We start from the raw sequence: 115,343 nt of genomic DNA, 5'->3' as shown, positions 1-115,343 counted from the left end.
TATTTCAGCCATATAATACTCCTAATAAATATTTATATCTCTTAATCTTTTATTAATACTGTTCTAATATACCAATAGAAACTTCAAACTCTTTTTTAATCATTCCAAATATGTTTTTTCTTTTGCTCTCTCTAACGCTGATTATAAAATAGCTTTCACCGTATTTGTCTCTGGCCTGTTTTTCAATTTCTTCTCTGTTTTTTCCAAAAATTTTAATAGTTTTCATACTATAACTCCAAGTAATATGTTATTATTTATATCTTAAATTGCCCAATTAGGCTTTATTTTATGCTGGCAATACCCTGTACATTATAACCCTGTGCTATTTCAGTAGTTGCTATAACCTTATACTTACCAATATTTTTGGCTATAAACTGATAAAGCGGTCTTCTTATTATAGGAGAAGTCAAAAATACTATATCATCAACTCCCGAATCGCTTACAAGTTTAACAGCATCTTTTATATTCTTAATTAAGTTCTGCATACTTTCAAAACTCATAGCTATCATTTGAGAACCTTGTAAATTACCTGTATTAGCAAGATTCTGAGCTATATTATTTTGTAATTGCTGGCTTAAAGTAATAACTCTAATATTTCTGTCTTGATCTGCAACCATCTGAGATATTTGAGATGCAAGTCTGCTTCTTACAAGTTCAGTAGCCTGTTCGCTTCCCATAATTGCTATAGCATCAGCAACCCCCTCTAATATAGCAACACTGTTTCTGATAGGCACTTCCTCCTGAAGAAGATTCTGAAGTACTTTCTGTATATATCCAAGAGGGCTTTCATTATGAGGCTTAGCTGCAAGCACTTCAGATACAAGAGCCTTATGATCATCTTTGATAAGATCAAGCATATTCTGTACCTCTTCACGACCAATAAGAAGACTAGCATTTCTTTTAATAGTTTCACTGAAGTGTGTAGCAATAACAGAAGTAGGCTGAAATAACATAAAGCCTTTTTTCTCAGCCATATCTTTTTCATCAACTTTAATCCAATATGCAGGAAGTCCGAATGCAGGCTCTCTTACTTTCTCACAGTCCGGAGAAGGTCCGTCCGGAGAATTGGCATTCAAAGCCAAAAGCATATTAGGACGAACGAATCCTTTAGCCATTTCAGTACCATTTATACTTACTGTATATTCATCAGGTTCTATTACGCTGTTGTCAACAATACGAACAGGAGGAACAACAAGCCCAACTTCTAAAGCAAGCTCTCTGCGAATCTGACTTATTCTATTGATTAAATCTCCTCCTTCAGATTCCAATGCCAAAGGTATAAGAGATGCACCAACCGAAAGCTCTATCTTTTCTACTTTTAAGAAAGGGGTAACATCTAAAGGTCCTTGATGTACCTGTTCACCTGCATCTGTTTTTGTACCGTCCTCATTAAGTCCAAGCTCCTGCTGTTCTTTTTTCAAAGCATATCCGGCTAGGAATAAAGCCAAAGCTATTACAAATAATGCAATTTTTGGGAATCCCGGTAAAAGCATTAAGAAGAATGCAAAACCAGCACCTATAAATAAGTTTTTAGGCTTAGCAAAAACCTGAACGGCAATCTGAGTAGACAAATTATCTTCGCTGCTGCTTCTAGTTACCAATAAACCTGTAGCAAAACTCATAAAGAAAGAAGGTATTTGGCTTACTAAACCATCACCAACAGTAAAACGAGTATAAGCATTAACAGCCTGATTAAAAGCCTCCCCTCTCATTGTCATACCAATGATGAGTCCACCTACTATATTTATAACAGTGATTATAATACCGGCTATAACATCTCCCTGTACAAACTTTGAAGCACCGTCCATAGTACCGTAGAAATCACTTTCACCTCTAATCTTTTTTCTCTTTTCTTCTGCCTCTTTATCTGTGATAGCTCCAGCCTGAAGTTCGCTTTCAACCGCCATCATCTTAGAAGGCATACTATCTAATGCAAATCTTGCTGCTACTTCTGATACCCTTGTGGCACCTTTAGTGATTACAACAAACTGCACTATTATAAGAATGATGAATATTACAACACCTACAACTATATTTCCTCCAACTACAAAGTCAGCAAATGAAGTTATTACTTTACCGTTAAAGTTAGCTCCTTCAGTAAGAATTGCCCTAGTTGTAGATACATTTAAAGCAAGTCTGAAAGCAGTCATTACAAGAAGTACAGAAGGAAATACACTGAAATCATTGGCACTTCTTATACTAAGAACCATAAGCAATATCAATAATGATACTATGATATTTATTATAAGTAAGAAATCCAATATTATAGATGGTAAAGGTATGATAAGCATCATAATTACCATAACTGCACCAATAGCAAACATTATATCACTATGTCTGCTTAAATTTGAAGGCAGCTTTATATTATCTAAAATTGATTTAGCACCATTCATTGTTGCCACTTTTTATTCCTCCTATATAGCCCTTGCCATTTTTTCATTTCGTATTCTATATACCTCACCAAGTATTCTTGATACAACATGAAATAGTTTCTCAGGTATATACTGTCCTATCTCAACATTATAGTATAATTCACGGGCTAAAGGTTTATTCTCTACTATTTGTACATCATTTTCCTTAGCTATTTCTTTTATTTTTAAAGCTATATGATCAACTCCCTTAGCTGTTACTACAGGAGCATAATCTCCATTTTCATATTTCAAAGCGACCGCAAAGTGAGTAGGGTTTGTAATAACTACATCTGCTTCAGGTACAGATTTAAGCATTGTTCTGCTTACAATCTTTCTTGCCATATCCTGCAGCTGACTTTTTACCAATGGATCTCCTTCCATCTCTTTAAACTCTTCTTTCATCTCATGCTTTGTCATTTTCAAACTATTAATATATTGTCTTTTTTGGAAAAAATAATCGAAAGCAGAAACTATTATCATAAATATAATTACTTTGGCAAGCATCTCTAAAACTATAAAGAAAAACAAATTCATAGCCTGACTCAAACCCATATTAATCATATTAAATAATTCAGAACGTTTTCCATATATAGTAGTAAAAGTAAGAAGCGATATTACAATCATTTTAAAAAGTATTTTTGCCAAGTTCATTAAGTTCTGAGATGATATAAATACTCTTTCTTTGAAGTTAGACCAAGTAGGTGCTATTCTTTTAAAATTAGGTTTTAATTTCTTTGTAGTAAATAAAAACTGAGTCTGAGCTAAATTAACACCAACACCAACTACCAAAGCAACTGCCATGATTATTCCTGCAGTTTTTGCTAGAAGAGCAAATATTTCTAGCAGCATATCTGTGAAAGCTGCATTATTTATTGAAGCGTCAGCATTAGAAATCTTATTCATTATACTAATAAAGAACTGTGCAACTGTATGAGTAAAATATGTAGTTAAAAGAGCTATCACAGCTATTGAAACCGCTAAAACAAGAGTCTGATTTATTTCTGCCGAGTTAACTACGCGTCCTTCTTCCTCTCTGGCTTTTCTTTTCTTTCTTTCTGTAGGAAGTTCAGTTCTGCCCTCATCTTCAGGAGAAGCAAATAATGTTAATACATATCCTCTGCCTGTAAGATGCAAATATTTTCTGTATAATTTAGCTTTGAATATAATGAACAATTCAAATATAGAAGAAAGTATTTTTTTAATCATACCGTTCCTCCAGATAAGAAAGTTATTATATTATTAACATCTGCTATAGTAGTTTCCAATACCTTCATAAAATTAGAAACTAGTACAGGTATCAAAATATAATAAGCAGCTATACCTACAGCTATCTGCATAGGAAAACCAAGCATTAAAATATTCATCTGAGGTGCTGCCTTAGCTAATAGCCCCAAACTTAATGATAATAAAAATAAAGTCAGCATTATAGGCAATGCTAAAGAAAGAGCAACAGAAAATAAAGAACTCATATAGTATATCATTCTATCTATAACGCCGTTAAATGATGAAGTGAATACTGCCTTTGAAGCATCACTTAATACAGGCATAGCTTTAAAACTGTAAAATAAAGTTCTAATTACCCAGCTAGGACCGTCTATAGCTATAAATAACAATATAACAACTAATGACTGTAATTGTCCTAATACAGGTACTGTAACCTGAGATATAGGATCAACAGTTTCTGATATACCGAATCCCATCTGTATTTCAAAGAAATTTGCCATAACCTGATATGCAGCAAATATAATCGCCATTAAAAATCCTATTAATATTCCTATTAAAGCCTCATTTACCAATGTTAAAAAATATTCAACAAAAGTAGGGGCCGCCTGAACATTAATATTAGCAACTAATGGAAATATGGCTGCTGTAGCAATAAAAGCCAAAGCCATTTTTATACTATTAGGAATAACATTAGAAGAAAACAATGGTGCTACCATAAGTATAGCAGCAAATCTTACCATAATGAGCAGGTAAATTTGAAAGAAATTCACAAAATTATCCATTTTTTATTCCTATTATCCCTAACCTATTATAAATATTGATTATCTAGCTATACTAGGAAGTATGCTGAATAATCTAACAGTAAACGCACTTGTATAATTAAGCATCCAAGAAGCCAGAATATATATCACTGCCAACATAGCTATCATTTTAGGAACAAATGTTAAAGTCTGCTCCTGAATACTTGTAGTAGCCTGAAGTATTGAGATTATCAAACCTACAATAATTGATACTCCCAAAACAGGAGCTGAAAGCAGCATAAATACCCATAAAGTTTCCTGAACCAAAACAATAATCGAAGTATCACTCATAAAATTCCCTTAAAATTTATTAACTATATAAAGTGCCAAATATATTTTTATATTTATTGAAAACTCTGTACTATCTGAAGTATCAAAAGTTTCCATCCGTCTACCGCAACAAATAAAATTATTTTAAGCGGCAAAGATATCATAATAGGCGGAAGCATTATCATACCCATTGCCATAAGTATGGAAGCAACTACCAAATCTATAACTATAAATGGTATAAATAAATATATTCCCATTTTGAATGCTATTGTAAGCTCATTAATGATGAATGCCGGTATGACGACTATAGTAGGAATTCTATTTAAATCATCAACTGTCTGAATCTCTCTAAGTCTTATATTTGTATTACTTATACTTAAGAACAAATCTAAACTCTTCATACCATTTTCACCGCGTAAAGAGTTAAACATAAACATTCTTATAGGCTGTATGCCTCTGCTGTATAATTCATTAACACCTATAGTACCATTTAAATACGGCTGAAGTGCCTCATTATTTACCTGCGTCAATGTGGGCATCATTATGAAAAATGTAAGAAATAGTGAAAGTCCCATTATTAATGCTCTAGGCGGAGTCTCTTGTAAAGACAATGCCCTTTGAACAAAACTTAGTACTATTGAAACTCTTATAAAACTTGTTGTCATTATTATGATAGATGGAGATAATGACAATATTGTTAAAAGAAATAATATTTGAAGTCCCAAGCTAACCTGCTGAGGTGTTTGAGCTTGAGCAACATTTAATCCTATTGTTGGTATTGGTATCTGAGTATTATCTTGAGCGTAAGCTGCTGCCGGTACAAGTAAACATAATACCAAAAATACCATTAGTAACTTTCGCATCTTAAGAACTCCAATTTTATAAATTTTTTCTAATCTTTTTTCTTCTAAAAACGATAATATTTACGGCTTCAATAAAGTTAACATATTATTATAAAATAGTCAAGTATTATGTTAACTAATTTACAATCCATTATAATAAATTTTATCAATCATATAATATTTACAGTATCAATACAGTATACAAATTTTTTTATACAGTATCAAACTAAATAAATAACCCCATTATATAACAGTCATAATAAACATTATCAATACAAAAAAAGCTCTTTATCTCACCTTCTATAAAAAAACCAAGCGATTTATACAGTTTTAACGCCCTTTCATTATCAGTTCTAACTGTTAATTCTATCTTTTTTATAGAATTTTCTTTAGCATAATCTAAAGCATAATTAATAAGTCTTTTGGCTATTCCATTACCCCAATACTTTTTTAATACGCTTATTCCTAAATTTACTCTATGCCTTACTCTTTTTTTATCCATACCTCTAAGATTACATATTCCGATAATTTCACCGTCTATTTCGCATAAGAACATCTTAGTTGTTATGCTTTTTTGTATATTTTGTAAAAACTCCTCCTCTTTTTTAACATCCAATTCCCTTTCTTTAGAATCAGACATCATAAAATTTGTTTCTTCAGACACTTTTACAATATAATTTATAACATTTTCAGCATCTTCTATATGTGCTTCTCTTATATTACACATAAACACCTGCAATATTAGTTATCGGATTTTATTATGTAAACTATAATATGATAACTTATTTTTTCTTATTTTTCAATTGAATTTTTATAATTTTATATTATTTTTAATATATATACAAAAATTATAAAAATATATTTTTTGATAATTCGTATATGATTAATTTTACTAAAAATATTATATTTGGTTATAATAGTTGTATATGTATTTTTGTTGTGAACTTATTTTACTAAAGCAGAAAAGATAAGTTATTATTTAAATAAAGCAATTATTCATTATTATCAGACTCCTAACACTATTATTGATGGGCTTGTGATTTTCCTAATCATAAGCCCATTGTTTTATTTGAATATATAATAGATTTATTTTAAGGATGCAGAAATGAAAAAGACACTATTATTACTATTATCCTTTTTATTATTACTTTCATGCTCTGAAAAAAATAATAAAAAAACAAACATATTTGAGGAATTAAATGGAAACGAATACTATCTTACAAGCAACCCTAAAATAACAATAGGATTTGAAAACAGCAATGTTTATGGAAATGGCAGTATAAACAGATATTTTACATCATTCAGCATAAGCAATAATCAAATAATTTTAGGTACAAATGTAGGAGCAACTTTAATGGCTGGAAACGAAGAAGATATGAAAAGTGAACAAGAATTTTTAAATGACTTAAGCAAAGCTAATTCTGTTTCATTAGAAAATGATAAATTAACAATAAAAACTTCTGAAAACAAAGAATTATCTTTCACAAAAAGAAGTTTAAATTACAATGATTTATACGGAAGAGAATTCATTCTCGAGAATAAATACCCTGAAATAGGTATAACAATTGCTTTTGATACAAATAAAGTTTATGGTTTTTCTGGTGTTAATAGATATTTCGGAGCATACACTTTAACTAATGGCAATATAATTAATATAGACTCATTAGGATCAACTATGATGACAGGCCCTGAAGATAATATGAAAGCAGAACAGGAATTTACTAAACTGCTTTCCGAAGCATCAGACATCAGATTATCAATAACAAATTTAGAAATAACTACAAAATCAGGTGAAAAATTAATATTCAAAGATGATTCTATATCAGGCAATAAATTATTAGGAAGAACATTTTTATTGAGAAATTTCTATAAATACCCTAATGTTGAAATAACTATGTCTTTTTATGGAAAAGATAATCAGGTAAATGGCTTTTCCGGAGTTAATACATACAAAACCTCATATACTAATATAAATTCTGATGAAGTTAAATTTAATGGTTTAGCAATGACTAGAATGGCAGGTCATGAAGAAAATATGAATGCTGAAGCTGATTTCTCAAAATATATAGAAAATGCTAAATATATGTACTTAAAAGGTAAAGAATTATATATAATAGCTAATGACTCTGCAATATTAAGATTTATAGAAGATTATTTTGATATTAATGAGTATTCAGGAAAAGAATTCAAATTATCAAATATGCTTGAAGGCACAGAAATAACTTTATCTATAACTAATAATTCATTTGTAGGAAAATCCGGAATCAATAGTTATAATATACCATTTGAAATAATAGACAGTAAAATAACAATATCTCAAAATGGAATATCTACCTTAATGTCTGGTACTGAAACTGATATGAAAGCTGAAGATGAATATTTAAAACTTCTTAATAAAGCAAATTATATATCTTATAATAATAATACATTATGCATAAAAACATCTGATGATGATATACTCATATTTAGCATGGTAAATTAAATATATTTTACTGTTTGTTATTTATTATGTTATATATAGTATAGCTACAAACGTCATTTGTTGCGCTCTTAAGATATATATATACAAACCCATTACTTTCACTCTATGAAGTCAAATTTCATAGAGTGTTTTTTATGAAAAATATAGTAAAAAAATATGTTGATTAATTGAATAATTATTTGTATAATATCATAAATATATATTAGGATAACTAAATTGAAAAAACTATTAAAAAAAATATCTGATAAATATAACAGCATAAATATAGAGCAGTTCAAGAAATTTTATATAGTATCAATGACATTAATATTTTTAGTAATAACTGTAATATTTTCTTTTTTAGTTGCTGATATAGTTATGCAGCCTGATGTTCAAGCTGTGGAATTATACAAGCCTACAATACCAACAAAAATATATGATATAAAAGGCGAAGTAATATCTGAATTTTTCACAGAACAAAGATCATTAGTTGAATATAAAGATTTACCTCCTCAATTAATAGAAGCAATAATATCTATGGAAGATAATAATTTTATGTCTCATTTTGGAATAGATATTATAGGAATATTTAGAGGCACAATAGGAAACATATTAACCGGAAAAAGAGCAAGAGGTGCAAGTACATTAACTCAGCAGGTTGCTAGAAACATAGTATTAAAATCTACAGAAAGAACTATAACAAGAAAATTAAAAGAAATATGGGTTACTTTCCAAATAGAAAAAAGACTTACAAAAGAAGAAATAGTAACTTTATACTTCAATCAAATATATTTCGGACACTCTGTATACGGTGTTCAGGCGGCAAGCAGATTTTATTTCAATAAAGATGTACAAAATTTAGATTTAGCAGAATGTGCAATGCTTGCTACACTTCCGCCTGCTCCTAATGCATACTCCCCTATTAATAATCCTAATATATCAATAGCAAGACATAAAGTTGTTCTTAATAGAATGGCTGATTTAAAATTCATAACTAGAGATGAAGCTAATAAAGCACATAAAGAATTTTGGGAATCTTATACAGGAAAAATCGGAAGAAGAGGCTCAACAGCATATAGTGCCTCAATAGACAGGGCTCCTTATGTTACTGAATATGTTAGAAGACAATTAGTAGACAAATACGGAGAAAAAGCACTAAAAGAAGACGGACTTAAAATATACACTACTATAGATATAGAAAAACAGGAAGCTGCTCAGAAATTATTGACAGAAGCTCTTACAGAATATAATAATAAATACGAAGGCGGATCTATGGATATAATTAATCTCTATAATAGAGAAACCATAGACAAAATGAAAATGCTTTCTGTATTATTTAATCTTCCTGAAAATACAGCTTATAATAAATTTAATATTGCAGTGAGAGATACTTTAAATAAATATACCACTTTGCCTTTAGCATTAATGTCTGATATATTCGGAATGGAAGAAGTTAATGATATAACTATGGAAGTAATGAAAGCTGATGAAGCGGAACTTTCAAGACAGATTGAAGGAGCTTTGGTTTCAATAGATCCTAGAAACGGATATATTGTTTCAATGGTTGGAGGTTCAGGATTTACAGCAAGAAACCAATTTAACAGAGCCACTCAGGCAAGAAGACAGGCTGGAAGTGCTTTCAAACCTTTCGTATATGCTGCTTCAATGGATGTTACTAATTACAGTCCTTCTACTATTGTAAGCGATGCTCCTATAGGTTTTGTACCTGAAGAAGGTGAAGACGGGGAAGTTTGGATACCTAAAAACTATTCAGGAAATTTCAAAGGAGATGTAAGTTTAAGATATGCATTAGCTGCTTCATTAAATATAGCTACTGTTAATGTACTTAACTATGTAGGAATCACGAATGCTATAAGATATGTAGAGCCTATATTTAAAGCTGAGCCTGATTCTGATAAATCTAAAAGAATGTTTAATCATGATTTAACATTAGGGCTTGGTACAGGATTATTTACTCCTTTGGAACTTACAACAGGTTTTGCTGAGTTTGCTAATGAAGGTAAAGAAGTTAATCCTATACTTATAAGGTATGTTACTGACAGATACGGAATAGTTATGGATAATTTCGAAGAGGAGCTTAAAAAAGAGGTAACATTGAGAGGAGGACCTAAACAGGTTGTAAGCAAAGAAGTGGCATATATCATAAGCGACATATTAATGGGAGTATTAAGAGGTGGTACTGCTACAAGTGCTATGTACGAAGCTAAATTTACAAGAAGAGGGGCAGGAAAAACAGGTACTTCCAATGATTGGAAAGATGCTTGGTTTGTAGGATATACTCCGGAACTTGCAACAGGTATATGGATAGGATTTGACTCATTTAAATATTCTTTAGGAAATAATCAGGTTGGAGGAAGAGTTGCTGCTCCTATATGGGGTAAATATATGGTGGAAGCATTGAAAGAGGTTAAGCCTACTTGGTATACAAAACCTGAAAATGTTATCAGTATGCAGGTTTGTGCTATAAGCGGTAAACTTCCTGGACCTTCATGCTACAGTTTCCAAACGGATTTATTTGTAAAAGATAAAGTACCTACTGAAACTTGTAATGTATGTTCTCATTATTTGGAAGATTCTAATGAACTTGACAATATAATAGATTCATTCCTTAATTATTAAAGGTTTATGAATGGATAAAAAATTAATAGAGAATATAGATTCTAAGGTTCTAAGATATAAAAATATACTTGCAATACCTTCAATACATTCTAGAGTTTATTTTTCTTTGGCTGTAAGAGAGGCTTTTGAAAAATTTAAACCAGATATTGTAGCAATAGAACATCCTGCTAATTTTGCCGATTCATTAAGAGAGGCTGTAAGCAGACTTCCATTTGTAAGTCTTATAATAAGAGAAATTGAAAATGAAGCAGTTTATATACCAATAGATCCGTCTGATTCTATAATAGAGGCTGTTCGTCTTGCTATTGATGAGGAAATACCATTCTTTCCTATAGATAAAGATATCACTTCGATAAACTCGAATTCTCATTATCTTATGCCTGATGATTATGTTATGAAAAATATAGGACTTGAAAAATTCTATACTGAAGTAAAAAACAATTATATATTTCATAAAGATGAAGCAGATGAAGAGAGAGAAATATTCATGGCTAAAAATCTTCATGAACTATCTAAAAAATATAATAAAATACTTCTTGTTATAGGAATGTCTCATTGGGAAAATATCGTATCTATATTAAAAAAACTTGATGATGAAAAATTAGATAATAAAGCAAAAGAAGAAATAATAAATAAAAAATTTTCAGAAGATAATGAAGAATATATATATTCAGAACCTAAAATATACAATGTACATAAAGAATCATTAAATAAAATGCTTGGGGAATTCCCGTTCACAACTTATATGTATGAACTATATAGAAACGGAGAATTAGAAAACTTTGATAAAATTAATATCATAGAAACAATATTCAAAGAAGCAAAGATGAGATATAAACTTCCAATCTCATTACTTCAGCAAAAAAACATGATGAAGTATTTAAGAAACTTATGCCTACTTGATAATTATATCATACCAGACTATATAGATATGCTTACAGCAGCAAAATGCATGATAAATAATGATTATGCTTTAGAAGTTATGGAAGGTATGGAATATTATCCGCATTACACTGAAGAAGATGAGAACTACCCTACTATAAAGTTAAATAGAGATCCAAGTACAAATGGTATGGAAGGTATGCTAAAAGACAAAAAAATAAAACTTCATAAATATGATAATATATGGAGAACATCTTTCAAGAAAGTTAATGTTACAACGCGTCCTAGTGAAAAATACGAAGGAGAATGGGAAGATGTTTGGAATAAAAGGACAAACCTTCTCTCTCATGTACCTGAAGATATACTAATGGAAAAGCATATGAATATACTTAGGGATAAAATAAGAAATATGCTTACAGAGGATAAAGCAAAAATAGAACCTTTCACAGTAAGCATTAAAGACGGTATTGATATGCGTGAAACTATAAGGAACTATTATAAAAATGAAATATATGTCAAAGAGATTCCAAAAATCAAAGGAAATATCGGACATATGGTTGTAATATTTGATGATGAGCATGATGAGGATTATGATTGGAATATAGTTTGGTACAGTGAAGCACATGATGACAGTGATTTAATACTCTATTCCACAGAACCGGGAAACACTTTAGTTGGACCAGGAATATCCAAATGCTATTTTGGAGGTTATGCTTCTTTAATGCCGCCTCAAGCTCCGCATGATGTTTGGAGAATATATCCTCAATTAAAAAAAGAAGGAATAGTTAGAAATTATGCAGACTTACTTCTATACACTGCCATCATATACTCTGTAGACAAATATTTAGGTTATGTTGCTCATACTCCTCCTTCAAATATATTAAAAGAATTTGCTAAAAAGAATTCTGTTGAAGTAGTTTATGTTCCGCTCACTACTTTTTCAAGTGAAACTTTAAGAAAGCTAAGACATTTCCATGTACTCGGAAGCAAAAGACTTAGAAAAATAGCTGATGATTATATAATATAATTCTTATTTCTAAATGCATGCCCTTCTAAATTATGGGGGTGGGTGGGCGGGCAGAATAGATAAAAAATATATTTAAATTAAAAACCAATATAATAACAAAAAATTTAAATTATACTAATTAAATAATATATTATTCTTTTTTGTATGCAATATTTTGACTGCTATTAAAAGGACTAAATCTTAAACCCACCTGCAAACCAACACCAAATGCATCTGTAGATATGTATTTTGTCTCATCAATTTTTTTTCTTAAACCAAATTCATAATCAAAATACAATCCGAAATTCGCTCCTATATTATAATTATTAAATACAGAATAATCTAATGTTAATTTAACATAAGGTATAACATTCATTTTATCATATTTATTTACAATATCCGTCATATTCATTGTACTTCCTACCGCTGTATAATTAGTGCCGTATGTAACTATTTTTTCTTCTTCAATCCCTGATACAGGTATTTTCAATCCTCCGCCAATACCTATAGAAAAATCTTTAATATTTATTTTCGGAAGAATACCTATCTGAAAGCTATGAAAAGCCGAAGTAGTAATAACTGAGCTTGAACTATCAGAATATACTGAAGAAGAATAAGTATCATAACTATATCCTGTTTCAGCTAATATACTAAGCCCTATATTATTTTTAAAATCTATTACATACCCAAAAAGTGCTGTAATACCAACATCAAAACCTAAACCTATTTTTCTTTCAGCCCCTTCAAATTCTCCCATAGGTATTCCAACAGATAGTCCGGAAGGTATATTAATTATTCCTTCAAATCCGCTTGCTGCCAAAAGTGATAAGTTAATGGATATAAATATACTTATAATTAATAATAATTTTTTCATATTGGCAACTAACTCCTTGTATACTCTTCATTATAATATTATCATCAATTTAAATATACATTTTTTTTTAAATTTATCAAATATGACTATATCTATTATCGTAAATAATTACTTATTTTACATGATATGAACTTATTATTTACCTATACAGAAATTAGCAAATATTTCATTAATTACTTCTTCAGCATCAACTTTTCCGCTCACATTTCCAAGTATATTATTTAATATATTCATCTCTTCAGCAACTTCATCTAATGAAAAATATTCCATTGATTTTTTTATACACACCTCAATCTGTTTAAGTCCTCTTTCTAAATATCCCCTTTCTCTATTATTAACATAAGTCTCCTTATTAAAAATATCCATATCAGAATCAGAAACATAATTTTTCAAGGCTGATATCAATTCATCTTTTCCAGATTTTGTTTTTGTACTTATATTGATAATATTATTTGACTCTATTTCTTTATTAAACTTTTTATTCTCATCGCTTTTATTAAGTACATATATAATATTTTTATTTTCCAATGTTTTCAAAAACTCTATTAAATTAATATCATCTTCATTTGCTATATCGCTTCCGTCAAACACAGCAAGTATAATATCAGATTCATAAGCACATTTTTTTGCCCTTTCAATTCCTTCAAGTTCAATATCATTATCAGCATTTTTATGAAACCCTGCAGTATCCATTAAATAAAAAGGTATATTCTCAATATAAATATTTTCACTTAAAAAATCTCTTGTAGTTCCTGCAATATTTGAAACAATAGCTCTTTCTCTATTCAATATCATATTAAAAATGCTGCTTTTACCTGCATTAACTCTGCCTAATATAGCAACCTTTATACCATTAATAAGATTTTCAACTCTTTTAGAATTAGATAAAATATTTTCTATATATTTTTTTATAATCTTAAAATTTTCTATCAGCTTATCATAAGAAAAACTTTCAGTATCATCTTCAGGGAAATCTAATTCTCCATAAATAAGCATAAGAGAATTCTTTATATTTTCTCTAAGTTTATCTATTTCCCTTGTAAGCCTGCCTCTCATTTTATATATGCTAGCCTCAGCCATAAGTTTATTATTAGAATCTATTAAATCATGTATAGCCTCAGCCTCACTTATACCTATTCTTCCATTGATATAGGCTCTGTATGTAAACTCTCCCCTATTAGCTGCCCTTGCCCCATTTCTCATTAATATATTCATAATAGAGTCTATAACAACAATACTGCCATGAGATATAAATTCTATTGTATCTTCGGATGTGAAAGTATTAGGAGATAAAGAAGATAATACTATAACCTCATCTATAGGAATATTATTTTCATCTTTTATCAAAGCATAATAAGTTCTTCTATGTTCAAAATTATTTATATTCTTATTTTCATTATTAGCATAAAAACATATCTTTGATGCTATTTCCAATGCCCTGCTTCCTGACATTCTTATTATAGCTAATGCACTTTTTGAATATGGGGTAGATAATGCTGCTATAGTATCTTTTATATCATATTCATTCATATTTCACTCTTAACTGTTTTCCTAAAGATTAGCCATTTTCTTTTGAAGTTTTTTCTGCTCTTTTAACTCTTTTTTTAGTTTTTTATTTTCTTCTTTTCTTATCTTCTTATTTTCTTTTTCTTCCAATTTTAATGCCGTATATAAATTGCCGTTTTTTATTATGTAGTCAACACAAAAATCATAATCCTTCTGCATTATTTTAAGTTCAGGAATCTGTTTGGCAAATTTCACATAATCTGATTCTTCAAACATTTTTATTATATAGTCGCTTTCATTAAATACATTTTCTTTAAATAATTGATTTATTTCGCTGGTAGTCATATCTTCTATATTGAATTTGAACCTTTTTGTAAGATACCTTTTAAATATAAATGTCAATTCAAAATAATACTCTGCATATTTATTTTCATTATAATAAGTATTGAAGTCAATTAGTTTTAAAGCATTCAATGCTTCTGTATCTTCTTTTATATTTATTTTTTCATTGAATTTTCTTTCTATATATTTTACTACAGCAAAAATAAGTATTATTATTCCAATAACAGCAAAAACTATAATCACAGCAAATATCCATACATAAGAAGGCATAGGTATACCAATAGTACCTTTCATAGGAGGCAAAGTCTCTCCGTCAGAAAAAGGATGCACCAATATAGTTATATCCTCTCCATTAAGTTCTCTATATTCATTATTATAATTATATGAAATCTTAAAAGGATATATAACAAATTGTCCTACATCATAAAAACCTATTTTATATTTTATGATTCTTTCTTTATATTCTCCGGAATTCTTAGTTTGATTTTCAACAGATATGATTCTGCATTTATTATCTCTATCATCAAATGATAAATCTTCAAAATTATAATCTATATTATTTTTAGAAAATATATGAACCTCATAATCTATAGTATTTCCAATAACAACATTAACAGATGAAATACTGCTCATGGCATTTATTATAGTATTTTTATCTATTTGCTTAGAACATGATATTAATACGGTAAATATCATTATGAATAATACAAATAATTTTTTCATGAAATCAAACTAATCCTATATAACCTGTTATTTTCTTCTTGCATTTCTATTTCAAATAAATAATACGGAGCTTCAAAATAATCTTTAAATTTACTGCCCCATTCTATCATGGTAATTCCATTCTCTCTAATTTTATCTTTGAATCCTATATCATCAAGCTCATATTCCTTTTCAAGTCTATATAAATCAACATGTCTTAAAATACTTTCTTCGCCGTTTAAAACTATATCATACTCATTTATCAAAGTAAATGACGGACTGCTCACAATATCAGTGCTTTCAAGAAATCTGGATAATACTCTTACAAATGTAGTCTTTCCAAATCCTAGATTTCCTTCCATTATAACAATATCCCCGTCTTTTAATATATTTTTAAAAAATTCAGCAATTTTTTCTATATCTTCAAGACTAATATTTTTTTCTTCTTTAATAATTTCTTTTTTCATATTCAATAATTTAGTATTCTAAAATCATAATTAAAAATAATAGAAATAATATATTATAGAGTATTATTTGTCAAATATTCTGCATCGTCTTTTTTTGTATTACATACCGCAAGCATCTCCATAATAGCAAATACAGATATTAATCTTAATGCAAAATTGCTCATATCAAGTCCGGCAAGCATAAATAAAGTAAATACAATCAATTTAGGATAATAGTATTTTGATACCAAAGAACTCATAAAAGATGTGAATAAAGTCATTAAAAACATTATAATTACTACAAGATAAACAGTAAACGGCAAATACATAACAATACCTAAAGCCCCAAAGAATGACACTACAATCAAAAAGAAAGAATTACCAAATACTAACATTGCTATTATTGATAATATTACCATCATAATTATAAAAAAGAATGATTTATTAATATTTTCCATAACAACTTTTTTCATGAAAAAAAGTATATAAGCTATCATTAATATTAAAAATGAAAAAGATGATAATTTGCTCATATACGCTGATATAAAAGTAGATATATAGTGAAAAATATCAGTATCTATTATTTTATTGGCTGACACTAAAATATAATTAATATTAGATGAGGCTAAAGAAAGAAACATAAAAACATATATTCCCCTATCTAATTCCATTATATTATTTGATTTTATTATAGAAGCAAAAATTTTTATTGTAAGAATGAATATTGATAAAAAATATAATAACTCTATATAATTATAAATATTAATTTCTATAGCATAAAGTCTTAGAGTACCGGATATTATAAACAATATTCCAAATACCGCTAAAAAAGGTTCTGAATTAAATATGCAGTTGTAAAATTTATAAAATACCAGAAGAAAAAAAGATATTAATACAATATAATCTAAAATAAATGTAATCAAATATATAAAAGAATTATTATCTATTATTAAAGATCTGAAAAATAAATAGTTAAAAAATACAATAGCAATCAGTAAATATGACCAGAAATTGTATGCATCTACAAAAGAAGTATTTTTATTCATTTGAATCATTAACTATTACCCAATTATTATATATATTTATAATAGTAATATTTTTATAGAAAAATTGCAAGAATTTAAAATACATAGTTTCCTTTAGAATCTATTTTAATATTTAATTCTTTTTTAGTTTTTTGAAATATATCATATCCTTTTTTTAAATTTGACCAAAAGTTTATTAAAGATTCATCATAATATTTTTTATAATAATCAGAATTTCTATCTGTCATTTTAAATGGAAAAATATAAACAGGTATTTTATTTTGTCCATTATCTTTAGCATATAAAGCATATAAATATATTTCTTTTATTTTATCATCGGTCATAGGCATGCATCCTATAGTAACATCAGCACCATAAATGAATATATCTCCTCCTAATCTGGAAGCATTACTTTTCTTTTTGTCGGATTCATTAGGATAATTAATACCTAAAGAAAGATAATAGCTGCTTGCCGGATTGAATCTGTCTATATGATAAAACCCTTCAGGAACCTGTAAATCTCCTTCCATTCTCTTAGGACCTAGTATGCCAGATTTTGCTGCTATGTTATATGATGCTATTTTTTTGTACGATGCATCGGATTTATTTTTTGCATATATTTCAAGTATGTCTTCCTGCTTGTATGCTGTTATTAATACATTAAGATTTTTTAATTCTATATTATTATTTTTTAATGTATTTTTGACAATTTCATCTTTTTCTTTTATTGCTGTTCTTACTCTGCTGTATCTTTTCTGATTATCTAAAAAATCGCCTGCAAATAAAGAAAAATTAATCATATTAAAAATAATAATAAAAATACAAATTCTTTTCATAATACACTCCCCCAAAGTTAATATCGTAATAATAAATATTTTCTTGATTAAAAATATATTTTACTGTATTATTACTGCATTAAATAAAAAATTTTAAGGAGTAAATAATGTTAACTTTTAAAACCATTAGTGATAAAGAAATGCAGCATATAATGGATACTAAAGAAGTAAGTGATGATATAAAAAAATCTTCAGAAAATGTTTTGGCTATATTCACTCAGGATTGGTGCGGAGATTGGAAAGGCTTAGAAAGAGAATTAAAAGCAAATGAAGAGAAATCACCTATAGATATTACAGTTTATATTTGTATGTATAATGAAAGTCCTTTATATGAACCTTTCATGAATTTCAAAGAAACTGTATGGAATAATGATTTAATACCTTATTTAAGATATTATAAAAATGGCTCATTTGTTAAAGATACTAATCACCTTCCTTTCCAAAGATTAATAAAAACATTTGAATAATAAAATATAATGTTTAAAATAGAAAAGGCGGGAATTGAAAATATTGATGATATTTCTATTCTCGCCAAAAATATATATTTGAAATATAATTCTAATTTAGATACGAATGAAGGTATTAATAATGTACTAACTTTTATATCTGCTAATAACATGAAATTAAGATTCTTTATGCAAGGCTCTTTGATGCTCATTGCTAAAAATAAAGATGATATAATAGTTGGAATGCTTGAAATAACTGATTTCGACCATATTTCTCTTTTTTTCGTAGATGACAGATATTTTAAACTAGGTATAGCAAGCAGTTTATTTAATGAGGCAAAAAATATTTTAAATTCAGATAAGTACACTGTAAAATCAAGCCATTATGCTTATGAATTTTATAAAAAACTAGGATTTATAGAATTATATAATGATATTCAAGAAGAAAACGGAGTACATTTTCATTATATGATTTATTAACTGATAATATCATAAAAGGGCATCTGATTTATAAATCAAATGCCCATTATTATTTATTTTATATTTTCAAATTTAAACTTAATTTTTAATTCTATTTGATTATTCAATCCCGTAGCTCCATTTCCGCAATTATCTTCATTATTAGGACCGTCCATACCATCAATCGTCATAGATATTTCAGCTTCACTATTAGCATTAACAGTTAAATTTGAAGTTTTAGACTGTACCCTATTTCCATATTCATCTGTAATAGAAGCCAATTCAAAAGTATTATTACCTTTATTATATTTGAGTTCTATCTTTATTTTATCATTTTCACTATAAGCATAAGGATAATGTACTTCATACAAAACATCTCCAGATCTTTCATCATATTTTGTTAAATTAACCGCCATTGATATTGTTATGTCATCATTTTCATCATAAAGTAATGAATGCTCTTTTGATGTTATACTCATACTTCCTGTGCTGCCTACATTTACTTTCAATGCCTGATCTATTTTACTAGGATTCAAACTAGTAAATGATGCAAAAGAGTGAAGCTCACTTGAAGAACTATAAAAATCTAATTTCATATCATATCCGAATAATGCATAGTTAAATACTTTACCAAACCAACCAACATTACCAGTAATAGCATTTCTATTTGCTGATTTAGAATCTATATTTCTTAATTCTATAGAAGTAAAAGTCAATTTCATCTCTTTTTTATTATCAGCAGCATTCTTATTGAAATAAGGAGAAGTTCCTGCACCTTGATATGATGCTATAGGTCTATTTTCATCATGAATTGAAGGAAAATATCCTGTAGAATTTAATCTCATTTCATTTTGATATTCAGCATATAGAGTAACCTTTCCATCAGCATGTACTATACCTATAGGATCATATTCATAAAATTTCTTCTTACTTTCAAATAATTCTACAGCCTTGAACTCTACAGGATACGGTGTACCAACTACAGGAGCACTGGCAGTTTTTGTTATTTTAGCATAAGCAAATACCAATTTTGAATGAGTATCTACAGCGATTAAATAGTTATTTAAATCTACTCCTATGCTAGCAACTTTTGCTGATCCTTTTATTCTATAAAATAAAAATCTATTCATTCTGTCAGACTGATTATATGCACTATCTATAGTTACCAAAGGGTTTTTAAACTCATATTTATATACCGTCATAGGTGTTATAGTTATACCCTGAGCCTTATTTCCATCTCCTGAAGCATCAAAACTATATTCAACTATAGAAGGATCACTGTTATACCATGATTTAGAATTATCTTTATAAAATTCATATATAGGTACATTACTATTATCAAAAGATACTTTTAAAAACCAATCTTTTATCTCATTCCCATTAAAACCATTATATCCTATATCATTCCAATCACCCTTTTTAAATGGATCTTCACCTTCAGGAATAATTTCATCTTCAATCACAACATCATCAGGTAAACTTTCATTTGTGTTTGCACCTGATGAAGTTTTATTTTTATTATAATAATATCTTGGGTTAAAATAACTTCCGCAAGAAGTGATAATCAAAGAAAATATAATCATTACTACTATAGAATTTCTATTAAACATATTACCTCACAAAAAAACATAATCTCAAAAATGTCTATTTTTAGAATACAATTTATTAAATTTAAGTAAATAATATTATCTAATATTTTTCGTTATTTATTTCATACTTAGTATAAAACATATAATATTACAATACATTTTATACAAAAAATCAACATTGTAAAAAAAATGTTTATTTAAAGATATTAATTATTAATTTTCATATAAGGTTAATTGTAAAAATATTAATATTATATTATAATTAACATAATACATTCATAGTAAGCAGGACAATCAATGGAAAATATATTGAAAGTAGAAAATTTAAAAATGTACTATCATACCTCAAAAGGTTTAGTAAAGGCAATTAATGACATCAGTTTTCAAATAAAGAAAGGCGAAACTTTAGGTATTGTCGGAGAATCAGGATGCGGAAAAACTAGTCTTGGCACATCTCTTTTAAGAATGCCTTCTATACCGGGAAAATATGAAGGAGGAAGAATAATACTTGATAATGAGGATATTATACCTCTTAAAGAAGAGTATGTAAGAAAGAATATCAGGTGGAGTAAAATATCTATGGTTTTTCAAGGAGCAATGAATTCCATCACTCCTGTGTATACAATAGAAAAGCAGATGATAGAAACTATAAACAGACATATTGATATTAGCAAATCAGATGCCACAAAACTTATAGAAGAATATTTGGGATATGTAGGTCTTCATGCAGATACTGCCAAAAGGTATCCTCATGAACTTTCAGGAGGTATGAAGCAGAGAGTTGTTATAGCCGCTGCTTTATTTTTAAAACCTAAACTTATTATACTTGATGAGCCTACTACGGCATTGGATGTTATAGTTCAGGCACAGATTATCAATTTATTAAAAAAACTAAAGAAAGATTTTGATTTGTCATTTATTTTTATAACTCATGATTTAGCATTAGAAGCTGAAATTGCAGATAAAGTATGCGTTATGTACGGAGGAAAAATCTTAGAACTTGCAGACAATAAAGATATATACGAAAATTCTAAACACCCATATACAAAAAGACTTTTAAAAGCTACCCCTAGATTAAATAAAGCTGTAAGTAAATTGGAGTTTATAGAAGGTACTCCTCCTGATTTGCTTAACCCTCCTAAAGGCTGTATGTTTTATGACAGATGCAAAGAAAGAATAGATGAATGCCAAAATAAAGAACCTATATTAAAAGATATAGGAAATGGGCATTTATGTGCATGCCATTTAGTTAATTAGTATTTGTCTTGAATTCTTTGTATGTTTATATTATTCATTACTATAAATTATAAGCAGGTTATTATTGAAATTAGTATATAGCGGATAGTTTTATTAGAGTATATTTTATAAATAATATAGTGTATATTCCTTTGTTATTAGTATAATTAAATATATAACTATACTAAAAAATACAGTAATATATACACATAGCATGTAATGCTAAAATAAAAACTATGTAATAATTACATATTTCATTAATAATATAGAAGTTATTATAACATTATTAAAAAAAAAAATTTAACTTAATTTCATTACTTGTCATTATAAAAAATAAATACTTGATTTCTATATTAGAATATATTACTATTATAAAAAATAAAATGATTAAGAGTTATAAATGGATAATGATATAATATTAAAACTTGAAAATGTAAAAAAATATTTTAATCCTCATGCCAATATTATAGAAAGTTTAATGAAAAAATCTAAAGAGATTAAAGCCGTTGATGATGTTAGCTTTGAACTAAAAAGGGGAAAAATACTTGGAATAATAGGAGAATCCGGAAGCGGAAAAACTACTATAGGCAAACTTATAATGAAATTGATAAACCCTACATCAGGAAATATTATATTTGAAAATGAAAATATTAATAATTTTAATAAAGAAGAAACAGCCAAATATAGAAGAAATGTACAGATGATATTTCAGGATCCTTATGCTTCTATGAATCCAAGATTTAAAATAAAAGATGTATTAAAAGAGCCTTTATATATTCATAATATTGATGGAGATGAAAAAGTTTATGATGATATGGTTATCAAGGCTTTAAAAGATGTAAAGATTAATCCTCCGGAAGAGTTTATGGAAAGATATCCTCATATGCTTTCAGGCGGACAGCGTCAGAGAATAGCAACTGCAAGAGCTTTGATACTTAATCCTAAATTAGTCGTTGCTGATGAGCCTGTTTCTATGATAGATCTATCCACAAGGGCTGAAATTCTTTATATGATGAAAGAGCTTCAAATAGAAAAAAATTTAAGCTATATATACATTACCCATGATTTATCAACGGCAAGATATTTTGCCGATATGGTGGCAGTTATGTATTTAGGAAATATTGTAGAAATTGGAGATGCTGATGAAATAATAGATAATCCCAAACACCCTTATACAAAGGCCTTAATAGCTGCAGTTCCAGATGCTTCTTCAGGAAGAGTTAATATAATAAAAGAACTTCCAATCAAAGGAGAAATACCTAATGCTTCTGATATACCTTCAGGATGCAGATTTCATACAAGATGCATATATGCTAAAGAAGAATGCAAAAATAATATTCCTAATGCTGAAAAAATTGCAGAAAATCATTATGTTTCATGCCTGTTTGCAAAGTAAATAATATTGAAATTACAAAATAATTTCAGTATAATAAAATAATTAATCATAAACAGGAATAAATTACTATGAAAGAATTTAATAATCAGGAAAAAAAAATAGCTGAATATATAGAAAAATATTTACCATTCAGAGCAAAACATATATTTTCTACAAGAGAGCTTTCCGTTCAAATAGCAGAAAAATATGATATAGATATAAATAAAGCCTCTATTGCAGCATTATGCCATGATTTGGGAAAGAGATATAAAGATAATGAAATGCGTAAAATAATACTTGAAAATGATAATAAAGAATACCCAAATTATATAACAGGTGCCTTACTGCATGCTAGGGTAAGTTCTATAATCACAGAAAAAGAATTCTCAATAAATGATAAAGAAATTTTGGAGGCAATAGAAAGTCATACTGTAGGACATGGAAATATGACTATACTTGAAAAGATAATATATGCAGCAGATTATCTTGAGCCTACGAGAAATATTCAGACTGCTGATAAAATAAGAGAGAAAATTTTTACAGATTTTGATAATGCATTTTTAGAAGTAGTATTAGAATCTATAAATTTTGTTTTGAGTAAAAAACAATATTTATCAGACAAAACAATAGAACTTTATAATTCATTAGTTATTAAATAATAATATTGGGTAAAATTTTTTATGAATAATAATCAAATAAAAAAAGCATATATAATATTTGTAACCGACAGCAGACAATACAGAAACACTAAAATAAATATAGATAATATACTTAATGAGCTTGCAATGCTATGCGATACAGCAGGTTATGAAGTTGTAAATAAATATTCATTCATACAGCAAAAAATAACGGCCGGAACTTATATTGGTACAGGGAAATTAGAAAGTTTAAAAGAAAGTGCTGCTATTGATAATGCAGAATATTTTATATTTGATAATGAGCTTAGCGGTTCTCAGGTAAATGCTATAGAAGAAGGCTCTAATATAACAGCACTTACAAGAACAGAAATAATATTAGAAATATTTGCTTTAAGAGCTAAAACTATGACTGCTAAAATGCAGGTGGAATTAGCCTTTTTAGAATTTGAATACCCAAGATTAAAAGGTAAAAGAACTAATCTAAGCCAAATAAAAGGCGGTATAGGATTAAGAGGAGGAGCTGGAGAAAAACAGCTTGAATATGACAGAAGAAGAGCAAGAGAGCGTATACATAAATTAAAATCTCAATTAAGTAAGGTAGAAAAATCTGCTAGTACAGGAAGAAAAGGAAGGGAAAATACTTTTAGAATAGCAATAGTTGGATATACAAATGCAGGAAAAAGTACATTATTTAATCTGCTTTGTAAAGAATCTGTTTATGTTGAAGATAAATTATTTGCTACACTAGATACACATACGAGAAAATTATATTTAAGTGATGATACGCCTGTGGAAGTAATAATAAGCGATACTGTAGGATTCATAGATAGACTTCCTCATACTTTAGTAGCTTCATTTAAATCTACGCTATCCGAAGTTGTTGAAGCTGATTTACTTTTGCATTTATCTGATGCAAGCGATGAAAATATAGATGAAAAACTTTTGCATGTAGAAAGCATAATAAAAGAGATAGATGCCGCTCATATAAAAAGAATAGTTATATTTAATAAATCTGACTGCATAGATGAAGTACAGAAAAATAAAATATTAACCTCTTATGATGATGCTGTCTTTATAAGTGCAAAAAATAATACTAATATAGAAACTTTAAGAAAAAAAATATTAGATATCATATTGGAATTAAATAGTAATTAAATCATCTTCTTAGTTGGGCAAATATAACTACCCAAAAATCCTCACCATTAATGGCATAATGCGAGACACCCATATGAGTAAATTTATCGCTTAGAATATTTACTTTATATTTATTAGAATTCATCCAATAACTAGCAACTGTTTCAGCATTTTTAAATCTATAAGCTATATTCTCATTAGATGAATAAACAATTATTCTATTTTCATAAAGCAATTCATCATATTTTGTATTATTAGGCCTAATATGAGAAAAACTTATAGCAAGCTCTTTTGCTCTGATATCTGCAATATTATTTAATTTATCATCAATTTCAAATGGATATAAATTTTCATTATCTCTTATTTCATTAAATATTTTCAGCATAGTATTGACATCATCATTATAATCCTGAGCATACAAAAATCCCGAAGCAGCTATGATGACAAATATCATTTTTATTATAATATTAACCATATATTTTCACTTCATTAATAATTATACTACTCTAATAGTATTTTTATACAAATAAATATAATATTTTTTAATTATTTTTCAAGTCTAATAAGTAATTTATTTTTATTAATTTCGGAAATATTTGAATGTTTTATATTATAAATTATACGCTGTTTTATTTTAGAAATAATGCTTATCTCAGAATTATAATATGATAAAATATCTAAAATACTATTAGTAATATCTATAAGGTATTCATTAGATTTTGATGAACATAATCTGCTGTAAATTTGAAGTATATATTCCCCAAAATATTTTATAAGTCTTATATCATTGGCAAGTATGGCAGCATTAATATGATAAGAATAAATTTTCAATGCATTAATATTATCATCTTTAATATACTTGTCCAAAAACATAGAAAATACTTTTATATATTCCAAACTTTTATCTTTAAGTTTGCTGCATATCTCATCTTTATTTATTATATGAACAGAATATTTTAAATTTAATATTATAATATCATCTTTATCATAATCAAATATTATATTGTCTTTGGAACAATCCAAAGGATTATCCATTTTTAATCTGATATTATCTATATACCTCAATTTTTTATTGACACTGCTGTAATTTGTTTTTGAAGTATCAATTACAAATAAGTATTCTATGTTTTTAGTTTTATTAACTATAGATCTTTTAGCACCTCTGTATTTAGTATATTCAGAAGTAACAATATCTAATTTACCTCTATTTTCAAGTATTGATATCAAATCATCATACTCTATTATACCATCTGTAGAATAACTCATTACTATATGTTTAGAATCTATATTATCCAATAAATTTATTAAAGTATCTTTAGCAGTTTTTTTATAGCAGTACATAGATTTAGTTTTTATCCAATCTTTTCTTATACCGCCTTTATCTGTTTTCTTGCCATTCACATATATATTTTTATTAATTACAGGCTTATCCCATAGAGCTATAGTATTAAGCAAATGATAATTGCTTCCGTATTGATGCTGATTATAAGGAGGATCTAAATATACTAAATCAAAATGCTTATTTCTATTTTTTATAACAAACTCATTAGCGTCAATCATACTCACATGGCATTTTTTACCATTGTATAAAGGTATTTGCTTTAATGATATAGGAGCCATAATTCTATGCAATGCATCTTTATTTCTTCCGCCGAAACCTGCATGAAAAGCTTTAAAAACTCCGGAAGTATTTGTATGGGTAGCTGATTCATATATTATAGAAGCTATAAGATAATAATATTCCTTTTCATTTATTACATTATTTTTGTAAAGCATTTCTATATTATGTCTTATAATGTCAATTCTCTCAGCATTGTAATGAGTATAAAAAAGTCTTTCATTTATTAAATCAGGATTTTCATCGCTTGAAGGAGCATAATATTTTGATATATATCTGTCATCATCATCAATATATCTAATATCATTAATCATATTTATTGTATTCTCTGCACCGCCCGTATGAATAAACATATTAGATAAGTCTTCTTCATTTATACATAAATGAGCATAGTTTAGAATATAAGAATAATATTCCCAATCATTAGAATAAACTTCCAAATCCAAAGTTTTAAAAAGTCTTGAAACGCTTCCGCTTCCTGCAAATAGATCCAATGCTGTTTTTATATTACTATCTTCCTGCAATATTGCCGAAATAGTATTTTTTATAAATGAAAGCAATCTTCTCTTATTTCCAATATATGCTATTAAATTTTCTTTTAAATATTTATCTTTAACATTATCTTCAGTATTAGTTATCATAATCTTATTATCATAATATAGTTTACATAATAATATTAACATAATACTTAGAAAATATCAATATTATATGTATAAATATTCATTCAGATAAATATTTATACATGCTATAATTATAAAAATCATATATAGCCACAGAAGAAGCAGCATATATTTCTATATCTTTAAAATTATTAATAAAATTTATTTCTGTAAGGAAGTTATAAGAATTATATTTATTTTTTATATTATTTTTTATTTCGTTAATAAAGTCTTCGCCTAAATAAAGCATCTCTCCGCCTATAAATATAGTTTCAGGGTCAAAAGTATTAACTATATTATATATTCCTATAGAAACCCAATAAGCTGAAAAGTTTTTATAAGTATCAATAACAATATCATCATTAATATGATTTTTTATAATTTCATTGTAGCTTATATTTTTATATTTATTATCTCTGTTTTTAAGCTCATTCATAAAAGCATTAATGCTAGCAACAGATTCCCAGCATCCTTTTTTTCCGCACATACAAATATAATTAGAATCAGTTACTATAGTATGAGAATAGTTAGCTGCAGTGTCATGCGTACCATACAAAATTGATCCGTTGCTAGATACAGATACTCCAATCCAATTACCTAAATAAATATATACAGATGAAGTTTGTATAGGCATAGATTTTTTCATCTCTTCAAGCATACTATGTGTAAGCATAGCACATGCATATCTGTCAATGATAACATTAGTATTAGTATTCTCTTCTATATATTCTTTTAATGGTATATTTTTCCATTCAGGTATTCCCATACAATCTACAAGGATATTATTATTTTTTTTACTTATCTTACCGGGTACAGATATTCCTATAGAAAATATTTTTTTATCCTTATATTTATTTTTTAAATCTTTAATTTTTTTTATTATTGGATTAAATGTTATTCTATAATCACAATTTATATTTACATTTAATGAACATTCTTCTATGATTTCATTTTCCAAATTAACAATAGCTATATTGCATAATTCCCTTCTAAAATGTATAGCTATAAAATATCCTAAGTTTTTATTTATATCTAATAATATAGGTTTTTTACCACCTAAAGATGATGACTCACCATCACATTTCTCATATACTATTCCCATATTAATTAAATCATCTACTAGTACAGATATACTTGCTTTACTTAATTCTAAATTATAAGCCAAATCAGCTCTTGAATAATTACCTATTTTTAATAATTTTACTATATCAATATAATTTTGTTCTTTGATATTTTTAGCTTTTAATCTCTTCATTATTTTTATATTTAATTTACCTTTAAGAATAAAAAACAGACGGTTTTGTATTATATTATAAAATTATGATTTGTCAAACTATTAATAATAATCTTTATTTTATAATAAAAAATGATGCATATATTTTTATATGCATCATTATTATTTTAGAATAATAATTTATTTAAATAAATTATTAATTAATTCAAATTGAACATAATTATTAACATCTACAGGCTCTATTATAACTTGAGAGTTTATAAATATTTTTTGCTGAGATTCATACCATTTAGCAGCAGTACCATCAGAATAATTATTTTTTATATCTTCTCCTGTAAGCCATAAAGCAGTTTCTTTTTCTGAAGATACAGATTCTACAGGAGTTCCGTTTACCTTAGCAACTATTTCAACTGCCTCATCTATATTAGCACCTCTATAATCCATAGCTTTCAATATAGCTTTTGAAAATCTATTAACTATATCAGGATTATTTTTTTGATAACTAGGAGTAACTACCCAGCTGCTAGGGAATACGCCCTCATCAGAATAATCAATTATAGTTGCAATAGATTCTACTTGATCCCCAAGCTGTTTAGTAATTTCAAAAGTATAAGGTGCCCATACAGATACAGCATCAACTTTTTTACCTATCATAGATGATACTATTCCGCTTACATCCATATTAACAACATTCAATTCTGCTCTATTTACACCTGCCTTATCTAAAGCTAAATTCAATAAAATTTCTCCGGAAGTTCCAAGCTGAGTACCTACTGTTTTACCTCTTAAATCAGAAATAGCATTGATATTAGCCCATTTCCCAACTAGAATTTGTTCAGATTTGCTTAATCCATTAGGAAATAATACATTGACTTTGCCTTGAATAGCCAAAGAATGAGCACCATGTCCTATATAAGCGAATTGTATATCTCCTGAAAGCATAGCAGCAACCTCAGAAGGTCCATTTAAAAATTTAACTAATTCAACATCTAAATTTTCTTCTTTAAAAAAACCTTTTTCCTGAGCAATAGCTGCAGCAGAAGTTCCTGAAAAATCTGCCATATATGCAACTCTTATTTTATCAAGGGAACTATTTGTTTGAGAAGAAGCAGTATTGTTTCCTCCTGAACATGATATTATCAAAGCTATTAATGCTATTGATAAAATAGAAACTAACATAGTTTTTTTCATTTTTTATTCTCCTTTTTTAATTATTTTTATATTAAAACTTATTCATATCAAAAAGAATTTATCACTGCTAAACAATATATTTTTATTATCTTCTCAAAGCCATTCTTCTATATGTATGCACCTCTCCCCTTAATACCAATGATATAGCCATAGCATTCATAGGACTTGATATACCTCCTACGCCTGCATCTCCTATATGCATTATATCTGCTCCTGCCATTTTAGACATTAATGCAATTTCTTTTATTGTATCTATAGGTGCCCCTTCCTGAGCAGTTCCTATAGCTGTTTTTGTAAGCATGCCAAATCTTTTAGCTTCATCTATAAGCTCATGAACTTTCTCTACCGTATAACCGGGTAAAGTTCCGGGAGCACCAAACATTATAACATCAGCACCTGCATCTGCAATTTGTTTTACTGTGCTTAAAGTATCAGTATTGCCAGCACCTGCTCCATGCATTTTACCTGCAATAATCATCATTTTACCTTTGGCAATAGAAGCTAATTCTTCAGCTGCTTTTGCTATTGTATCCATAGAAACTTTTGTATGAGGATTGCCTGTTAATACTATATAATCTATTCCAAAATCTAAAGCCCTTTTATAATTATCTTTGGTAGCTTTTAAACCTTCAGGATAATCTACACCTTCTCCCACAGGTTCTAAATTTATACCTATAAATCTTCCTGTATACTTTTTTATTCTTTCTATGTGATCATTTCTTTTTCTTGAAGATTCATATAATTTAAGTTGACCTTTAAAAGTACTTTCTACTAAAGGCATAGAATTATCACCTTCAACTTCGTCTAAATCATATATAAAAGGATTAAGTAAATCAAATATATTTAATGTAATTAAGTCCACTCCCATAGCAGCCAAAATTTCAGGATCTGTAACTCTTTCTATCAATGGTCTTTTATATATTAGAGATTCTGCCATTAATGTTCTTCCTTCAGAATTTCTTATTGTTTCTATCAATGTATTAGTATCCATATTAAATGTATCAGTATAATTTAATTCAAATATTCTTTTCATTCTTAATTTACTCCCCTATTTTTTAGCCTCTAAATATTCATGATATACTAACTGCCATAATTGATTTTTTATATCATTGAATTCTTTTGATAATTTAGTTTCAGGTACTCTAGGATATGCTATAGGTACTTCTACTATACTCTTAATTCTTCCGGGTCTTGGACTCATTATAACAACTCTCTGAGCCAAAAATACGGCTTCATCTACATCATGAGTAATAAAGAAACAAGTTTTCTTTTCATTATCCCAAGTATTCAAAAGTTCAGTCTGCAATTGAGCTCTTGTCTGTGCATCTAAAGCTCCAAAAGGTTCATCCATAAGAAGTATATTAGGATTAACAGCATAAGCTCTGGCTATAGCTACTCGCTGCTTCATACCGCCTGAAAGTTCCTTAGGATAAGCATTTTTGAAATCTATTAATCCAACAGCCTTAAGATAATGATCTACTATATCATTTATTTCAGATTTTGGTTTTTTTTGCAATTCCAATCCAAAAGCTACATTCTTTGCAACGGTAAGCCAAGGAAATAAAGCATACTGCTGAAATACAACACCTCTATCAACTCCTGTACCTTCTATAGGTTTTCCGTCTATTTCTATACTGCCTGAATTCGGAGTATCAAGTCCTGCAAGTATATTGAGTAATGTACTTTTTCCGCATCCTGAAGAACCTATTACACATACAAATTCATTTTTATATATATCTAAATTTACATTATCTAAAGCATGAACATCTTTAGTTGTACCTTTGTATATTTTACTAACATTAGAAATTTTTACTTTTACTTCTTTATTTGACATATTTAATCTCTTTTATATAATTTTTTATTATAACTTATTATCTTTTTTTCTTTTCCTGCCATACAGTCAACTTGTTTTCTATTATGCTTACTATAAAATTTAATATTAAGCCTGTAATACCAATAAGTATTATTCCAAGCATAACTATATCCATTCTAAAGTAAAGACTTGCCTCCTGAATCATCTGTCCTAATCCTGAACTAGAGCCTGTTAATTCAGCAGCAATAAGAGTTGTAAGAGAAGCACCTAATCCTAAACGCATACCAACCAATATATAAGGTACTGAAGCCGGTATTACAACTTTTAAGAAAATATCTTTATCTTTAGCACCAAGGACTCTGGCTGCTTTTATTAAAGTTTGATCAACCTCTCTTACCCCTTGATAAACTGTTATAATCATTACCAAAAAAGTAGATATAAATATAACTGTAATTTTAGCACTTTCTCCAACTCCCTGAGCAACTACAACCAAAGGTATATATGCTAATGCCGGTATATTCCTAACAAATTGTATTATAGGTTCTATTAATAATTGTACAGGCTGATACCAACCCATTAAAAATGCTATAGGTATTGATACAACAAATGCTAATCCGAAACCAGACAATACCCTAAATAAACTTATACCTATATGATTTAATAATTTACCATTAGTAATCTCTCTTATAAATGACTTTAATACATCAGCCGGACTTGCAATAACAGCCCCTGCCACAGAAGAAGATACTAGCTGCCATACTAATAAAGCTATGATAATGGAAACTGCGGTAAATATATATTTCTTTTTACCCATAGGTTTACTATTCATTTTTATACCTCTTAATAAAAAATCTAAGCATATAATTGACTACTTCACAGTTAAAACTATATTTATTTTAACTGTGAACTATAATTTAATCAGTTTAATGCTTGTTTTATAATGTCAATTCTCACATATTTATCTACAGCAACAGGTTCAGAATTTAATCTGTTGTTTTGCAAGAAGTAATCTATTTGTTTTCTGTAAATATTACTTATGCTTCCATCATCTATTCTGCTTTTCATTGTTTTGGAATCCATCCAATCTGAACTGTATTTTTCTTGAGCAACTGTAGCTATATCTAAACCTATAAGATTTGATACATTTGTAATAGCTTCATCTAAATGTTCTTTTCTATAATCCATTGCTTTATACAATGCTCTTGTGAACTTTATAACAGTATCAGTATTAGCTTCCAAATAATCAGGAGTTACTATCCAGCTTGCAGTAGAATCAACGCCAACATCCTGCGGTTTTATAATATTCAAATTCTCTAATCCTATTCTATTATCTATCTCAACAGTATAAGGAGGCCATACAGATATAGCATCAACTTTATTAGCCAAGAATGAAGCAACAGCACTTGAAACTTCAGCATTAAGTATATTTATATCTGATTTATTAACGCCTGTTCCTGCTAGTACCTGATCTATAATAGTTTCTCCGGATGTACCTAACTGTGTTATTAAAGTTTTTCCTTTTAATTGTTCTACAGTAGTTATACCTGAAGTTTTTAATGCTCTGATACCTTCTACAACAGCTATTCCGTCAGTAGCTATTATCTGAACCTTTCCTTCAGCCGCCAATGTATGTGCACCAAAACCTATATAACCTATCTGTATGTCTCCTGAAACCATAGCTGCTATTTCAGTAGGTCCGCTTGTAAATTTTACTAATTCTATATCTAATCCTTCATCTTTAAAATAATTCTGATGTATTCCTGTAATGATAGCAGAAGCTCCGCCTACATTAGGATGATATGCCACTCTTATTTTACCTGAATTCTCATTTGTCTTTTTACCGCATGACATCAAAAAACTAAATAACAAAATAAAAATTATAGATAATAATATCTTTTTCATACCATTACTCCATCTAATATTATTAATTTAATATATCTTCTATTTCAGAATTACTTAAGAAATTCATAACTAAAGGCTGAGATTTATTATCCTGAGACTGCTGCCAAGTAGCATACATTCCATCTTTTGTTCTAAGTACATCTACATATCTTGAGCAGCCTGTACCGTAAGGGCTTACAAATAATGGTAATTCTTTACTTATTCTTTCAATATGTGCAAATGAACCATTCTCTATATATGCTGCTCCTCCTAATTCTTCGCATGAATATCCTCTAGGTCTTTTTACAGCTTTTTCATGCTCATCTAAATTTCTTACGCATTCTCCTCCATCGTAGAAAAATAAACTTATTCTTTTATTTCTCAATATTCCGACTTGAGGCATATCAATGACGCAAGTTCCTCTAGTCATAGCTATATCCCAAGTATGACCTTTTTCAAAGAAGTAGAATACAGGTGCTTCAAAATTAAGCTCTTCGCCTCTTCTTAACATATACCCTGTATTTGAGCTAGTCCAATTATATGGATGTGTACAAAACATTAAATATTTTTCTCCGTTATAACTGTCATACACAAAAGGATCTTTCAAATGTATAAATCTTGAATCCTCGCCTTTTATAAGTTCTTTAACATTGGAAGCACTTAAATTTTCTATTTTATCAGATACTATTACATCAATATCCCATACTCCTGTTCCCGGTTTTAAATATTCTTTAAGATGATCCGGATATTTATTTTCAGATTTCTCAGAAGATATATAAAGCTCCACCTCATTATCTTTATTAAATCTCAAAGCGGTACCTTCTATAGATAATACGCCTCTAGGAAGTTCTTTTTTTAATATGCTTTTTATTTTTGTCCAAATATTTCCTTTGTCTGAAGATTTAAATATTGCAAGTTCTGCCCCTCTATCTCCTAAATCAAGCCCTGTTCTTGAATCTCCGGAATTTCTGTATCTTCCTGAAATATATAAATTACCTTCTTTATCCTCTACCATATTTCCGCCGCCGAACCAATATCCTGTTTCTGGTGTTACAGGCACTATAATTTTAGCCTTTTTTTCATCTATTAATCTAAGAGAAAATTCCATTAGCTTTTTTTCTAAATTTGTCATAATATTCCACCTCATATTTAATTAGTATATTAATTAGTATAGTAAACTAACTAACTAAAATCAAATTTATTATAAAAAAAGGCATTTAAAAACTTAAAATATTTTTAAATGCCTAAATAAATATTAAAATAATACTAACTTTACTTCCAATACCCTATATGAGGTGCAATAATTTCTTCTGTCAATTCATCAAAAGGACCTATAATCTTTATATCCTTCTGACCAGCCTTTATAATATCTCTTGAAGGTAAATCAAAAGTAGGATTTTGTTCATTATCACCTGTCAATTTAAGCAATGTTTTCTCTTCCAAACCATAAACTACAGTACCAACATTCCCCCAATATATAGCACCGCAGCACATAGCACAAGGTTCAAATGTAGTATACAAAGTACAATCCCATAAAAATTTTCTGTCATATAATTTACTTGCACTTCTCATTATAGCAGTTTCTGCATGACCCGTACAATCATGTTCTGTTATTTCGATATTCTGCTGTCTTAATATTATATTTCCATCTTTATCAATCATTATCGCTCCAAAAGGCGTATTCCCAGCCTCCTTAGCTAATATTGATTCCTTTATTGCTTCTCTCAAATAAAAAATATGTTTTTCCCTTTCTATTTTATCCATTTACATACTATCCTTTATATTTATAATATTATTTTTAATCAAGGCTTCCAATATAAAAAACCATACCAAGAAATACCTATACCAATTATCATTAATGCATTTCCAATATTGGCTATAAAACTGTCTAAGGATAAACATGAAACAAAAGAACCTATACCAAGCAATATAATACCAATAACAGCAAATATTTTATGAATTAATTTTACTTCTTTAGCAGCCATATTTTTACTCCTTACTCATTTTTAAAGCTATGCTATTAAATATAAAATATATCAAAGCACCCATAACTATACCATTTAAAGGCTGAAATCCCCATTTTATAAAGAATGTTAAAACAGTTGCTATTATCCATGATATTACTGCACTCCATCTTATTTGTTTAGCATCAGCCTCGCTTAATTTTGGATAATTACCCTTATTAAAATAATAAAAATCAACAAATATTATTCCAGGCAAAGCAGGTATAATAATACTAAGAACATTTAAAAATACAAAAAATACATCTATCCTATTTGGTCTTAGCAAAGTCATAACCATTGAAAATAATATCATACCATAAAAAATTATTTTTCTATCAACATTTCTAAAAACATTTGATAATGCTAAAGCATTTGAATATAAATTTGTTCCGTTAGTAGTAAATATATTTGTAGTTAATAAAATTACACCAGGTATAACTAAACCCATAGATATAAGTAAAGCCGGTAAATCTGCTTGTCCTGTAGCTGCTGCTGCTATTGCACCGCATCCTATTAATAAGCTATTACCAATTATTAAACTAAATACCGCACTTATTACAGCATGTTTCAAACTTTTAGCATATCTCATTATATCAGCAACAGCAGTAGAAACTGAAAATATCCAAGTACCTATTACTATCATAAGACCATCAGATAATGTACCCGGATTTTTAGGTACTACATTTATTATATAACTCATTCCTCCTTCAACTTCCATAGTAGATCTCATAGCTGCTGCTATACATAAAAATATTATTGCCGGTATTGATACTAATCCTAAAGTATTCAAAGCCTCAAAACCTATTAATGCTATTATACCCATTACCATAGCACTTAAAGCCATAGCAACTAGCTCTCCTGTGCTCCCTAGTTTAAATATCTGAGCTATCATGCTTCCGTAAACAGCTGACTGAACAATATACCAGCCTAAATTTACAATTGGGCTAAACAAAGATACTATTCTTGAACCCTGATTGCCAAAACTATATCTTGTTATAAGTGCAAAAGTCAATCCTGTTTTGCTTGCTATATAACTCATACCTATAGCAATAAGACTTAAGAATATATTACCTAATATCATGACTATTACTATCTCTTTCATAGTAAGAATATTAGTAAGACCACCGCCTGCTATCATGCTAGTTACAACAAATACATATCCTGTCCACACCATCATAATGCTGACGACACTCTTTTTCTGACTCTCTGGGACTGCTTCCCTTTCAAAATCATTATTGTTATTATCCATAACTGTATCCTTAAATATATTATTTTGTTACTAAATAGTATAAAATATATATAATACTAGTTCAATAATAAATTTGAAAAAAAATTAGATTTCTGATAAAAATCTAAAAAAATTTGTATATTTTTGAATTATTAGCTTAAAGTAATAAAAGAAGTATATTTATAGTTATATATTAAAAAAATAAACTTGATTATTTTTGATTATTTTAACTAAAAAGCAATGTTTTTATATATTATTTATTTAATATAATATATAAAAACGCAGCCTTTTCACAGAAAATATACTTTCTATATTGCAAAAAATACTGTAGGCTAAACAGAAACATGCTGCAATATATTCAATATAAATAAAATTAGTTATGAAATAAAAATAATAACACAAAAAGACATACCAGTATATAGTATAAATTATAAAATAAAATTTAATTAATTTTTTATATCAAGTTAACATACTTCATAAATTTATAATTTAAACTTTCGATAATAATTTAAAAAGATATATTGTTATAGGATTTTTATTATGAATATGAAAAGTGATTATGTTTTCAATGATGATAATATATATGTTTTATTAGAAGAATTCAGTGATTATTTACAAACCTTAAATTTTGCTGCTCATACTATTAATAGTTATAATAAAGATTTAAAAGAGTATTTCCAATTTCTACATAGTAAAAATATTTCATTAGATGAAGCTAATCATTATACAGTAAGAGATTATTTAACTTTTTTAAAAGGAAAATCTTTAACAAACTCTACTATGTCAAGACATTTATCATCTATAAAAAAATTCTATAAATATTTAATAAGAAACGGACACTCAGATAAAAATAGAATAGTAGATATGAAAAGTCCGAAAAGGGAAGAACATATAGCCAAATTTTTATCTATAGAAGATATAGACAATATATTAGCCATAGATGATGAAGGAGATTTTACACTCATTAGAGATAAAATGATGGCTCTGTTTATGTATGCCATAGGATTAAGAGTGTCAGAGCTTGCCTCATTAAAACTAAGCATGATAAAAAAAGGCTCTGAAACATTGAGAGTATGCGGTAAAGGCTCAAAGGTAAGAGATATACCAATACTCCCTATCATATATGAGAATTGGGATATATATATGGAAAAAAGAAGAATAATTCAAAAAGAATATTCTGAAAATAATGATTATTTATTTATAAACAGATTTGGAAAACCAATAAGCGACAGAAGCATAAGAACATCAATGAAAAGATTAATAAGAAATTCAAATATATCTATAGATTTTTCTCCTCATACATTAAGGCATACATTCGCTACGCATTTGCTTAACAATAATGCTGAAATAAGAGGAGTTCAGGAATTATTAGGACATGAAACTATAGCTACAACTCAGAGATATACTCATGTTACAAATTCAAGGTTATTTGAAGTATATAATAAATTTCACCCTCATTCTAATAATTAAATTTTTTATTTTTAATAATAATTATTTTCTGATTTTCTTAGACCTTTTTATACTTCTAAGATGTAAATACACTGTATGATGTGAAATATTTAAATAGTTTGCCACTACCTGAACAGATTCCTTAAACTCAAATACACCTTGAGCATATAATTTTTTTATTATTGTCTTATTATAAACAGAAGGACCCACTTCATCTTTATCTACAGTTGTTATAACTTTTTTGAGAGATTCTATAATAATGTCTTCTGATTTGCTGTTTTTATTTTCTTTTAAATCCAAATCTATATTATCAGGTATAAACACTTTTAATGTATTAACTAAAGAAACATCAAATTTCCAATCTATAACCATCATGGCTATAGGTACAGCATTAGAATTTTTTATAATAGTATAATTTTTTTTATGACATTCTCCTGTAACAGTTTCAATAAAATTATTTTTAAAAAAATTATCATTAGTTTTATCTAACATTTCATTTAATATGCTTCTATCTTTATCGGAAATAGCATCTCCAATACTTTTATTATGCATATATTCATTAACCATAAAAACTATAGGATAATCCTCATTTTCAAAAGAATATATTACTATTTCAACATTATCCCCTAAATACTTTCCTAAGGATATAGAAATATTTTTATAGCTGTTTAATATGCTAAAATCTTCTTGGGTGTATATATAATTATACATTGCTTCTCCAATTTTTATTATTAATACTGTTATAATATAATAATTTTTTTATATTTTCCAAATTTTTTTAACTAAAACATTTGTTTTATTATTTTATATATGTATAATTATAATAATAACAACTAATAAGGTAATTAAATGGGAATTAATTTAGATAATTATGTAACAATACCGTTAGATAAAATAAAAGATTATAAAGAAGTAATACTAAAAGACAAAATAGAAATTATTTCTAAAAATAAAAATGGTATAGTTAATGTTATACCATATAATAAAATAGATTACTTATTTAATAATAATTTAGAAGAAAACCCTCTATTCAACAAAGCTCAATATTATATATATAAATCCTATTTGGATATGATAGAGTTTTTTATAAACCCTAATGAATTAAATAATAAAGATTATTTCTACTCAATTTTTACGAACTGTAAAGACCCTATAGAACATACAGAAAAAGCTCAGGAAGCTATACTTGAAAATATATTATCTATGAATGAATATCAGAGAGTTGAAAATATAAAAAACTTAATCATAGAATTGGAGATAGAAGAAAACCGAGACAAATTCACATCTAAAGCTGCAAGTATACTAGGAGAAATATTGGTAAGATTGGGACTTATGATAAGGATAAATGTAATAGGAAATATATCTGAAAATAATGAAAATCTTAAATCCAAAAACTATAATACAAACTATGAAGAATTAATGAAAAATATTGCTGAAAGTGCATTCGTATTACTCAATAAAAATTATGAAAAGCCTGATATATTCAGTAATGTAATAGGATTTACAGGATGCAATATAATAGATCATAGTAATAGATTATTTATTCATACAATAGAATTTATGATATTCTATAATAAAAATATTAGTATGGGAATGCTTTCAAAAATAAGAGCTAAATGGAAAAATGATTATATGCCTTATTATGCAAAAGTATCAAAGAAAAATAATTTTATAAAAGATACATCAAAATTAGATAATATATTCAAATTGGGAATAAGACAATTCGATTATAGTGAAATTGTCAATATGTCCATAGCAGCATTTCTCCATGATATTACATTAACAGAAATAATTAATTATTTACCAACAGAAAATATTAATATAAATAATGAATTGTATTCGCATTCTATTAAATCATATAATTACATAAAATATTCAATATCCGATAATCAGGATATAAACTTAGCTGTAGGAGTTCATCATGAATACTACGGATACGGACATGGACTTGCAATGACAATATGTGAAGCTATGAGAATCAAAAGACCTCATTTTGAATATCCATATTTAATCAGTTTTGATTCTAAAGATATATTTAATTTCACAGCTTTCATATATTATCCTGTTAAAATTATAGAAATATTAGATTTATACGATTTTCTCAAATATAAACATGATATTTTTATAAATGAAATCAATACAGATATAGAAATAATAGATTATATGTACAATAACTTTTTAAAAGATGAAGTAAAAATAGATTATATAATATTTTCAATTTTTAAAAACTATTTAGCTAATAACAAATAATAAATTTACTGCATCTTTAATTTATTATAATGTTTAGTATTCCTCTTCAAACAATTCAAATAATATTAAAAAAATGATACCGCAGAAAAATATATTATGTACAATCTGATTTTGCAAATTATTTACACATTTAGAAATAAATAAACATGCTCAAAATGCTAAATATATTATATTATAAAAATAAAACAGCTTAAAAAATAAGCCATTTTATTTTTATATTCAAATAAATACTTAACTATTAACTAAGTAAAACAATATTAATTTTTGGATTGAAAGCATAATGCTGTTCTATTTTTTTTCTTGTATCCTCTATCAAATTAATAACATCTTCAGCTGTGCTTTCATTTTTAGAGTCATATAATGATTCATTGATAATATAGTTCGGAAATCTTCTATGCCATCTCATAGCTCCGAACTTCATATCAAGTCCTCCTACCCTTTCCACCATCTCATAAGCTTTAACATCATAAAAATCATCAAATACAGGACCTATACTAGCCTCCGTAGGTGCAACAGAACCTCTTATATATCTAAACCAATCTATTCTATTATCAATACTTTCAGGGCTGTCTTTTTCCAATACTAATACTGCTGATAATATGATTATAAATCTTTTTTCCTTATCAGTTAAAGCTGAATATTCATCTTTACTTAATTCCGCTACAGTACAATCCTGCTTATTAAATAATTTTACAGATTTAACAAAATTAAGCAGAGATATGCCAAAAGATTCAAATTTATCATATATAGCAGCACCGATTCTAGTATTAACCAAAGCCACAAATTCTAATCCTGATAAATTTCTAATTCTTGATTCATGAGAAAGTCTCTCTAAAATAGCCGAACTATTAGATTTTAACACCCCATCTTCCAAAAACTCAAAAGATTCAAATTCTCCTTCCAATGAAACTATTATTCCATTATAACCATTATCAGAAACTATAACCTTACTAGTATCACCCATCACAAAATAATCAATAACATTTTTATAGAAGAAATCAGCAAGCTCTAAAAAATCAGATATTTTTTTTATTATAATATATAAATCAATATTTCCTCCTACATTAAAACTGCTGAATTTACTAAAAGCCTGATTTATATAATATTCTATATTTTTTTCTTTGAGAAAGCTCTCAACTATTTTGTAATTTTCTTGCATATTCATTACTAATCCTTACTATATTGCCAGCCCCCAAAGTTAATATTATATCTCCGTCTTTTTTAATATCATCAAGCACCGGCAATAAATCTTCTATATTTGGAACATATCTTATATGATCATTTTGTCTTCTCACTACATCGCATATAATTTCACCGCTTATTCCTGCTATAGGTGCTTCTCCTGCTGCATAAATATCACTAATAATCACTTCATCAGCATCATTAAATGCAGACTCAAAATCATTAAGAAGAAGTTCTGTTCTGCTGTACCTATGCGGCTGGAATACTGCTATTATTCTCCTGTTTTTATAAGCATTTTTTACCGATGAAAGTGTAGCTTTTATTTCTGTTGGGTGATGAGCATAATCATCAAATAAAGTTATCTCTTTATCATAAAGCTTATTCAATCTTCTTCCTACACCCTCAAAAGTTTTTAAGCCTTCTTTTATATCATCAATCTCTATACCCAGATGAACACCTACACCTATGGAAGCCAAAGAATTTAATACATTATGAATTCCTATAAGCGGAACAGAAAACTCTCCCAAACATTTATCATTATGATATGCAGTAAAATATGTCGTTGGTGCTTCTACCCTAATAGAATCTTTATCAACATAAAAATCATAATCCTTTGAAAATCCATAAGAATAATATTTTTTATTAGCACTTTTTGATAAGTCTTTTACAACATTATCCTCAAAACATAAAAATGAACATCCGTAAAAAGGAACTTTATTAATAAACTCTAAAAAAGCAACTCTCAAAGCCTCAACATTTCCATAATAATCCAAATGATCATTATCTATATTAGTAACTACATTAATAACAGGAGAAAGTCTTAAAAAACTTCCGTCGCTCTCATCTGCCTCGCATACCATATACTCACTGCTTAAATCATTACAAGCAGCATTGCTTTTCAAATTAAAATGATTTCCTCCTATTATACAAACAGGGTTAAGTCCTGCATGCATCATTATCTGACTTATGAGAGATGTTGTAGTAGTTTTACCATGAGATCCTGATATTGCTATACCGTATCTCAAACGCATAAGTTCTGCAAGCATTTCTCCCCTAGGTATAACTGTTATCTTTTTTGCTTTTGCTTCTATAATTTCTTCATTAGTAGGGCTTATCGCCGATGAAGTTACAACTGCCGTAACATCATCTTCTATATTTTGAGCCTTATGTCCATAATATACTTTTATTCCCGCAGATTCCAAAGATTCTGTTTTCGCTGTTTTAGCCAAATCACTGCCTGTTATAGTAAAACCTATAGCATTTAATACACTTGCTATAGCACTCATTCCAATTCCGCCGATTCCTATAAAATGTATCTTTTCTTTTCTCTTTGTAAACATATATTCCTCAATATTTAATTATTTTTTTCCTAAAACTTCAGTTATATCATCAACTATTGAAGATACAGCCCTTGCACTCCAATTACTTTTAATATTTTCCCTCATTTTTTTCAATCTTTCATCATTATTCAAATTATTTATAATAACATTTTCTAATTTTTCCTTATCCAAATCAGACTCCTCTATCAAATATGCCATATCCTTATTAAGTAAATCCAAAGCATTGAAATACTGATGATTATCTGTGGCATAAGGAAAAGGCACCAATAATGAAGGAACATTAACAGCTAATATCTCACTGATAGAACTGCTTCCCGCCCTTGATATAACAAAATCCGCAGCATGAAGTAAATTTGCCATATCTTTATAATAACTATGCACAAAAACATTTTCAAATTTAGCATTATTCACTTTAGCAATCATATCATTAGCCCATTTAGGACCAGCAAGCCATACTATATACAAATTATTAACCTTAGCTTTTATATCTTTTATGCATTCAAAAAATAATTCATTTAATTTCAAAGCCCCCTGAGAACCTCCCATAACAACTAAAAGTTTATCATCTTCTTTTAATTTCATAACGATTCTTGCACTTTCTCTATGAACTACAAAGAAATCATTTCTCACAGGATTTCCAAAAACTTTTCCATTAGGCATAAACTCTAAAGTCTTTGAAAAAGTTAAATATGCTCTTTTAGCATCTTTATAAAACATTCTATTAACTTTGCCGGGTATAGAATTTTGTTCGCATAAAAATATAGGTATATTTTTAGTCTTAGCAGCATAAAGCATAGGAAATGATACAAAGCCCCCCATACCTATTACACAATCAGGATTATGCTTTTTTATTATATTATATGATTTTAACAAAGCAGGTATAAATTTTAATATAAATATTATTTTCTTAAAGAAATTACCCGGAGAATTAATATTTATAGTATTAAAATCATAATTTCCCGGTATCAAATGATAATCCTTTTGAGCAACAACAAGTCTAGGTTTATGTCCTTCTTTTTTCATATAATCATATATAGAAATAGCAGGAGTTATATGTCCGGCAGTTCCTCCTCCGCATAAAATTACATTCATTGTTCTCTCCTTTGAGTTATTTTTAATAAGATACCTATCATTATCATATTAACAACTAAAGCATTTCTCCCATAACTAATGATAGGAAGTGTCATACCTGTAGTAGGCAGCATAAGTGTAGCCACCATTATATTTAAATATGCCTGCACACTAATGAACATCGTAATAGCAAATGAAAGATTTTTTAAAAACAGATCCTTAGTGCGTGACGATATTATAAATCCCCTAATAGTAAATGATAAAAATAAAAGCAGTATAATCAAATTCCCTACCAATCCGTACCTTTGCGATACAGAAGCATATATAAAATCAGTTAAAGCAGCAGGTAAATGCGTACTAACATCAGCTATATATTCATCAGGAATCCCTGTAACTCCACCATAATTAAATGCCAGCTTAGCCCTTCTTATTTGATAAACTTCTTCTTCAGGCTGACTCTGAGGGTCTAAATATGATACAACTCTGCTTCTCATATACGGCGTATTAAAAATAAAAATGGCAAAAAGAATTAATAAAAAAACACCTGAAAGCAATATAGATCTTAGAGGTATTCCGCCGTAAAAGAATATGGCAAAACCAACTATAGAAAACAAAAGTGCTGTTCCGGAATCTGGTTCTATCAAAATAAGTCCTGAAACTATTATTAAAATCAGAAGCGGCGGAAATAATCCCCTTTTTATATCAATAAGTTTTTCTCCTTTCTTACTTAAGACACTAGCAAAATATATACTGCATGTTATTTTAGCAATTTCTGAAGGCTGTATAGTAATGCCTAAAGGAAGAAGAAGCCATCTTCTTGCATAACTGCCGGCAACTGTTATACCAAATAAACATACCCATATAAGAAGCACCAAAGTAAAAATCAGAATAAGAGGAACCATCTTATCCAAAAAACTAAAGAAATCAGGAACTAGCAACATAATAATAGTAAGAACAAACATAAATGATAATAATTTCAAATGATTAGAAAAATATGCAGTATTAGGTTCATGTATTGTTTGTGCTCCATATATGGAAACTAATCCAGCTACAAGTAAAGCTATATATATTATTAATAAATATTTATCAGGAAACAATTTTCTATTTATCATAAACACTCTTTTAGTTTTATAGTATCTTATAACCTAAAGACATCTTAAATTCTATAAATGTCGTATTATTATAATGAGGAAGTCCTACATGCAGTCCTGCAGATGCTCCTATATTCAAAATTAAAGTTTCTTTTAAAAATTTAAAGTTTATAATACCAGCCATACCAAATTTATGCGATAAATGTTTTGAATTAACTAAATATGTAAGTCCGTAATATCCGCCTATATAAAACATACTTATTCTTCCTAAAAGAAAAAAATCATTGATTAATTCAAATTCACTTTTCGCATGCAATATTGAAGTTCTAGGATCATAATAATATTTTTTATCCCCAACATTCACATAAGACATATTCAGATTATTTATCAAAATAAAATTATCAAATTTAAATATAAAATACGGAGAAATATTTATTATATATCCAAACGCATCACCCTTTGACATACCATATAATTCATCAAAAGAATAGCTAACATCTTTACTATCAAATCCAGCATAACCAAAATTCATAGCATTAAACATAAAATCAGCATATCCGCTCACCCTAACACCTAGAAAAGATAATGGCTTCACATCAGCATACAGCCCAATCATATCAGAAGACAATGAAAAATTATTCTCTACACCGAAATCAACTTTTGTATTCTTAAACAAAAAATTTGTGGCATTCTTATAAAAATATAATCTATAATATAATCTAGTTTCTAAATTAAATTTTATGTGGTTATATCCCCCCAAAGCAGTTTGTTCTATAAAAAGTTCATTACTGTAAATACCTGTATTAGTATTAATTGGTAAATTCCTTTCATATATATCCATATTAAAAAGAGTATTTATATCTGCAAAAACAATCTTTGAAAATATAAATACTAATACTACAAGAATATTTATTTTTCTCATTCAAATCTCAAAAATTATGAAAACTTTTTAAATATGATACTTTATAAAATAAAAAAATCAAGATAAAAAACATCATTTTACTATTTTAATAGGCTATTGATATATACAAAAAACATATTGAAATAAAAGCCTATATATGATAATATAAAATATATTTTGTATATTATACAAGGTACTTTTTAATGTATAAAAATATTATAAAATCGGTAATGGAAAATAGAATTGAAGTCATAAAAAAAGACTCTACTCTGCTAGAGGTGGCTTCTCTTGTATCTAAATCCTCTAATAAAATATTAGCCGTTATCAATGATTTTGATAAAATAGTTGGAATTATTAATTATAATGAACTATTAGTAAATATATTAAAAAATGTCAATAAAAAAGATTCCAAAAATATTTTTAATAAAGCAATATCAGTTTTTATGAATAAAAATCTTGTAATAGCACATCCTGAAGATGATATTACAGTTGCATTCGATATCATGAAAGAAAAAAAAATTGATTACTTAATCATAATAAATAATGACAATTACCCAATTGGAATCATCAATATATACGATATATATGAAAATATAATAAAAATAAGAATGCGTAACCTGAACGTTGCTATTAATGAAATAGAAAAGAAATCTTCTATAGAAAAAGATAAAGTAATAAAGAAATTGATGAAGGAAATTGACACTTTGCATGCTCAATCGACTATAGATCCTTTAACAGGTTTATTTAATGTAAGATATTTCAACAAGATAATAGAAGAAGAAGTAGAAAGAGCTAAAAGATATAAACATAGTATATCTATTATATTTATGGATCTTGATCATTTCAAGGATATTAATGATATATACGGACATGACTGCGGTAATATAGTTCTTCATGAAATAGGAAGATTATTAAGCAATAGTTCTGATAATACGAATATGCTTAGAAAAAGTGATATAGCCATTCGCTATGGGGGTGAAGAATTTATTGTTATATGTCCTAATACTAAGAAAGAACAAGCCTATATAGTAGCAGAAAGAATAAGAAAAACTGTAGAGAAGAAAAGATTTAATTATGAATCTGCTGTTATAAATGTAACTGTGAGCATAGGTATTGCCGAACATAAAGGTACATCTAAAAAACCTATAGCAGATACTATAAAAAATGCTGATACGGCAATGTATGAAGCAAAACATCTCGGAAGAAATAAAGTAATATTACATTAATTTACACTGTAAATACAATCTAAAATAAAATATTATTATATAATAATGGCTGCCAATGAATTAATTGACAGCCATGAATAATGATAATCTATTAAATTAATTATTTAGCTTGTAAAGAAGTTATAACAGCCAAATCAGCAATATCCTGAGCAGAACATCCTCTTGAAAGGTCATTAGCAGGCTTAGCTATACCTTGAAGCATAGGACCTATAGCAGTACATTTTCCTACTCTTTGAGCTATTTTGTGTCCAATATTTCCTGAGTTTAATTCTGGGAATATAAATACATTAGCATCGCCTTTAATAGGAGAACCCGGAGCTTTTTGAGCAGCAACTCTTTCAATCATAGCCGCATCTAACTGCATTTCTCCGTCATAAACAAAATCAACATCTTGTGAATCTAATATTTTTTTAGCTTCTCTAACTCTAGTAATAGATTCATGTTCAGCAGAACCTTTAGTAGAAAATGAAAGTAAAGCAACTTTAGGCTCATTTCCTGTCATATTCCTATAAGATTCAGCTGTAGCTTTAGCAATATCAGCTAGCTGTTCAGGTGTAGGTTCAGGTATAACCGCACAGTCAGCAAAACATGATATACCATTTGTAAATAAAGATTTATCAGGGCTTTCAAGGAAGAATGTAGATGATAAAGTTCTAATTCCTTTTTTAAGTCCGATTAAAAATAAAGCAGCTCTAAGCATTTCACCTGTAGAATAAACAGCTCCTCCTACCATACCATCAGCATCATCATCAGCAATCATAGCAGCTGCTGCATATATAGAATGGTTTGTAATTAAATCTTTAGCATGATCCTTAGTCATACCTTTCTTTTCTCTGGCTTTGAAAAGCATTTCAATATATTCTTCTGTTTTAGCTTCTTTGGCTGGATCGAAAATTCTAACAAAACCATCGTCTAATTTCAAAGAATTTTCTTTAGCTAAACTTTGTATTTTAGCAGTATCTCCTACTAATATAAGTCCTTTAACTAACTGTTCTTTTTCAAGTATAACAGCAGCCTTAACATGTCTTTCATCATATCCTTCTGCTAATATTATAGTTTTTGGATTAGATTTCGCTTTTTCTTTTAAATTATCCATAAATGATGCCATAATAAAAACCTCTTAAAAAATAAAATTATGTTTATATATTTTAATACATAAATTAGAATTTTGCAAACATATACTAGGCATAAGTATAATTTTTACTAAAAATAATTAATTTTAATTCTCTGCAAGCAATATTTCATCATCAATTATATATAAAACTCTATATTTATACACTATAAATAGTAAAATTATATATATTAATAATCATACATATTTATACTATAATAAAATTTATTGTGCTAATATATCAATAAAAATAATACTGATTAAAAAGCAAAATAAATACTATAAAAATATATTATGCTTCTTTTTTTATACTGCTTCCTATCTCACATATAAATACTGCCGCTATCATACAACTGCCTCCTATAATAAAATTTATAGTAACAGGATCTTTCATAAAAATAACTCCTCCCAAAGCACCTAAAAATGATTCCAAACTAAGTATAATGCCTGCCTTACTAGGATTTACATACTTTTGTGATACAGTTTGAAGTAAATAGGCAATTCCTGTAGCTCCTATAGTCAAATAAATAAGAGAGTAAATAGATTCACTAGAAACATTATTGATATTGAAAGGAGTTGAAGTTAATGCTCCTACTGAAAGAGATACTATTCCGGCTATAATAAGCTGCAATGCCGCCATTATGATGCCGTCTACATATTCAAGCATTTTATCTATAAGCATTAAATGAACTGCAAATACAACTGCACAAAGCAAAGCAAATAAATCTCCGGACTCTATACTAGAAAAACCTTCAAAAGAACTTAACAAATATAAACCTAAAACTGTAATTACTGCTGCTATAAATGCTGAAATGTGAGGACTTTTCTTATACACTATCCAAGAAAAAAATGGTATGAATATAACATAAGAACCTGTAAAGAATGCTACCTTTGAAGCTGTTATAAATTTGGAACTCATAGTCTGCAAAAAGAAGCCTAAAAATAATGCTATTCCTACAGGTATTGATAATATTATATCCTTTTTAGAAACATTTTTCATTCTTTTGAAAAATACAAGAGATAAAAAAATACCTCCGGCTAAATTTCTAATACCTACAAGATAAAAAGGTTCTATTTCTCTGACTACAACCTTAACCGCAACAAAACTGTATCCCCAAATTAATGCTGTTAAAAATATACCTATAGTACCCAATCTTTCTTTGTTAGCCATATACCATTTAACCTAATAATTAAATTTATTAGTATTAGATAATATAATATTTAGATTAAAATGTCAAAGTATATTAATTAAATTATGATTTTAGTTTATTATTAAATAAATTTATAATACTTACATAACCTTTCTCTTTAGCAATATCATATTCTTTTTCAAATATATTATTACTAAAATCATTGATTTCATAGTATTTAACTAATTGTTCGCATATTTCAAAATAGCCCTTTGAAGAAGCCATGTACAAAGCTGTATCACCATTTACATTCTGCTCTTTTATAGAAGCATTATTTTTTAGAAGATAATCCACTATCTTCGTTCTTCCATTATCAGCGGCTATCATCAAAGCTGTTTCACCAAATTTACTCTTATTATCAATAATATCAGGATAAAGATCTAAAATATATTGAACCATATCATCATATCCCTTTGCACATGCAAACATAAAGCAATTCCAGCCATTAATATCCGTCTGATAAATATCAGCACCTTTCTCTATTAAGTATTTCACAGACTTTAAATTATCATATATAACAGCCCACATCAAATAGGTAATAGATTTCTCATTTTCTTTTAAATCCATTCCGTACATTAATAGAAGTTCAACAATATCTATGTTTCCTGCTATTATAGCATGAACAATAGCATTTCTTTCTATACTGTCCCAAGCATTAATATCAGCATTATTATCAAGCAAAGTTTTTACTATCTCAATATTTCCAATATAGCATGCATACATAAGAGGAGTAACATAATCATCATCAGTCTGATTAACATTAACATTATGTTTTATTAATAAATCTATAATTTCTTTATTTTCTATTTCTATTGATAATATTAAAGCAGATTTTCCATTATCATTAACTCCGTCAGGCTGTACTTTATTCATAAGGAAATACTTAACTATATCTTTATGCCCCGCAGATGCCGCTATAGCTAATGCTTTAGGAGCTTTCTTTTTTGAATTATCAAAAAAATATCTTACAACATCTAAATGCCCATTATAAGCAGCAGATATAAAAGCACTTGAAAATACATTATGCTTATTTCCGCCTAATTTTGAATGTATATAATGAACTAATGATAAATTACCGCTAATAGCTGCAACTGTCAGAGAATATTTAGGTATTTCTATATCGCCTCTATTGAGTATATACTCCACTATATCTATATTGCCGCTTGATATTGCATAGGATAATACTGTTTCCTCATATATATCAACATCATCTAAATTGGCATTATTATCTATTAAAAATTTAACAGCTTCAAAATTTGATTTCTGACATGAGTACATCAAAGGTGTTATATTAATATCTGTTTTAGCATTAACATCAGCACCATTTTCTACAAGTAATTTTATAATATCAAAATAATTCTCTGAACATGAATAATGCAAAGGAGTTTCATTATTACAATTACTCAAATTTACCAAAGCATTATTTTTTATTAGTATTTCCGCTATATCTCTATGACCATTAGCACATGCAGTCATTAAAGGAGTTATACATAATTGATCTGCTTTATTAGGATCTGCACCTGCATTTAATAGTAATTCAACTATTTCTTTATAGCCTGATTTACAGGCATGCATTAATGGAGTTAATCCCAATATATTGCTTAAATTAACATCTATGTCTTTATTTTTTAATAATATTTCAACAGCTAATATATTATTTTTGGCAGAAGCCTCATGTAATTCAATCTCAATTTCTCTCATAAATAATAAACCTCATATTATATATTAAATGTAATATAAAAGCATAAATAGTCAAATATATTTTATTTTCATAATATAACATATTAACAATAATTTAACAATTATCAAAAAAATATTATAAAAGCTATAGTAGCTATAGAACAATATAAAGCCGTACCAACTATATCGCATATAGAAGTAAGCATAGGTGCTCCGCTTATAGCAGGGTCTATATTGAATTTAGTAAGTATAAAAGGCAGACAAAGCCCTATAATACTTCCAATAAAAACTATACTAAACATTGATATAGATACAATAGCCGCTATTTCTAATCCTCCCCTTATGACACCTAATATATACGCCCCAGCAGCCATACTCAAACCTAACATAGATGCCACTAATACTTCTTTTGAAAGCATATAAAACCAATCCTTTAATACCACATCTCCAATAGCTAAAGATCTTATAACAAGAGTAGCAGACTGACTTCCGGCATTACCCCCGCTTCCTATAAGCAAAGGAAGAAAAACAACCAAAACTATATGCTTCTGCAGAGTATTTTGAAATATCCCTATAACACCTCCTGAAAATATATTAATAAATACTAATATTAAAAGCCATAATATCCTCTGTTTATAAAGGGTTGATATAGGTGTAATTTTCAAATTATCATCAAACTGATCCTCGCTTGAAGTTATTCCTGCCATTTTATGAAAATCATCTGTATACTCTTCTTCCGCTATATCCATTATATCATCTACAGTAACTATTCCTATCATAGAATGTCTGTCATCAACAACGGCAAGAGAATGAAGATTATATTTTTTTATTATATCAATAGCATTTTCCTGATCATCATAAACCGATATATAGGGACAATTATTAGTTATTTCTGATATTAATGTGTCTTTATCTATAAAAAATAATTTTCTCAAAGCAATAGAGCCAATCAATGTTCTTTTTGCATCTATAACATACAAAGTAGTATATGTTTCTGATTCCTCTATATTACTTCTCACATATTCAAATGCTTCATTTACTGTCCAATCTGGTTTAATACTTATATATTCAGGGGTCATTAAACGCCCTATACTTCCTTCAGGGTATGCTAAAAGCCAAGAAGCTATTTCCCGCTCTTCACTTCCTAAAAGTTTTAGTATATTTTCAGACATAGTTTCAGGAATAGATGCCAAAAAATATGTTCTGTCATCAGGATTAATATTTTCTAAAAGGTCTTTAATATCTGCTTCCTGCATATCCTCTATGATTCTCTGCTGATCTATAGGAGCAAGTTCAGGAAATACTTTGTAATAATAATCTTTAGGTAAGATACTAAAAACTTTATATTTATCATCATTTTTGAGAGAAGTAATGAGATTGGCTGTCTCTACCTCCTGCCATAAAGTAAGTATATCTCTTAATGCTTCCCATTCTTTTTCTTCTATTAGGTCCTCAATTTCCGGCTGTAAAAGTTCTTTAAGCATATTTCTATATCCTATTTATCAATAATATAAAATCAGTCTGATAGTAAATTAATAACTAGTTCCAACCAAATAAGTACCTATTTGTACTCCAAAATCAAAAGAATGTATATTATATCTTGAATAATTAGGATTTTTGTAATTCATAGCAAAATCATAATTAAAGTATAAACCCGCTGCAATAGCGGCAAAACTGCTTAAATTATATTTAAAATCTATAGTAAACTTGAGATATGGTATAACAGCAGATGTAAATGATTTTTTTATTTCATCAGCATTTAATTTAGAATTATAATCCCCATCCTTCAAATCAGCAGCCAATGGTATTTTAGCCCCTGCTCCTATACCTAAAGAAAGAACTAAAAAAGTAACTCTAAACATAGCACCCGTATTTAAAGTATCAAATGTATAAGAAACTATTCCGGCATCTTGAGAGTTTATATATTTATAAGAACTTCTATAATATCCTATATCGGCTAAAACATCAAAACCCAATAATCCTCCGAAATCATAAAAATATCCCGGCTGAAGTAATACTCCGAAATCAAATGAACTGCTTCCTTTTAGTATATCAATTTTACTGTTATCTAATCCTCTCAAATCAGCAAATGCAAAACTTCCTGTTAATGGAACAAATAAAGCAACACCGCCTCCATGCTGAGAAAATGCATTAATACTAAAAAATATAATAAAAAATAATGATGCTGTTAATTTTTTCATAATGTTCTCTCTTAAATTATCTTACTATTATTATAATATAAAAAAAACAATATAATGTCAAATCATTAAATTTCTATACTAAGACCATCATAAGCAGGATACATATTTGCAGGCAGTTCTTTTTCTAAATGTCTATGCAAAACATCATGCGTCATATGAGTAAAATAAGCTTTTTTCACGCCTAATTTATCCGCTATATTTACAGATTCCTGCAAAGATAAATGAGTATGATGCTGTCTGTATCTTAATCCATTTAAAACTAAAACTTCAGTCCCTTCAATCAATTTCAAACTCTCATCGCTTATATGGCTTGCATCTGTTATATATGTAAAATTATTAAATCTATAACCAAGTATATTAAGAACCCCATGCTTTACCGCAATAGGAGTAACTTTAATATCATCAAAAATCATTTCATTTTCTATATGATGAAAAACTACCTGAGGAAGTCCTCCTCCTACTTGAATAGGATTAAAAAAGAAATCGTACTTCTCTCTTAAATTATCCATAGTCTCTTTATTGCCATAACAATCTATTGCCGAATGCATTATAAAATTCAATGATCTCAAATCAACTATGCCGGAAGTATGATCTGCATGCGAATGCGTATAAAATACCGCTTCAAGTCTATCAACTTTTTCTCTTAACATCTGAGCTCTAAAATCAGCGGAAGTATCAACCACATAATTTTTATCATTATGTCTTATTAGTATTGAGGATCTTGTTCTCTTATCTCTTTTATCTTTGCTTCTGCATACTTTACATTTGCATCCAATCATAGGAACACCATCGGAAGTACCTGTACCCAAAAAAGTTATTTTCATGATATACCCCCTCTTTATAATATTATACAATTTATATTTTTTATATCAATACTTAATCTTTTCTATAAATCTTTTTGCTAAACTTTCAGCATCTATATTTTCCATACATATATGATTATTATGGCAGTTCTTTCTTTTATAGCATCTTGCACATTCTAGTCCTTCTGCTCTTATAGTTTCAGAATTTTTTGCAATTGGTCCTACCCTAACTTCGCTTGTTGGACCAAATATTGCTATAAGAGGTTTTTGAAATGCACATCCTGTATGCATAGGAAAAGAATCAACCGTAATCATTCCTTTAGAATTTCTTATCAAATATGCTAATTCAGACAAATTGAAAAGTCCTGAAGTATTGACTACATTATCAAAACCCTTAACTATTTCAGAACATTTTTCATTATAATCGGATGTAGCTGAAACTATTATTTGTATATCTTTTAATTTTTGTATTTCTTTTATTATTTCCCTTGATTTATTAACAGGCAAATCCTTAGTTTCCCATCTCGAAAATGGAGAAAAAACTATATATTCACTATCTATATTAAAATTGCTGTTTATTGAATACTTTATCTTCTCTATCCTTTCAGCAAAATCTATATCTATGTTTTTAGGTAAAAAATAGTCTAAATCAGTACCATCATCTGGACAGTCTATAAACTTCAAAAAAGATAATAACCCTACTATAGCATTTATATCTTTATAATAATTGCTTTTTACTCCTAACCATTTACCTTTGGCATATTTCTTTTTTGAATGACATAAATACAAAAATATAATGCTCCTTTCAAGTCCCTGCAAATCCATAGCTATATCATAATGCTCCTTCCTAACATCTTTTATATGTGAAAAAAACTCTCTTATAGTAGAAAAAAATAATAAAGGAGATTTAAATATCTCAGTTTCATATCTGTATATATCCAAAACATACAATTTATTTATATAAGGATTATTTTCTAATATTCCTAAAGCTCTTTTATCTGTAACAACATCTATACTACAATCCGGCTTCCATTTTTTTAATGCCCTTATAACAGGAGTAATATGCAAAACATCTCCCAATGATGTTTGTTTTATTAAAAGTATCTTCATTATAGCAATGCCCTTATTAGATAATAATACAATAATATATATTTTTTTATAATAATCAATAAAAAATAATAAAAATATACAAAAAATACTATAAATAGTATTGACAAAATTACTTTATATAGTAATATTACTATATAAAGTAATTCATAATGAAATTAAAAATTAAATATAAAAGGATTGAAAAATGAAAAGAAATAAAACTATAATTTTTACATTGATAATAATATTTATATTGGTATCATCATTTACTATAAGCAAAAAATATTTATATCCAAAAACTGAAACTGATGAAGTTATAACAATAGGAATAAGTCAGATGATAGAGCATGATGCATTGGACTTAATATATAAAGGCATAACAGATGAATTAAATAAATATTACAAGGACAGCAATAAAAAAATAAATATAGATTATCAAAATGCTCAGGGAGAACAGGCAAACTGCAATACAATAGCACAAAAGTTCGTTAATGATAAAAAAGACATAATAATAGCAATAGGCACACCTTCTGCACAATCAGCCGTTAATTTAACAAAGGATATACCAATAATAGTTTCAGGAATAGGAGATCCTATAGGTGCAAAGCTGGTAACGAATTTAAATAAACCAAATGTAAATGTAACAGGTGTAATAAATCTACCGCCTATAGAAAAACAAATAGAACTAATGCATACACTATTGCCGAATGCTAAAAAAATAGGACTTTTATACTGCTCAAGTGAAATTAATTCTGCATATCAAATAAAATTAGCTAAAGAAAAATTAGATTCTCTCGGACTTGAGTATATTGATTTAACTGTTGCCAATGCAAATGAAATACAGCAAATTATGTTAAGTGCCGTAAATAAGGTAGATGCTATATTCTCTCCTACAGACAATATAATAGCAAACAGCATGGCTAATGTTGCTATGATAGAAGAAAGCACAAAAATTCCGATTGTATGTGCAGATGCCAGCATGACAAAAATAGGAGGCACTGTTACATATTCCGTTGATTATTATGATATGGGAATACTTACAGCTAAAAAAACAATAGAAGTATTAGAAGGTATAAATGATATAAAAAACATACCATTAGAGCCATCTCAAAATCATGACTTTGTTGTTAATACTAATATGATTGATAAATTAGGACTTACTATACCAAACAATATTTATAATAATTAAACTATAATAAACAATAATAGTTCCTTTTTATATTACTACATAATAAATAGGGCTTGCAATTATATAATAATTACAAGCCCGCTATTTTTAACCTTTAACAATTATCTGTTTTCTTTAAAGAAATGTTCTTCCACTCTTATACAAATTTCATGATATATTGCTTCATGAAATTCCTGAGATATATGAGTTTCTTTTGCCGGAGCTTTAATAGCAATATCAGCCATCTCAGCAAGTTTTCCTCCGTTTTCATTTGTAAAAGATACAACTTTTATTCCCATAGCCTTAGCAAGTTTAGCAGCATAAATAATATTTTTGGCATTTCCTGATGTGCTTATAGCAAAGAATATATCTCCTTTATCTCCGAATCCTAATAATTGCTGAGCAAATACCAAATAAGGCTCTTTATCATTAAGGTAAGCACTTGAAAGTCCTAAATGCGAAGTTAAAGCAACAGCTCTCAAAGGAGATTCCAAATTATCAGCGATATACTCTCCGTCATCAAATTGTAAAAGCCCCTTTCGTATCTCTTCATTAATAGGACGCTTCTTTAAAAAACTCTTTAATAACTCACCTGCTATATGCTCGCTATCACAGGCACTTCCTCCGTTTCCTGCTATCAAAACTTTATTTCCTCTTTCATAGCATTTTATAGTTTCATTTATAGCAGATTCAATATTCGATTTTATATTTTCCAATTTAGGTATTCTTTTTATCAATTCTTCTATCATTTAATAATCCTTAAAATAAATTATAATTAATTAAAAATTTATAAAATATTATTCAGAAGCACCATATTCTGTTAAAAATGATATCAAAGTATCAGGCTTTTTATAATTATTTTTAACATAAGTAAGTGCAGTTCTTCCATTTTTATCTTTGGCATTAACATCTATACCATTGTCGCAAAGCAGTTTAGCAACAGGAAGCATATTCTCACTTTTATCAGCCGACATAAAGACCATTATTAAAGCATTATCTCCGTCATCATTAACAGCATTTATATTCACTTTATAATCAATCAAAGTCTGAACTATATCAGCATACAATTTATATGAAGCTATATGCAAAGCGGTTTCTCCATAACTGTTGGCAGCATTGACATCGGCTTTTGCCTTTAATAAAATCTTTATAATATCATTATATCCGCCTGCAGCAGCCATTAATAAAGCAGTATATCCTACTTTATCAGCAATATTCGGATCCGCTTTAGAATTAATCAAAAGCCTTACAATAGCAGTATGCCCATGATGTGAGGCAAGCATTAATCCTGTAACTCCGTCTTCTGATACAGTGTCAATATTAACCTTTTTATTTATAAAAGATACAACTGCATCATATTTACCCTCTTCACAGGATTTTAAAAATTGGCTTTCATTATCAGTCAAGGCATAAGATACATTAACTAATAAAGCAAAAGTGAAAATAATATTTATTAAATTTTTCATAAATAACTCAATATATATATAGCTATTATATATAATATAATTAAAGTAATATTTGTAAAATATTTTTTGTAAAATAATTAATACATTCCACCGTCAACACTTATAACCTGTTTAGTAATATAATTAGAATCATCAGACAATAAGAAATTTACAGCATTAGCAACATCTTCAGGTTTCCCTATTCTTTTTAAAGCTATCATATTTTTAGCATACTCTATTATTTCATCATTTATCATCTCGCTTTCAATAATACCCGGAGCAATACAATTTACAGTAATATTTCTTTTACCCAATTCTATAGCTAAAGATTTAACAGCACCTATTAGTCCCGCCTTAGAAGCAGCATAATTAACCTGCCCCCTATTACCAATAATTCCGGATATTGAACTTATTGCTATAATTCTTCCGCCTTTTCTTGCTCTTATTATATGCATAATAATAGGATTAACTACATTATAAAAACTTTTAAGATTAACATCTATAACATTGTCCCATTCATCTTCAGTCATAGCAGGAAAAGCATTGTCCATAGTTATTCCAGATGAAAGCACTACACCATAATAAGAGCCGTTTTCTTCTATATCTTTAACAAGAATATTTTTAACTTCTTCTCTGTCTGTAATATTCATTTTCAAAAATCTTATATTAACATCATAATCCTTTGCAAAACATTTTATTTTTTCTATAAAAGAATCATTTTTATTGTAGCACATTACAGCATCGTATCCGTTTTCTATAACTTTTTTTGATATAGCAAACCCTATACTTCCTGAAGCACCTGTTATTAAAATAGATTTATTTTTCATTTTATATCCGTTTATCCTATATGTTAAAAACATCAGCAGAACTTTCCATAACCATTATAGAACAGTCCATAATTTTATTACCATCATTAACTATTTTTTTATATTCATCTAAAGTATTTATATCATCATTATAAAGAACAGCCTCTGCATCATAATAAGCAATTTTTTTATCATTAAAAGTTTCTTTTACAAATATATAAACCCTATTATCAGATTTTATCTTTTTTATATAACAATCAGCTTTTTTTATATTTAAAATAAACCCTATTCTTTTATTATCATCATTATCTGATAAAGCACCATTATAAGCCGCCACAGTCTGTGCTGCATATTCAGTAAATATATAAGAGTCTATACCTTCAGGTTCTGAAATATCATAAAAAATATTATCTTTCTTAATATCTGCAAAAGAAAGTATCTCTTTATCATCAAAATTTATATCAGATATACCTTCTATCAATAACATTTTTCCTTTATGAGGTATATTCAATTTATATTTATTTTCCATAATATTATTAATACAAAATTATTTTCCTACTATCAAACAAGTATTGCTTCCTCCAAAACCAAAGGATACGCTCATACAATTTTCAAGTCTTTCAGCTTTAACTTTACTAGTAACCAAATTTATTTTAGCCAATGTATCATCATACTCACCGTCATATAAATGCGGAGGAAGTATTTTTTCTTTATTAATATCAGAAAGTGCAATATAGCAAACTCCAAGCTCCATAGCAGCTGCTGCCCCTATAGTATGACCGAATGATGTTTTACTAGAACTGCAGTATATATTAGCAGCATTAACTATATTTAGAGTAGTGCTTTCCATTTTATCATTTATTGAAGTGCCTGTGCCATGAAGATTAATATAATCTATATCATTTATATTCATATCAGCATGTTTTAAAGCATCATTGATACATTTGCTTGTAGTAGTGCCGTTTATATCCGGACTAGTCATATGATGAGAATCTGAATTACTGTTATAGCCTTTAAGATATAAAGCATTTTTTGAATCAATTAAATTATCTTTTGCAATAACTGTAAAAGCAGCACCTTCTCCTAAATTTATACCTTTTCTATTTTTTGAAAAAGAATTAGTTTTATTATAATCAACCACTTCAAGAGAATCAAATCCGTAAACGACAGTGTCAGTTACAACATCAGCTCCTCCAACTATAGCAGCATCTATTACTCCGCTTCTTATAAGCTCATCTGCTGCTATTATAGCATTGGCACTAGAAGTACATGCAGTAGATACAGTAAATGATATGCCTGAAACATCAAAATATTTCTTTAAAAAATCACAGCATATATTAAGGCTTTGCATAATCAATATTTTTTTCTCATCAATTACACTTCCTTTTAATATATAATCCTTAGTTTCATCGCTTCCATTCTCACAAGTACCTACTATAACGGATATTCTATTTTTTCCGTATCTCTTTTTAGCCTCATCTATTATAGGCTTTAATTGATTGACCGCATGCAAAGCCATTTTATTTATTTTATTATTATAAGGGTTATCAAGCTCAAAATTAAAAAAGTCATTGTCTATTTTGCCTAAGAAAAATTTTTTAACATAATCATTATTTTCTTTTAAACCATATTCTCCGTTTAAAAAATATTTATTATACAATTCTTCCTTATTCCTAGCCAAACAATTAATAATTCCGAAATCTAATAATACATTACTCATATAATACCTCAGAGTCGAGTATATAATTCTATAACAAAAAAGTCAAATTATTTAATCACTATTATTTTTTATCAATTTATTAAAATTAAATAGTACAGGTGAAATTATAAATGATGATAAAATTCCAATAAACAAAAATAACCCGAAAGATTTTACAGGTATAAAACTGCTGAATGCTAATGTACCGAATGATAATACAGTTGTCATCATGGATAAAAATACAGCTAAAAATGTAATCTCTTTATCTGCAGCACTATTTGAGAAAAATATAGAATAATCTATTGATATTCCTATTGAAAGTATCAAAGCAAATATAGAAAATATATTTATATTAATACCGAATATAGAGTGTATTGATAAATTTATTAATACAGACATCAACTGTACAATTATTATAGCTATAGCCTTGCTAGTTTCAAAAAATATCATCATAGCTATAAATATTATAATATAAGCAATTACAGCCATTTTTACAGCAGTTTTTGCCGTATTATCCAAAGCATCATTAATTTCTTCGCTTATATTAAATATTTTTACATCATTATTATCCGATTTTATTATATTATTTGTATCATAATCACTTGTTGCTATAATAAAATATTTATTATTATTAGTAACTATAATTTTATTTAAATCATTGAAATTTGTATTTTCAAGTATTTTATTTATATCAAGAACTTCATCTTTAGCTTTTTCAAATTCTGATTTTATTCTATTGTAGGAATTATCATCTAAACTCAGAGCATCAGTCTGTTTTTTTAATATAGGCATTAATTTATCATTTACTAACTTAACATTATCTCTTTGTCTCTCTTCTGAATATAGTATCTTAGATATAGCCGTATAATTATTATTACTGAAATTATCTTCTATACTCTCTTCGGCATATAATGCCTTTGAAAGAGTATCTCCTCTTGAAATAATAATATTTTTTGCTAGAGATGTATTTAATCTTTTATAAACTTCCCTTTCACTATTTAATAAAAAATTAGGTGTGTTATAAAGCTGATTAGCAGAAAAATTTACTTTTATTTTGGGTATGAATATTATAGAAACTATAATAACCGCTGTCAATATAATTAATACATTTTTTATGCTTATTATTTTTATATAATCATTTAAGATATTCTTACTTTTATTAAGTATAGACTTATTTATCACACTTTTATCGTTTTTAAATAATAACGGATATATTATGTTTACTGTAAGAAAAGAGCTTAAAAGTCCGAATATGGAAAATACCGCTATCTGTTTCAATAATATAAGAGAAGTTAAAGATAATGACAAATAACTCACTATAGTAGTTACAAATCCCAAAAGCATGCTTGGAAATATTTTTCTTAATACTTCTTTTTTATCTTCTTCATTATACCATTCAGTTATAAAATGTATAGAATGGTCTATTGATATACCTATAAGGCTTGTTCCGAATACAAATGTAAATATATGAATGGAATCAAAAAATACAGATGAATATAAAAATGCTGATAAGCCGGATAATAATATGGTACACATAGAAATTATATAAGGCTTCAAAGATTTGAATATAAAAATAAATATAAGACAAATAACAATAAATGACACTATAGATATAATAGTAATTTCAAACTTAGCACTTTTCTGACTATAATAAGTATGCACTGGTACGCCTGAAATATATGTATTTATACTTCCTTCTCTTTCTAATATTTTTAAATACTCTGTAATATCATTAAAAAACTTTTCATTGTCAATATTTTTAGGCATGTCAATATTAACAAGAATATTATATTTATCATTATAATTTATAAATTGTATTGAATCTCTAGACTGCAAATTATTTTCTGAAGTGAGAATCTCATTTATTTTTGAATTAACAGTTAAAAAAGGATCATCTTCAATATTATCAACTATAGGTATAAAAAAAGGAGAATAAAAATTTGCTAAAGCATTTTCAGCAACAATATACTCCTCATCATTCAATAAATAATTTCTTATCTCTTTTGAAAGAAGCTGATATTTATATTTTATCATTGTACCTAAAATATCATCATAATTTCTAGAATATAAATTAACTGAAACATTACTATAAGACTGTTTTATATATTCATCTAATTTTAATGCATTATACTTGGCATCATCAAAATTTTCACTTTCTATAAATATTTTTACACTGCTTGAATTTTTATAAAAGAAATCTTCCAAAGGTTTTTGAAAATCTTTATCTTCTAAGAACTTAGGTGTTATAGACAAAAAATTAGTATCTATTTTTGCAGTTTTTTCAAATCTTACTAAAAATAATATAACTGCAAATAAATGAAAAATTATCCAAATAATCGTAAAAATATTTCTTCTATTATCTAGAATAGTTTTATTCAAAATATTTTATCTCCTCAGATGTTACTGTATTAGATTTAGATAAAACTTTCATTATATATTCTGTTGTACTGTTATTAGAAGAATACATTTTTATTTTTTCTATATATCCGGCACTAGAAAAAGTTACTTCTATTTTTTCTATTATTTTTTTAAGCTCATTAGTTTTAGGACTATAAACTGCAATATTTCCATTCATATTTTGATTAAATGATTCATTTATAGTTTTATCATCATAAGTAAAAATTGATTTTATTATATTAGCTATATGAGCAAACATAGCATTATTAGAATCAGCCATAACTTTCTTTTTTCCGTCAGGCATTATCTGAACTACATTTTTTTCACCCATTACTGTTATAGACTCTTTCGGACTTTTAGTAAACCAGCATATACCATAACCATTTACTATAATAAAATCACCTGAAGATTCAAAACTTCTTCCTTTCTGAGTTACTATTTGAGTATAATTGCCTTTCAATAGTTTTGCATTTTTATATTCATCTTTAACCTGAGTAAGCAAAACAGATGTAAATACAAAAGAAATCATAATTATAAAATAAATATTTTTCATATTGATTATCCATTATTATTAATTTTTTCTATTCTATCTATAAAATCTTTAGGATTATTCAAAAAACCTTTTCTAGTTTCTGAATCTATAGGCATTTGCAATGTGCTTGATTTTGATATGATTTTATTATTTTCATCATAAAAAGTATATTCCACTCTCATACCATTTAAATATTCAGTAATTGCCGTATGTATCCTAATCTTTTGATTTAATTTAATAGAATTTATATATTTAATTTCTAATTTTACTATAGGCCACATAACACCTTTAGAAGTCATAATATCATAATTATAATCTATAATTTCAAGCATAGCCTCCCTAGCCTGCTCCATAAACTTTATATAATTACCATGCCAAACAACACCCATAGGATCCAAATCATAAAAAGACGGCTTTATATAACAATCATTTTCTAAATAATATTTTTTATTTGACATAAATTAATCCCCTTTATACCAAAAATCATGAAAATTATACCACTGATATGGATATTCTATAGCTTTTTGTTCTATAATGGAAGCAAATTCTTTTGTTAATTCTAATATAACTTCATTTTTCTTTTTTCTATTTTTTAATTCTTCATCATTCAATTTTATCTTTGAAGGATATATATAAAAATTATATTTCTTTGAAAGTATTTTGTCATTCTCTCTCAAAGCAAAGAAATAATAAACAGGATATCTAAGTAAAATAGGTATCAAAAAAGCTCCGCATGGAAAAGGTGCTTCTTCTCCTAAAAAATTTATATAATTAACTTTATCAGTTTTATTGCTAGTTCTGTCTCCTGCTATCGCTACTATCTCACCATTATTTAATTTATCCTCAATACTTATTATAGTATGAGGTCCTATATTAGAAGCATCTATAAAATCTATAGAAGAATTATTCTTACCCTCACTGAGAACTATATTAACATTTTTATTTACTTTAGGATCTATTATTATATTTATTTTATAGTTTTTTATAGGATTGCCTTCATTAATAGCTGCTAATGCCTTTAAAAGTTCAATATTTCCTATATGAGAAAATAATATTATCATTCCCCTTTTTTTATTAAGCAAATCAATAACTTCATTATAACTATCCTTAGTTTTTACTACTAAATCAGTTATAGATATATCTCCATTCCAAGCCGAAAATTTTTCTGAAACAGATACAACAAATGAAAGTAAATGCTTATAAGAACAAATAAAATTCGATTTGATTTTTTTATTATATTCAGACATTTTTTTTAAGTATTTTCTGGAAGCCTGCATCCTAGTTTTGGAATAAAAAAAATAAAATATACTTATAGGAATAAGATAAAGTATTACAAAAGTTCTTCCTAAAATTTTATAAACAGATATAGAGAATAATGCTTTCCATCTCTTACCTATTTCTTTTTCTTCCGTCCAATGAGCCATACGAAAACCTTTAAGAAAAATACAATTTGCCGTCTGAATATTTTTTATTATTATCATATATTTTAAATGAAATAATATTATCAGAAAAATGAGATTCTATAAAAATATTTGTATTTGGAAGAATCATATTTGTAAATTTTAATTTTAAAAGTTTATTGACAGAAAAATCTCTGCTAAAAATACTTTTACATATATCAAGAGTAATTTTAACCTGAGCTATAGCAGGTAAAAGTTTAAAGTTTTCAAAATGACCGTCAAAATAAGGCATTCTTTCATCTACAAAAACTTTTACTCTAAACATATCAGAAGTTTTTTCTTCTATCTTATAATCTTTATAATCAATATAATTATCCAAATTAATTTCCTTCCATTATAGCATCAAGAGCTTTTCTATCGATTTTACCGATTTCGCTTCTAGGTATAGAATCAACAAAATATATTTTTTTAGGCAATACTATCGTTTCGAAATAACCTCTTAAATAATCAATAACATATTTTTTCATATCTTCCAAATTTCTATTTTTGTTATTCATTACTATAAAAGAAGCAATATATTCTCTTTTATCAGACTTACAGTATATAGTATAACTGTCTTTAAAATGCTTATCCATAAGTATTTGTCTGTCTATCTGCTGTACACTTATTCTTTTTCCCTCTATTTTTACTATAGAATCTTCTCTGCCTAAAAGCTCAAACTCATCTGCATTCTTCATATTCACAACATCACCCACATGTATCCAAACATCATCACCAGTATATCCTGAGCAGCATTCTATACTTCCATTTTCATCAACTTTAATTTTTACAACACTAAGCCTTGTCCATAATTGATTTTCACTTCTTCTTCTGTATCCAATAGCACCAGCCTCAGTACTTCCGTAAATTTCTGTAACATCAGTAGAAAATATCTCTCTGCAAAGATTATTAACTTTCTCTTCAAGCATTCCTGTAGAAGAAAATAAATACCATTTAGACTTTATTTTTAAAGAGGATTCATCTATTCTCTTTAAAAAAGCAGGTGTAGTAACTATAGTAATTTTTTCATAGTCTGAAAAATTATTAACAGTCTCTAAATAGTTAATTCTATTATTTATACATCTAACTTCAAGCATAAAAGGAATCAACACAGCAAAAACAAAACCATAACTATGATAATGAGGCACTGTATACAAAAATAAAGAATCTTTAATATTATCAGTAAATTGATTCACTATTTTAACTGCCTCAGCTTCAAACTGCTTAAGAGTTTTTTCTATAAGTTTAGGATGTCCTGTAGAGCCTGAGGTATAAAAATTGATATATACATTTTCATCTATTACTGTTTCTTTAAGTACATCAAACCATTTATCATTACATTTGCTTTCAAAAACTTCATCTAAATTTAAACTCGATTTTTCTGTATCTGATATATAAACCATAGAGCTGTCTATTATGCTTTCAACATATTTAGGGCTATTATTGTTTAAAACATTTACTCTTTTTTTAAGAATAAATCCGGCAGTAATAACTGAAATAAATCTATATGCATTTTCAATAAATATTGTAATAGTATCTTCTTCAAATTTAGAAATATATTCTAAACTTTTAACTATATCAGAAACAAACTCTTTGTACTTTATAAAATTCTTATTTTCCTTATGAATAAGAAAAATATCATCTGAATCTTTTAATGAATAAAAATTTGTATTGCTTAATTTTCTCATAATATTTTTTATTTATTGTCTGAATTTTCTCTTATATATTTTGCTAAAGTTGCAACAGAATAAAAATATTGTTTATTATTTTCTTCTATATCAGAAAAAGTGATATTAAACTTTTTTCTAATAGCAACGCCTATTTCCAAAGCATCTATAGAATCAAGTCCTAATTCATCTCCGAATAAAGGAGCATCTGTATCTATATCTTCTATGGATACACCTTCCAAATTTGCCGATTCTATAACGATTTGTTTTATTTGATCTTCAATACTCATATAGTTTTCTCCTTAATTATAATTTCACATAAATCTATCAATAAAATATATTATTTTTTTATTAATTTTATTTTTCCTAATTCTAAATCGGAAGTATCTGTTGATATAAATTTAATAAAATCGATAATTGAATTTTCATCTTTATTTATATTACTGTCTATTACATCAATATAGATGTTTGGGTCTTTTTTAGAAATAAGACAAGAAAATGCAAATGAATAATTACCGTCTCTTGATATCACTTCATAGCTTTCCGGTAATTTTTCATCAGCTATTAATATAAGAGCTTTATCATTATCAGAAGTCTTTAAAAAGGCAATGGCCTGTATAAGTGCTGTATCTATAAAATTATTGTAGCATGTAACTGCAATGGCTCTTTTATAATTTTTATAAAAAATAGTAAGCTGTGCCACTGCTGTATTAAAAACTGAAAAACTGAAAAGTGCAGGAGATACCTCATGTTCTGTAACTATCTTTTTTGACATATTATACTGCTGTTTTATTTCTCCATATTTAGATACAAAAAAAAATGGTATCTGATCATTTTCATTTAAAATATTTTTAACTGATTCAAAAGAAAATTTAGTTATTTGGCTTAATCTTCTTTTTTGAGCTTTTGGTATAAAATCCAATTCAGGATTAGAGTCCCCATAAGTAATTTTTATGTCATTATTTATATTTTCCAATATAAATTTTTTATCCATATTAGGAGCAAAAAAATCCCAATCCAAAACTCTAAAACTTAAATCCAGCATAAACTTCCTAAAATAAAAATCATAATATTTTTATTATACAAAATTATCCTATAAAGTCAACTATAATATACTTGTTTAATCGTTTAAGAGCCATGGTTATTGCACGCTTTTAGTTTAAAAAAGCAGATATTCATTATAATTTAAATTAGCACAATAAACTCAAAATATAATACTTTATAGTTATAGATAATCATAATATATAAGTATTTGATATAATTCTATAATAAATTAAACTAAATAATATAAAAAATAATATTGACATTGGAGTGCACTCCAATGCTATAATCTACAAAAATAAAGGAGGTAATTAATAAATGACAATAGCAGAAGTAAGTAAAAAAACAGAATTATCCGCTGATACTTTAAGATATTATGAAAGAATAGGGCTAATACCTGAAGTAGGAAGAAGTGAAAACGGAATAAGAAATTATACTGATTATGATTTAGGATGGATAGAGTTCTCAAAATGTATGAGAAACTCTGGAATGTCTATAGAATCGATAATAGAATATATAAAGCTATACAATAAAGGCGATTCTACATTAGAAGCTAGAAAACAGCTTTTAGTAAGTCAAAGAGATGCTATGCAGGAAAAATTAAATGAACTTCAGGCAACTTTAGATAAACTAAATAAAAAAATAGAAAATTACGGACATCAAATTTCAGTACATGAAAAAGATATGCTTAAAAATAATGATTAAGGATAAATATTTATGAAAATAAAAAAATATTTTTTTAGTTTATTAATTTTTTCTATTATATCATCTATATCATGCTATTCAGTTTACGGAGATAATACAACTATGGAAAATTTAAATGTTTTAAATACTTCAGTTAATGTAAAAATAAAAGATAAAGAATACAAATTAAAATTATATGATAATCAAACAGCAAAAGATTTTTTAGCTCTTCTTCCTTTAACTGTTAATATGAATGAGTTAAACAGCAATGAAAAATATTATAATTTAAGTAAAAAACTTACAACTAAAACTGAAAATATAGGAAGCATAAAAACAGGTGATTTTTTACTATATGGCAATAACTGCATAGTATTATTTTATGAGAGTTTTAGAACTTCATACAGTTATACAAGACTTGGATATATAGAAAATACAGAAGGTTTAAAAGAAGCACTTGGGAGAGGAAGTATAGAAATAACTTTTAGTGTCGCTAGTGAAAATTAAAAAAAATTATAAAAACAACTATTGACATTGGAGTGAACTCTAATGCTATAATTTTAAAATAATTGATAAATAAACAGTCTTTTAGCAACAAAATTTAAGCGAGTTTATTGATAGCAACAAATATAAAAATTATGAGAATGGGTTAAATTTATTTAAAAGATAATCTGCCAAAGGTGAACAATTTTTATTAGCAATAATGAAATAAACGAGCTTCTAGCAACTTCAGCTGCTAGAAATTTTAAGCGAGTTTATTGATAGCAACAATAGGAGCAAGTATGAAAACTGTAAAATTAAATAATGGACTTGAAATGCCTATATTAGGATTTGGTGTTTTTCAAATACCAGATTATGAAGAATGCAAAAAATCAGTATTAAATGCCATCGAAGCAGGATACAGATTGATAGATACTGCCTCAGCATATTTTAATGAAAAAGCTGTTGGTGATGCTATAAAAGAAAGCGGTATTAACAGAAAAGAATTATTCATCACTACTAAATTATGGATAACAGATGCAGGATATGATAACGCTAAAAAGGCTTTTGAAGTATCTATGGAAAAACTTGGTTTAGATTATTTGGATTTATATTTGATACATCAGCCCTTCGGTGATTATTATGGTTCTTGGAGGGCTATGGAAGATTTATATAATGAGGGAAAAATTAAAGCTATAGGAGTTTGTAATTTTTATCCAGACAGATTATTAGATTTAGTTATGCATAATAAAATAGCTCCTATGATTAATCAAATAGAAACTCATCCATTTTTCCAAAGAGAAGAAGACAATAAACTTATGAAAGAATACGGAATTCAAATAGAATCTTGGGCACCTTTTGCTGAAGGAAGAAATAATATGTTTACTAATGAAACACTTACAAAAATAGCAAAAAAACATAATAAAACTGTTGCTCAGGTTATATTAAATTGGCTTATAAAAAGAAATGTTGTTGTCATACCTAAAAGTGTTCATAAAGAAAGAATTATAGAAAATTTTAATGTGTTTGATTTTGAATTAGATGATAATGATATGAATGAAATATTAAAGCTAGATAAAAAAAATAGTTTATTTTTATCGCATACTGATATTGAAACTGTAAAATATTTATGCAATTATAAAATTTGATAGTTTGTAACTTAATTATAAATTTCTTACATAGAAATAAACAAATATAGTAATGCACTATAGGTGTATATAGTTTATAAATTAATAAAAAGGATAAACAATGAAAAAAGTATTTTTTGGTTTGTTATTTATTTTTATTTCAATTATAACAATATTTTCATTAAACAAAAAAGCAGAGGCAAATACTAATATGGAAAACAATAAAGTAGTTTTTAATTTCAATACAAAAAGGGCAAAACTAAACAGCGGATATGAAATACCATTAAATGGAATAGGAACATACAGTCTATTAAATGACGAATGCTACAATTCTATACTTTTTGCTTTACAAAATGGCGTAAGGTTAATTGATACTGCCTATATATACAGAAATGAAGAAGAAGTAGGAAGAGCTGTAAGAGATTCAAAGGTTGATAGAAAAGACATTTTTATTATTACAAAATTATATCCTAATCAATACAGTGATGCAGAAAATGCTATAAATGAGGCATTAAAAAAATTGGATGTTGAGTATATTGATATGATGCTTCTTCATCACCCGGGTCTAAATGATGTTGAAGCATACAAGGCTATGGAAAAAGCTGTGAAAGAGGGAAAGATTCGCTCTATTGGACTTTCTAATTGGTACATAAAAGAATTAAAAGAGTTTCTTCCTAAAATAAGTGTAATGCCTGCTTTGGTTCAGAATGAAATACACCCCTATTATCAGGATACTAATGTTATAGAGTATATTCAAAGTTTGGGTATAGCTGTTCAAGGCTGGTATCCTTTGGGAGGAAGAGGACATCAGAGAGAACTTTTAAATGATAAAGTATTAAAAGATATTGCTAAAAAATATAATAAGTCAGTTGCACAAATTATATTAAGATGGAATTTGCAAAGAGAAGTAATTGTAATACCTGGCTCTAGTAATAGAGAACATATAATAGAAAATACAGAAATATATGATTTTGAATTAAGTGATGAAGATATGAAGAAAATAGCAGAATTAAATCGTGATGAAAAACATGATTGGTATTAAAAATTAATTGAGATGTGGTTTATATATAGAGTTTTTAAAGTACATATTTTTTAAGTAAATAAAAAATTATGTAGTTGGGTACTAGTTAATTTTTAAGGAGTTTATTTATAGCAAGAAATATAAAAATTTTTGGTGTCTTTTAAGAGCCTTTAAGCCCGAAATTTTTATTAACAACAACCATAAAAATTGTGAGCATCTCTTAAATTTATTTGGCAGATAATTTGCCAAAGGCACGCAAAGCGAGTGAACAATTTTTATTAGCAATAACCATAAAAATTGTGAGCACCTGCTAAATTTATTTAGCAGATGATTGAAGCGAACAATTTTTATTAGTAATAACCATAAAAATTGTGAGCACCTGCTAAATTTATTTAGCAGGTGATTGAAGCGAACAATTTTTATTAGTAATAACCATAAAAATTGTGAGCACCTGCTAAATTTATTTAGCAGGTGATTGAAGCGAACAATTTTTATTAGTAATAACCATAAAAATTGTGAGCACCTGCTAAATTTATTTAGCAGGTGATTGAAGCGAACAATTTTTATTAGTAATAACCATAAAAATTGTGAGCACCTGCTAAATTTATTTAGCAGGTGATTGAAGCGAACAATTTTTATTAGTAATAATAGGAGCAATTATGCAAAAAAGAAAATTAGGTAATTTGGAAGTATCAGAAATAGGTTTAGGCTGTATGGGATATGGTGTCGTGTATGATGAGCATTATGACAAAAGAGAATTAATATCCGTTATACATGAGGCTATAGAATTGGGTATTAATTTTTTTGATACGGCAGAGGCTTACGGTCCATACAAAAATGAAGAGGTTGTAGGAGAGGCATTAGAAAAATACAGAGATAAAGTTGTAATAGCTACAAAATGCGGAATAAAAACTGTAAATGGCAAACCTGTACTTAATGCTAAAAGAGAAACTATAATAAAATCATTGGAAGGTTCATTAAAAAGACTTAAAACGGACTGTATTGATTTGTACTATATTCATAGAGTTGATCCTAATACTCCAATAGAAGAGGCAGCCGATACAATGAAAGATTTAATAAAAGAAGGTAAAATAAAACATTGGGGAATTTCTGAAGCAGGTATTAATACTATAAAAAAAGCTGATGAAGTATGCAAATTGACAGCTATACAAAGCGAATATTCTATAATGTGGAGAGAGCCAGAAAAGGAACTTATACCGTTGTTAGAAAAATTAAATATTGGTTTTGTACCTTTCTCACCTTTAGGTAAAGGTTTTTTGACAGGAAGATTTAATAATGCTTCAGACTTTTCAAATAATGATTTTAGAAGCTCTATTCCTAGATTTCAAAAAGAAAATATAAAAGATAATTATACTTTAGTTGAAGTTTTGGAAGATATAGCAAGAAGAAAAAATGTAACAAAATCTCAAATAGCATTAGCTTGGGTAGTGCATCAAAAACCATTTATAGTACCAATATTCGGAACAAGAAAAATAGAGAGATTAAGAGAGAATATAGCTTCTGTCAATGTAGAGTTTAGCAAAGAGGAATTAGAAGATATTAATAAAGCTATTTCAAGCATAAAAATATACGGAGAGAGATATCCAAAGGAGCATTTAGAGATAGTAGGAAAATAAAGAATTAATTTAAGAATAAGTTTATTGATAGCAATAAATATAAAAATTTCGGGCGTCTGTTAAATTTATTTAGCAGATACTATGCCAAAGACACGCAAAGCGGCAAACAATTTTTATTAGCAATAACCATGAAAATTGTGAACATCTGCTAAATTTATTTAGCAGATACTATCCCAAAGACACGCAAAGCAGCGAACAATTTTTATTAGCAATAACCATAAAAATTGTGAGCATCTGATAAATTTATTTATCAGATACTTTGCCAAAGGCACGCAAAGCGGGCGAACAATTTTTATTAGCAACAATAGGAGCAATTATGAAAATATTAATAGCATATTATTCGCATTCAGCAAATACTAAAAAACTTGCTGAACTTATAGTAAAAGTTTTAAAATCAGAATTTCAAAATGTAAAAATAGACTTCTTCTATACTGAACCAGAAAAACCATACTCATCAAACTATAATAAAGTACTAGACGAAGCTAAAAGAGATATAAAAAATAATCATAAACCAAAACTAAAAAACAATATTGTAAGCATAGATGATTATGATGTTATATTTATAGGAAGTCCCAATTGGTGGAATACAATAGCAAGTCCTGTAGGATCTTTTATAAGCAGTTTTGACTTTTCTAATAAAATTATTATGCCTTTCTGTACGCATGGAGGAGGCGGAGCTGGTATAATAAGAACAGATATAGAAAAATTAACTAAATCAAAACATGTTGGAAAAATATTAAGCGTATATGGAAATACAAGCAGTATAAATAATTCAGAAAGCGAAATAGAAAAATGGATTAAAAATATAAAAATAAATGTAAAATAAAAAATTTAATAATTAAAAAATAAGGAGAAATAAAATGTCAGATTATGAATACCAAAAAGCACCAGAAAAAACAGTATTTATAAAAAAAGGAGAAGGAAGAAAATTTAAAGGTTCAAAGGAATGTTTCACAGGCGATGTTGAAGTAGAATTATTAACAGATGCTAATGAAGATTCTCACTTTTCTGTAGCCTATGTAACATTTGAAGCAGGTGCAAGAAGTGCATGGCATACTCACCCATGCGGACAGCATTTGATAGTAGTTGAAGGCATAGGACTTACTCAGGAAGAGGGAGGAGAGATTTTAGAGTTTCATGAGGGAGAAGCACTTTACTGCCCTAAAGATAAAAAACATTGGCATGGAGCCTCTCCAGACTGCAGAATGAAGCATATTGCAATAACAGGCGATAAAGACGGTAATAATGTTACTTGGTTAGAACATGTTACTGATGAAGAATATAATGCTTATAAAAATAATAAAAAATAATATTTGATTTTTATTCTATAACTTTTTCTACATAATTTTTTAATCTTAAATAAATATTAGTAAAATATATTATAAACTTCATTTTTAATTTAAAAAAAGGAGGAAATTATGAAAAATAAAAAAATACTATCAATATCTGTTCTGATTATAGCTGTAATAGTTTTTTATGCATTAAACAAATCAGAGAATAATATAATTCAAAATCAGCAGGTTTTTGCTCAGGAAGTAAACACACAGGCAAATAATTCAGGGGATGAAAAAATGATAAATGATAATTTGATATTATTAGAAGGCGGAAGTTTCATGATGGGAAGCCCAGATACTGAAAGACAGCGTGATAAAGATGAAGTTTTACATGAAGTTGTGATAAACCCTTTTTATATAGATCCGTATGAAGTTACTCAAAAGGATTATCAAAATATTATGGGTAAAAATCCAAGCCATTTTAAAGGTGAAAATCTTCCCGTAGAAAATGTTACTTGGTATGATGCTATAGAGTACTGTAATGCTTTAAGCAAAGCCAAAGGACTTACTCCAGCATATACCATAGAAGGGAATACAGTAAAATGGAATAGAAATGCTAATGGATACAGACTTTTAACTGAAGCAGAATGGGAATATGCCGCAAGAGCTGCTACAAGAACAGTATTTAATTCTCTTAATCATATTACAAGCGATAATGCCAACTTTGAAGGAAGCTATCCGTATCTTATAGAAGAAAATTATGTTAACCCTCATAACCCTGATGTAAAAACAAGCCGTTATAGAGGAAGAACATTAGAAGTAAATAGTTTAAGTCCTAATCAATTCGGGCTTTATAATATGCATGGCAATGTATCAGAATGGTGCTTTGATTATTACGGAGAATATGATACAGAAAATAATAACAATCCTTATGGTAATCAAAACGGTTCTTTAAGAGTAAGCAGAGGCGGAAGCTATATTGACTTTGCCAAACATTTAAGAGCTGCATATCGTTCTGCATGCAATCCTTTAAGCACAGACAGAAATACAGGATTTAGAATAGCAAGAAATGCAAAACCTATTAATGACATTATAGAAACAGCTTATTCTCTAAATATAAAAATACCTCAAAACCCTAAAATATTAATAGCTTATTTTTCTTATTCTGGAAATACCAGAAACGCTGCTGAGATTATAAAAGAAAAAACTGGGGCTGATATAATAGAAATAAAAATGAAGACCCCATACAGAGGAAGAGGAAACATATATGAAACATCTCAGATAGATTTAAATAATAATGTATATCCAGAATTAACAGATCATGTTCAAAATATGGAAAAGTACGATATAATACTTTTGGGCTACCCTACTTGGTGGGCTACTATGCCGATGCCTGTATTTTCATTTATAAAAGAATATGATTTTTCGGGAAAAAGTGTTATTACATTCAGCAGTCATGGGGGTACTATGTTTGGAGAAAGTGTTTCCGATTTGGCTAAACTTATACCAGATGCTTATGTAGGATTAGCTTTAGAGTTTAATTATTCTGGAGGAAGAGAATTAGAAAATAGAATTTCTGAGTGGTTAAAATTAAATGCCATAAATGAAATATAATTTGAATTTTTACATAAAATTTTTTTTATTTTCCTTTTATTTATATAGTTTATATACTCCAAATATTTATAAAAGTATTGGGAGTTAAGTAAGAAATTTAATAAGGCAGACTGTTAATGAAATTAAAAAAAATAATAAAAATTATAATAGATATTCTAATGTATATTATATTTATTTATCTTATGAGCTATAGACCCGGGAGAGGTTTATTTCTTCATGGTATATTTGGTTTTACTCTATTTATTTTATTTATACTTCATCATCTATTAAATATAAAATGGTATGGAAGCATTACAAAAGGAAAATACGGCTTTATAAAAAAACTATTTATAACTATTAATTTTTTATTATTTTTTGATATGATTGTAATGGCAGTAAGTTCTATAATGATGTCTGGAGATATATTTGCATTCTCTCCTTTCATAGCTAATCAGTTTGCAAGGAATTTGCATGTAGTATCAACATCGTCTGGATTTGTACTTATGATATTTCATTTAGGACTTCATACCAACAATATTTTCAGAAGCATATATATAAAAGTGAAAGATACATATTTAAAATACATTTATATTGTTTTATTTTTAATAGTTTTATTTTTGGGAGTATACTCTTTTATAACAAGCGGAATTATTAACTCTATCTTCCTTATACCTAAAGAAAATCATTCATTTTATGATTTATATTTTTATTTTCAGTATATAATGATGACTATAGGAGCTTCTCAAATAGTACATTTAATTTTTATAGTTTCATACAAGATGAATAAAAAATTAAATAAACATTATTGAGTTATAATTAAATACATTATTATCATTAATAAAAATGTTTTCTTCTATATATTCATTAAATCATATTATAAAAATAAGTATACTATATAGATGTATTTATTTCAATATGAGTATTATCATTATCTATCTATAAAAAGGCTTTACCAATAAATAATTGATAAAGCCTTAAAGTTTTTATACTATTTGCTCATGTTTATTTATTTTTCAATCAGCCATTCATCACCATATTTTTTAACTTCTAAAATTACAGACTCTCCTACCTCATTACTTATGCATAGAGAATCTTCATCATAATTTACTATATCTTTAAGCGTCATTTCATTAGTTATAATATTAAGATAATAATCAATCTCCTGTGTAGCTAAAAACCAGTCTGCTTCCATGCCCTCAACAGTTCCATCACTTTGTTTATTTTCTTCCAAATGCTTTTTTATTTCTTCAAAACTATTTTCTAAATTTTTAATATAATTGTCAGAAAAATATCCAGAGTTTTCAAATTTGGATACATAAAGATATACATTCTCTATATTAATCTCATAATATCCGCCGCCCTCAAAATCAAAATCTACAATTTTATTAAAAATATCATTTAATTCACTGTAATTTTCAGCATACCATCTGCAAGCATTATAATACGCCTTTTCTTTAGTGCTTTTATCATCAGCATTTATTACTTCAGGAGTTTTTTTATATATACCAGTAAATCCATAGCTTCCATTAGGCTCTGTTACAATAATAGTATCAGCACTTATAGGCTGAATAGATATAATATAACCTCCATCCATTCCTACAGTCTCTTCATAATCTAAAGTATGAGAACCTATACCGCAATAAGGTTCGACATACTGATTTTCTTCTAATACCATTTTATCTGTATCTGTGCTTTGAATATTAGTTACTGTTTGTCCATTTTCATCTATAGTTATATTAATAGCATAAAAATAGAAAGTTTCATCATTGTTTTTCTTTAATTCTATAGAAGCATTATAACCATTTGTATATACATTATTAAAATTATAAGTATTAATATTGCCTACTTCTTCCGGTCTGTAATCTGATTCTGATATTAATATACCTTCCATTCTTTCATTATATTCCTGAAAAGTTACATCTGATTTATTCTCATAAGGAAAATTATCAAAATTAGGATTCTCTTTTACTTCTCTGTAGTAGTAATTAGAATAATAATTTTCTTTTTCCCATTTAGTAATTATAGTTTCATTAGGATCGCTTTCATAACCTTGATAATTATCTTCATAGAGAATTCCATTTTTTACAGAAAATCCTTTATAATTTGTAGCAATATTACTTGGCCCTTTTTCGTACTTATCCTGTATATTATAAAGTTCATAATAATAAGCATTAGTTCCATCTTTTGAAGATTCAAAGATATAATTTTTATCCTCTCTATAACTTCCAGAATCATATATATATTCTATATCACCGTTATCTTTGAAAGTGTATTTAGCACTGCCACTTATAATGATTTTATTTTTTACCTTTTCTAAAAATGCTTCATCTGCCTGTGATAATATTTCTACTGTTACTCCTAGTATAGTTTCATTTGACTGTACTGCTTCATTTGTATTAACATTGTTATTAGGAGTAGTTTGATTATCAGTTTTATTACCGCATTGAATTATAATTAAAGACATTACTGTAATGAATAAAAATATTTTCTTCATAGTTTTTCCTTAAATCATATTATAAAAACAAGTATACTATGTACATGTATTTATTTCAATATAAGTATTATTAATTATGTATATATTAAAAAATTCATATAAAATAAAAAGGCCTTACCAACATAAAATTTGATAAAGCCTTTACATTTCAAAATAAATAAAAATTAATTAGATTTCTTTTTAAACACTCCGCTAAATCCATAGCTTCCGTTAGGCTCTGTTACCATAATAGTATCAGCACTCATAGGCTGAATAGATATAATATAACCTCCATCAGCACCTACAACCTCTTCATAATCTAAAGTCTGAGAACCTATACCGCAATAAGGTTCAACATACTGATTTTCTTCTAATACCATTTTATCTGTATCTGTGCTTTGAATATTAGTTACTGTTTGTCCATTTTCATCTGTAATTATGTTAACAGCATAGAAATAGAATGTTCCGTCATCATTTTTCTTTAATTCTATAGAAGAATTATTATTTGAATATATACCGTCAAAATTATAAGTATTAATATCCCCTACTTCTTCCGGTCTGTAATCTGATTCTGATATTAATATACCTTCCATTCTTTCATTATATTCCTGAAAAGTTACATCTGCTTTATTCTCATAAGGGAAATTATCAAAGTTAGGATTTTCTTTTACTTCTCTGTAATAGTAATTAGAATAATAATTTTCTTTTTCCCATTTACTCATTATAGTTTCATTAGGATCGCCCTCATATCCTTGATAATTATCTTCATAAAGAATTCCATTTTTTACAGAAAAGCCTTTATAATTTGTAGCTATATTACTTGGTCCTTTTTCGTACTTATCCTGTATATTATAAAGTTCATAATAATAAGCATTAGTTGAGTCTTTTGAAGATTCAAATATATAATTTTTATCTTCTCTATAACTTCCATACTCAAATACATATTCTATATCACCGTTATCTTTGAAAGTGTATTTAGCACTGCCGCTTATAATTATTTTATTCTTTACCTTATCCAAAAATGCTGCATCTTCCTGTGATAATATTTTTTCTGCTGGTATAGTTTCATTTGACTGTACTGCTTCATTTGTATTAACATTGTTATTAGGAGTAGTTTGATTATCAGTTTTATTACCGCATTGAATTATAGATAAAGACATAATGGTAATTAATACAAATATTTTTTTCATAAATACATCCTTTTAATTTAATAAAATATATTGACAAGTATAAGTCAATTATAATAATCTAGCAACCAAAAGAGTAATATCATCAAACTGAGGAGTCTTTCCTCTAAATGAAACAGTTTCATTTACTATATCATCAACTAATTCTTTAGCATCATCATAGTCATTTTTAAGAATATTTTTAAGTCTTTCCTCTCCATATTCTTCTTCAGATTTATTGAAAGTTTCTGTTATTCCGTCTGTAAATAATATGATAGTATCAGAACTAGAATAAGAAATCTGCTTATTTTGATAAGTAGCATTTTCAATAAAACCAAGAGGCTTGCCATGTGTATGCATTTCAAGTATAGAATCTAAAGTGCTGATTTCATATTTTTTTAGTAAATACTGAGTTAAATGTCCCGCATTAGAATATGTAAGAGTTTTATTTTCTGTATCAATAACAACCAAAAAACAAGTAACAAACATACCATTATTAGAATCTTTATAAATATGTTTATTAGTAGCTTCTAATATTTTGGAAGGATCATCCATTTCAGAAAAATACACTCTAAGTATGGAACGAGTCATAGTCATAAAAAATCCGGCACCTAAGCCTTTTCCTGATACATCGGCTATAACTAAAGCATATTTAGTATCGCTTATTTTTATATAATCGTAGAAATCTCCGCCCACATTTTTACTAGGTATGCTTACAGCAGCAATATCAAATAATCCATTGCTTGGAAACTCTTTAGGAAGTACGCTTTTTTGAAGCTGCTCTGTAAAGTTAATTTCTTCTGTAAGAGATTCTTTTATTTTAGATTCTTCAGATAAAAGTATATGCATGTAATTCTCACCTATCTGCTGAGCAAGCATTTCTAATAATGATAAATTACTTAAATTATATGCCTTGTCAATATTTCTCTCAGTTGCTGAAAGAAAGCCTATGATTTCATCCTTAGCCATTATCGGAGCTACCATAAAACTATTTCTAGTATATCTAAGATTCTTATTAGGTCTGAATCTTATATCTTTATCCACATTAAAAGAATAAACAGGTTTTCCTGTGCGTAGAACTTCTGAAAGTACATTATCATCTACAGTTACAACTCCGTATTTAAGAACATCTTCATCAATACCAATCCCCGCCTTAAATTTGAAAACACCATTCTCTTTTAATATAACAGATACTCTATGTGCTTCAAATGCCTCGCAAACTATACTTATATTATCATTAAGTATTTCTTCTATAGTTTCGCATTTATTAATAGATATAGACATCTGATACAAAGCACCAACCTCATAAGCTCTGGACTGTGCTCTGTCATATACCATTTTGTTAACTAAAGCTAAAGATACAAGATTTGCAAATAATGACATTACAACAGTATCTTTTTCTATAAATTTACCATTCTTTTTATTGATTAAAAATAAAGAACCTATATTTTTTTTTCTTACTTTTAGAGGTACAAATAATATATTCTTCAATTCCTCTCCTAAAACCTCTTTCATAGGTATAAAAGCAGAATCTTCCTGAGGATCATTAGAATATAGAGAGCAAGATGTAGTATATGCCCTAACAGACAAAGGCTTCTCGCTGTCTATGATATTGCCAAAAAATTTGCTTCCAAGAGGACCTATGGACATTTCATAATGCAAATTATATAATTCCTGATCTACTAAATATAATAGTATAGAATCTGTATACATTATAGTTTTTATTTCAGATATAATAGTAATTAAAGTTTCATCATGATCATTACTTGAATTCATTCTTTTAATAATTCCGGAAAATACTTCCAACTGTTTTTCCGGATCGTCAACTATATCATATATATCCACAAATTACCTCTAGTATATTAGTTAGTACCCACCATTTTATTATATCATAGAGTATTTTATAGTCAACATATATTTAGTCTTTTTATACTCTTGAAGTTTTTCAATTAATTGTTATATTATATCAAAATTTTAATTCATTTAATTTAAGGAAAACATGAAAAAAAATATATTAATAGAAGGTGTTAATATACCATCGAGATTCTTCTTAGCTCCTATGGCCGGATATACGGACTATGTATTTAGAAGATTATCAAGGAAATTCGGAGCAGGACTTTTAATAACAGAACTAGTGAGTGCTGCTGCTTTAGCAAGACAGGTAAAAAAAACATACATATATATGGAGCATAAAGAAGATGAATACCCTATATCGCTTCAGCTATTCGGAGCAAATGAAGATGATTATAAAAGAGCTATAGAGATAACAGATTTAAAAGGTTTTTCCTTTATAGATATAAATATGGGATGTCCTACAAAAAAAGTTGTAAAAAATAATGGCGGAGCAGGACTTTTAGAAGATACTGATAAAATGATTTCAATATTAAATGCTGTAAAAAGTGTATCGCCTCTTCCGGTGAGCGTAAAAATAAGATTAGGACTAAAAAGAGGCGAAGGCGGAGAAATAGAAAGAGCATTAGCCATGAAAGAAAACGGAGCTTGCTTTCTAGCACTGCATGGAAGATATGCAAGCGATATGTACAGAGGAACTGCTGATTGGGAGGCAATAGCAAAAGTTAAAGAAGCATTAGGTAAAGATTATATTTTAATAGGAAATGGAGATATCAAAAACAAAGAAGATGCACTAAAAGCATTCAATATTTCTAAAGTAGATGGAATAATGGTAGGACGCGGTGCTATTGGAAATCCTTGGATATTTGTAGAACTCAATACTATATTTGAAGATAATAACGAATATAAAATGAGAGAAGAAGATAAATTAAAAAATATAATAAAAGAACATATAAACGGATGCTGCGAACTTTATGGAGAAGTAAGCGGAATACATTTTATGCGTAAATTCGTTATGAAATATCTAACAGGATATAGAATGGAAAATAAAATAGAACTTATGAAATGCGAAAGCAAAGAAGAATTATTTAAAATATTAGATAAAATTATAATAGAATGATATTATAATAGATTTGTTCCAATTATCTAATTTTTAAATAATAAAACATAATGTTTTATTATTGTATAAACTATTATTTTTTATAATTTATAAATTCTAAAATTCATGTATGATACTGTCAAGCAATTTTGAAACAAGTCTATTCCCCAAATCTTGGACCAAATCTATAGCCTACTTGAACACCTATATCTAAATTTTCATAGCTGTCTCCTGATGAAATACTTGAAGCTGATATAGCCTGCCCCCATTTAAAGCCCCAATCATAACCTATATAAAGTCCTATATTCAAAGCATTATTATCATCAAAAAAGAAAGAATAATCAAAAGTGCCTTTTATATATGTTCTAGGCTCGATTTTAGTTTCTGTTTTTATTTCTGAACTAGAATTTTTTAATGAAGAAAAAGAAGCTACTCCGAATTTTACTCCGGAATTAATACCTATAGAAAATCCCTGTATATTAAATTTAGGATAAAAACCTATGTAAATATCATGCACATAACTTTTAAAATTAATATCATTACCTTTTGAATAACTGAATCCTGTAAAACCATATCCCAAAGAACCAAGCAGACTTACCCCCATATTTTCTCTTATATTAAACATATATCCTATATCAGCCTCTATTCCTATTTGAAAATTTCCTCCGTTATTAAATTTTGAATATGGTTCATAAATTGTTACCCCAGCCCCTATAGGTATATTTGCTATTATCTCAAAGCCTCCTATATCAGCATAAGAAATTTGACTTAATAACATTAACAATAAACTTATAAATATTATTTTACATGATTTAAACATAATCATTTCTCCATATAGTTTAACTGATTAGTAATATTATTATAATAATTATTATAATATTTTATATATTTGTCAAGCTCTGTTTCACATTTAAGTGCTATAAAATTTACTCTCCTATTTTTATTAATATCATTTGTATATTTAGGCATTATATCACTATATGGGAAAACTTTAACTCTTTTATAAGAAAATCCGTAAGAAAGTATAACATCTCTTATAACACTAGCCCTTCTCTCTGATAATTTAAAGTTAATATCTCCTTTGCCTTGACCTATAATATCAGCATGCCCTTCTACAACTAAAATGCAGCTTTTATTATTACTCATAAAACTTATAACTTCATTCATAACATATACATAGTCTTCTATGTTATAAGGTTTTTCTTCATTCAATCTGTAATATATTTCTTTATCAGTATCCAGCATCATTCCTCTTTCAGTTTCAATCAAATTCATATTACTGCTTGTATTAAATTCATAATTGCATGGATCCGTTTGTTCAGAAAGTCTGTTCCAAGAAAAATATAATCTTCTTTCAGGTATAAAACATGAGGTCAAAATAAAAGCATTTAATAAAATAAAAAATATATTTAAATATCTCATAATACTCTTTCCTATTAAAACCTTATGTTTATAGGTATAAAAGAAACAGCAAATTGTTTTGTAAATATGCCGTACTCAATAGCAAAAGACTGATAGAATATATCAAAATGAAATCCCACTCTCATATCATAAAGCTGATAAGACATTTTATCCTGAGAATTCGCTACATATAAATCATTAACTGTTATTTCATGCCCAACAATATTAGCATAGCTTCCTATACCATTTACTCCAACTTTTGATTCCAAACTTCCATATATGATATCAGCACCCACAGAAAAATAAGCAGCTAAATATTGTATAACAGGAACCTTATCCTGCATTTTAAATCCGAATACTAATTTAGGACTTAAAGCAAAAGTTTTCCATTTTGATTCTAAAAAAGCATTTCCATTGAATACAACACCTGTATCAGTTCCTCCTCCATAACCTAAATAAAGAGGAACATATACATTTCTATTCTTTGCAGCCATTTTTAAATTTCCTTCGTCATAATTAAAATCGAATCTTAAATCTCCGAATAAATATTTAGTTCTAAAAAGATAAGCCTTTAATGAAGCACCTATATTCCAGCCTAGAGATTCTATTTCAACATCGTTTACAACAGCACCATAAATCTCCTTAAATCCCAAAGCCATTCCTCCTCTAAGAGTTAAAGCCAAAGGTACAGGTCCGAGATTAACCTGCAAATAAGCATTTATATGAGGTATAGGAAGTATATCCAAAGCATTAGCTAATGAATCATAATCATTTTGAGATGCAGTAGGATTTACTATATCGTTTATATGAAGCAAAGGCACATCGCTGTATAAATTAATTCCGAAACTTCCTATAGGTGTATGCATAGGTATAAGAAGTCCTGTGTTATTTCCTGAAGCTGCATTAAAAGCCATTTTATTTTTTAAAGCATTAATAACTACTGTAGCCGTCCCCTGCTGCATATTAGCAACTTCTAAAAATCCTAATGTAGTACCTACTAAAAGTATAACTGATTCATTCGTTGTAGTATCAAGAACTTTTTCAGGATTCTGTGCTATTGTTATAAGCTCGTTTAATGTAAAACTTTTTATACCCTCATCAAAAAGCTGATTCATCTGTTTGCTTTCTGTTAAAATATTTAATGTTTCTTTTGGTATATTATTATATGTACCTGTAGATTCTATATAAGCATTAATAAAAGTTTTATAATCAATAGTTGGAATAATCTGGGAATATAAATTGATGCCTATAACAATCATCAAAGAAAATATTATATATATTTTTTTCATAAGCAAATCAAAATAAGTATGAATAAATCCATTAATAAAATAATTTTTCATTATATTTTAATATTAATTTAATGCAAGCTAATATAAAAATAAAAATTGCATTTATAATCAAAAATTACAATAATCAGTATCTAAACTCCACAGTATAATGTGTAACAGCCTCATCAGGCATAATGTATTCTCTATTACTTTTCAAAAGCTCAAGCATATCCGCACTAGCATCATACTCCATACCAACACGTACATCTTTTATATAACTATTGGCAACATCACTCCAATAAGTTCCGTCCCTATATTCTTTTGCTGTTTTTCTTAAATAATTTATTACAATAGAATATTCTTTAATGGTATTGTACATAACTTCTATTTGTTCATAGTCTACAAGCTGCACTGCCTTATTATTAATATTAAGCATAACTTTTTCGCCTCCGCTCTGCCATACCATTAATTTATCTGTATAATCTATAGGAGTGATAACTGTCCAATCTTCATCTTTATTCGGCTCTTTATCTTTGGTTAAAAACTGATTAAGCCCGGCACTTTTTATATGAGCTTCTGTGATAGTAAAATATTCCTGCCCGCTGTTATAAGCAGCTCTTATTTCTTAATAAGGAGGTATAGGAACATAATAATATTTATTATTTATTGTATAAGTTTCATAAGGAGAGTTGTCAGATTTATAATATCTTCCATTATCAAGTTTTATCCAATTAGGCTCTTCAGGAGTTCTTATCTTTTTTTGTATATATGGCAAATCTCCTCCAACAAATGCAGATGATAAATTTTTAGCATTATCATAAGCTGAGGAATTATGCTCTACTTGCCAATTTACACCGTCAGTAGTTGACCATATAGTATTATCATTTTCAAAATACTGTGTGTTAAAAATCCAAGTAGGAGAACCAGGATCATAATATGCTCTTGCTCCTTTTGTAACATATATTTTATCTTTATCATAGCGAATATTAAGATAGCTTCTTTGTCCCCAAGGAGTATTAATCTTCTCCCAATTAGCACCTATAGAAGTATCTTTATTTTTATCTATTCTATAATAAACATTCTTGCTTACAGTAAATGAACCTAAAGATGTATTTCGGCATCCGCTTGGATTTTGCTCAGAAAAATCTTCTTCTAAACCTATTAAATATATATAATCTTTAAACCCTACAATTTCATAACTGCTAACACCAAATCTTCCTTGAAAGCTAGCATTAGGGTCTGTACTTACTGAAGGAAGAGTTTTATAAACATTATCGCTAGATCCATCCGTTGTCCAATTTATTAAATCTGATGATGTTTTTATCTCATTATTAAAAGTTATACCTGTGCGAAATGAATGATAAACTTCTTCACCTTTACAGTCTGTAGTATAAAAAGAACTTGAAGAATATGAATAAGTTCCATAATAAGAATCTTCATATGAAACTCTGTTTTCTTCTATTACATTCATTCTTAATAAATCATCATATCCTTTACTGTCTTTATCATAAACTACTATATTTCCGCTCTCATCTATTTGAAGTATTATGTCTTCAGCTTTTTTATTTAATGTTTTGATTTTAGGGTCATAATCATACATATAGTCAGCTAATATATACCATTTGCCTTGATATTTAAACTTTTTTTGAAAGCCTCCGAATACTTCACCGTTTTTAGCAGGCATCGGAGTAACATCTATATGTCCGGGTATTGCATCTTCAGGCAATGTAAAATCAGTTGGAGGCGGTATATGTGTAGGGCTTAAAATATTAACCTTTTTACAGGAGATTATCATAACTATTATTAAAATCAATAAAAGAAGTAAAAAATAAAATTTCTTATTAATAAAATTCTTTTTCATAGTACAATCCCTAAATAATTTTTTTATTATTGCTGATTATGAAATTATCCGTTTATTTATAGATTTAAAAATTATTCTATTATTTAAAATTATATACTTATTAATTTTATATGCATTCTTGATGTGATATAATATTTTGAATAAAATTAGGCAATTTTTTTTTTGATGCTTGGTACTTATATAACGAGTTCATATTATTGTCTTGGCTTGTGATACCTAAGCGAGAATGAAAAAATAACAAATCAAATATACTCTCATTATATAATATAAATATGATTTTTTCAACTTCTATTCTATATTTTTTTGTATAATTAATATATAACTTTACTCATAATATGGCTTACTAATATAATCTTATTAATATATTTTTATAGATCTTTTTACCATCTTTAATATCAAGAATAGATTCTTTTAAATTTTTATTTTAAGGCATATTATAAGGGTTAATTATTTCAAGATTATTCACAGATTCAAAGATTTCAAATCCGCATCATTTTAAACAGAATTAATTTCTGATATATATTCATCACATTATTTACAAATTAAATATAGTACAAATAAATTATTAAGCCTGCTAATTTCTTCATTATTTAATTATACTAATTTCAATTTGTTAAAGTTTATAATTATACTAAAATAATTATATAATTTTTTAATATAATTAGTCATAAAAATATATTTTTTTATATTAAAACTTGACATCATATTTTTGTATAGTATAATAACAAATACGGTATGTTAATATAAAGAGGTATAATATGACTGAATTGACAGATAAACAAAGAGATATTTTTAATTTTCTGCAAAAATTCACCAATGAAAACGGCTATCCTCCTACTGTTAAAGAAATCATGGTTCATTTCAATTTCGCTTCTCCTACTGCAGTAACAACTCATTTGACAGCATTGGAAAAAAAAGGATATGTAAAAAAAACAGGTAAAAGAGCAAGAGGCAGTGTGCCTATAGACACTTCAGAAAAAGGAAATCATAATATGATAAAAATTCCTCTTCTTGCTAATGAAGTTAAAGCAGGTCTTTTAATGGATGTTGCAGATGAAACTATAGAAGAAACTTATTCTCTTCCTAAATCTATAGCACAAGATGAGAATAATTTTCTTATGAAAGTAACCGGTGATTCTATGATAAACGCCCATATAAAAGAAGGTGATATGGTATTGGTTCACCCTTCAAATGAGGCTGATAACGGCGATATTGTTGTTGCTAAGATAGATGACAATGGAAACGAAGAAATAACTATTAAAAGATTTTTCAGAGAAAAAGACTGTATTAAATTAGTATCTGAAAATAATAATTACCCTCCTATAGAAAGAGAAAGTATAACTATAGTAGGTAAAGTAATAGGATTAATAAGATTAAAAATATGATTGATAATAATAAAAAAGGGGGCTTCTCAAAAGCTCCCTTTAATTTTGCATTTTTATAAATATTATCTGTAATTTGTAAACTGCAAAGGTATAGGATAATCCTTTCCTTTAATCATCGTAATAACAGCCTGCAAATCATCTTTTTTAGCTCCTGAAACTCTGATTTGTTCATCTTGTATGCTTGCCTGAACTTTCAATTTCATGTCTTTAATATCTTTAACTATCTGTTTAGCCAAATCTTTATCTATGCCATGCACTATTTCGTTAATCTCTCTTATAGAATCTCCTGCAGCTTTTTCTTTTTTCTTTTCTTTTAAGCACTTTTGATTTAAGCCTCTTTTAATAAATTTCTGAAATAAAATATCCCTAACCTGATTAAGAACAAAATCTGCAGGTGCTAATATAGTTATTGTTTTTTCACCTTTATTCAATTCTATTTGTATATTCTGTCCTTTGAAATCGAATCTATTATCTATTTCTTTAACAGCAACATTGACACAGTCATCTATAACCTGCATATCAACCTCAGAAACTATATCAAAACTTGGATCTTTTGCCATAATTTAAACTCCTTTAAAATATTATATTTATAACTCTGATACAGAATTATATTAAATTCAAGCAATAATTTTATATAAAAATAATATTACTTTTCGGTATTTAATAATTTTTTATAAAGCTTAGTATATTCCAAAACAGTTTTATGAAGAGAATAATCTTTACTCATAGCATTAAATATAAGCTTATCCCACACATTTTTTTTATTATAATATAAATCGAAAGCTAAGTCCATAGTATCAACAAAACTTTTTGCAGAATATTCATTGAAAGTAAAACCGGTAGCTTTATTAATACTTTTATTTCCGCTGTAGTTGATAACTGTATCTTTAAGTCCGCCTACTGCATGAACTATAGGAATGCTTCCATATTTCATGCTATATATTTGATTAAGTCCGCAAGGCTCAAAACGGCTAGGCATTAAGTACATATCGCTTCCTGCTGTTAATCTATGGGCTAATGATTCATCAAAGCTAAATAATATTTTTATATTTTTAGCTCTGCCTGCTCTTTTAGTAAATTCATTTTCAAAATCTTTGAAATAATTATTCTTGCTGAAAAGAAAAATAAAGTTAGCATCATAAGTAGAAATTTCAAAGAATGAAGAATATATTAAATCAAGTCCCTTCTGCGGATCGAATCTTGATATCATAGTTACAAGAGGATAATTTTTATTTGAAAGTCCAAATTCTTTATATAGAGAATTTCTTATAAGTTTTTTCTTTTCTATAGAATTAATATCATAATTATTTTTTATAAGTTTATCAGTTGCAGGATTCCAAGATTCATAATGTATTCCATTGAGTACACCATATAATTTATGAGATATTCCTGAAAGAAGACTATTCATTCCGCATCCAAACTCTTCGCCCTGTATTTCATTAGCATAAGAAGGACTCACTGTTGTAACTATGTCTGAAAGTATGATTCCTGATTTAATAAAACTTACATTGCCGTAGAATTCTAATCTGCTATGTACAAAAAATTTCCAAGATACATTAAGAAGCGGATATATGTCTGAAGAAAAATTTCCCTGATAAGCTAAATTATGTATAGTAAACATTACCTTTAATTTTTTCAAAGCCTCTTCATCATTATAAACTTCTTTTATATAAAGAGCTATCAAAGCAGTCTGCCAATCATGAATATGAACTATATCTAATTTAAAATTCTCATCTCTATATAAATATATTATTAATTGAATAACAGCTTTTGAAAATAATATAAAACGGCTTGCATTATCTGGATAATCAATGCCGTTTTCAGAATATAATCCCTCTCTTTTAAAAAAATTATCCTGCTTTATAAAATAAACATTTACATTATCATTTTGAGGATGCTTTATTCTAGCTATTTCTGTTTTTATTATTTCTTTTCCATGCTCTATTTCAAATTCAAATATGATATCTTTTTTGCTTATTAATTTATAATTTTGTTTATATAAAGGTATTACCAAAGATGAATTAATTTTTGAAGAACCTAATTTAATGGAAGATAATTCTAAAGGCAGACTTCCGGCAATATCTCCTAAACCTCCTGTTTTAGAAAATGGATATGCTTCGCTGGATACCATAAATATATTCATAAATTACTTCCATAAATATTTTTAGTATAGTTATATATCTTTTATACTTAAAAATCAAGTAATATATAATTTTTTACCATAAATTTATAATACTGTTTTTATTTAAAAGTACAAAATAAAATCAGGAAAATAATATGAAATATTTTAAAGAATTAATTAAAAATTATAAAGTATCAAAAGAAAGTCAATTAACAAAAGAATGTTTAAATACAGAAGTAAAAGCAATAGAATATGATTCAAGATTAATAAAGAAAAACTATTTATTTATTGCTATAAAAGGCTTGAAAGATGACGGACATAAATATATAGAAAGTGCAATAAGTAATAAAGCATCAATTATAATATATGATAATACTGCAGATAAAAATTTTATAAAAAAATTACAGGATAATTATAAAGATGTACACTTTGTTGCTGTAAAAAATCCAAGAGAATGCCTTGCCTATATTTCAGCCAAATTTTTTGATGAGCCTACAAAAAAAATAAATACAATAGGAATAACAGGAACAAATGGAAAAACTACTACAACATATTTATTAAAATCTGTACTTGAAGCAAACAAAAATAAAACAACTTTAATAGGCACTATCAAAAACATAATAGGAAAAACAGAAATAAAAACTAATCTTACAACTCCTGAATCCATTGATTTAGAAAATATATTTTACAAATCATTAAAAAAAGGAATATCTCATATAGTTATGGAATCATCATCTCAGGCACTTGCTATGAATAGATGCGATTACTTGAATTATGATACTGCGATTTTTACTAATATCACAGAGGATCATCTTGACTATCATGGGGATATGAAAAATTATCTTAAGGCAAAATTAAAATTATTTTCACTTCTAAAAGAAAGCAGTAAAAAGAAAAAGTTAGCGATAGTTAATATAGATACTGATAATTTTAAACAAATATCCAATTATATAAAAAAATTGGGAATAAATATGGTTACATACGGAATTAATGAAAAAGCTGATTATTACGGAAAAGTTATTTCGCTAACTTCTAAAAACACAGAATATGAATTTTATGCAAAAGGTAAATTTATATCAAAAGTAAAATTATCAATGCTCGGAAGATTTAATATTTTAAATTCTCTTTCAATATTAGCTTATGTATGCGAAAATAAATTGGATATAGAAAAGTCAGTAAAAGCTATGAGAAAAGTTCAGGTTGCAGGAAGATTTGAAATAGTAACCAAAGAAAAACATCCGTTTATAGTAGCTGTTGATTATTCGCATACTCCTGACAGTTTAGAAAATATTTTAATAGAAGCTAGAAAACTAAATCCTAACAGAGTTATAGCAGTGTTTGGATGCGGAGGAGACAGAGATAGAAAAAAACGTCCTATAATGGCAGAAATAGCTGAAAAATATGCCAATATAGCAATACTTACAACTGATAATCAAAGGACAGAAGATATTGAACAGATAATGAATGATATTGAAAAAGGATTCAAAAATAAAAATTATAAGAAGATTATTGACAGAAAAGAAGCTATATTTGAGGCGGTAAAAGAAGCTAAAGAAAATGATATAATTATAATAGCTGGAAAAGGACATGAAACTTATCAAATATTTCCAGATAAAACAATACATTTTGATGACAGAGAAGAAGCAAGAAATGCTTTAAAAGAATATTATCCTAATATTTAAAAAAATATGAGCAGACAATAATTATATTGCCTGCTCATTTATGTATATGAATTATAAATTACATTCCAAACATACCGAGTATTGAAACAAGTATATAGTCAGTTATAAGTATTATCATAAAACTGTAAACAACGCTTGTAGTAGTAGCCTTACCTACTCCTTCAGCACCGCCTGAAGTTCTAAATCCGTAAAAACAAGATATAATCATAACTTCAGCACCAAATATAGTAGACTTTATTAAACTGCCTATAAAGTCTCCCACACTTATTACAGAAATCGCTCTATCAAAATAATGCATAGGATCGCTATGTAATACGAATACTGTAACAACAGCACCTCCCAAAACTCCTATAACATCTGCAGAAACTGTAAGCATAGGAAGCGATATAACAGCAGCCCAGAAACGAGGGACAGCAACATATTCTATAGGATTGGTATATAAAGTTTTTAAAGCATCTAACTGTTCGCTAACCTGCATAGTACCAATCTCAGCAGTAACAGAACTTCCAACCCTTCCTGCAAATATTAAAGCGAGAAGCATAGGTGATAACTCCTTAACCATAGCTTTACCAACCATAGAACCTACAAATTGAGATATACCTTTCAATACACTGTCAAGAACTACAGCTATCTGCAATGACATAACCATTCCTGTACAAAGCACAGTAACAGAAGCAACAATAAAAGAATCAACTCCCATTCTTATTATCTGTTCTTTTAAAAGCTTAAAAGAAAATGTAGGTCTGAATGTGTATTTAAATACCTCTAAAATAAGAAAGGCAAACTCTCCCAAAGTTGCTAAAAAATATGTTAACTTACTTTTAACACCCTTTCGTAATTCTATTTTCATATCAAATAATTCCATAATAAAATTACTCCTTATAATTAAGACTCATTATTATTATAAATATTTTCAAATCTAGTTTGATCTGCTATAAAGTGAAGCGGTATGCCGTCATGTATAGCACCATTTCTATGTTTTGCAAGTATTACCTCAACTTGATTAGTTCTTTCATCTATTACCTCATCATCTTTACCTTCTTTATTAGGCTTTTGTCTATGCAAAAACATAACTATATCCGCATCCTGCTCTATTGAACCTGATTCCCTCAAATCTGAAAGTCTAGGCTTATCCTGTCTTTGTTCAACCGCCCTAGATAATTGTGCCAAAGATATAACAGGTACATTAAGCTCTTTCGCTAATGCTTTAAGTCCTCTTGAAATATCAGCTATTTCCTGTTCTCTTGTACCATTTCTTCTAGTATTTAAGCCTGAATGAATTAATTGCAGATAATCAACAACTATTAATTTTAAATCTATTTCCTTGCCTGTTGTCTTACTCATCTCAGCAAATTTATATTTCATTTGCCTAGCCTTTCCTCTTATTTCCATAATAGTTAATTGGCTTGAGTCATCTATTAGCAAATTAGCTTGAGATAAGCTGTTAAATGTCTGTCCGAGTTTAGTCCATTCCTGTTTTTCCAAATCTCCGGATCTTATTCTGGATAAACTTATTCTAGCCTTACTTGCAATTAATCTCTCTACAAGCTGCATTCTGCTCATTTCAAGAGAAAAAAAACCAATACCAAAATTTGAAGTTTCAATATTTGTAATGACATGTTCTATTATATTTAAAGCAAAACTTGTCTTACCCACAGAAGGTCTTGCAGCTAATATTATCAAATCTGAAGGCTGAAAACCATGCGTAACTTTATCAAGCGATATAAAACCTGAAGGGACTCCGGTAACACTTCCTTTATGTTTTTTTCTGCTTTCTATAGAAGTTAGGGCTTCATAAAGTAAATCCCTTATATGAATAAAATCATTATCTAATCTTCTTTGAGTAACTTCAAATATTTTTTTCTCAGCAAAATCTGCTATCTCTTTAGTTTCTGCATCCTTTGCTTCATAAGCCGATTTTTGTATATCCTGAGAAACAGTTATAAGATCCCTTAATAATGATTTTTCTGCTATGATTTCAGCATAGTATTTAGCATTCTGATGAAAAGGAGTTCCATCTATAATACGAATTAAATATGCCTCATCATTTTGAATAATTTTTTCAAATAATCCATTTTCTTTAAGATATCTCAAAGCAGTTTCTGCATTAATGGCTATTCCTCTATTATGCATTTCTAAAATACTTTCATAGAGCATACGATTTCTTTCACTGTAAAAATCAGTAGATTTTATTTTGGATATAGCAACAGATACAGCCTGAGAATTTTGAAGCATTGCACCCAATAGAGACTCTTCAGCCTCTATTGAGCAGGGTGTATTATTCATTAGATATTATGCCTATTAATTTAGATATTGCTTATTTTATTAAGCTTTTTCAGCTGATACCTCAGCTGCAGTATTGTTTTCTTCTTTAGATTCTTCTGCAGCAGTATTTTCATCTAAATTAATAACTTTAATTTTGATATTAGCATTAACGCTATGATATAATTTGATTTCAACTTCAAATTCACCTAGTTCTTTTATATGTTTTTCCATATGAACATCGCGTTTATTTATATCAATTTCTTTTTCTTTTAAAGCATCAACTATAGTTTGCTGACTAACTGAACCATATAATTTACCATTTTCAGCAACTTTCATAGGTATAACAACTGTAATATCTACAATTTTACCTTTTAAAATTTCTGCTTCCATTTTTCTTTTAGCTCTTTTCTTTTCTAAACTTTTCTGCATTTGAGCTAAAGTTTTTAAATTAGCAGCATTTTTTATAACTGCTATATTTCTTGGAATAAGGTAATTTCTTGCATAGCCGTCTTTCACTTTACATATATCACCTTCATAACCCAATGATATAAAATCTCTTTTTAAGATTACTTCCATTTGCCTTCTCCTTGATTTTCTCTATTAAATAATATAATAAATTTCACTTTATAATTTACATATTATAGCATATTTTACATATAATAGCAAGTTTAAAAACTATATATAAAAACAAATACCGTTATATAGTATATTGACAAACTGTAAAAAAATGTTATAATAATTAGAGTATTCTAACAAAAGGAGTTAAAAAATGAAATATTCTATTGTTTATACAAGTAAAAGCGGAAACACTGAAAAATTAGCTTTAGCTATAAAAGAAGCAGCTGACGGAGAATGTCTTCAATGCGTAAAACCTGATGCTGCAGACCAGAATAAAATTAATGATTCTGATGTAGTATTCGTTGGTGCCGGAAGTTATAAGGGTACTTGCGATGAAGCTGCTGGTAAGTTTATGCAGACATTAAAAAATAAAAAAGTATTTTTATTTATGACTGTAGGTTATGGAAATAATCAGGAATATTATGATAAAATGCTTAATCCAGCAAAAACTTTCTTAGATTCTTCTAATACATTAGTAGGTACTTATGCTTGTCAGGGTCAATGGATAGACGGTCAAAAGAAAAACTTAGAAAATATGCTTGAAAAAGCTGCAAGCGAAGATGAGAAAAAAGTTGTTCAATCTAAATTAGCTAATTATGACAATGCTATGGGACACCCTAATACTGATGATCTAAACAAATTAAAAGAAGCTGTTAAAGCTATAAAGTAATACAAACAAAATTATATAAAAAATAAGCTCTCGATAAAATTTATTATTGAGAGCTTTTTTATATCATTAAATTATATTCTATTTAAGTCCACAGGCAATTCCAAAACTCTAACAGCATTTTCTAAAGCCCTTCTCATAATATCTTCGCTTTTATCTCCGCTTACCTCAGATAATACTTCCACTGTATATGGTATAAATGAAGGCTCATTTGCCCTACCCCTTACTTTTTGAGGAGTTAAATAAGGAGCATCTGTTTCTATTGTAAACATATCCTTAGGTACATATTTAAAAGCATCTCTTATAAAATCATTCTTCATATATGTAGATGACCCTGAAAAAGATAATACATATCCCAAATCTAAAGCATTTTTTGCATCCTCCGCATTTCCGCTGAAACAATGAAATATTCCTCTTTTAGGTAAATCCGCATCTCTAAGAATTTTGAAAGTATCTCTAAAAGCATTTCTGCTATGTATTAATATAGGCAAATCAACATTTTTTGCTGCTTGGCATAAAGCTTTAAAAAATTCTTTCTGTTCATTTTTATTATCTTCATTATGATAATAATCAAGTCCTATTTCTCCTACAGCATATATTGATTTATTTTTTTTCTCCAATGATTTTTTATTTAAATTTTTTATTTTTAATTCAAATGCTGCTAATGTATCTTCATCATTCTCATTGGCATAATCAGGATAATACCCCATACTGAAAAATACTCCCTCAGCATCAGATAATATAAACATACGCTCGTCTATATCATTAGGGTGAACTCCTATATCTACAAAATAAAATATACCCGCCTTATTAGCTCTATCTAAAACCTCTTCTAACTCTTTACTCTTTTTAGATATATAAGTAAGATGGCAATGACTGTCTATCATTATGTTAACTCCAATTTAATATATTTTTTATTATTCTTCTAAATTATCTCCGGAAAGTATATGGAAATGAACATGGAATACTGTCTGACCTGCTCCGGCACCGCAATTATTCATTATTCTAAAAGATTCTAAACCTTGTTCTTTCGCAACATCTTTTATTGTTTCAAGAACTTTATTCATTATAAATTCATCTGTTTCCAAGATGTTTTTAACATGAGGCTTTGGAACAACAAGTAAATGCACCTTTGCCTTAGGATTCAAATCTTTAAATACAACACAATATTCATTTTCTTTTATAAATTGTGAAGGAATTTCTCCTTTTACTATTTTGCAAAATATACAATCTTTATCAAAATATTTATCTTCGCTGTAATTATTCATACAAATTCTCCTAATTATTAAAACCTATTATAATATAATAAATCAAAATGAAAAATTAATCTATATATAATAAAAAATAAATTATATTATTAGTAATTATTATTAATAAGTATTGAAATTAATTTATATAATATATATAATCATTCTATAAAAAATAAAAACAAAGGTATAAAAATGGCAGAAAATTTTTCACCTGTATCATTGGCATTATTCGGAGGCGGTATAACTTTTGCATTTACAGCATTGGGTTCAGCACTTGTATTTTTCTTTGTGACAGAAATAAAACCAAAACTATTAGCATCTATGTACGGATTTGCTGCAGGAGTTATGACCGCTGCTAGTTTCTGGTCATTGCTTGCACCTTCAATAGAATTATCAGAAAATACTAATTTACCTAATTGGTTAATACCAACAGCAGGATTTTTATTAGGTGCATTTTTTATATGGATATTAGATAAAGTAATGCCTCATATGCATATAGTAAACGGCAGCGAAGCAACGGAAGGAACTAAAGTTCAATTATCAAAAAGCATATTATTATTTTTAGCTATAACTTTGCACAATATACCTGAAGGCTTAGCAGTAGGCGTAACATTCGGAGCTTTTTCTGTAGGAGACAGCGGAGTAACATTCAATGCCGCATTAGCTTTAGCACTTGGCATAGGTTTACAGAATTTCCCTGAAGGTGCTGCAGTTTCTCTTCCGCTTAAAACAACAGGAGTATCTAAATTAAAATCTTTTTTACTTGGGGCAATATCCGGAATAGTAGAGCCTATTGCGGCAGTTATAGGTGCATTAGCAGTTACAAAACTTACAATCATACTTCCAATAGCTTTAGCTTTTTCTGCTGGTGCTATGATGTATGTTGTTATAGAAGAACTTGTACCCGAAGCTGTTGCTGAAGAACATAATCATTTCGGAGTATTTGGTTTTATATTTGGGTTTGCCATAATGATGATTCTTGATGTGGCTTTAGGCTGATAAATTTGATATTGCAAAGTTAGTAAAAAAATATAATATATATTGTATTAATTTGTAGTTAAGGATAATCAATGCAGTATATATTATATATTATACTTTCTATAATAATATTATTATTAATACTAATAATAATTTCTAATCATTTTGTCAATAAACTTCTGATAAAAACAAATAAAAAACTATTTGAAAGAAAAGAAAGCGGTAAAGAAGAAAGCGAAGAAAAAAAACGAATAAAAGAAGAAAGAAGAATATGGTTTAAAAGCTATCAAAAAGATGTATACACTGTATCTGATGATAATTTAAAATTGCATGCTCATTTTATAAATAATAATAGTAATGTATATGTTATAATAGTTCACCCTTATGAAGGGAGAGGCTCTTATATGAAATATTTTATAGAAAAATTTTATAATATGGGATTTAATATTCTTGCAATAGATTTAAGAACTCATGGCGAAAGCGAAGGGAAACTATATTCTCTTGGATATTTAGAGAGATTAGATGTTTTAGCTTGGATAAAATATATAAATGATAATTATAATAATGTCCAAATAATTCTTTACGGAATTTCTATGGGAGCAAATGCTGTTATGATGTGCTGTAATGAAGATGGTGTACATAATGTAAAAGCAATAATAGAAGATGCAGGATTTACAAATGCTTATGAGCAATTAAAAAGAAGACTAGATATGGCTTATAAATTTTCTTTTCTTCCAATAGTAGAAGCAACATCATTAATGGCAAAAATAAGATTAGGTTTTTCATTTAAAGATATTGATATAAAAAAAAGAGTAGCAGTATCAAAAATACCAATTCTTTTTATACATGGCGATAAAGATGAGCTTGTAGATTATAATATGGTTAATAAACTTTATGATGCTTGTTCATCTCAAAAAGAAAAGCTCATTATAAAAGACGGAAATCATATATCTGCTGTTTTCAGTAATGAAGATTTATATTGGAATACAATAAAAAATTTCATTAATAAATATATTAGTTAAATAAAAAAGCAGGATAATAAATACCCTGCTTAAAAACCATTGAGAATATATATTAATTGTCTACAAAATAGAAGCTGAATTGTCCGCCAATATCAACAGCACCATAATCATTTTTATTAAATCTTGGATCATTAACTCTTCCAGGTCCGAAATCATATCCTGCATAAAGTCCTATTCCTAAAGCTGTTTCATCACTAAAGAAAAATAAATAATCTAATGTCAATTTAAGATAAGGAATTACAGACATTTGATATTTATTTTTAATATCATTTAAAGTATAATAACTATTAGAAGTTTCAAATTGATTATATGTTGTATTATAATTTTTTGTAGATTCTCCTCCGGCTAATGGAATTTTAACTCCTGCACCTATTCCTATAAAAAAGTTATATATATTAAACTTAGGAAGTATTCCTATATTAATAGTATCAAAATAATAAGTTGTTTTAACATTCTGATACTGAGTTCCTGCTGCTTTGCTTTCATTAAAAGCATAAACATCTCTATGATAAGCTATGTCTAATGCTATAGAAAATCCCATATAATTATCAAAACCATTATATATACCCGGAGTTATTCCGATACCCCATTCAAAGCCAGCATCAGAAGTCAATACACCATCACTGCTATTAACTCCTAATTTATGCTCCTGATAACTTTGTGATATGGATGCACCTAATGGTATGTATAATCCTATACCGGCATGAAAATCTGCAAAAACAGTGCTGAATTGCATTATAAAAATACTAATAATTGTAATAAGTATCTTTTTCATAAAAAACCCCTCTATTAATTATTTATAATTATATTATAACACATTGTAAACGAAATGTCAAGAAAGAGTAAATATTTTTTACTAAAAAAGATAATTTTTAGAAATAAAGTAAAATTTATTTATCAACATAATTTCTAGGTATACCCGGGAGTATATAATCAAATAAAGCATAATTAGCCATATATAAAGTATCTCTGTCATTTGGGTTTATAGTATCAACAGGAACTCTATATGTCTTTATATATCTGTATGAATCAATTATACCTTTATCAAAATTATTATATAAATACTTCATCACAGTATAATAATCTCCTGAAGAATTAGTGGTATATGTAAATAAAAGTTTTGTATCATTTCTAGATCTTAAATACATGTTTATATCATTATTTCTAGCCGGAGATAAGAAGATATCAGTATCATCATAAGGCTTATTTCTATTTGTATCTATTCCTATGTAATGCATTAAAGGTATTTTTCCTTTGGCATCATTAAATGATTCTACAGCTAAACTTTCTAATGAAGTATAAAAATTTGTTTCTGTATTAAGTTTTATAGAAGGCTTACCAACATCTACAATAGATAAAGGAGAATATTGGAACTCTCTTATTTTTATAACATCATTATTTTGGAATGCCTCTAAATACGCAAAAGGAATAGTAAATAAACTGCCGGCAGAACCTGTTATATATATTTTTTTCACCCTTTCAGCATCTTTAATTATATCAGATGAAAGCATAGCTCTTTGAATAGATTTTAATGAATTTCTTCTCTCTCTTGGTTTGGATACATTTGTAAAGCTATTTAAATATGTATTAAGTTTATCTCTGTCTGCTAAAATAGATTTTTTTACTTCACTGTCTCCAACAACATAACTATAAGCTGCATATTTATTATCCTCATAGGCATAGAATATAAACATAGTATTAGTATTTTCGTTTGAGAATATTTCATAAGCATCTTTTATATTATTATCAAAATTACTTTCAGGAACTCGTATTTTATTTAACAATCCGTATATATAAGCAGAATTAGTTTTATATAATGAATAGAATCTGTCAGCAAACTCTGATACTGTATCAGTTTCAAATATATATTGATTTCCATAAATATAATTCATAGTAGTAAATATATCATTTTCATTAGTTGCATCCGTATTTATTATAGTATTTGCAACGGTCAATACTTCATTTGTATTTTGCATTCTATTTAGAAAATTAGTTACTGTATCAATAGGAGTCTTAGCGTATATTAAATCATAAAGAACGGCAACTTCTAAAATTTTATCTTTATTATTTCTGTCAACTCTATTTGCAATATAATTCAAATATTTTACAGATTGTTCAGGATCATTTTTAGCCTTCAAAAATCTTGATAATGTTCTAGGAGTAAAATATTCATCTATTAAATCATAATTATTATTAGTGTATAAATAAACAAAATGCAATGCTCTATTAGCTCCTTTCACAGCACCATCTTCTCCCATTCTTCTATAAATAGGCAGCATTGCTTTTATAAATCTGTAAGCATTAGAATCGCTTATATTTGTATATGAACTTGCAAAGAATTTGTATCCTTCTTCAGAGAATAAATAAGCAGTATTAGTATCCATAACTTTATATCTGTCTTCAACAATTCTAGCATAATTAAGCATCTTTTCATTATCACTCTGAGAATAAGCAATAACATTTGACATCATACTAATACTTGGAGAAGCACTTGAAGTATAAGAATTATAAAGTCTTGTCTTAAATTCATAAGCAGCATTTGACAATGAAGATACACTGTAATCAGGCTTTCCATATACAGTAAACATATTATTGTCATAGCCTTTCATACTAACTTCCAGAGAATTAGATGATAGTTTTCTGAAATAATTAGTATAAAACATTATTCTGGAATCTCTTCCATTTTTTCCTACTACTAAAGCTATATTATTTATATCTCTTAGAACCCTTCTATTATTTGTAAAAGTTTCTTCATCAGAATAAACTATATATAGATTCTTTTTCATTATATTGGATATATCAGAAGCACTAGCCCCTGTTATATCTGTAACTAATGGAACATAAGAATTAGTTGCTATATCTTTTAACTCCATAAATCTGAAATTGCCTCTTCTTCTCCTATTTGTAGAAACTGAAGAATTTGAATATATATTATTTGAATATGCATTATTAGTTTCTTCAGGATTATAAGAAACATTCATATATAAGTTATTAGTATTATTTAATTTGCTGTCATTTTGCAAATTATTATAACTATAAACATTATTAGTAGAATTAGTATTGCTTGCCATAGTCATACTGCTGTTTATTTCTTTCTCAGCATTTCTAGTAGTTCTAAAGAATGCTATTAATTTACTATCTATATAAGCAGTTTTAGCAGGAAGCATATATTCTGTTGAATCATATAATTCTCTTACAAAAATATTTTTATTGCTTATAACAATAGGTCTGAATCCTATATGAGTAACATAGTTTTTAGTTTTAGGCATATCATTGGTCTGCATATAGAATGAAGTTCTTCCATTTTCCCTAACAAATCTATATCCCAAATAAGTATCCCAAATAAGAGTCTCATCTTTACGCATAGATTTATCAATATCTTCAGGCTTAACATCGCATATTACTATAGGCTCTATAGGAGTATTAGAAAATTTTTCTATTGCTTCTTTTTCATATCCTGAAATTTCTTTAAGCATAGCAGCTTCCATCTTACTATCATAAGGAGTATCCACAGAATTTAAATACATTTGATATGAATACAAAGTCTTTTCATAAAGTTTATAATATTCTCTTAGATAATAATTATTCTCACCCAAAGTATAAAGTCTTTTATCTAAGAATTTTCTTCTCATATCAATAGCATCAAACATAGCAAGTATATTGATACTAGCATCAGGATAACTGTCTTTTAAGAACTCTATAACTTTATATTTAGCCTGCCTTAATATAAAGTTGTTATCCTCTACAAATGTTATCATAAATACACTTTCTCTTAATCTCTTTAATATTCTAAATACATACTGCACAGGATAATCCAAACTATCAGGATACCTGTTTCTGTATTTAGAGCTGAAATCAATCAAAGTAGTAAGTATTGCAATTTCTTCAACAGCAAATGCAGAAGTCTGAGCCTTTGAGAATGCAGACATATATTCTCTTGCTGCTTCTTCTATATACCCTGCTAATTCATAAGCCTTAGCTAAATTATATCTTATAATAATTTCAGTTTTTAAATCCACTGGGAAATTAGAGTTAGATGATAAAATATATTTATATCTATCTATAGCATCTTTAAGCATAGACAATCTCTGTACATTTACATCATGATTTCTCATATCTGTAGGATCATCTGATTGTTTTTTTCTATAGTTAACACTATTATCAGCTGTAAGTTTAAATGCCATTATATAATTGAAAGCAGCTATATGAGAATACAATAATAATCTGTCTTTTGTACTCACAACATTATTTGTAGATAGTATCTGAAGTGTTTTAGTGGTATTAAATAACTCTATAAAGAACTCTCTTTTAATAGAAGTTAAATCATTTTCCGATAAATACCTTAAATATAAAGATGATAAACTTAAATAGTTTTTGGCATCATTTTCTGCATTTTCATACTTAAGACTAGGATTATCAGCCAAAGTTTTTTCATCTAAAGTTTTCTGATATTCTTCTATAGAAGTTTTAAAAGACATTATGGAATTGGACTGATCTCCCTGTCTGTAATAAAGATAGCCTTCATTATTGTAATATGTAGCAAGCATTAAAGGCTGAATAGATTTTTTAGGTTTATCCTGAATAATATAATTACGGTATGAAGATAAAGCCTCTCTAGCTTCCGAATATCTTCCCATCTTCTCATACAATTCCTGATATATAGAATAAAGCATTTGCTGTTTATCTACATTTAAAGGCTCTCCCGGTATATATCCTCCAAATGATGCAAGTCCTAAATTTACAACATTAATATTTGCCCCATACAAAGTTATACTAACATAATTAGGAGTATAAACTGAAGAATCCAAACTATCTATTTTAGCTTTTACACTATCGCAATATAGTAAGGCATTATTATAATCTTCTAATTTTAAATAACATGCAGCAAGTAAAAGCTGATTAAGTTCATTTTTATTAAAATCATCTTTTGTAAGTTCATCTCTTTCTAATAAAGACTCTATAGCCTTATTATAATCTTCCTGCTCTATAGCAGCAATCGAAGTATATCCAACTATTTTATATACACTTTCCTTATCGCCTAATTTTTCAAATAAAGCCCGTGCCTTATCATATTCTCTATAAGCTCCTTTTATATCATTATTCATCCATAAAGAATAACCATAAAAGAAATGATACCAAGCCTTGCTCTTATCAGTTCCTATTTGATTAAGTAAACTTTCTGCTTCTTTATATTCATTAACAGCATCCGAATACCTTCCATTTATCAAATAAGAATTAGCAAGCATTATAGATATAGTACTAGGTTTAGTTCTTACTTTACTTTTTGCCATTATTAATGAATCTATAATTTCAGAATCCAAATTCTGAGTTTGGAATGCAAGCATATTATAACCCATATATGTGCCATTAGTAACAGCATTATCTTTATAAGCTGGTACTAATTCTATTACGCTTTTATATATTTTTTCATCTTGAAGCACCTGCATCCTTAAAGCCTGAGCAAATGTAAGCATCTCAGATTTTTTTACATAATAATTTTCTTCATCAGGATATAGGAATATTGCAAAATTAATATATGATACAGCCTTTTCAACTATGGTATCAAAAGCCTTATTCAAATACAAATAAAATCCGTCTTCCCTTTTTTTCTCACTGACAACATAGCGTTCAGGACTATACTGTTTGGATACAGCTATACCATAATATCTATTAGCTAAATAGTAATAAGCATTTGCAAGTTCGGCATGTGCCTCATGAGAAGAATATCTAGTTGATAAAATATTTCTCTCCCGCTCAAGTATAGTTTCTTCAAGTGATTCTATAGTACTATAAGCTCTAAGTCCGCTCTCTATAACCCTTGAAGAAGCTGAAGTATCATTAGGATTATATTTTAAAGTTTCATTATAATTTTCATAAGCAGCAGCATATTTTCCCTCATTATATGCTTTATCTGCTAAAGATTTATAATAATCAGCTAATGTAGTTTTACAATACTGAGCTTCATAAGTGGAATCAAAATTTTTTCCTCCGGAATTTAAAGCCTCTTTAAACAAAGCATAAGATCCATCATCTTTCTGAGCCATAAGTACCTTAGCATTTGCATAATATCCCAATGCAAGCATTATATCATTTTTAGATTCAATATAAGGATTAAATAAATTAGTAGCATCATCATAATTTCTTGAAAGTATAAGTCCGTCTAAATATATAAGTCTCGCAGCTACAGCTAAAGGAGCATAAGGATGAGCATTTTCTATTATAAGATTATAAGAAATCTTTGAATCTCTTATGAAATCTTTTGCAATCTCCAATCTGTCTGAAAATAATAAATCTTTTCTTTTATAAGGAGTATTATAAATATCTTCATCTTCTGGGTATTTATAACCATTATCTTCAACTGAATGAGCGTATAATTTAGCTGCAAGCAAATATAAATCTTTATCAATATTCAAATTAAGAATTTCGCTTAGAATTGTAAATGTATCTTCATTATTCTTATCAGTTTTATATTTTTCATTAGCTGATATATATCCTGACCAAGCTATTAAATTTGTCATCTCCAAATCAGTATTAGTAATAAAGTATTCATTTGTATAAGATTCTATATCAAACCAATTATTATTAGTGTCAAAACTCTCATCTATTTTTGATGTTAAAAATCCCGGAAATGTTTCTAAATACTCAGAAGTTAATACTTTTTTAGTATTATTATATTCTTTAATATTATTATTAGTATATGATGATATCATCATATTAAAATATGCCTTAGCAACATTGTTCTGATCTTCAGAAAAAGGGAAATATTCAGCAAATCTTTCTATAACATCTACTTTCCTATTGTATGGAAGTTCCACAAAACTATTATACATAGCGGCAGAATTATCATCTTTTATAAAATACTCTTTTGTAGAACCCATTGTTACTATACTAGTACCGTCTTCACTAACAACATAAGCTCCAACTAAAGCTGAAGGATAAGCTACATTGAAAGTAGTTAATTGAGTATCTTCTGATAAAATATAATATTGATGAGTTGTCAAAGAATAAGACATCAAGCGTCTTTTATCATAATAGGTTAAATTTCCGTCTCTGTCAGAATCTTTTTCTATTTCAAAAAATATAATAGTATCATCATTGTAAAATGTAGGGTTAAATTTAAATGTTTTTGTATCGGTAAGTATAGTTAAATTAGTCTGATTATTAGTATTAGGAATTAAATCCAATATAGCTAATTGAGAATACATATCTCCAACTTTAGAAGTTATAAAAGCTATTTTTGTATCATCAAAAGAAAATACAGGAGAACTAGCTTCAATATCAGATAATTTTTTCACATCTTTACCATTAGGCTTTACAGTAAAGAGTTTTTTAACTCCTCCGTCCCTATCTGAAATAAATGCTATAGAATTACCTTTATGAGAAATCACAGGATCAGTATCATAACCTTTATAATCTGTAAGTCTTATGATACTCTGCTCCAAATTTTCTAAATTATTTTTAGAAATTCTTATTCCGAAATTATAAAGTTTATATAAATATATATCACCGAAAGCATCATCTCTAGTAGAAGAGAATACTATATATTTAGATTTATCATCAGTAGAAACGGATGTATCTATTCCGGGGCTTCTGGTTAATCTATAAGTTTCAAGAGTATATGAATTTACAGCAAAAATATCAGTATTTCCGGCATTTTCCCTTGAATAATAAATCCAAGTACCTTCTCTATCAATTACAGCATCTAATGCCGGATTTACCTCTCCAGATGTTAAAGAATATTTTTTATATTCTTTTAAAAAGGGTCTGCTGTCAAATGCCGAATCAGTATTTTTCTGACTCGATGCACAAGCAAATAAAATAAAAGAAAAGAGAACTAATATTTTAAATTTCACATAACATTTTAATCTCATACTCTGCCAATATAATAATTTATTATAAAACTAAAAACATATAAATTATTATACAAAAAAAACAAATAAAATCAATATAAAATATTAAAATGAATCTACTGCATCATCTACATTTTCATATACTTCAAATAGATCTTCTAACTCTACTGTTTTTAATATTTTTTTGATTATATCTGGAACGCATGCTAATACTAATCTTCCATTTTTATCTTTAATTTTTCTCATTATAGAAATAAATACTCTTATGCCGCTTGAGCTTAAATATTCAATTCCTGATAGTTCTAATATCAAATGAATAGAACCAGACTCTACTAATTGCTCCAACTCAGATTCAATAGATACAGATAAATTAACATCTAATTTACCAACTAAACTTACAACTTTAACTTTTCCTTTATCTTCTATATTTAAACTCATATAATTCTCCTTAAATAATAATTAATTTTATTAAGTATAACAAATAAAAAAAATATTCAATATACTTACATATATAACAATATATTGATAGAATTGTAATATTTATTTTAAAAAAATTGACTCTTATGATAAAATTCCTATCATAGCTTTTTTTTCCCAATTTATATCTGATGACTGAGGACAAGGAAAAGTATTCCATTTAACATTTTTTTTGGCAGCCCAATTTTCTTTATCTTCAAAAACTCCATTAAGCTTCATCCATTTATTGAGTTTAGTATAATAAGATGATTTATATGCATAGGTATAATACAATTTGTTATTTTCAACTATATATCCTTCCATAAAGGTTACCTTTATAGATGGATATCCGGAAAAAACAAGCATGAATTTATTTAAATAATCTGTATTGCTGTAAACTGCCATATTATCATGCTTGGCATGAATAAAATTTAATACCTTCTTTTTATTTATAATGAGCACACCATCTTCTTTAAAAGTGTAATATCTATCTTCTTCCTTCACTACTCTATTTTTTACTAACTTAATCCAAGCATTATCATAAGATACAATGGTATTATTATTAATAAAAAATAAAACAGTCAAAACTAATAATATAACTAATATAATAGAAATATATGACATTATATTTTTTAATATAACTCTCCTGCATACTCTCCGTCAGCCCAGTTAACATCTTCCGGCTGAGGTACAGGATAAGAACCCCAATCGGCATCTGCATTTGCTACCCATCTTTCATTTGTAAAAGTAGAGTTGGCTTTTTTCCAAGAATCTAACTTACCTTGATAGCTTTTTATATATTTTGAATATCTCATTATTTTTCCGCCTTCTATAGAATAGCCCTCAACTAAATTTACACCCAAAGCCGGAGCATTATCATAAAACATTGATATAGGCACCTGATGAGTATAATAAGCATGCTGATCTGATCTTGCACCCATAAATTTATAAATTTTCACAAGAAAAAGAGGCGATCTTCCTGAAACCAATTCTAAATCTCCGCCGGGTCTTCCTTCATATAAAGCCCCTTTCATATCTATAGTTTTTCTAAAAATAAAACTAGCCCAATTTTTAGAATAATCACTTTCTTTTGTTATGTTTTGTGCATTTAAAAAATTAAATGAAAAAACGAATAAAGATACAAACAAAATTATTCTCTTCATATTTTTTCTCCTACTATATATAAATCAAATAAAAAATACAAATGTAAAATATGTTTTTAATATATTATCGGAAATATATAATTAAGAATAAAAAAATTTGACTATAAAAATAATTTTATTCAGAAAAAACTCTTTGCATAATAATATCTGATATATAAGAAGCCAATTCTTCTACAGATATAAAACAATCATTAAGTATCCAATCTGTAAGAACGGATATAAATGCCCCAGAATAAAAACTAACCATAACTCTTATAACATTCTCTTTGTCGGGGCGAATGGTCTTAAAATCTTTTATACCTTCTATTACATAAGAAGCTAAATATTCTCTTAAAATATTTGTAACACTTCCGTCCTTATTATTCTGAAATATTATTTTCAAATATTTTCTATTTAAATAAAAATACTGCAGTATTTTTTCCATTATATCTACATGCGAATCTTTTAATTTATTTGCTATTTTATACCTTTTCAAATCTTCTAAAAATTTAGCCTCGTATTCATCTAATTTAGATTTTAATAATTCGTATTTATCATTATAGTAAGTGTAAAAAGTACTTCTATGCATATTAGCTTTAGCACAAATATCAATTACTCTTATGTCCTCAAAAGGTTTTTCTTCTAATAAAACACCAAGAGAATCTTCAAGCAATTTTTTTGTTTTTTTTACTCTGGCATTATTTTTATTTGAACTGCTTTTCATATAAAATGTCCTAGATTTTGGTAAATTAAAAATATTAATAGACCTTTATATATTATATTATAATATAATAAAATGTAAACTATTTATATTTATAATTACAAATATTTTAATAAAAAATGTAAATTAATTTTATAATAAACAACAATATGATATTTATGTCTATAAAAATAGTCTTATTTAGGTCTACATGTCAAATATCTTTATAATTAATATTATTTATTAGTAATTTTTTCTATAAAAGTATAAATTCATAATAAAATTTGATATACTATAGTATATAATATATAACATGGAATTATAGGATAATGAAAAATCTAATATACTTTTTTGCAAATAACAGAATGCTTGTAAATATCATAATATTCGTTTCTATTATGATAGGTCTATATTCATACTATAACATAGACAAAGAATCTTTCCCATCAACCGATTTAGAATTAATGATTTTACAAGTTGTTTATCCGGGAGCTTCGCCGTTAGATGTAGAACAAAATGCTGTTATACAAATAGAAGATCAATTAAGAACTATATCAGGAATAGATGAATTTACTTCAATAATAACAGAAAATGCTGCTATTATATTCGTGCAGTTAGATATGGAAATTGATACAAGCAAAGCTAAAGATGATATATTTAGAAAAATGCAGAATGTACCAGACATGGCTGCTGAAGTTGAAACTATAGAAATAACTGATATAAATCCAAAACTTACATCCATATATAATATAGGAGTGCATTTTAAAAAAGGATTTGAAGGAGATGAAAAAGTTTTATACGACTTCAGTAAAGAACTTGAAAGAAAATTAAAATATGTTGATGGTGTTGCGGATATAAGGGTGCAGGGAAGAACAGACCCTGAAGTAAAAATACTCGCTGATCCTAAAAAACTGCAGGAATATTATATTTCTCTTACTGATATAGTCAATTCACTTTCTGCAAGAAATATAAGGGCTACAAGCGGAGATTTAAAAAAGCCTATTTATATGGATTTAGAAGAAAATGAAGAAGAAAAAACAATAGTAACAATGGGACAATTTGAAAATCCTTCAGAGGCTACTAATGTTGTTGTAAGATCTACTTTCAATGGGCAGAGAGTAAGGATACAGGATTTGGCAAAGGTAAACAGCGGTTTTGTTGAAAAATCTATATATGTAAGAATAAACAGCCTAGAAGGATATTCATTAAGCATATTAAAAAAAGAAAATGCTGATATAGTAAAAACTACAGAAAATATAAATGCTTTTCTTAAAAATAATCAAAATTTAATACCTGAAAATATCGAAGTTACAACTATTGGAGAAACTTCAAGAATGGTGTTAGCTCTTACTAATGTTGCAACTAGTAATTTAATATTTGGTTTCATTATAATATTGATAGTTCTTTTAATATTCTTAGATTTCAAAAGTGCATTATTTACAAGCATAGGAATGATAGTTGTAATATTTATCACTTTCTCATACATACATTTTTCTGATTTAACTTTTAATATAATATCACTTGCAGGAATAATTACAGTTATAGGAATGGTTGTTGATAACAGCATTGTAGTATGTGAAAATATATACGATTTCCAAAAGGCTGGTAAGACAGGACTTGATGGTACTGTAGAGGCTGTAAAAGATGTTGTAAGCCCTATAATGGTTGCTACTATGACTACTGTTGTGGCCTTTATGCCTATGCTTCTTACTAAAGATGTTGTAGGTAAACTTATAGCACCTTTTCCTAAAGTGGTGGTTGTAGCTTTGATTGCAAGTTTATTTCAGGCTATATTTATTCTACCTAATAATTTACAGGATAAAACTAAAAAAAATTCTAAATTTAATTTCCTAAAAAAAATAAAAAATCCATTAGATTTTGATAAAGAAAAATTATTCAATGCTATGAAAAATCCTTTTAATAAGGCATTAAAAATTTTATTGAAATTCAGATATTTAGTAGTTTTATTTTTTATAGTTCTTTTAATATTTTCATTCTTTTTAGCTAAAGATAGTTTGCAGAAATTTATACTTATATACGATACAAGTTCTGACAGTATAATGATAAATATTGATTCAGGAATAGGAAACTCTATAAAGAACACTATGAAGTATGTTGAGCAAATAGAAAATGTTATATATAAGTCTGTTGATGCTGAAAACTTAATAGCAGTTAATAGCATTGTTGGAAAACAGGTTAATCAAAATATAGTTGATATTTCAGAAGAATCAGCAAATCTTGCAGGAATTACAGTTTATCTTATACCGTCTACAGAAAGAAAAAAAACAGCTTATGATATAATGGATAATATAAACAGAGAATTAGAAAAAACAAGTTTAAGAGAAGAATTAGATGCTTTGATGGTATCAGTTAAACTTCCTATGGATCCTGGAAAAGCTGTAGATATAAAAATTGTAGGGAATGATTTAAATCAGACTAGAAAAGTGAGAGATGAGGTAAAAGCATATTTGCTTAGTCTTAATGGAGTCATAAACTATTATGATGATGATAAGTCTGGTAAGAATGAATTAAGAGTATTATTTGATTATGATGAAATAGCTAAATTAGGTATGAATGTTGCAAATGTTGCTAATGAACTTAGAACAGCATACAGCGGTGCAGTTGCAACTTCAATACAGGAACTTGATTATAAATTAGACTTTAGAGTTCAGCTTGACAGAGATTATATATATGATACGAATGTACTTAATAATCTTGTAATACCAAACACTTACAACAGACTGCTTTATTTAAAAAATGTTGCAAGTATAACTGAAACAAATGGAGTATCTTCTATTAGGCATTATAACGGACAAAGATGTATTACTATCAATGCAGATCTAGTTCAGGGACAAAACACATCTATACAAGTAATGTTTGCTGTACAAAATAAATTTAAAGATATAAGTCAAAGATATCCCGGTGTTATAATAGGTTTCGGAGGAGAAGCCGATCAAACAGTAGGAGCTTTAGACGGACTTGCAGTTACATTATTGATAGCAATAGTTTTAATATACTTAATATTATTACTTCAATTCAAAAAATTTGCTCAGCCTTTAATGATAATGTTTTTAATACCATTTACATTAACAGGGGTATTCATAGCATTTTATGTTCATGGTATGCCTATGTCATTTATAGGTTTTATAGGTATTGTAGGGTTATGCGGTGTACTTGTTAATGACGGCATCATAATGATAGACTTGATAAACAAAATAATAGAATCTGGAAAAACTGATACAGAAGCATTGAGTAATCCTAAAAAGTTTGCATTCGACTCAATAGTAGAAGGAGCTACTCAAAGACTTCTTCCAATATTTTTAACTACAGTAACTACAGTTGGAGGATTGATGCCTACAGTTTATGGTATAGGAGGAGATGCTGATTTGATAGTACCTATAGTTATGAGTTTAGCTTATGGACTTATATTCTCAACATTAATAACATTGATATTTTTACCTTGTGTGTTTATGATAGCAGTTGATTTGAAACTTATAAAATTAAAATAATTTTTGGCATAAAGTTTTTTTGACTACAGGTATAGCATACATACCTGTAGTTTTAAATCAATTATATTGAAACTTTATCCATTTACCGCTTAAATATCTGAATGTAAATATTACAGCCTTTACTATCCAATCAAAGAACATTGCTATCCAAGTGCCAACCATACCCATTTTAAAATATAATGCAAATACATAAGCTAATACTATTCTGCATAACACCATTGAAACTGAAGCAACTATCATAGGAAACTTAGCATCTCCTGAAGCTCTGAATACCACGGGCAAAGAGTATCCTAATGGCCATATAATCATCATAATAGCATGATACCATGATAATTTATAAGTATATCCCGTAGCCTCAGCGGATAAATGATATATATTAAGTATTATAGGCAAAATTGCAAGCATAACAGCACTAGTTATAGTTTGAGATACATAAATAATAGCTATTATTTTTTTGGTATAATATTTGGTTTGATTATAATCGCCGGCACCTACGCATTGAGATATAACAGTTGTAAGTCCCAAGCCTATAGCCATACCCGGAAGAACCTCTAAACTAGCGATAAGAGTAGAAACAGAATTTGCCGCTATTGATGCTGTACCAAATGTAGATATTAAACTAAGTATCAATAATCTTCCCAAATAAAACATTCCGTTTTCTATACCATAAGGTATTCCTACAGATAATATCCTTTTTATAGTTTGAATATCCATTTTATATATGATTTTATTTTTTATATATATAAGATTATTTTTATTTAATCCCAAAATTATAATTATCAATGCTGAACCTATTCTGCTAATCAATGTAGATATTGCCGCCCCTGCTATGCCCATTTTAAATATATAAATTAAAACAGCATTTCCTATAACATTTAATATATTCATAGATATCATAATCTTCATTGATATTTTTGAATTTCCCATAGTTCTGAACATGGAAGCTCCGCCATTATAAATAGCTAAAAATGGTATTGAAGCTGCTGCTATCAGCATATAAATATTTGCCTCATTTCTAACTTCATCGGTAATACTTCCGAATAATGCTCCAAATAATGAATCTTTAAATAAATATATAATTAATGTTACAGCCATAGAAAATAATAATAAAAATCTTATAAGCTGATTAATAGAATCATCTGCTTTTTCTATATTCTTAGCCCCTATATATTGTCCGCCTGCAACAGCCCCTCCTGCAGAAATAGCAGCAAATATACTTATAAGAAATGCTATTACAAAATCAACTAAAAATACAGCGGATACAGCAGACTCCCCTACACTAGCAACCATCAAAGAATCTATAAGCCCAACTAAATATTCTAAAAATACCTCTATAATAAGAGGAACAAATAATTTTATAAGATATTTATTAGAAAACATATAATTAGTTTTCATATTATTATTAAAATCAGAATAAATTATATCACTCACTTTACAGTCCTCAAAAGATTTATTTAATTATTTTTTAATTAAATAATCAAACATTTAATCCCATATTGTATGCTTCCTGCATAAATTTTTTATCTTTAATTTCTCCTTTATTCCAAACACCATACGCCAATATCATTCCTTTCTCTCTTACATCTTCCAAACAATCTAAAAATCCTCTGAATCCGTCAATGGTTCTGAGCATTTCTTTTTCATTTTCTGTAGCTGCCGATACAATAAAATAAAAATCTTTATTTTTAATTTCTAAATATTTGCTAACACATCTGTCTATAAATGTTTTCATTTGAGCATTCATTGTATAGAAGTATACAGGTGAAGCCATTACTATTACATCAGATTCAAGTATTTTATCCAATATATCTTTCATATCATCTTTTTGTACGCAAGGCTTATTATTTTTATAACAAGTTCCGCAGTCTTCGCAATAACCGATATTTTTATCTTTTAAAAATATCTTTTCAGCCTTATGTCCGGATTCTTCAGCACCTCTTAAAAATTCATCGCATAATGTATCAGAATTTCCTCCTTTTCTTGGACTGGATGATATTATTAATACTCTTTTACTCATTTTTTATAACACCTCATTTTGTTTTACTAATTTTGGAAGTATTATAGCATTAGAGTATACTCCAATGTCAAATGATTTTTTAGAGTTTTTATAAAAAAGTTAATTAAAAATTTATTATGATAAAATGGATAATTAATTATAATAATCACATATAGAAATATAGTTAACATAATATTACAATCAGAATATAATTTGTAAGTAAATAAAATATATATAAATGATAAATATCTTTTAAAACTAAATTAATTAAATATTATTAAACTTAGGCTTGCCATATAAAGAATTATTTGCTAATAAAAAATTAAATAATACAATAACTAATTTTGTAATCTAATTTTCTTAAAGTAAGTATTATTAAAATCATAACTTATTTTTTAATTCTTCTAAAAAGATTTTTGAGGCTTTGGAAAATACTTGATTTTTCTTCCATATAATACTTGAAGTTACATATAATTTTGGTTTTAAAGGTATAAAACATAATTCACTTTCACTTACTGTATTTACAAGTTTATCCATAGTAATAGCATATCCTATACCCTCTTCAACTATAATAGCCGCATTATAAATAAGATTATAAGTTAAAACTATATTTAATTTATCAATATCTTCACCAATCCACTCATAAAATTTATTGCTTTTTGATTTATTATTAAAAAATCTTTTAGGACATATTATTGGAATATTTAATAAATCTTCTTTAGTTATAAATTTCTTTTTGGATAAATGAGAATCTTTTCTCATTAATAAACCATATAACTCTTTATGAGGCATTTTTATATAATCGTATTTAGCTTCATCAAAACTTCCTATTAATAACCCAAAATCAGCAAGCCCTCTGTCTAATTTTTCTGTAATATCAGAATATATTCCGCTATGAATATGATATATTATGTTCGGATATGATTTTCTTATATCTTTTATTATATCAGCTATGATATGCATATAATATGTTTCTCCGCTTCCTATATAAATGTCTCCTGATACTAAATCTTCAGAAGACTTAAACTCCATTTTAGTTTTTTCCATTAAATCAATTATCTCTTCGGCTCTCTTTTTTAAAAGCACTCCGTCGGCTGTAAGTTTGATACTATAATTGCTTCTTATAAAAAGTTTTTTGCCTATTTCTTTTTCTAAATTATTTATCTGCCTTGATAGATTTGGCTGAGTAAGATTGAGAGAATTAGCAGCTTTTGTAATGC

105 protein-coding genes and 1 pseudogene (2 of these 106 running past the window's edge) are annotated in these 115,343 nt (G+C 27.6%); 29 read left to right on the top strand and 77 right to left on the bottom strand.

The genetic code is table 11. The features are described from left to right. The 8 genes from BHAMNSH16_RS13860 to BHAMNSH16_RS13830 all read right to left on the bottom strand — a co-directional run. Positions 1-12, bottom strand: the beginning of a protein-coding gene (locus BHAMNSH16_RS13860; RefSeq protein ID WP_008729242.1) for a hypothetical protein. It extends 243 nt beyond the left edge of the window; 12 of the gene's 255 nt are visible here — the first part of the coding sequence; the start codon lies at positions 10-12; the stop codon falls past the left edge of the window. A 40-nt stretch (positions 13-52) separates the two neighbouring features. Next, entirely contained in the window at positions 53-226 is a 174-nt protein-coding gene (locus tag BHAMNSH16_RS14360) for a hypothetical protein (RefSeq protein ID WP_008725115.1), read from the bottom strand. Between the two features lie 55 nt (positions 227-281). After that, positions 282-2,393, bottom strand: coding sequence for a flagellar biosynthesis protein FlhA (locus tag BHAMNSH16_RS13855; RefSeq protein ID WP_008729241.1), 2,112 nt, complete (start codon positions 2,391-2,393; stop codon positions 282-284). Between the two features lie 21 nt (positions 2,394-2,414). Further along, entirely contained in the window at positions 2,415-3,617 is a 1,203-nt protein-coding gene (flhB, locus tag BHAMNSH16_RS13850) for a flagellar biosynthesis protein FlhB (protein WP_008729240.1), read from the bottom strand. Next, positions 3,614-4,417, bottom strand: coding sequence for a flagellar biosynthetic protein FliR (gene fliR, locus BHAMNSH16_RS13845; protein WP_008729239.1), 804 nt, complete (start codon positions 4,415-4,417; stop codon positions 3,614-3,616). The genes flhB and fliR overlap by 4 nt, the downstream gene beginning before the upstream one ends. Before the next feature lie 39 nt (positions 4,418-4,456). Continuing rightward, complete coding sequence (gene fliQ, locus BHAMNSH16_RS13840) at positions 4,457-4,726, bottom strand: flagellar biosynthesis protein FliQ (RefSeq protein ID WP_008725104.1); 270 nt, start codon at positions 4,724-4,726, stop codon at positions 4,457-4,459. 53 nt (positions 4,727-4,779) lie between these two features. Next, positions 4,780-5,568 carry a flagellar type III secretion system pore protein FliP gene (fliP, locus tag BHAMNSH16_RS13835; RefSeq protein ID WP_039954586.1) on the bottom strand — a complete coding sequence of 263 codons (789 nt, stop codon included), beginning with the start codon at positions 5,566-5,568 and terminating at the stop codon, positions 4,780-4,782. A gap of 205 nt (positions 5,569-5,773) precedes the next feature. After that, complete coding sequence (locus tag BHAMNSH16_RS13830; RefSeq protein WP_008729236.1) at positions 5,774-6,274, bottom strand: GNAT family N-acetyltransferase; 501 nt, start codon at positions 6,272-6,274, stop codon at positions 5,774-5,776. A 378-nt stretch (positions 6,275-6,652) separates the two neighbouring features. Here BHAMNSH16_RS13830 and BHAMNSH16_RS13825 point away from each other — a divergent pair, with 378 nt between their 5' ends. The 3 genes from BHAMNSH16_RS13825 (at position 6,653) to BHAMNSH16_RS13815 (ending at position 12,557) form a co-directional block, all read left to right on the top strand. Continuing rightward, positions 6,653-8,029, top strand: a complete 1,377-nt coding sequence (locus BHAMNSH16_RS13825; RefSeq protein WP_069732119.1) for an META domain-containing protein — start codon at positions 6,653-6,655, stop codon at positions 8,027-8,029. Between the two features lie 216 nt (positions 8,030-8,245). Beyond that, entirely contained in the window at positions 8,246-10,648 is a 2,403-nt protein-coding gene (locus BHAMNSH16_RS13820) for a penicillin-binding protein 1A (RefSeq protein ID WP_069732118.1), read from the top strand. A gap of 10 nt (positions 10,649-10,658) precedes the next feature. Beyond that, entirely contained in the window at positions 10,659-12,557 is a 1,899-nt protein-coding gene (locus BHAMNSH16_RS13815) for a TraB/GumN family protein (protein WP_008729233.1), read from the top strand. 130 nt (positions 12,558-12,687) lie between these two features. Here the strand turns inward: BHAMNSH16_RS13815 and BHAMNSH16_RS13810 are convergent, their stop codons facing one another. From BHAMNSH16_RS13810 to BHAMNSH16_RS13785, 6 genes are all read right to left on the bottom strand, one after another. Beyond that, positions 12,688-13,410, bottom strand: coding sequence for an outer membrane beta-barrel protein (locus BHAMNSH16_RS13810; protein ID WP_008729232.1), 723 nt, complete (start codon positions 13,408-13,410; stop codon positions 12,688-12,690). Between the two features lie 135 nt (positions 13,411-13,545). Beyond that, a complete protein-coding gene (gene mnmE / locus BHAMNSH16_RS13805) occupies positions 13,546-14,940 on the bottom strand; it encodes a tRNA uridine-5-carboxymethylaminomethyl(34) synthesis GTPase MnmE (RefSeq protein WP_069731500.1) in 1,395 nt (464 codons plus the stop codon). Positions 14,941-14,961: 21 nt separating this feature from the next. Further along, positions 14,962-15,981, bottom strand: coding sequence for a hypothetical protein (locus BHAMNSH16_RS13800; protein WP_069731499.1), 1,020 nt, complete (start codon positions 15,979-15,981; stop codon positions 14,962-14,964). After that, complete coding sequence (gene tsaE / locus BHAMNSH16_RS13795; RefSeq protein WP_008728592.1) at positions 15,978-16,427, bottom strand: tRNA (adenosine(37)-N6)-threonylcarbamoyltransferase complex ATPase subunit type 1 TsaE; 450 nt, start codon at positions 16,425-16,427, stop codon at positions 15,978-15,980. The genes BHAMNSH16_RS13800 and tsaE overlap by 4 nt, the downstream gene beginning before the upstream one ends. Positions 16,428-16,480: 53 nt before the next feature. Further along, complete coding sequence (locus BHAMNSH16_RS13790; RefSeq protein WP_069731498.1) at positions 16,481-17,461, bottom strand: WESB_1763 family membrane protein; 981 nt, start codon at positions 17,459-17,461, stop codon at positions 16,481-16,483. Positions 17,462-17,526: 65 nt separating this feature from the next. After that, positions 17,527-18,267: a L,D-transpeptidase family protein gene (locus tag BHAMNSH16_RS13785; RefSeq protein ID WP_069731497.1), complete on the bottom strand. Its 741-nt coding sequence runs from the start codon at positions 18,265-18,267 to the stop codon at positions 17,527-17,529. A 107-nt stretch (positions 18,268-18,374) separates the two neighbouring features. Here BHAMNSH16_RS13785 and BHAMNSH16_RS13780 point away from each other — a divergent pair, with 107 nt between their 5' ends. Then, positions 18,375-18,734 (top strand): hypothetical protein, encoded by a 360-nt coding sequence (locus tag BHAMNSH16_RS13780; RefSeq protein WP_069731496.1) that lies wholly within the window; start codon positions 18,375-18,377, stop codon positions 18,732-18,734. Between the two features lie 9 nt (positions 18,735-18,743). After that, positions 18,744-19,193: a GNAT family N-acetyltransferase gene (locus tag BHAMNSH16_RS13775; protein WP_008732257.1), complete on the top strand. Its 450-nt coding sequence runs from the start codon at positions 18,744-18,746 to the stop codon at positions 19,191-19,193. Positions 19,194-19,246: 53 nt separating this feature from the next. On the opposite strand, the gene BHAMNSH16_RS13770 is transcribed toward BHAMNSH16_RS13775, so the two are convergent. Continuing rightward, complete coding sequence (locus BHAMNSH16_RS13770; RefSeq protein WP_008732258.1) at positions 19,247-20,782, bottom strand: hypothetical protein; 1,536 nt, start codon at positions 20,780-20,782, stop codon at positions 19,247-19,249. A gap of 276 nt (positions 20,783-21,058) precedes the next feature. Between BHAMNSH16_RS13770 and BHAMNSH16_RS13765 the strand changes: the two genes are divergently transcribed. From BHAMNSH16_RS13765 to hflX, 4 genes are all read left to right on the top strand, one after another. Beyond that, positions 21,059-22,018, top strand: a complete 960-nt coding sequence (locus BHAMNSH16_RS13765; protein WP_008732260.1) for an ABC transporter ATP-binding protein — start codon at positions 21,059-21,061, stop codon at positions 22,016-22,018. A gap of 379 nt (positions 22,019-22,397) precedes the next feature. After that, positions 22,398-23,393: an ABC transporter ATP-binding protein gene (locus BHAMNSH16_RS13760; RefSeq protein ID WP_008732262.1), complete on the top strand. Its 996-nt coding sequence runs from the start codon at positions 22,398-22,400 to the stop codon at positions 23,391-23,393. Positions 23,394-23,461: 68 nt separating this feature from the next. Further along, positions 23,462-24,031 carry a bis(5'-nucleosyl)-tetraphosphatase (symmetrical) YqeK gene (gene yqeK, locus BHAMNSH16_RS13755; protein ID WP_069731495.1) on the top strand — a complete coding sequence of 190 codons (570 nt, stop codon included), beginning with the start codon at positions 23,462-23,464 and terminating at the stop codon, positions 24,029-24,031. 21 nt (positions 24,032-24,052) lie between these two features. Then, on the top strand, positions 24,053-25,165 hold the full coding sequence (hflX, locus tag BHAMNSH16_RS13750) for a GTPase HflX (RefSeq protein WP_083250046.1): 1,113 nt from the start codon (positions 24,053-24,055) through the stop codon (positions 25,163-25,165). 1 nt (position 25,166) lies between these two features. Here the strand turns inward: hflX and BHAMNSH16_RS13745 are convergent, their stop codons facing one another. From BHAMNSH16_RS13745 to BHAMNSH16_RS13690, 12 genes are all read right to left on the bottom strand, one after another. Further along, positions 25,167-25,619, bottom strand: a complete 453-nt coding sequence (locus BHAMNSH16_RS13745) for a CAP domain-containing protein (protein WP_008732266.1) — start codon at positions 25,617-25,619, stop codon at positions 25,167-25,169. Between the two features lie 71 nt (positions 25,620-25,690). Continuing rightward, on the bottom strand, positions 25,691-27,403 hold the full coding sequence (locus tag BHAMNSH16_RS13740; protein ID WP_069731494.1) for a DNA adenine methylase: 1,713 nt from the start codon (positions 27,401-27,403) through the stop codon (positions 25,691-25,693). Between the two features lie 79 nt (positions 27,404-27,482). Beyond that, entirely contained in the window at positions 27,483-28,676 is a 1,194-nt protein-coding gene (locus BHAMNSH16_RS13735; RefSeq protein WP_069731493.1) for an ROK family transcriptional regulator, read from the bottom strand. Between the two features lie 159 nt (positions 28,677-28,835). Further along, positions 28,836-29,846 carry an ABC transporter substrate-binding protein gene (locus BHAMNSH16_RS13730; protein ID WP_008731561.1) on the bottom strand — a complete coding sequence of 337 codons (1,011 nt, stop codon included), beginning with the start codon at positions 29,844-29,846 and terminating at the stop codon, positions 28,836-28,838. 85 nt (positions 29,847-29,931) lie between these two features. Continuing rightward, positions 29,932-30,879, bottom strand: coding sequence for a DUF7916 family protein (locus tag BHAMNSH16_RS13725; protein WP_008731563.1), 948 nt, complete (start codon positions 30,877-30,879; stop codon positions 29,932-29,934). 15 nt (positions 30,880-30,894) lie between these two features. Next, positions 30,895-31,680 carry an ABC transporter ATP-binding protein gene (locus BHAMNSH16_RS13720; protein WP_008731566.1) on the bottom strand — a complete coding sequence of 262 codons (786 nt, stop codon included), beginning with the start codon at positions 31,678-31,680 and terminating at the stop codon, positions 30,895-30,897. Between the two features lie 37 nt (positions 31,681-31,717). Continuing rightward, entirely contained in the window at positions 31,718-32,488 is a 771-nt protein-coding gene (locus tag BHAMNSH16_RS13715) for an ABC transporter permease (protein ID WP_008731569.1), read from the bottom strand. A gap of 89 nt (positions 32,489-32,577) precedes the next feature. Continuing rightward, complete coding sequence (locus BHAMNSH16_RS13710; protein WP_008731571.1) at positions 32,578-33,561, bottom strand: ABC transporter substrate-binding protein; 984 nt, start codon at positions 33,559-33,561, stop codon at positions 32,578-32,580. 22 nt (positions 33,562-33,583) lie between these two features. Continuing rightward, positions 33,584-34,672 carry a hypothetical protein gene (locus BHAMNSH16_RS13705; RefSeq protein WP_069731492.1) on the bottom strand — a complete coding sequence of 363 codons (1,089 nt, stop codon included), beginning with the start codon at positions 34,670-34,672 and terminating at the stop codon, positions 33,584-33,586. Between the two features lie 140 nt (positions 34,673-34,812). Further along, on the bottom strand, positions 34,813-35,304 hold the full coding sequence (locus BHAMNSH16_RS13700) for a nucleoside deaminase (RefSeq protein ID WP_008731575.1): 492 nt from the start codon (positions 35,302-35,304) through the stop codon (positions 34,813-34,815). A gap of 38 nt (positions 35,305-35,342) precedes the next feature. After that, positions 35,343-35,525, bottom strand: a complete 183-nt coding sequence (locus BHAMNSH16_RS13695; RefSeq protein WP_008731577.1) for a hypothetical protein — start codon at positions 35,523-35,525, stop codon at positions 35,343-35,345. 4 nt (positions 35,526-35,529) lie between these two features. Further along, the gene (locus BHAMNSH16_RS13690; protein WP_008731578.1) at positions 35,530-36,792 is read right to left on the bottom strand and encodes a cytosine permease; all 1,263 of its coding nucleotides are present in this window, start codon (positions 36,790-36,792) and stop codon (positions 35,530-35,532) included. Positions 36,793-37,311: 519 nt separating this feature from the next. Between BHAMNSH16_RS13690 and BHAMNSH16_RS13685 the strand changes: the two genes are divergently transcribed. Beyond that, on the top strand, positions 37,312-38,241 hold the full coding sequence (locus BHAMNSH16_RS13685) for a tyrosine-type recombinase/integrase (RefSeq protein ID WP_069731491.1): 930 nt from the start codon (positions 37,312-37,314) through the stop codon (positions 38,239-38,241). Between the two features lie 21 nt (positions 38,242-38,262). On the opposite strand, the gene BHAMNSH16_RS13680 is transcribed toward BHAMNSH16_RS13685, so the two are convergent. After that, entirely contained in the window at positions 38,263-38,931 is a 669-nt protein-coding gene (locus BHAMNSH16_RS13680; protein ID WP_069731490.1) for a helix-turn-helix transcriptional regulator, read from the bottom strand. A gap of 138 nt (positions 38,932-39,069) precedes the next feature. Here BHAMNSH16_RS13680 and BHAMNSH16_RS13675 point away from each other — a divergent pair, with 138 nt between their 5' ends. After that, positions 39,070-40,470: an HD-GYP domain-containing protein gene (locus tag BHAMNSH16_RS13675; protein WP_069731489.1), complete on the top strand. Its 1,401-nt coding sequence runs from the start codon at positions 39,070-39,072 to the stop codon at positions 40,468-40,470. Between the two features lie 238 nt (positions 40,471-40,708). Here BHAMNSH16_RS13675 and BHAMNSH16_RS13670 read toward each other — a convergent pair whose 3' ends face one another. From BHAMNSH16_RS13670 to BHAMNSH16_RS13650, 5 genes are read right to left on the bottom strand one after another with little or no spacing between them, the layout of a single operon-like run. After that, positions 40,709-41,635: a UDP-N-acetylenolpyruvoylglucosamine reductase gene (locus BHAMNSH16_RS13670; RefSeq protein WP_008727622.1), complete on the bottom strand. Its 927-nt coding sequence runs from the start codon at positions 41,633-41,635 to the stop codon at positions 40,709-40,711. Next, entirely contained in the window at positions 41,604-42,992 is a 1,389-nt protein-coding gene (murC, locus tag BHAMNSH16_RS13665; protein WP_008727621.1) for a UDP-N-acetylmuramate--L-alanine ligase, read from the bottom strand. The genes BHAMNSH16_RS13670 and murC overlap by 32 nt, the downstream gene beginning before the upstream one ends. An 18-nt stretch (positions 42,993-43,010) precedes the next feature. Next, a complete protein-coding gene (locus BHAMNSH16_RS13660; RefSeq protein WP_008727619.1) occupies positions 43,011-44,084 on the bottom strand; it encodes a UDP-N-acetylglucosamine--N-acetylmuramyl-(pentapeptide) pyrophosphoryl-undecaprenol N-acetylglucosamine transferase in 1,074 nt (357 codons plus the stop codon). Further along, entirely contained in the window at positions 44,081-45,175 is a 1,095-nt protein-coding gene (locus BHAMNSH16_RS13655; protein WP_008727618.1) for an FtsW/RodA/SpoVE family cell cycle protein, read from the bottom strand. Before BHAMNSH16_RS13655 ends, BHAMNSH16_RS13660 begins: the two co-directional genes overlap by 4 nt. A gap of 16 nt (positions 45,176-45,191) precedes the next feature. Continuing rightward, positions 45,192-46,076 carry a hypothetical protein gene (locus BHAMNSH16_RS13650; RefSeq protein WP_008727615.1) on the bottom strand — a complete coding sequence of 295 codons (885 nt, stop codon included), beginning with the start codon at positions 46,074-46,076 and terminating at the stop codon, positions 45,192-45,194. A 182-nt stretch (positions 46,077-46,258) separates the two neighbouring features. Between BHAMNSH16_RS13650 and BHAMNSH16_RS13645 the strand changes: the two genes are divergently transcribed. Further along, the gene (locus tag BHAMNSH16_RS13645) at positions 46,259-47,281 is read left to right on the top strand and encodes a diguanylate cyclase (RefSeq protein WP_069731488.1); all 1,023 of its coding nucleotides are present in this window, start codon (positions 46,259-46,261) and stop codon (positions 47,279-47,281) included. Between the two features lie 100 nt (positions 47,282-47,381). Here BHAMNSH16_RS13645 and pta read toward each other — a convergent pair whose 3' ends face one another. The 7 genes from pta to BHAMNSH16_RS13610 all read right to left on the bottom strand — a co-directional run bounded on the left by pta (position 47,382) and on the right by BHAMNSH16_RS13610 (position 55,376). Continuing rightward, positions 47,382-48,389 (bottom strand): phosphate acetyltransferase, encoded by a 1,008-nt coding sequence (pta, locus tag BHAMNSH16_RS13640; protein ID WP_008731470.1) that lies wholly within the window; start codon positions 48,387-48,389, stop codon positions 47,382-47,384. 295 nt (positions 48,390-48,684) lie between these two features. Next, on the bottom strand, positions 48,685-49,563 hold the full coding sequence (locus tag BHAMNSH16_RS13635) for a DMT family transporter (protein WP_008731469.1): 879 nt from the start codon (positions 49,561-49,563) through the stop codon (positions 48,685-48,687). A gap of 82 nt (positions 49,564-49,645) precedes the next feature. Continuing rightward, positions 49,646-51,283: an ankyrin repeat domain-containing protein gene (locus BHAMNSH16_RS13630; RefSeq protein ID WP_008731467.1), complete on the bottom strand. Its 1,638-nt coding sequence runs from the start codon at positions 51,281-51,283 to the stop codon at positions 49,646-49,648. 104 nt (positions 51,284-51,387) lie between these two features. Then, positions 51,388-52,746 carry a magnesium transporter gene (mgtE, locus tag BHAMNSH16_RS13625; RefSeq protein ID WP_008731465.1) on the bottom strand — a complete coding sequence of 453 codons (1,359 nt, stop codon included), beginning with the start codon at positions 52,744-52,746 and terminating at the stop codon, positions 51,388-51,390. 48 nt (positions 52,747-52,794) lie between these two features. Beyond that, the gene (locus BHAMNSH16_RS13620) at positions 52,795-53,463 is read right to left on the bottom strand and encodes a hypothetical protein (RefSeq protein ID WP_008731463.1); all 669 of its coding nucleotides are present in this window, start codon (positions 53,461-53,463) and stop codon (positions 52,795-52,797) included. 65 nt (positions 53,464-53,528) lie between these two features. Next, positions 53,529-54,287 carry an MBL fold metallo-hydrolase gene (locus tag BHAMNSH16_RS13615; protein ID WP_008731461.1) on the bottom strand — a complete coding sequence of 253 codons (759 nt, stop codon included), beginning with the start codon at positions 54,285-54,287 and terminating at the stop codon, positions 53,529-53,531. A gap of 45 nt (positions 54,288-54,332) precedes the next feature. Beyond that, positions 54,333-55,376, bottom strand: coding sequence for a glycosyltransferase family 9 protein (locus BHAMNSH16_RS13610; RefSeq protein WP_069731487.1), 1,044 nt, complete (start codon positions 55,374-55,376; stop codon positions 54,333-54,335). A 184-nt stretch (positions 55,377-55,560) separates the two neighbouring features. Here BHAMNSH16_RS13610 and BHAMNSH16_RS13605 point away from each other — a divergent pair, with 184 nt between their 5' ends. After that, positions 55,561-56,544: an ABC transporter substrate-binding protein gene (locus tag BHAMNSH16_RS13605; RefSeq protein ID WP_069731486.1), complete on the top strand. Its 984-nt coding sequence runs from the start codon at positions 55,561-55,563 to the stop codon at positions 56,542-56,544. Between the two features lie 101 nt (positions 56,545-56,645). Here BHAMNSH16_RS13605 and BHAMNSH16_RS13600 read toward each other — a convergent pair whose 3' ends face one another. From BHAMNSH16_RS13600 to BHAMNSH16_RS13540, 13 genes are all read right to left on the bottom strand, one after another. Beyond that, a complete protein-coding gene (locus tag BHAMNSH16_RS13600; protein WP_008731961.1) occupies positions 56,646-57,272 on the bottom strand; it encodes a D-sedoheptulose-7-phosphate isomerase in 627 nt (208 codons plus the stop codon). A gap of 48 nt (positions 57,273-57,320) precedes the next feature. Beyond that, a complete protein-coding gene (locus tag BHAMNSH16_RS13595; protein WP_008731959.1) occupies positions 57,321-57,989 on the bottom strand; it encodes an ankyrin repeat domain-containing protein in 669 nt (222 codons plus the stop codon). 77 nt (positions 57,990-58,066) lie between these two features. Next, the gene (fabG, locus tag BHAMNSH16_RS13590) at positions 58,067-58,795 is read right to left on the bottom strand and encodes a 3-oxoacyl-ACP reductase FabG (RefSeq protein ID WP_039955019.1); all 729 of its coding nucleotides are present in this window, start codon (positions 58,793-58,795) and stop codon (positions 58,067-58,069) included. 16 nt (positions 58,796-58,811) lie between these two features. After that, positions 58,812-59,303: an ApeP family dehydratase gene (locus BHAMNSH16_RS13585; RefSeq protein ID WP_069731485.1), complete on the bottom strand. Its 492-nt coding sequence runs from the start codon at positions 59,301-59,303 to the stop codon at positions 58,812-58,814. Between the two features lie 18 nt (positions 59,304-59,321). Further along, positions 59,322-60,494, bottom strand: coding sequence for a beta-ketoacyl synthase N-terminal-like domain-containing protein (locus BHAMNSH16_RS13580; RefSeq protein WP_008731946.1), 1,173 nt, complete (start codon positions 60,492-60,494; stop codon positions 59,322-59,324). 51 nt (positions 60,495-60,545) lie between these two features. After that, positions 60,546-62,852 carry an MMPL family transporter gene (locus BHAMNSH16_RS13575; RefSeq protein WP_083250045.1) on the bottom strand — a complete coding sequence of 769 codons (2,307 nt, stop codon included), beginning with the start codon at positions 62,850-62,852 and terminating at the stop codon, positions 60,546-60,548. Next, the gene (locus BHAMNSH16_RS13570) at positions 62,845-63,423 is read right to left on the bottom strand and encodes a LolA family protein (RefSeq protein ID WP_069731484.1); all 579 of its coding nucleotides are present in this window, start codon (positions 63,421-63,423) and stop codon (positions 62,845-62,847) included. The genes BHAMNSH16_RS13575 and BHAMNSH16_RS13570 overlap by 8 nt, the downstream gene beginning before the upstream one ends. Before the next feature lie 5 nt (positions 63,424-63,428). Further along, positions 63,429-63,860: an acyl-CoA thioesterase gene (locus BHAMNSH16_RS13565; RefSeq protein WP_008732429.1), complete on the bottom strand. Its 432-nt coding sequence runs from the start codon at positions 63,858-63,860 to the stop codon at positions 63,429-63,431. 3 nt (positions 63,861-63,863) lie between these two features. Continuing rightward, on the bottom strand, positions 63,864-64,826 hold the full coding sequence (locus BHAMNSH16_RS13560) for an LpxL/LpxP family acyltransferase (RefSeq protein WP_069731483.1): 963 nt from the start codon (positions 64,824-64,826) through the stop codon (positions 63,864-63,866). Between the two features lie 10 nt (positions 64,827-64,836). Next, positions 64,837-65,181, bottom strand: coding sequence for an ApeI family dehydratase (locus BHAMNSH16_RS13555; protein WP_069731482.1), 345 nt, complete (start codon positions 65,179-65,181; stop codon positions 64,837-64,839). A gap of 1 nt (position 65,182) precedes the next feature. Then, positions 65,183-66,529, bottom strand: a complete 1,347-nt coding sequence (locus BHAMNSH16_RS13550; RefSeq protein WP_069731481.1) for an AMP-binding protein — start codon at positions 66,527-66,529, stop codon at positions 65,183-65,185. An 8-nt stretch (positions 66,530-66,537) separates the two neighbouring features. Then, the gene (locus BHAMNSH16_RS13545; RefSeq protein WP_008725666.1) at positions 66,538-66,798 is read right to left on the bottom strand and encodes a phosphopantetheine-binding protein; all 261 of its coding nucleotides are present in this window, start codon (positions 66,796-66,798) and stop codon (positions 66,538-66,540) included. A gap of 50 nt (positions 66,799-66,848) precedes the next feature. Further along, positions 66,849-67,553 (bottom strand): beta-ketoacyl synthase chain length factor, encoded by a 705-nt coding sequence (locus tag BHAMNSH16_RS13540; protein ID WP_069731480.1) that lies wholly within the window; start codon positions 67,551-67,553, stop codon positions 66,849-66,851. 314 nt (positions 67,554-67,867) lie between these two features. On the opposite strand from BHAMNSH16_RS13540, the gene BHAMNSH16_RS13535 reads away from it, so the two are divergent. From BHAMNSH16_RS13535 to BHAMNSH16_RS13495, 9 genes are all read left to right on the top strand, one after another. Next, the gene (locus BHAMNSH16_RS13535) at positions 67,868-68,254 is read left to right on the top strand and encodes a MerR family transcriptional regulator (protein ID WP_008731630.1); all 387 of its coding nucleotides are present in this window, start codon (positions 67,868-67,870) and stop codon (positions 68,252-68,254) included. 12 nt (positions 68,255-68,266) lie between these two features. Beyond that, on the top strand, positions 68,267-68,737 hold the full coding sequence (locus BHAMNSH16_RS13530) for a cyclophilin-like fold protein (RefSeq protein WP_069731479.1): 471 nt from the start codon (positions 68,267-68,269) through the stop codon (positions 68,735-68,737). A gap of 275 nt (positions 68,738-69,012) precedes the next feature. Continuing rightward, a complete protein-coding gene (locus tag BHAMNSH16_RS13525; RefSeq protein WP_008731751.1) occupies positions 69,013-69,858 on the top strand; it encodes an aldo/keto reductase in 846 nt (281 codons plus the stop codon). 100 nt (positions 69,859-69,958) lie between these two features. After that, a complete protein-coding gene (locus tag BHAMNSH16_RS13520) occupies positions 69,959-70,879 on the top strand; it encodes an aldo/keto reductase (protein ID WP_008731748.1) in 921 nt (306 codons plus the stop codon). 638 nt (positions 70,880-71,517) lie between these two features. Continuing rightward, positions 71,518-72,495 carry an aldo/keto reductase gene (locus BHAMNSH16_RS13515; protein ID WP_008726755.1) on the top strand — a complete coding sequence of 326 codons (978 nt, stop codon included), beginning with the start codon at positions 71,518-71,520 and terminating at the stop codon, positions 72,493-72,495. A gap of 316 nt (positions 72,496-72,811) precedes the next feature. Then, a complete protein-coding gene (locus tag BHAMNSH16_RS13510) occupies positions 72,812-73,321 on the top strand; it encodes a flavodoxin (RefSeq protein ID WP_069731817.1) in 510 nt (169 codons plus the stop codon). Between the two features lie 34 nt (positions 73,322-73,355). Further along, the gene (locus BHAMNSH16_RS13505) at positions 73,356-73,805 is read left to right on the top strand and encodes a (R)-mandelonitrile lyase (protein WP_013112976.1); all 450 of its coding nucleotides are present in this window, start codon (positions 73,356-73,358) and stop codon (positions 73,803-73,805) included. Positions 73,806-73,913: 108 nt separating this feature from the next. After that, a complete protein-coding gene (locus BHAMNSH16_RS13500) occupies positions 73,914-75,383 on the top strand; it encodes a flavodoxin (protein WP_069731818.1) in 1,470 nt (489 codons plus the stop codon). 116 nt (positions 75,384-75,499) lie between these two features. Beyond that, positions 75,500-76,171, top strand: coding sequence for a DUF4405 domain-containing protein (locus BHAMNSH16_RS13495; protein ID WP_069731819.1), 672 nt, complete (start codon positions 75,500-75,502; stop codon positions 76,169-76,171). A 197-nt stretch (positions 76,172-76,368) separates the two neighbouring features. On the opposite strand, the gene BHAMNSH16_RS13490 is transcribed toward BHAMNSH16_RS13495, so the two are convergent. The 3 genes and pseudogenes from BHAMNSH16_RS13490 to BHAMNSH16_RS13480 form a co-directional block, all read right to left on the bottom strand. Next, on the bottom strand, positions 76,369-77,856 hold the full coding sequence (locus BHAMNSH16_RS13490; RefSeq protein WP_069731820.1) for a hypothetical protein: 1,488 nt from the start codon (positions 77,854-77,856) through the stop codon (positions 76,369-76,371). A gap of 176 nt (positions 77,857-78,032) precedes the next feature. Continuing rightward, positions 78,033-79,025: pseudogene (locus BHAMNSH16_RS13485) on the bottom strand (hypothetical protein); the annotation flags it as partial. Positions 79,026-79,073: 48 nt separating this feature from the next. Further along, positions 79,074-80,846: a GAF domain-containing SpoIIE family protein phosphatase gene (locus tag BHAMNSH16_RS13480; protein WP_069731822.1), complete on the bottom strand. Its 1,773-nt coding sequence runs from the start codon at positions 80,844-80,846 to the stop codon at positions 79,074-79,076. 154 nt (positions 80,847-81,000) lie between these two features. Here BHAMNSH16_RS13480 and BHAMNSH16_RS13475 point away from each other — a divergent pair, with 154 nt between their 5' ends. Next, a complete protein-coding gene (locus BHAMNSH16_RS13475; protein ID WP_008728987.1) occupies positions 81,001-81,972 on the top strand; it encodes a tRNA dihydrouridine synthase in 972 nt (323 codons plus the stop codon). A 139-nt stretch (positions 81,973-82,111) separates the two neighbouring features. Here BHAMNSH16_RS13475 and BHAMNSH16_RS13470 read toward each other — a convergent pair whose 3' ends face one another. From BHAMNSH16_RS13470 to BHAMNSH16_RS13455, 5 genes are all read right to left on the bottom strand, one after another. Further along, positions 82,112-82,771: a hypothetical protein gene (locus BHAMNSH16_RS13470; protein WP_008728986.1), complete on the bottom strand. Its 660-nt coding sequence runs from the start codon at positions 82,769-82,771 to the stop codon at positions 82,112-82,114. A gap of 2 nt (positions 82,772-82,773) precedes the next feature. Beyond that, entirely contained in the window at positions 82,774-83,373 is a 600-nt protein-coding gene (locus tag BHAMNSH16_RS13465) for an OmpA family protein (RefSeq protein ID WP_008728984.1), read from the bottom strand. Between the two features lie 14 nt (positions 83,374-83,387). Next, a complete protein-coding gene (locus tag BHAMNSH16_RS13460; RefSeq protein ID WP_039954543.1) occupies positions 83,388-84,641 on the bottom strand; it encodes a hypothetical protein in 1,254 nt (417 codons plus the stop codon). Between the two features lie 124 nt (positions 84,642-84,765). Continuing rightward, positions 84,766-85,056: a hypothetical protein gene (locus BHAMNSH16_RS14785; protein WP_308461623.1), complete on the bottom strand. Its 291-nt coding sequence runs from the start codon at positions 85,054-85,056 to the stop codon at positions 84,766-84,768. A 189-nt stretch (positions 85,057-85,245) separates the two neighbouring features. Further along, entirely contained in the window at positions 85,246-86,481 is a 1,236-nt protein-coding gene (locus tag BHAMNSH16_RS13455) for a hypothetical protein (RefSeq protein WP_308461622.1), read from the bottom strand. A gap of 758 nt (positions 86,482-87,239) precedes the next feature. Between BHAMNSH16_RS13455 and lexA the strand changes: the two genes are divergently transcribed. Further along, complete coding sequence (gene lexA / locus BHAMNSH16_RS13450; RefSeq protein ID WP_008726517.1) at positions 87,240-87,866, top strand: transcriptional repressor LexA; 627 nt, start codon at positions 87,240-87,242, stop codon at positions 87,864-87,866. A 62-nt stretch (positions 87,867-87,928) separates the two neighbouring features. On the opposite strand, the gene BHAMNSH16_RS13445 is transcribed toward lexA, so the two are convergent. Together BHAMNSH16_RS13445 and BHAMNSH16_RS13440 are read right to left on the bottom strand one after the other, a co-directional pair. Then, positions 87,929-88,426 carry a YajQ family cyclic di-GMP-binding protein gene (locus BHAMNSH16_RS13445; RefSeq protein WP_069726118.1) on the bottom strand — a complete coding sequence of 166 codons (498 nt, stop codon included), beginning with the start codon at positions 88,424-88,426 and terminating at the stop codon, positions 87,929-87,931. 86 nt (positions 88,427-88,512) lie between these two features. Further along, a complete protein-coding gene (locus tag BHAMNSH16_RS13440; protein ID WP_008726519.1) occupies positions 88,513-90,009 on the bottom strand; it encodes a glycogen synthase in 1,497 nt (498 codons plus the stop codon). A gap of 134 nt (positions 90,010-90,143) precedes the next feature. Between BHAMNSH16_RS13440 and BHAMNSH16_RS13435 the strand changes: the two genes are divergently transcribed. Next, a complete protein-coding gene (locus BHAMNSH16_RS13435) occupies positions 90,144-91,670 on the top strand; it encodes a UDP-N-acetylmuramoyl-L-alanyl-D-glutamate--2,6-diaminopimelate ligase (RefSeq protein WP_008726521.1) in 1,527 nt (508 codons plus the stop codon). A gap of 58 nt (positions 91,671-91,728) precedes the next feature. Here the strand turns inward: BHAMNSH16_RS13435 and BHAMNSH16_RS13430 are convergent, their stop codons facing one another. Genes BHAMNSH16_RS13430 through rplI form a run of 3 tightly spaced genes read right to left on the bottom strand, consistent with a single transcriptional unit; the run spans position 91,729 to position 94,511 of the window. After that, positions 91,729-92,535: an MlaE family ABC transporter permease gene (locus BHAMNSH16_RS13430; protein ID WP_008726522.1), complete on the bottom strand. Its 807-nt coding sequence runs from the start codon at positions 92,533-92,535 to the stop codon at positions 91,729-91,731. Positions 92,536-92,555: 20 nt separating this feature from the next. Continuing rightward, entirely contained in the window at positions 92,556-93,956 is a 1,401-nt protein-coding gene (dnaB, locus tag BHAMNSH16_RS13425; RefSeq protein WP_008726523.1) for a replicative DNA helicase, read from the bottom strand. 39 nt (positions 93,957-93,995) lie between these two features. Then, the gene (gene rplI / locus BHAMNSH16_RS13420) at positions 93,996-94,511 is read right to left on the bottom strand and encodes a 50S ribosomal protein L9 (RefSeq protein WP_069731823.1); all 516 of its coding nucleotides are present in this window, start codon (positions 94,509-94,511) and stop codon (positions 93,996-93,998) included. 193 nt (positions 94,512-94,704) lie between these two features. Between rplI and BHAMNSH16_RS13415 the strand changes: the two genes are divergently transcribed. Next, positions 94,705-95,223: a flavodoxin family protein gene (locus tag BHAMNSH16_RS13415; RefSeq protein WP_008731293.1), complete on the top strand. Its 519-nt coding sequence runs from the start codon at positions 94,705-94,707 to the stop codon at positions 95,221-95,223. 71 nt (positions 95,224-95,294) lie between these two features. Here the strand turns inward: BHAMNSH16_RS13415 and BHAMNSH16_RS13410 are convergent, their stop codons facing one another. Together BHAMNSH16_RS13410 and BHAMNSH16_RS13405 are read right to left on the bottom strand one after the other, a co-directional pair. Then, positions 95,295-96,107: a TatD family hydrolase gene (locus BHAMNSH16_RS13410; protein ID WP_008731294.1), complete on the bottom strand. Its 813-nt coding sequence runs from the start codon at positions 96,105-96,107 to the stop codon at positions 95,295-95,297. Positions 96,108-96,137: 30 nt separating this feature from the next. Further along, a complete protein-coding gene (locus BHAMNSH16_RS13405; protein WP_008731295.1) occupies positions 96,138-96,488 on the bottom strand; it encodes a histidine triad nucleotide-binding protein in 351 nt (116 codons plus the stop codon). Positions 96,489-96,662: 174 nt separating this feature from the next. Here BHAMNSH16_RS13405 and BHAMNSH16_RS13400 point away from each other — a divergent pair, with 174 nt between their 5' ends. Both BHAMNSH16_RS13400 and BHAMNSH16_RS13395 read left to right on the top strand, forming a co-directional pair. Continuing rightward, complete coding sequence (locus BHAMNSH16_RS13400) at positions 96,663-97,469, top strand: ZIP family metal transporter (RefSeq protein ID WP_008731296.1); 807 nt, start codon at positions 96,663-96,665, stop codon at positions 97,467-97,469. Between the two features lie 71 nt (positions 97,470-97,540). Continuing rightward, the gene (locus BHAMNSH16_RS13395; protein ID WP_069731824.1) at positions 97,541-98,470 is read left to right on the top strand and encodes an alpha/beta hydrolase; all 930 of its coding nucleotides are present in this window, start codon (positions 97,541-97,543) and stop codon (positions 98,468-98,470) included. 52 nt (positions 98,471-98,522) lie between these two features. Here BHAMNSH16_RS13395 and BHAMNSH16_RS13390 read toward each other — a convergent pair whose 3' ends face one another. The 6 genes from BHAMNSH16_RS13390 to BHAMNSH16_RS13365 all read right to left on the bottom strand — a co-directional run bounded on the left by BHAMNSH16_RS13390 (position 98,523) and on the right by BHAMNSH16_RS13365 (position 108,642). Further along, positions 98,523-99,245, bottom strand: a complete 723-nt coding sequence (locus BHAMNSH16_RS13390) for a hypothetical protein (RefSeq protein WP_008728002.1) — start codon at positions 99,243-99,245, stop codon at positions 98,523-98,525. Positions 99,246-99,360: 115 nt separating this feature from the next. Then, positions 99,361-106,341 carry a TolB-like translocation protein gene (locus BHAMNSH16_RS13385; protein WP_206193857.1) on the bottom strand — a complete coding sequence of 2,327 codons (6,981 nt, stop codon included), beginning with the start codon at positions 106,339-106,341 and terminating at the stop codon, positions 99,361-99,363. A gap of 84 nt (positions 106,342-106,425) precedes the next feature. Continuing rightward, a complete protein-coding gene (locus tag BHAMNSH16_RS13380) occupies positions 106,426-106,758 on the bottom strand; it encodes an STAS domain-containing protein (protein WP_039953838.1) in 333 nt (110 codons plus the stop codon). Between the two features lie 123 nt (positions 106,759-106,881). Beyond that, positions 106,882-107,400, bottom strand: coding sequence for a hypothetical protein (locus tag BHAMNSH16_RS13375; protein ID WP_069731825.1), 519 nt, complete (start codon positions 107,398-107,400; stop codon positions 106,882-106,884). Between the two features lie 8 nt (positions 107,401-107,408). After that, positions 107,409-107,939 (bottom strand): hypothetical protein, encoded by a 531-nt coding sequence (locus tag BHAMNSH16_RS13370; RefSeq protein WP_069731826.1) that lies wholly within the window; start codon positions 107,937-107,939, stop codon positions 107,409-107,411. Positions 107,940-108,054: 115 nt separating this feature from the next. After that, positions 108,055-108,642, bottom strand: coding sequence for a TetR/AcrR family transcriptional regulator C-terminal domain-containing protein (locus tag BHAMNSH16_RS13365; RefSeq protein ID WP_069731827.1), 588 nt, complete (start codon positions 108,640-108,642; stop codon positions 108,055-108,057). Positions 108,643-108,947: 305 nt separating this feature from the next. Here BHAMNSH16_RS13365 and BHAMNSH16_RS13360 point away from each other — a divergent pair, with 305 nt between their 5' ends. Further along, positions 108,948-112,127 (top strand): efflux RND transporter permease subunit, encoded by a 3,180-nt coding sequence (locus BHAMNSH16_RS13360; RefSeq protein WP_008726886.1) that lies wholly within the window; start codon positions 108,948-108,950, stop codon positions 112,125-112,127. A gap of 57 nt (positions 112,128-112,184) precedes the next feature. On the opposite strand, the gene BHAMNSH16_RS13355 is transcribed toward BHAMNSH16_RS13360, so the two are convergent. From BHAMNSH16_RS13355 to BHAMNSH16_RS13345, 3 genes are all read right to left on the bottom strand, one after another. Continuing rightward, a complete protein-coding gene (locus tag BHAMNSH16_RS13355) occupies positions 112,185-113,558 on the bottom strand; it encodes an MATE family efflux transporter (RefSeq protein WP_008726885.1) in 1,374 nt (457 codons plus the stop codon). Between the two features lie 46 nt (positions 113,559-113,604). After that, entirely contained in the window at positions 113,605-114,144 is a 540-nt protein-coding gene (locus BHAMNSH16_RS13350) for a flavodoxin family protein (protein ID WP_008726884.1), read from the bottom strand. Positions 114,145-114,504: 360 nt separating this feature from the next. After that, positions 114,505-115,343 carry the 3' portion of a LysR family transcriptional regulator gene (locus BHAMNSH16_RS13345; RefSeq protein ID WP_069731828.1) on the bottom strand. The gene runs 49 nt beyond the window's last position, so 839 of the gene's 888 nt are visible here — the last part of the coding sequence; the start codon falls outside the window, past its right edge; it ends in the stop codon at positions 114,505-114,507.

It is taken from the genome of Brachyspira hampsonii (assembly GCF_002214805.1).
In the GTDB taxonomy this organism is placed as follows: Bacteria; Spirochaetota; Brachyspiria; order Brachyspirales; family Brachyspiraceae; genus Brachyspira; species Brachyspira hampsonii.
The sequence above is the reverse complement of the archived record's forward strand: the minus strand, read 5'-3'. Positions and strand labels throughout refer to the sequence as shown.

Excerpts from the sequence above, each read along its gene's own strand:
- BHAMNSH16_RS14360 (WP_008725115.1), bottom strand. The coding sequence starts at position 226 with ATGAAAACTATTAAAATTTTTGGAAAAAACAGAGAAGAAATTGAAAAA.
- BHAMNSH16_RS13855 (WP_008729241.1), bottom strand. The coding sequence starts at position 2,393 with ATGAATGGTGCTAAATCAATTTTAGATAATATAAAGCTGCCTTCAAAT.
- flhB (WP_008729240.1), bottom strand. The coding sequence starts at position 3,617 with ATGATTAAAAAAATACTTTCTTCTATATTTGAATTGTTCATTATATTC.
- fliR (WP_008729239.1), bottom strand. The coding sequence starts at position 4,417 with ATGGATAATTTTGTGAATTTCTTTCAAATTTACCTGCTCATTATGGTA.
- fliQ (WP_008725104.1), bottom strand. The coding sequence starts at position 4,726 with ATGAGTGATACTTCGATTATTGTTTTGGTTCAGGAAACTTTATGGGTA.
- fliP (WP_039954586.1), bottom strand. The coding sequence starts at position 5,568 with ATGCGAAAGTTACTAATGGTATTTTTGGTATTATGTTTACTTGTACCG.
- BHAMNSH16_RS13830 (WP_008729236.1), bottom strand. The coding sequence starts at position 6,274 with ATGTGTAATATAAGAGAAGCACATATAGAAGATGCTGAAAATGTTATA.
- BHAMNSH16_RS13825 (WP_069732119.1), top strand. The coding sequence starts at position 6,653 with ATGAAAAAGACACTATTATTACTATTATCCTTTTTATTATTACTTTCA.
- BHAMNSH16_RS13815 (WP_008729233.1), top strand. The coding sequence starts at position 10,659 with ATGGATAAAAAATTAATAGAGAATATAGATTCTAAGGTTCTAAGATAT.
- BHAMNSH16_RS13810 (WP_008729232.1), bottom strand. The coding sequence starts at position 13,410 with ATGAAAAAATTATTATTAATTATAAGTATATTTATATCCATTAACTTA.
- mnmE (WP_069731500.1), bottom strand. The coding sequence starts at position 14,940 with ATGAATGAATATGATATAAAAGATACTATAGCAGCATTATCTACCCCA.
- BHAMNSH16_RS13800 (WP_069731499.1), bottom strand. The coding sequence starts at position 15,981 with ATGAAAAAATTATTTGTATTATTCATAATGATATTTACCGTATTAATA.
- tsaE (WP_008728592.1), bottom strand. The coding sequence starts at position 16,427 with ATGAAAAAAGAAATTATTAAAGAAGAAAAAAATATTAGTCTTGAAGAT.
- BHAMNSH16_RS13790 (WP_069731498.1), bottom strand. The coding sequence starts at position 17,461 with ATGATTCAAATGAATAAAAATACTTCTTTTGTAGATGCATACAATTTC.
- BHAMNSH16_RS13785 (WP_069731497.1), bottom strand. The coding sequence starts at position 18,267 with ATGAAAAGAATTTGTATTTTTATTATTATTTTTAATATGATTAATTTT.
- BHAMNSH16_RS13780 (WP_069731496.1), top strand. The coding sequence starts at position 18,375 with ATGTTAACTTTTAAAACCATTAGTGATAAAGAAATGCAGCATATAATG.
- BHAMNSH16_RS13775 (WP_008732257.1), top strand. The coding sequence starts at position 18,744 with ATGTTTAAAATAGAAAAGGCGGGAATTGAAAATATTGATGATATTTCT.
- BHAMNSH16_RS13770 (WP_008732258.1), bottom strand. The coding sequence starts at position 20,782 with ATGTTTAATAGAAATTCTATAGTAGTAATGATTATATTTTCTTTGATT.
- BHAMNSH16_RS13765 (WP_008732260.1), top strand. The coding sequence starts at position 21,059 with ATGGAAAATATATTGAAAGTAGAAAATTTAAAAATGTACTATCATACC.
- BHAMNSH16_RS13760 (WP_008732262.1), top strand. The coding sequence starts at position 22,398 with ATGGATAATGATATAATATTAAAACTTGAAAATGTAAAAAAATATTTT.
- yqeK (WP_069731495.1), top strand. The coding sequence starts at position 23,462 with ATGAAAGAATTTAATAATCAGGAAAAAAAAATAGCTGAATATATAGAA.
- hflX (WP_083250046.1), top strand. The coding sequence starts at position 24,053 with ATGAATAATAATCAAATAAAAAAAGCATATATAATATTTGTAACCGAC.
- BHAMNSH16_RS13745 (WP_008732266.1), bottom strand. The coding sequence starts at position 25,619 with ATGGTTAATATTATAATAAAAATGATATTTGTCATCATAGCTGCTTCG.
- BHAMNSH16_RS13740 (WP_069731494.1), bottom strand. The coding sequence starts at position 27,403 with ATGATAACTAATACTGAAGATAATGTTAAAGATAAATATTTAAAAGAA.
- BHAMNSH16_RS13735 (WP_069731493.1), bottom strand. The coding sequence starts at position 28,676 with ATGAAGAGATTAAAAGCTAAAAATATCAAAGAACAAAATTATATTGAT.
- BHAMNSH16_RS13730 (WP_008731561.1), bottom strand. The coding sequence starts at position 29,846 with ATGAAAAAAACTATGTTAGTTTCTATTTTATCAATAGCATTAATAGCT.
- BHAMNSH16_RS13725 (WP_008731563.1), bottom strand. The coding sequence starts at position 30,879 with ATGAAAAGAATATTTGAATTAAATTATACTGATACATTTAATATGGAT.
- BHAMNSH16_RS13720 (WP_008731566.1), bottom strand. The coding sequence starts at position 31,680 with ATGTCAAATAAAGAAGTAAAAGTAAAAATTTCTAATGTTAGTAAAATA.
- BHAMNSH16_RS13715 (WP_008731569.1), bottom strand. The coding sequence starts at position 32,488 with ATGAATAGTAAACCTATGGGTAAAAAGAAATATATATTTACCGCAGTT.
- BHAMNSH16_RS13710 (WP_008731571.1), bottom strand. The coding sequence starts at position 33,561 with ATGAAAAAGATATTATTATCTATAATTTTTATTTTGTTATTTAGTTTT.
- BHAMNSH16_RS13705 (WP_069731492.1), bottom strand. The coding sequence starts at position 34,672 with ATGACAAATTTAGAAAAAAAGCTAATGGAATTTTCTCTTAGATTAATA.
- BHAMNSH16_RS13700 (WP_008731575.1), bottom strand. The coding sequence starts at position 35,304 with ATGGATAAAATAGAAAGGGAAAAACATATTTTTTATTTGAGAGAAGCA.
- BHAMNSH16_RS13695 (WP_008731577.1), bottom strand. The coding sequence starts at position 35,525 with ATGGCTGCTAAAGAAGTAAAATTAATTCATAAAATATTTGCTGTTATT.
- BHAMNSH16_RS13690 (WP_008731578.1), bottom strand. The coding sequence starts at position 36,792 with ATGGATAATAACAATAATGATTTTGAAAGGGAAGCAGTCCCAGAGAGT.
- BHAMNSH16_RS13685 (WP_069731491.1), top strand. The coding sequence starts at position 37,312 with ATGAATATGAAAAGTGATTATGTTTTCAATGATGATAATATATATGTT.
- BHAMNSH16_RS13680 (WP_069731490.1), bottom strand. The coding sequence starts at position 38,931 with ATGTATAATTATATATACACCCAAGAAGATTTTAGCATATTAAACAGC.
- BHAMNSH16_RS13675 (WP_069731489.1), top strand. The coding sequence starts at position 39,070 with ATGGGAATTAATTTAGATAATTATGTAACAATACCGTTAGATAAAATA.
- BHAMNSH16_RS13670 (WP_008727622.1), bottom strand. The coding sequence starts at position 41,635 with ATGAATATGCAAGAAAATTACAAAATAGTTGAGAGCTTTCTCAAAGAA.
- murC (WP_008727621.1), bottom strand. The coding sequence starts at position 42,992 with ATGTTTACAAAGAGAAAAGAAAAGATACATTTTATAGGAATCGGCGGA.
- BHAMNSH16_RS13660 (WP_008727619.1), bottom strand. The coding sequence starts at position 44,084 with ATGAATGTAATTTTATGCGGAGGAGGAACTGCCGGACATATAACTCCT.
- BHAMNSH16_RS13655 (WP_008727618.1), bottom strand. The coding sequence starts at position 45,175 with ATGATAAATAGAAAATTGTTTCCTGATAAATATTTATTAATAATATAT.
- BHAMNSH16_RS13650 (WP_008727615.1), bottom strand. The coding sequence starts at position 46,076 with ATGAGAAAAATAAATATTCTTGTAGTATTAGTATTTATATTTTCAAAG.
- BHAMNSH16_RS13645 (WP_069731488.1), top strand. The coding sequence starts at position 46,259 with ATGTATAAAAATATTATAAAATCGGTAATGGAAAATAGAATTGAAGTC.
- pta (WP_008731470.1), bottom strand. The coding sequence starts at position 48,389 with ATGGCATCATTTATGGATAATTTAAAAGAAAAAGCGAAATCTAATCCA.
- BHAMNSH16_RS13635 (WP_008731469.1), bottom strand. The coding sequence starts at position 49,563 with ATGGCTAACAAAGAAAGATTGGGTACTATAGGTATATTTTTAACAGCA.
- BHAMNSH16_RS13630 (WP_008731467.1), bottom strand. The coding sequence starts at position 51,283 with ATGAGAGAAATTGAGATTGAATTACATGAGGCTTCTGCCAAAAATAAT.
- mgtE (WP_008731465.1), bottom strand. The coding sequence starts at position 52,746 with ATGCTTAAAGAACTTTTACAGCCGGAAATTGAGGACCTAATAGAAGAA.
- BHAMNSH16_RS13620 (WP_008731463.1), bottom strand. The coding sequence starts at position 53,463 with ATGAAAAAATTAACAGCATCATTATTTTTTATTATATTTTTTAGTATT.
- BHAMNSH16_RS13615 (WP_008731461.1), bottom strand. The coding sequence starts at position 54,287 with ATGAAAATAACTTTTTTGGGTACAGGTACTTCCGATGGTGTTCCTATG.
- BHAMNSH16_RS13610 (WP_069731487.1), bottom strand. The coding sequence starts at position 55,376 with ATGAAGATACTTTTAATAAAACAAACATCATTGGGAGATGTTTTGCAT.
- BHAMNSH16_RS13605 (WP_069731486.1), top strand. The coding sequence starts at position 55,561 with ATGAAAAGAAATAAAACTATAATTTTTACATTGATAATAATATTTATA.
- BHAMNSH16_RS13600 (WP_008731961.1), bottom strand. The coding sequence starts at position 57,272 with ATGATAGAAGAATTGATAAAAAGAATACCTAAATTGGAAAATATAAAA.
- BHAMNSH16_RS13595 (WP_008731959.1), bottom strand. The coding sequence starts at position 57,989 with ATGAAAAATTTAATAAATATTATTTTCACTTTTGCTTTATTAGTTAAT.
- fabG (WP_039955019.1), bottom strand. The coding sequence starts at position 58,795 with ATGAAAAATAAATCTATTTTAATAACAGGTGCTTCAGGAAGTATAGGG.
- BHAMNSH16_RS13585 (WP_069731485.1), bottom strand. The coding sequence starts at position 59,303 with ATGGAAAATAAATATAAATTGAATATACCTCATAAAGGAAAAATGTTA.
- BHAMNSH16_RS13580 (WP_008731946.1), bottom strand. The coding sequence starts at position 60,494 with ATGAGTAATGTATTATTAGATTTCGGAATTATTAATTGTTTGGCTAGG.
- BHAMNSH16_RS13570 (WP_069731484.1), bottom strand. The coding sequence starts at position 63,423 with ATGAAAAATATTTATTTTATAATTATGATTTCTTTTGTATTTACATCT.
- BHAMNSH16_RS13565 (WP_008732429.1), bottom strand. The coding sequence starts at position 63,860 with ATGTCAAATAAAAAATATTATTTAGAAAATGATTGTTATATAAAGCCG.
- BHAMNSH16_RS13560 (WP_069731483.1), bottom strand. The coding sequence starts at position 64,826 with ATGGCTCATTGGACGGAAGAAAAAGAAATAGGTAAGAGATGGAAAGCA.
- BHAMNSH16_RS13550 (WP_069731481.1), bottom strand. The coding sequence starts at position 66,529 with ATGAGAAAATTAAGCAATACAAATTTTTATTCATTAAAAGATTCAGAT.
- BHAMNSH16_RS13545 (WP_008725666.1), bottom strand. The coding sequence starts at position 66,798 with ATGAGTATTGAAGATCAAATAAAACAAATCGTTATAGAATCGGCAAAT.
- BHAMNSH16_RS13540 (WP_069731480.1), bottom strand. The coding sequence starts at position 67,553 with ATGCTGGATTTAAGTTTTAGAGTTTTGGATTGGGATTTTTTTGCTCCT.
- BHAMNSH16_RS13535 (WP_008731630.1), top strand. The coding sequence starts at position 67,868 with ATGACAATAGCAGAAGTAAGTAAAAAAACAGAATTATCCGCTGATACT.
- BHAMNSH16_RS13530 (WP_069731479.1), top strand. The coding sequence starts at position 68,267 with ATGAAAATAAAAAAATATTTTTTTAGTTTATTAATTTTTTCTATTATA.
- BHAMNSH16_RS13525 (WP_008731751.1), top strand. The coding sequence starts at position 69,013 with ATGAAAACTGTAAAATTAAATAATGGACTTGAAATGCCTATATTAGGA.
- BHAMNSH16_RS13520 (WP_008731748.1), top strand. The coding sequence starts at position 69,959 with ATGAAAAAAGTATTTTTTGGTTTGTTATTTATTTTTATTTCAATTATA.
- BHAMNSH16_RS13515 (WP_008726755.1), top strand. The coding sequence starts at position 71,518 with ATGCAAAAAAGAAAATTAGGTAATTTGGAAGTATCAGAAATAGGTTTA.
- BHAMNSH16_RS13510 (WP_069731817.1), top strand. The coding sequence starts at position 72,812 with ATGAAAATATTAATAGCATATTATTCGCATTCAGCAAATACTAAAAAA.
- BHAMNSH16_RS13505 (WP_013112976.1), top strand. The coding sequence starts at position 73,356 with ATGTCAGATTATGAATACCAAAAAGCACCAGAAAAAACAGTATTTATA.
- BHAMNSH16_RS13500 (WP_069731818.1), top strand. The coding sequence starts at position 73,914 with ATGAAAAATAAAAAAATACTATCAATATCTGTTCTGATTATAGCTGTA.
- BHAMNSH16_RS13495 (WP_069731819.1), top strand. The coding sequence starts at position 75,500 with ATGAAATTAAAAAAAATAATAAAAATTATAATAGATATTCTAATGTAT.
- BHAMNSH16_RS13490 (WP_069731820.1), bottom strand. The coding sequence starts at position 77,856 with ATGAAGAAAATATTTTTATTCATTACAGTAATGTCTTTAATTATAATT.
- BHAMNSH16_RS13475 (WP_008728987.1), top strand. The coding sequence starts at position 81,001 with ATGAAAAAAAATATATTAATAGAAGGTGTTAATATACCATCGAGATTC.
- BHAMNSH16_RS13470 (WP_008728986.1), bottom strand. The coding sequence starts at position 82,771 with ATGTTTAAATCATGTAAAATAATATTTATAAGTTTATTGTTAATGTTA.
- BHAMNSH16_RS13465 (WP_008728984.1), bottom strand. The coding sequence starts at position 83,373 with ATGAGATATTTAAATATATTTTTTATTTTATTAAATGCTTTTATTTTG.
- BHAMNSH16_RS13460 (WP_039954543.1), bottom strand. The coding sequence starts at position 84,641 with ATGAAAAAAATATATATAATATTTTCTTTGATGATTGTTATAGGCATC.
- BHAMNSH16_RS14785 (WP_308461623.1), bottom strand. The coding sequence starts at position 85,056 with ATGCTTAATATTAATAATAAGGCAGTGCAGCTTGTAGACTATGAACAA.
- BHAMNSH16_RS13455 (WP_308461622.1), bottom strand. The coding sequence starts at position 86,481 with ATGAAAAAGAATTTTATTAATAAGAAATTTTATTTTTTACTTCTTTTA.
- lexA (WP_008726517.1), top strand. The coding sequence starts at position 87,240 with ATGACTGAATTGACAGATAAACAAAGAGATATTTTTAATTTTCTGCAA.
- BHAMNSH16_RS13445 (WP_069726118.1), bottom strand. The coding sequence starts at position 88,426 with ATGGCAAAAGATCCAAGTTTTGATATAGTTTCTGAGGTTGATATGCAG.
- BHAMNSH16_RS13440 (WP_008726519.1), bottom strand. The coding sequence starts at position 90,009 with ATGAATATATTTATGGTATCCAGCGAAGCATATCCATTTTCTAAAACA.
- BHAMNSH16_RS13435 (WP_008726521.1), top strand. The coding sequence starts at position 90,144 with ATGAAATATTTTAAAGAATTAATTAAAAATTATAAAGTATCAAAAGAA.
- BHAMNSH16_RS13430 (WP_008726522.1), bottom strand. The coding sequence starts at position 92,535 with ATGGAATTATTTGATATGAAAATAGAATTACGAAAGGGTGTTAAAAGT.
- dnaB (WP_008726523.1), bottom strand. The coding sequence starts at position 93,956 with ATGAATAATACACCCTGCTCAATAGAGGCTGAAGAGTCTCTATTGGGT.
- rplI (WP_069731823.1), bottom strand. The coding sequence starts at position 94,511 with ATGGAAGTAATCTTAAAAAGAGATTTTATATCATTGGGTTATGAAGGT.
- BHAMNSH16_RS13415 (WP_008731293.1), top strand. The coding sequence starts at position 94,705 with ATGAAATATTCTATTGTTTATACAAGTAAAAGCGGAAACACTGAAAAA.
- BHAMNSH16_RS13410 (WP_008731294.1), bottom strand. The coding sequence starts at position 96,107 with ATGATAGACAGTCATTGCCATCTTACTTATATATCTAAAAAGAGTAAA.
- BHAMNSH16_RS13405 (WP_008731295.1), bottom strand. The coding sequence starts at position 96,488 with ATGAATAATTACAGCGAAGATAAATATTTTGATAAAGATTGTATATTT.
- BHAMNSH16_RS13400 (WP_008731296.1), top strand. The coding sequence starts at position 96,663 with ATGGCAGAAAATTTTTCACCTGTATCATTGGCATTATTCGGAGGCGGT.
- BHAMNSH16_RS13395 (WP_069731824.1), top strand. The coding sequence starts at position 97,541 with ATGCAGTATATATTATATATTATACTTTCTATAATAATATTATTATTA.
- BHAMNSH16_RS13390 (WP_008728002.1), bottom strand. The coding sequence starts at position 99,245 with ATGAAAAAGATACTTATTACAATTATTAGTATTTTTATAATGCAATTC.
- BHAMNSH16_RS13385 (WP_206193857.1), bottom strand. The coding sequence starts at position 106,341 with ATGAGATTAAAATGTTATGTGAAATTTAAAATATTAGTTCTCTTTTCT.
- BHAMNSH16_RS13380 (WP_039953838.1), bottom strand. The coding sequence starts at position 106,758 with ATGAGTTTAAATATAGAAGATAAAGGAAAAGTTAAAGTTGTAAGTTTA.
- BHAMNSH16_RS13375 (WP_069731825.1), bottom strand. The coding sequence starts at position 107,400 with ATGTCATATATTTCTATTATATTAGTTATATTATTAGTTTTGACTGTT.
- BHAMNSH16_RS13370 (WP_069731826.1), bottom strand. The coding sequence starts at position 107,939 with ATGAAGAGAATAATTTTGTTTGTATCTTTATTCGTTTTTTCATTTAAT.
- BHAMNSH16_RS13365 (WP_069731827.1), bottom strand. The coding sequence starts at position 108,642 with ATGAAAAGCAGTTCAAATAAAAATAATGCCAGAGTAAAAAAAACAAAA.
- BHAMNSH16_RS13360 (WP_008726886.1), top strand. The coding sequence starts at position 108,948 with ATGAAAAATCTAATATACTTTTTTGCAAATAACAGAATGCTTGTAAAT.
- BHAMNSH16_RS13350 (WP_008726884.1), bottom strand. The coding sequence starts at position 114,144 with ATGAGTAAAAGAGTATTAATAATATCATCCAGTCCAAGAAAAGGAGGA.